General features: G+C 60.9%; 112 protein-coding genes (1 of these 112 running past the window's edge). 45 read left to right on the plus strand and 67 right to left on the minus strand.

What is annotated here, in order from left to right; translation table 11 throughout:
- On the plus strand, positions 1-394 hold the final stretch of the coding sequence (gene dapC, locus CQ002_RS04015) for a succinyldiaminopimelate transaminase (protein ID WP_034109106.1). Its footprint begins 806 nt before the window's first position; the window shows 394 of its 1200 coding nt (coding positions 807-1200); the start codon falls outside the window, past its left edge; its stop codon occupies positions 392-394.
- Between the two features lie 124 nt (positions 395-518).
- A complete protein-coding gene (locus CQ002_RS04020; protein WP_105161744.1) occupies positions 519-1235 on the plus strand; it encodes a M12 family metallopeptidase in 717 nt (238 codons plus the stop codon).
- A 26-nt stretch (positions 1236-1261) separates the two neighbouring features.
- Here the strand turns inward: CQ002_RS04020 and CQ002_RS04025 are convergent, their stop codons facing one another.
- Positions 1262-2905, minus strand: a complete 1644-nt coding sequence (locus tag CQ002_RS04025) for a Na+/H+ antiporter (protein WP_098465899.1) — start codon at positions 2903-2905, stop codon at positions 1262-1264.
- 267 nt (positions 2906-3172) lie between these two features.
- Between CQ002_RS04025 and CQ002_RS04030 the strand changes: the two genes are divergently transcribed.
- The 4 genes from CQ002_RS04030 to CQ002_RS04045 all read left to right on the plus strand — a co-directional run bounded on the left by CQ002_RS04030 (position 3173) and on the right by CQ002_RS04045 (position 6229).
- A complete protein-coding gene (locus CQ002_RS04030) occupies positions 3173-3481 on the plus strand; it encodes an arsenate reductase (protein ID WP_234010469.1) in 309 nt (102 codons plus the stop codon).
- Positions 3482-3514: 33 nt separating this feature from the next.
- Positions 3515-4549, plus strand: a complete 1035-nt coding sequence (dapD, locus tag CQ002_RS04035; protein WP_034109111.1) for a 2,3,4,5-tetrahydropyridine-2,6-dicarboxylate N-succinyltransferase — start codon at positions 3515-3517, stop codon at positions 4547-4549.
- Positions 4550-4613: 64 nt separating this feature from the next.
- Complete coding sequence (locus CQ002_RS04040; protein ID WP_034109113.1) at positions 4614-5819, plus strand: aminotransferase class V-fold PLP-dependent enzyme; 1206 nt, start codon at positions 4614-4616, stop codon at positions 5817-5819.
- Positions 5816-6229 carry a SufE family protein gene (locus CQ002_RS04045; protein ID WP_098465898.1) on the plus strand — a complete coding sequence of 138 codons (414 nt, stop codon included), beginning with the start codon at positions 5816-5818 and terminating at the stop codon, positions 6227-6229. The genes CQ002_RS04040 and CQ002_RS04045 overlap by 4 nt, the downstream gene beginning before the upstream one ends.
- 55 nt (positions 6230-6284) lie before the next feature.
- On the opposite strand, the gene tcdA is transcribed toward CQ002_RS04045, so the two are convergent.
- A complete protein-coding gene (gene tcdA / locus CQ002_RS04050; protein ID WP_371919439.1) occupies positions 6285-7094 on the minus strand; it encodes a tRNA cyclic N6-threonylcarbamoyladenosine(37) synthase TcdA in 810 nt (269 codons plus the stop codon).
- 217 nt (positions 7095-7311) lie between these two features.
- Between tcdA and CQ002_RS04055 the strand changes: the two genes are divergently transcribed.
- The 4 genes from CQ002_RS04055 (at position 7312) to CQ002_RS04070 (ending at position 12542) form a co-directional block, all read left to right on the plus strand.
- Positions 7312-9903 (plus strand): glycosyltransferase, encoded by a 2592-nt coding sequence (locus tag CQ002_RS04055; RefSeq protein WP_105161742.1) that lies wholly within the window; start codon positions 7312-7314, stop codon positions 9901-9903.
- A gap of 246 nt (positions 9904-10149) precedes the next feature.
- On the plus strand, positions 10150-11301 hold the full coding sequence (gene dapE / locus CQ002_RS04060) for a succinyl-diaminopimelate desuccinylase (RefSeq protein ID WP_034109119.1): 1152 nt from the start codon (positions 10150-10152) through the stop codon (positions 11299-11301).
- The gene (locus CQ002_RS04065) at positions 11301-12110 is read left to right on the plus strand and encodes a putative RNA methyltransferase (RefSeq protein WP_098465897.1); all 810 of its coding nucleotides are present in this window, start codon (positions 11301-11303) and stop codon (positions 12108-12110) included. The genes dapE and CQ002_RS04065 overlap by 1 nt, the downstream gene beginning before the upstream one ends.
- Before the next feature lie 54 nt (positions 12111-12164).
- Positions 12165-12542: a hypothetical protein gene (locus CQ002_RS04070; protein ID WP_034109122.1), complete on the plus strand. Its 378-nt coding sequence runs from the start codon at positions 12165-12167 to the stop codon at positions 12540-12542.
- An 81-nt stretch (positions 12543-12623) separates the two neighbouring features.
- On the opposite strand, the gene CQ002_RS04075 is transcribed toward CQ002_RS04070, so the two are convergent.
- The gene (locus CQ002_RS04075) at positions 12624-12833 is read right to left on the minus strand and encodes a cold-shock protein (RefSeq protein WP_003219353.1); all 210 of its coding nucleotides are present in this window, start codon (positions 12831-12833) and stop codon (positions 12624-12626) included.
- 181 nt (positions 12834-13014) lie between these two features.
- Between CQ002_RS04075 and plsB the strand changes: the two genes are divergently transcribed.
- The 3 genes from plsB to CQ002_RS04090 are packed head-to-tail and all read left to right on the plus strand — an operon-like array spanning position 13015 to position 16702.
- Entirely contained in the window at positions 13015-15519 is a 2505-nt protein-coding gene (plsB, locus tag CQ002_RS04080) for a glycerol-3-phosphate 1-O-acyltransferase PlsB (protein WP_105161741.1), read from the plus strand.
- Positions 15520-15570: 51 nt separating this feature from the next.
- The gene (locus tag CQ002_RS04085; RefSeq protein ID WP_034109126.1) at positions 15571-15972 is read left to right on the plus strand and encodes a YbaY family lipoprotein; all 402 of its coding nucleotides are present in this window, start codon (positions 15571-15573) and stop codon (positions 15970-15972) included.
- Between the two features lie 40 nt (positions 15973-16012).
- Positions 16013-16702, plus strand: a complete 690-nt coding sequence (locus tag CQ002_RS04090; RefSeq protein ID WP_010212601.1) for a DUF4197 domain-containing protein — start codon at positions 16013-16015, stop codon at positions 16700-16702.
- Between the two features lie 61 nt (positions 16703-16763).
- On the opposite strand, the gene CQ002_RS28100 is transcribed toward CQ002_RS04090, so the two are convergent.
- From CQ002_RS28100 to CQ002_RS04100, 3 genes are all read right to left on the minus strand, one after another.
- Entirely contained in the window at positions 16764-17027 is a 264-nt protein-coding gene (locus CQ002_RS28100) for a hypothetical protein (protein WP_146117451.1), read from the minus strand.
- 233 nt (positions 17028-17260) lie between these two features.
- Complete coding sequence (locus CQ002_RS04095) at positions 17261-20326, minus strand: efflux RND transporter permease subunit (protein WP_034109128.1); 3066 nt, start codon at positions 20324-20326, stop codon at positions 17261-17263.
- Between the two features lie 6 nt (positions 20327-20332).
- Complete coding sequence (locus CQ002_RS04100) at positions 20333-21433, minus strand: efflux RND transporter periplasmic adaptor subunit (RefSeq protein WP_034109130.1); 1101 nt, start codon at positions 21431-21433, stop codon at positions 20333-20335.
- A gap of 93 nt (positions 21434-21526) precedes the next feature.
- Between CQ002_RS04100 and CQ002_RS04105 the strand changes: the two genes are divergently transcribed.
- A complete protein-coding gene (locus CQ002_RS04105; RefSeq protein ID WP_034109131.1) occupies positions 21527-22162 on the plus strand; it encodes a TetR/AcrR family transcriptional regulator in 636 nt (211 codons plus the stop codon).
- 821 nt (positions 22163-22983) lie between these two features.
- Here CQ002_RS04105 and CQ002_RS04115 read toward each other — a convergent pair.
- The gene (locus CQ002_RS04115; RefSeq protein WP_034102480.1) at positions 22984-23766 is read right to left on the minus strand and encodes a class I SAM-dependent methyltransferase; all 783 of its coding nucleotides are present in this window, start codon (positions 23764-23766) and stop codon (positions 22984-22986) included.
- 96 nt (positions 23767-23862) lie between these two features.
- On the opposite strand from CQ002_RS04115, the gene CQ002_RS04120 reads away from it, so the two are divergent.
- Entirely contained in the window at positions 23863-24483 is a 621-nt protein-coding gene (locus CQ002_RS04120) for a hypothetical protein (protein WP_034102479.1), read from the plus strand.
- Positions 24484-24486: 3 nt separating this feature from the next.
- Here CQ002_RS04120 and CQ002_RS04125 read toward each other — a convergent pair whose 3' ends face one another.
- The 7 genes from CQ002_RS04125 to ppc form a co-directional block, all read right to left on the minus strand.
- On the minus strand, positions 24487-25167 hold the full coding sequence (locus CQ002_RS04125; protein WP_189655478.1) for an extensin family protein: 681 nt from the start codon (positions 25165-25167) through the stop codon (positions 24487-24489).
- A 21-nt stretch (positions 25168-25188) separates the two neighbouring features.
- The gene (locus CQ002_RS04130; RefSeq protein ID WP_034102477.1) at positions 25189-26016 is read right to left on the minus strand and encodes an oxaloacetate decarboxylase; all 828 of its coding nucleotides are present in this window, start codon (positions 26014-26016) and stop codon (positions 25189-25191) included.
- A gap of 27 nt (positions 26017-26043) precedes the next feature.
- A complete protein-coding gene (locus CQ002_RS04135; RefSeq protein ID WP_034102476.1) occupies positions 26044-26904 on the minus strand; it encodes a DUF72 domain-containing protein in 861 nt (286 codons plus the stop codon).
- Entirely contained in the window at positions 26904-27194 is a 291-nt protein-coding gene (locus tag CQ002_RS04140; RefSeq protein ID WP_105161739.1) for a hypothetical protein, read from the minus strand. Before CQ002_RS04140 ends, CQ002_RS04135 begins: the two co-directional genes overlap by 1 nt.
- Positions 27195-27354: 160 nt before the next feature.
- On the minus strand, positions 27355-28041 hold the full coding sequence (gene tsaB, locus CQ002_RS04145; protein WP_034102474.1) for a tRNA (adenosine(37)-N6)-threonylcarbamoyltransferase complex dimerization subunit type 1 TsaB: 687 nt from the start codon (positions 28039-28041) through the stop codon (positions 27355-27357).
- A gap of 91 nt (positions 28042-28132) precedes the next feature.
- Positions 28133-28780 (minus strand): adenylate kinase, encoded by a 648-nt coding sequence (adk, locus tag CQ002_RS04150; RefSeq protein WP_010212617.1) that lies wholly within the window; start codon positions 28778-28780, stop codon positions 28133-28135.
- Positions 28781-29059: 279 nt separating this feature from the next.
- Positions 29060-31687: a phosphoenolpyruvate carboxylase gene (ppc, locus tag CQ002_RS04155; protein WP_105161738.1), complete on the minus strand. Its 2628-nt coding sequence runs from the start codon at positions 31685-31687 to the stop codon at positions 29060-29062.
- A 185-nt stretch (positions 31688-31872) separates the two neighbouring features.
- Here ppc and CQ002_RS04160 point away from each other — a divergent pair, with 185 nt between their 5' ends.
- The 3 genes from CQ002_RS04160 (at position 31873) to CQ002_RS04170 (ending at position 33756) form a co-directional block, all read left to right on the plus strand.
- The gene (locus CQ002_RS04160; protein WP_034102472.1) at positions 31873-32217 is read left to right on the plus strand and encodes a hypothetical protein; all 345 of its coding nucleotides are present in this window, start codon (positions 31873-31875) and stop codon (positions 32215-32217) included.
- Positions 32218-32489: 272 nt separating this feature from the next.
- On the plus strand, positions 32490-32915 hold the full coding sequence (locus CQ002_RS04165) for a DUF4398 domain-containing protein (protein WP_033902822.1): 426 nt from the start codon (positions 32490-32492) through the stop codon (positions 32913-32915).
- Positions 32916-32970: 55 nt separating this feature from the next.
- A complete protein-coding gene (locus CQ002_RS04170) occupies positions 32971-33756 on the plus strand; it encodes an OmpA family protein (protein WP_034102471.1) in 786 nt (261 codons plus the stop codon).
- A gap of 52 nt (positions 33757-33808) precedes the next feature.
- On the opposite strand, the gene CQ002_RS04175 is transcribed toward CQ002_RS04170, so the two are convergent.
- The 16 genes from CQ002_RS04175 to CQ002_RS04255 form a co-directional block, all read right to left on the minus strand.
- The gene (locus tag CQ002_RS04175) at positions 33809-34072 is read right to left on the minus strand and encodes a hypothetical protein (RefSeq protein WP_052211064.1); all 264 of its coding nucleotides are present in this window, start codon (positions 34070-34072) and stop codon (positions 33809-33811) included.
- Between the two features lie 117 nt (positions 34073-34189).
- Complete coding sequence (locus CQ002_RS04180) at positions 34190-34516, minus strand: hypothetical protein (protein ID WP_069022076.1); 327 nt, start codon at positions 34514-34516, stop codon at positions 34190-34192.
- The gene (locus CQ002_RS04185; RefSeq protein WP_034102469.1) at positions 34513-35418 is read right to left on the minus strand and encodes an alpha/beta hydrolase; all 906 of its coding nucleotides are present in this window, start codon (positions 35416-35418) and stop codon (positions 34513-34515) included. The genes CQ002_RS04180 and CQ002_RS04185 overlap by 4 nt, the downstream gene beginning before the upstream one ends.
- Before the next feature lie 175 nt (positions 35419-35593).
- The gene (locus tag CQ002_RS04190; protein WP_034102468.1) at positions 35594-36871 is read right to left on the minus strand and encodes a flavohemoglobin expression-modulating QEGLA motif protein; all 1278 of its coding nucleotides are present in this window, start codon (positions 36869-36871) and stop codon (positions 35594-35596) included.
- 21 nt (positions 36872-36892) lie between these two features.
- Positions 36893-37441 carry a hypothetical protein gene (locus CQ002_RS04195; protein ID WP_034102467.1) on the minus strand — a complete coding sequence of 183 codons (549 nt, stop codon included), beginning with the start codon at positions 37439-37441 and terminating at the stop codon, positions 36893-36895.
- Between the two features lie 127 nt (positions 37442-37568).
- On the minus strand, positions 37569-38285 hold the full coding sequence (locus tag CQ002_RS04200) for a TetR/AcrR family transcriptional regulator (RefSeq protein WP_080758224.1): 717 nt from the start codon (positions 38283-38285) through the stop codon (positions 37569-37571).
- 106 nt (positions 38286-38391) lie between these two features.
- Entirely contained in the window at positions 38392-39894 is a 1503-nt protein-coding gene (gene lysS / locus CQ002_RS04205) for a lysine--tRNA ligase (RefSeq protein WP_008431110.1), read from the minus strand.
- 108 nt (positions 39895-40002) lie between these two features.
- A protein-coding gene (prfB, locus tag CQ002_RS04210) for a peptide chain release factor 2 (RefSeq protein WP_098465888.1) occupies positions 40003-41098 on the minus strand; the annotation gives its coding sequence in 2 pieces (ribosomal slippage) (positions 40003-41025 and positions 41027-41098; 1095 coding nt in all).
- Between the two features lie 340 nt (positions 41099-41438).
- The gene (locus tag CQ002_RS04220; protein ID WP_034102465.1) at positions 41439-42440 is read right to left on the minus strand and encodes a PleD family two-component system response regulator; all 1002 of its coding nucleotides are present in this window, start codon (positions 42438-42440) and stop codon (positions 41439-41441) included.
- Between the two features lie 51 nt (positions 42441-42491).
- Positions 42492-43502, minus strand: a complete 1011-nt coding sequence (locus tag CQ002_RS04225) for a chemotaxis response regulator protein-glutamate methylesterase (protein ID WP_034102464.1) — start codon at positions 43500-43502, stop codon at positions 42492-42494.
- A complete protein-coding gene (locus CQ002_RS04230; protein ID WP_105161737.1) occupies positions 43499-45775 on the minus strand; it encodes a hybrid sensor histidine kinase/response regulator in 2277 nt (758 codons plus the stop codon). Before CQ002_RS04230 ends, CQ002_RS04225 begins: the two co-directional genes overlap by 4 nt.
- Positions 45772-46473, minus strand: a complete 702-nt coding sequence (locus CQ002_RS04235) for a chemotaxis protein CheW (protein ID WP_105161736.1) — start codon at positions 46471-46473, stop codon at positions 45772-45774. Before CQ002_RS04235 ends, CQ002_RS04230 begins: the two co-directional genes overlap by 4 nt.
- Positions 46470-47729, minus strand: coding sequence for a protein-glutamate O-methyltransferase CheR (locus CQ002_RS04240; RefSeq protein WP_105161735.1), 1260 nt, complete (start codon positions 47727-47729; stop codon positions 46470-46472). Before CQ002_RS04240 ends, CQ002_RS04235 begins: the two co-directional genes overlap by 4 nt.
- Positions 47726-48238: a chemotaxis protein CheW gene (locus CQ002_RS04245; protein WP_034102460.1), complete on the minus strand. Its 513-nt coding sequence runs from the start codon at positions 48236-48238 to the stop codon at positions 47726-47728. Before CQ002_RS04245 ends, CQ002_RS04240 begins: the two co-directional genes overlap by 4 nt.
- On the minus strand, positions 48238-49860 hold the full coding sequence (locus CQ002_RS04250) for a methyl-accepting chemotaxis protein (protein ID WP_034102459.1): 1623 nt from the start codon (positions 49858-49860) through the stop codon (positions 48238-48240). The genes CQ002_RS04245 and CQ002_RS04250 overlap by 1 nt, the downstream gene beginning before the upstream one ends.
- Before the next feature lie 149 nt (positions 49861-50009).
- The gene (locus CQ002_RS04255; protein ID WP_105161734.1) at positions 50010-50720 is read right to left on the minus strand and encodes a tellurite resistance TerB family protein; all 711 of its coding nucleotides are present in this window, start codon (positions 50718-50720) and stop codon (positions 50010-50012) included.
- A 168-nt stretch (positions 50721-50888) separates the two neighbouring features.
- On the opposite strand from CQ002_RS04255, the gene CQ002_RS04260 reads away from it, so the two are divergent.
- From CQ002_RS04260 to CQ002_RS04300, 9 genes are all read left to right on the plus strand, one after another.
- Complete coding sequence (locus CQ002_RS04260; protein ID WP_012722545.1) at positions 50889-51800, plus strand: LysR family transcriptional regulator; 912 nt, start codon at positions 50889-50891, stop codon at positions 51798-51800.
- Positions 51801-51933: 133 nt separating this feature from the next.
- Entirely contained in the window at positions 51934-53391 is a 1458-nt protein-coding gene (locus CQ002_RS04265; protein ID WP_034102456.1) for a gamma-aminobutyraldehyde dehydrogenase, read from the plus strand.
- Positions 53392-53534: 143 nt separating this feature from the next.
- Positions 53535-54686: a putative ABC transporter substrate-binding protein YdcS gene (ydcS, locus tag CQ002_RS04270; protein ID WP_034102455.1), complete on the plus strand. Its 1152-nt coding sequence runs from the start codon at positions 53535-53537 to the stop codon at positions 54684-54686.
- A 230-nt stretch (positions 54687-54916) separates the two neighbouring features.
- Entirely contained in the window at positions 54917-55951 is a 1035-nt protein-coding gene (locus CQ002_RS04275; protein ID WP_034102454.1) for an ABC transporter ATP-binding protein, read from the plus strand.
- 1 nt (position 55952) lies between these two features.
- The gene (locus CQ002_RS04280; RefSeq protein ID WP_034102453.1) at positions 55953-56882 is read left to right on the plus strand and encodes an ABC transporter permease; all 930 of its coding nucleotides are present in this window, start codon (positions 55953-55955) and stop codon (positions 56880-56882) included.
- Positions 56872-57681 (plus strand): ABC transporter permease, encoded by an 810-nt coding sequence (locus tag CQ002_RS04285; protein ID WP_021492451.1) that lies wholly within the window; start codon positions 56872-56874, stop codon positions 57679-57681. The genes CQ002_RS04280 and CQ002_RS04285 overlap by 11 nt, the downstream gene beginning before the upstream one ends.
- Positions 57682-57840: 159 nt before the next feature.
- On the plus strand, positions 57841-59265 hold the full coding sequence (locus CQ002_RS04290) for a gamma-aminobutyraldehyde dehydrogenase (protein WP_034102452.1): 1425 nt from the start codon (positions 57841-57843) through the stop codon (positions 59263-59265).
- A gap of 106 nt (positions 59266-59371) precedes the next feature.
- Positions 59372-61234, plus strand: coding sequence for an FAD/NAD(P)-binding protein (locus CQ002_RS04295; protein WP_105161733.1), 1863 nt, complete (start codon positions 59372-59374; stop codon positions 61232-61234).
- Between the two features lie 276 nt (positions 61235-61510).
- Entirely contained in the window at positions 61511-63136 is a 1626-nt protein-coding gene (locus tag CQ002_RS04300; protein WP_098465884.1) for a glucan biosynthesis protein D, read from the plus strand.
- A gap of 41 nt (positions 63137-63177) precedes the next feature.
- On the opposite strand, the gene CQ002_RS04305 is transcribed toward CQ002_RS04300, so the two are convergent.
- The 3 genes from CQ002_RS04305 to CQ002_RS04315 form a co-directional block, all read right to left on the minus strand.
- On the minus strand, positions 63178-63363 hold the full coding sequence (locus CQ002_RS04305) for a hypothetical protein (RefSeq protein WP_034102449.1): 186 nt from the start codon (positions 63361-63363) through the stop codon (positions 63178-63180).
- A 271-nt stretch (positions 63364-63634) separates the two neighbouring features.
- The gene (locus CQ002_RS04310; RefSeq protein WP_034102448.1) at positions 63635-64741 is read right to left on the minus strand and encodes an NADH:flavin oxidoreductase/NADH oxidase; all 1107 of its coding nucleotides are present in this window, start codon (positions 64739-64741) and stop codon (positions 63635-63637) included.
- Between the two features lie 149 nt (positions 64742-64890).
- A complete protein-coding gene (locus CQ002_RS04315; protein WP_069022057.1) occupies positions 64891-66792 on the minus strand; it encodes a potassium transporter Kup in 1902 nt (633 codons plus the stop codon).
- A 289-nt stretch (positions 66793-67081) separates the two neighbouring features.
- Between CQ002_RS04315 and rimO the strand changes: the two genes are divergently transcribed.
- From rimO to tsaA, 5 genes are all read left to right on the plus strand, one after another.
- Positions 67082-68422 (plus strand): 30S ribosomal protein S12 methylthiotransferase RimO, encoded by a 1341-nt coding sequence (rimO, locus tag CQ002_RS04320; RefSeq protein WP_003231334.1) that lies wholly within the window; start codon positions 67082-67084, stop codon positions 68420-68422.
- Between the two features lie 97 nt (positions 68423-68519).
- Entirely contained in the window at positions 68520-68990 is a 471-nt protein-coding gene (locus CQ002_RS04325) for a GNAT family N-acetyltransferase (RefSeq protein WP_034102445.1), read from the plus strand.
- 128 nt (positions 68991-69118) lie between these two features.
- The gene (locus tag CQ002_RS04330; RefSeq protein WP_034102444.1) at positions 69119-69829 is read left to right on the plus strand and encodes an rRNA pseudouridine synthase; all 711 of its coding nucleotides are present in this window, start codon (positions 69119-69121) and stop codon (positions 69827-69829) included.
- A gap of 69 nt (positions 69830-69898) precedes the next feature.
- Entirely contained in the window at positions 69899-70360 is a 462-nt protein-coding gene (locus tag CQ002_RS04335) for a DUF1456 family protein (protein WP_034102443.1), read from the plus strand.
- A gap of 70 nt (positions 70361-70430) precedes the next feature.
- Complete coding sequence (tsaA, locus tag CQ002_RS04340; RefSeq protein ID WP_098465883.1) at positions 70431-71126, plus strand: tRNA (N6-threonylcarbamoyladenosine(37)-N6)-methyltransferase TrmO; 696 nt, start codon at positions 70431-70433, stop codon at positions 71124-71126.
- Between the two features lie 114 nt (positions 71127-71240).
- Here the strand turns inward: tsaA and fpr are convergent, their stop codons facing one another.
- Positions 71241-72020 carry a ferredoxin-NADP reductase gene (fpr, locus tag CQ002_RS04345; RefSeq protein ID WP_003189055.1) on the minus strand — a complete coding sequence of 260 codons (780 nt, stop codon included), beginning with the start codon at positions 72018-72020 and terminating at the stop codon, positions 71241-71243.
- 123 nt (positions 72021-72143) lie between these two features.
- Here fpr and CQ002_RS04350 point away from each other — a divergent pair, with 123 nt between their 5' ends.
- Positions 72144-73070: a LysR family transcriptional regulator gene (locus tag CQ002_RS04350; protein ID WP_010212678.1), complete on the plus strand. Its 927-nt coding sequence runs from the start codon at positions 72144-72146 to the stop codon at positions 73068-73070.
- A gap of 3 nt (positions 73071-73073) precedes the next feature.
- Here the strand turns inward: CQ002_RS04350 and CQ002_RS04355 are convergent, their stop codons facing one another.
- The 3 genes from CQ002_RS04355 to CQ002_RS04365 form a co-directional block, all read right to left on the minus strand.
- Positions 73074-73436: a diacylglycerol kinase gene (locus CQ002_RS04355; protein ID WP_012722527.1), complete on the minus strand. Its 363-nt coding sequence runs from the start codon at positions 73434-73436 to the stop codon at positions 73074-73076.
- 75 nt (positions 73437-73511) lie between these two features.
- A complete protein-coding gene (erdR, locus tag CQ002_RS04360; protein WP_003189050.1) occupies positions 73512-74162 on the minus strand; it encodes a response regulator transcription factor ErdR in 651 nt (216 codons plus the stop codon).
- Positions 74163-74416: 254 nt separating this feature from the next.
- Positions 74417-75136, minus strand: a complete 720-nt coding sequence (locus tag CQ002_RS04365; protein ID WP_034102441.1) for a tRNA-uridine aminocarboxypropyltransferase — start codon at positions 75134-75136, stop codon at positions 74417-74419.
- 179 nt (positions 75137-75315) lie between these two features.
- On the opposite strand from CQ002_RS04365, the gene CQ002_RS04370 reads away from it, so the two are divergent.
- Positions 75316-75756, plus strand: a complete 441-nt coding sequence (locus CQ002_RS04370) for a PA3611 family quorum-sensing-regulated virulence factor (protein WP_034102440.1) — start codon at positions 75316-75318, stop codon at positions 75754-75756.
- 381 nt (positions 75757-76137) lie between these two features.
- Positions 76138-77250: a TIGR00730 family Rossman fold protein gene (locus CQ002_RS04375; RefSeq protein ID WP_034102439.1), complete on the plus strand. Its 1113-nt coding sequence runs from the start codon at positions 76138-76140 to the stop codon at positions 77248-77250.
- A gap of 63 nt (positions 77251-77313) precedes the next feature.
- Here CQ002_RS04375 and recX read toward each other — a convergent pair whose 3' ends face one another.
- The 23 genes from recX to CQ002_RS04480 all read right to left on the minus strand — a co-directional run bounded on the left by recX (position 77314) and on the right by CQ002_RS04480 (position 92673).
- Positions 77314-77781 (minus strand): recombination regulator RecX, encoded by a 468-nt coding sequence (recX, locus tag CQ002_RS04380; RefSeq protein WP_098465881.1) that lies wholly within the window; start codon positions 77779-77781, stop codon positions 77314-77316.
- Between the two features lie 8 nt (positions 77782-77789).
- Positions 77790-78848: a recombinase RecA gene (gene recA / locus CQ002_RS04385; protein ID WP_003189042.1), complete on the minus strand. Its 1059-nt coding sequence runs from the start codon at positions 78846-78848 to the stop codon at positions 77790-77792.
- 84 nt (positions 78849-78932) lie between these two features.
- Positions 78933-79433: a CinA family protein gene (locus CQ002_RS04390; RefSeq protein ID WP_034102437.1), complete on the minus strand. Its 501-nt coding sequence runs from the start codon at positions 79431-79433 to the stop codon at positions 78933-78935.
- Between the two features lie 82 nt (positions 79434-79515).
- Positions 79516-80016, minus strand: coding sequence for a lysis system i-spanin subunit Rz (locus CQ002_RS04395; protein ID WP_105163105.1), 501 nt, complete (start codon positions 80014-80016; stop codon positions 79516-79518).
- Complete coding sequence (locus CQ002_RS04400) at positions 80004-80561, minus strand: glycoside hydrolase family 19 protein (protein ID WP_105161732.1); 558 nt, start codon at positions 80559-80561, stop codon at positions 80004-80006. The genes CQ002_RS04395 and CQ002_RS04400 overlap by 13 nt, the downstream gene beginning before the upstream one ends.
- A 21-nt stretch (positions 80562-80582) precedes the next feature.
- Positions 80583-81593, minus strand: coding sequence for a contractile injection system protein, VgrG/Pvc8 family (locus tag CQ002_RS04405; protein WP_105161731.1), 1011 nt, complete (start codon positions 81591-81593; stop codon positions 80583-80585).
- 9 nt (positions 81594-81602) lie between these two features.
- On the minus strand, positions 81603-81815 hold the full coding sequence (locus CQ002_RS04410) for a tail protein X (protein WP_069022034.1): 213 nt from the start codon (positions 81813-81815) through the stop codon (positions 81603-81605).
- Positions 81808-82191, minus strand: coding sequence for a phage tail protein (locus tag CQ002_RS04415; protein ID WP_069022032.1), 384 nt, complete (start codon positions 82189-82191; stop codon positions 81808-81810). The genes CQ002_RS04410 and CQ002_RS04415 overlap by 8 nt, the downstream gene beginning before the upstream one ends.
- Positions 82191-83327, minus strand: a complete 1137-nt coding sequence (locus tag CQ002_RS04420) for a glycine zipper domain-containing protein (RefSeq protein ID WP_105161730.1) — start codon at positions 83325-83327, stop codon at positions 82191-82193. Before CQ002_RS04420 ends, CQ002_RS04415 begins: the two co-directional genes overlap by 1 nt.
- A 6-nt stretch (positions 83328-83333) precedes the next feature.
- Positions 83334-83459 carry a hypothetical protein gene (locus CQ002_RS28435; RefSeq protein WP_010212704.1) on the minus strand — a complete coding sequence of 42 codons (126 nt, stop codon included), beginning with the start codon at positions 83457-83459 and terminating at the stop codon, positions 83334-83336.
- Entirely contained in the window at positions 83456-84028 is a 573-nt protein-coding gene (locus CQ002_RS04425; RefSeq protein ID WP_105161729.1) for a phage tail assembly protein, read from the minus strand. Before CQ002_RS04425 ends, CQ002_RS28435 begins: the two co-directional genes overlap by 4 nt.
- A gap of 51 nt (positions 84029-84079) precedes the next feature.
- The gene (locus CQ002_RS04430) at positions 84080-84586 is read right to left on the minus strand and encodes a phage major tail tube protein (RefSeq protein WP_069022024.1); all 507 of its coding nucleotides are present in this window, start codon (positions 84584-84586) and stop codon (positions 84080-84082) included.
- Positions 84586-85752, minus strand: coding sequence for a phage tail protein (locus CQ002_RS04435; RefSeq protein WP_105161728.1), 1167 nt, complete (start codon positions 85750-85752; stop codon positions 84586-84588). The genes CQ002_RS04430 and CQ002_RS04435 overlap by 1 nt, the downstream gene beginning before the upstream one ends.
- A 2-nt stretch (positions 85753-85754) precedes the next feature.
- Positions 85755-85928, minus strand: a complete 174-nt coding sequence (locus tag CQ002_RS28280) for a hypothetical protein (RefSeq protein WP_164403681.1) — start codon at positions 85926-85928, stop codon at positions 85755-85757.
- A 91-nt stretch (positions 85929-86019) separates the two neighbouring features.
- On the minus strand, positions 86020-86445 hold the full coding sequence (locus CQ002_RS04440; RefSeq protein WP_234010398.1) for a phage tail assembly chaperone: 426 nt from the start codon (positions 86443-86445) through the stop codon (positions 86020-86022).
- Positions 86446-86457: 12 nt separating this feature from the next.
- Entirely contained in the window at positions 86458-87888 is a 1431-nt protein-coding gene (locus tag CQ002_RS04445) for a phage tail protein (RefSeq protein WP_234010396.1), read from the minus strand.
- Positions 87889-88518: a phage tail protein I gene (locus tag CQ002_RS04450; RefSeq protein WP_105161726.1), complete on the minus strand. Its 630-nt coding sequence runs from the start codon at positions 88516-88518 to the stop codon at positions 87889-87891.
- A complete protein-coding gene (locus CQ002_RS04455) occupies positions 88515-89510 on the minus strand; it encodes a baseplate J/gp47 family protein (RefSeq protein WP_105161725.1) in 996 nt (331 codons plus the stop codon). Before CQ002_RS04455 ends, CQ002_RS04450 begins: the two co-directional genes overlap by 4 nt.
- Complete coding sequence (locus tag CQ002_RS04460) at positions 89507-89839, minus strand: phage baseplate protein (RefSeq protein ID WP_034102423.1); 333 nt, start codon at positions 89837-89839, stop codon at positions 89507-89509. The genes CQ002_RS04455 and CQ002_RS04460 overlap by 4 nt, the downstream gene beginning before the upstream one ends.
- Positions 89840-89848: 9 nt before the next feature.
- Positions 89849-90460, minus strand: coding sequence for a phage baseplate assembly protein V (locus CQ002_RS04465; RefSeq protein ID WP_034102422.1), 612 nt, complete (start codon positions 90458-90460; stop codon positions 89849-89851).
- A gap of 3 nt (positions 90461-90463) precedes the next feature.
- Complete coding sequence (locus CQ002_RS04470) at positions 90464-90979, minus strand: hypothetical protein (protein WP_034102421.1); 516 nt, start codon at positions 90977-90979, stop codon at positions 90464-90466.
- A 21-nt stretch (positions 90980-91000) separates the two neighbouring features.
- Positions 91001-91345: a phage holin family protein gene (locus tag CQ002_RS04475; RefSeq protein WP_034102420.1), complete on the minus strand. Its 345-nt coding sequence runs from the start codon at positions 91343-91345 to the stop codon at positions 91001-91003.
- Between the two features lie 593 nt (positions 91346-91938).
- Entirely contained in the window at positions 91939-92673 is a 735-nt protein-coding gene (locus CQ002_RS04480) for an XRE family transcriptional regulator (RefSeq protein WP_080758221.1), read from the minus strand.
- A 198-nt stretch (positions 92674-92871) separates the two neighbouring features.
- Between CQ002_RS04480 and mutS the strand changes: the two genes are divergently transcribed.
- Complete coding sequence (mutS, locus tag CQ002_RS04485) at positions 92872-95463, plus strand: DNA mismatch repair protein MutS (protein ID WP_034102418.1); 2592 nt, start codon at positions 92872-92874, stop codon at positions 95461-95463.
- 143 nt (positions 95464-95606) lie between these two features.
- On the plus strand, positions 95607-95930 hold the full coding sequence (gene fdxA, locus CQ002_RS04490) for a ferredoxin FdxA (protein WP_003208688.1): 324 nt from the start codon (positions 95607-95609) through the stop codon (positions 95928-95930).
- Positions 95931-96424: 494 nt separating this feature from the next.
- On the opposite strand, the gene apbC is transcribed toward fdxA, so the two are convergent.
- Entirely contained in the window at positions 96425-97519 is a 1095-nt protein-coding gene (apbC, locus tag CQ002_RS04495) for an iron-sulfur cluster carrier protein ApbC (protein WP_034102417.1), read from the minus strand.
- Positions 97520-97691: 172 nt separating this feature from the next.
- Here apbC and metG point away from each other — a divergent pair, with 172 nt between their 5' ends.
- From metG to CQ002_RS04515, 4 genes are all read left to right on the plus strand, one after another.
- Entirely contained in the window at positions 97692-99743 is a 2052-nt protein-coding gene (gene metG, locus CQ002_RS04500; protein WP_105161724.1) for a methionine--tRNA ligase, read from the plus strand.
- Positions 99744-99880: 137 nt separating this feature from the next.
- Positions 99881-101044 carry an electron transport complex subunit RsxB gene (gene rsxB / locus CQ002_RS04505; RefSeq protein ID WP_105161723.1) on the plus strand — a complete coding sequence of 388 codons (1164 nt, stop codon included), beginning with the start codon at positions 99881-99883 and terminating at the stop codon, positions 101042-101044.
- Positions 101045-101195: 151 nt separating this feature from the next.
- The gene (nth, locus tag CQ002_RS04510; protein WP_038847851.1) at positions 101196-101834 is read left to right on the plus strand and encodes an endonuclease III; all 639 of its coding nucleotides are present in this window, start codon (positions 101196-101198) and stop codon (positions 101832-101834) included.
- A 107-nt stretch (positions 101835-101941) separates the two neighbouring features.
- Positions 101942-102124, plus strand: a complete 183-nt coding sequence (locus CQ002_RS04515; RefSeq protein WP_034102413.1) for a PA3496 family putative envelope integrity protein — start codon at positions 101942-101944, stop codon at positions 102122-102124.
- Between the two features lie 84 nt (positions 102125-102208).
- Here CQ002_RS04515 and CQ002_RS04520 read toward each other — a convergent pair whose 3' ends face one another.
- From CQ002_RS04520 to CQ002_RS04530, 3 genes are all read right to left on the minus strand, one after another.
- Entirely contained in the window at positions 102209-102841 is a 633-nt protein-coding gene (locus CQ002_RS04520) for a response regulator transcription factor (RefSeq protein ID WP_034102412.1), read from the minus strand.
- Between the two features lie 621 nt (positions 102842-103462).
- Complete coding sequence (locus CQ002_RS04525; protein WP_034102411.1) at positions 103463-104680, minus strand: argininosuccinate synthase; 1218 nt, start codon at positions 104678-104680, stop codon at positions 103463-103465.
- A 142-nt stretch (positions 104681-104822) separates the two neighbouring features.
- The gene (locus CQ002_RS04530) at positions 104823-105731 is read right to left on the minus strand and encodes an OmpA family protein (RefSeq protein WP_034102410.1); all 909 of its coding nucleotides are present in this window, start codon (positions 105729-105731) and stop codon (positions 104823-104825) included.
- A 156-nt stretch (positions 105732-105887) separates the two neighbouring features.
- Here CQ002_RS04530 and pyrC point away from each other — a divergent pair, with 156 nt between their 5' ends.
- Entirely contained in the window at positions 105888-106934 is a 1047-nt protein-coding gene (pyrC, locus tag CQ002_RS04535; RefSeq protein ID WP_105161722.1) for a dihydroorotase, read from the plus strand.
- Complete coding sequence (gene rnt / locus CQ002_RS04540) at positions 106931-107602, plus strand: ribonuclease T (RefSeq protein WP_010564138.1); 672 nt, start codon at positions 106931-106933, stop codon at positions 107600-107602. Before pyrC ends, rnt begins: the two co-directional genes overlap by 4 nt.
- Before the next feature lie 64 nt (positions 107603-107666).
- On the opposite strand, the gene CQ002_RS04545 is transcribed toward rnt, so the two are convergent.
- Positions 107667-108269: a peroxiredoxin gene (locus CQ002_RS04545; RefSeq protein WP_003172097.1), complete on the minus strand. Its 603-nt coding sequence runs from the start codon at positions 108267-108269 to the stop codon at positions 107667-107669.
- A gap of 244 nt (positions 108270-108513) precedes the next feature.
- Here CQ002_RS04545 and CQ002_RS04550 point away from each other — a divergent pair, with 244 nt between their 5' ends.
- Both CQ002_RS04550 and bfr read left to right on the plus strand, forming a co-directional pair.
- Positions 108514-108732 carry a bacterioferritin-associated ferredoxin gene (locus CQ002_RS04550; protein WP_010564137.1) on the plus strand — a complete coding sequence of 73 codons (219 nt, stop codon included), beginning with the start codon at positions 108514-108516 and terminating at the stop codon, positions 108730-108732.
- A gap of 201 nt (positions 108733-108933) precedes the next feature.
- Positions 108934-109404, plus strand: coding sequence for a bacterioferritin (bfr, locus tag CQ002_RS04555; RefSeq protein WP_010212744.1), 471 nt, complete (start codon positions 108934-108936; stop codon positions 109402-109404).
- 102 nt (positions 109405-109506) lie between these two features.
- Here the strand turns inward: bfr and grxD are convergent, their stop codons facing one another.
- On the minus strand, positions 109507-109845 hold the full coding sequence (gene grxD / locus CQ002_RS04560) for a Grx4 family monothiol glutaredoxin (RefSeq protein WP_016970749.1): 339 nt from the start codon (positions 109843-109845) through the stop codon (positions 109507-109509).
- Positions 109846-109922: 77 nt separating this feature from the next.
- Positions 109923-112031 carry a molybdopterin oxidoreductase family protein gene (locus CQ002_RS04565; protein ID WP_105161721.1) on the minus strand — a complete coding sequence of 703 codons (2109 nt, stop codon included), beginning with the start codon at positions 112029-112031 and terminating at the stop codon, positions 109923-109925.
- Positions 112032-112336 lie beyond the last annotated feature (305 nt).

Below are 112336 nucleotides of genomic sequence, written 5' to 3' on the forward strand. Positions count from 1 at the left end.
GCTCTACCGCACCTACCACGGCTGCGCGATGCCGGTGCAAACTCAGCTAGCCAGCATTGCAGCCTGGCAGGATGAAGCCCACGTGCAGGCCAACCGTGACCTGTACCGGGAAAAATTCGACGCCGTACTGGCGATCCTCAAGCCGGTGATGGAAGTGCAAAGCCCGGACGGCGGTTTCTACCTGTGGCCAAAGGTGAACGGCGACGATGCGGCGTTCTGCCGGGACTTGTTCGTGGAAGAACACGTGACCGTGGTGCCGGGCTCCTACCTGTCCCGCGAAGTGGACGGCTTCAACCCAGGTGCCGGGCGTGTACGCATGGCGTTGGTTGCGCCGCTGGCAGAGTGTGTGGAAGCGGCTGAGCGCATTCGCGCATTCATGACCCGCAACCGCTGATTGAAACGGTTTGTGCGCGCCCTTGCCTGACACGCCAGGGCGCGTAGTCAACGATTGAACGTTCCAGCGGTTTCGTACCAATCAGGGATCAGCGACTTTTATTGATCCCTGCAGGAGAAACCTTATGAACGTTGCCGCCGTCGTTGCTCCCCAGTTCCATCACCTGCCGCACAAACACGATGGGCACACGAACGCCCCCTCGAGCGCTGCACACTCAAGGCACCGACGCAATGTCGGCGACCGCGGCAGATACTGGCCGCAAAACAGCACCCTCAAAATTGCCCTGTACGAGTTCGATGTCAACGACCCCTATGTGCTGGCAGTCAAAAAAGCCGCCTGTCAGTGGCTACCCCATATCAATCTGAAATTTGAGTTTGTCTCGGGAGAGGAAGGCGACGTCAGAATCGCAGCGAACAACCAACGCCCCCAGTCTGCCGTTGGCACGGGTGCACTGAGCATGCCCGAAAGCACTCCGACCATGTCATTGCCCCTGGACCATACCGATCCGAGGTTCGAGTACATTGTCCTGCATGAATTCGGGCACATGCTGGGTGCCCTGCATGCCCACCAGCATCCCGACGCCGACATCCCATGGAACGTGCCCAAGGTGCACGCAGTCTATCGGCGCAATGGCGTGAGCCAGGCACAAGCCAATGCCGACCTGCTCCCGTTGCCCCGCAACACGGCCTACGACTATCAACCCTACGACTCAGACTCCGTCATGCACTATGAAATCGACCCGAGATTGACCCAGGGAAACTGGGCTCAATCGGAGAGCTGGGCGATCAGTGAGGGCGATATCGCCTGGGCGAAAAACGCCTACCCACGCCCCGCCTCATGAACACCGGCCTGCAGAAGACGGCTGCCCTACTTCTGCAACCCCAGATTGGCCTCGCTCATGTCGAGGTCGGCCAAGACTTCGCGCAGCACGTCATCGCCAATCTGGTGATGACGGCTGAGGCTGTACAGTTCCAGTCGCTGGGCCCGCAGTGCCTTGAGGCGCAATTTGCGCTCCAGTTGATCCATCCGGTGTGCCAGCGCCTGGGCGTCGGCCGAGTCGTTGAACACGTCCAATTGATGGCGGTATTCGGACATCAGCCGGGCCTTGAGCTCAGTGGCCAGTGCCGCCTGGGCAGCGTCGAGGGTTTCGGCTTCAGCGGGCTCTTCGGCCTCCAGGGCATGGATCGCGGCCACGGCGGTTTTTTTCCAGGCATCGCGCACCTCGTTGTGGCGCTTTTCATCCGGGCTCTTCTCGATGCCGCGCAACAGCAGCGGCAACGCGATACAGGCGGCGATCAGCGACAGCAGGATCACGCCGGCGGCGATGAAGATCAGCAGGTCGCGCTCGGGAAAATCCTTGCCCGGCGCCAGCAACAAAGGCACCGACATCACACCCGCCAGCGTCACGGCACCGCGTACACCGCCGACAGTCAGCAACCAGCAGGAACGGGCGGTAGGCACCAGTGTGAGCTCGCTTTTGCCACGAATCCTGCGCAGCAGGCCTGACAGTCGCCAGATGCTTTGCACCCAGATAAAGCGCAACACCACCAGCACCAGGAAGATCGCGACCACGTCGAGGCAGCGATAGAACAATGTCGGCCACAGGGTTGGCTCGTGACTGACCACGGCCTTGATGATGTCCGGCAGTTGCAGGCCCAACAGCAAAAAGATCAAACCGTTGAAGGCAAACTCCAGCAGTGACCAGACGCTGCGGTTGAGCAAGCGCGTGCTGGTCTGGCGCGGCAGCAGGTCGAGCCAGCTTTGCATCATGCCCGCCGCCACCGCCGACAGAATGCCCGATGCACCCAGGCGCTCGGCCAGCACATAGGCCGCAAACGGCAGCAGCAACATGAACACCACGTGAGTGGCCGGATCGTCCCAGCCCCGCGCAATCATCCAGGCGCGGAGGCGGCCGACCAACCAGCTCAGCGCGACGCCGACCGCCAGCCCGCCGACGGCTACCAGGACAAAAGTGAGGCTCGCGTCGGCCAGGGAAAACACCCCGGTCAGCGCCGCCGCCAGGGCAAACTTAAAGGTCACCAGGCCCGAAGCATCATTCATCAACGCCTCGCCTTGGAGCATATGCATCAGCGGCGTCGGCAGGCGGTTCTGGGAAATGGCTGACACCGCCACGGCATCCGTCGGTGACAATACGGCCGCCAGCGCGAAGGCTACCGGCAACGGAATCGTGGGCAATAGCCAATGGATGAAGTAACCCGCACCGACCACGGTGAACAGCACCAACCCCACGGCGAGGGTCAGGATCGGCCCGCGCAGGCGCCACAACTCACGTTTGGGCATGCGCCAGCCATCGGAGAACAGCAACGGCGGCAGGAACAGAAACAGGAACAGCTCAGGGTCCAGCGCCACGTGCAGCCCCAGCGTGGGCCAGGCCAGCAAGGCGCCGGCGGCAATCTGCACCAAAGGTAACGGCAGGGGAATCACACGCCCGACAAGACGCGAAACGCTGACCAGCATCAGCAGGATAAGAACGGTGTAGGCGGTTTGCATAAAGCGGGTTTCCCGGACGATCGACTTGCAACGACACACATCAGGCAACAACTCGCCGTTGAAGTGCCATATTAGCCGCCTATGCTGCGCGGTGGCTTTTGCACAAAAGTCGCACTGCGTCATGGGCTGGCGTGACGAGCGGCACTCAAAGCCGCTGGTCATGGCATAATCGGTGATCTTTCGTTTCTACTTGGTCCAAAGGGGGGCAATTCCTTGACCGCTTCAAGCAAAACGTTGCACCTTTTCGGTATCAAAGCCTGCGACACCATGAAAAAGGCGCGCACTTGGCTCGATGAGCACGGCGTCAGCTATGAGTTCCACGACTACAAAACGGCCGGTATCGACCGCGAACACTTGACCCAATGGTGCAACGAGCACGGTTGGCAGGTGGTTTTGAACCGTGCGGGCACCACCTTTCGCAAACTCGAAGACGAACGCAAAGCCGATCTCGATCAGTCGAAAGCCATTGATTTGATGCTCGCACAACCCTCGATGATCAAGCGCCCGGTGCTTGATCTCGGTGACAGAACCCTGATTGGCTTCAAGCCAGATAGTTATTCGGCGGCCCTCAAGTAGGCCAGCCCTTTCCATTTTTGTAGAGGTAACAGCATGTCCCATTCCCTGTTCAGCCTGGGCTTCGGCGTCGGCACTCAGAACCGCCAAGGTGCTTGGCTGGAAGTGTTTTACGCACAACCCTTGCTCAACCCATCGGCTGAAATCGTTGCCGCCATCGCACCGATCCTCGGGTACACCGAAGGCAACCAGGCGATCACCTTCACCGTCACCCAGGCCCTGCAACTGGCTGACGCACTCAAAGGTGTCGATACCGCCCAAGCCGCGCTGCTGAGCCGCCTGGCTGAAAGCCACAACCCCTTGGTCGCCACCGTGCTGGCCGAAGACGCCGCACTGACCTCCACGCCCGAGGCCTACCTCAAGCTGCACCTGCTGTCCCATCGCCTGGTCAAGCCACACGGCCTGAGCCTGGCCGGTGTGTTCCCGCAGCTGCCGAACGTGGCCTGGACCAGCCAAGGCGCGATCGACATCGCCGAACTGGCCGAGCGCCAGCTGGAAGCCCGCCTGCGTGGCGAGCTGCTGGAAGTGTTCTCGGTGGACAAGTTCCCGAAAATGACTGACTACGTAGTGCCGAGCGGCGTGCGTATCGCTGACGCCGCGCGTCTGCGCCTGGGTGCCTACGTGGGCGAAGGCACCACCGTGATGCACGAAGGTTTCGTCAACTTCAACGCCGGTACCGAAGGCCCGGGCATGATCGAAGGCCGCGTGTCGGCGGGCGTATTCGTCGGCAAGGGCTCGGACCTGGGCGGCGGTTGCTCCACCATGGGCACCCTGTCGGGCGGTGGCAACATCGTGATCAAGGTGGGCGAAGGCTGCCTGATCGGTGCCAACGCCGGTATCGGTATCCCGTTGGGCGACCGCAACACCGTGGAGTCGGGCCTGTACGTCACCGCCGGCACCAAGGTCGCGCTGCTGGACGAGCAGAACCAACTGGTCAAAGTGGTCAAGGCACGTGAACTGGCCGGCCAGCCGGACCTGCTGTTCCGCCGCAATTCCGAGACCGGTGCCGTGGAGTGCAAAACCCACAAATCGGCCATCGAACTGAACGAAGCGCTGCACGCTCACAACTAAGCAGCCACTCGATGCCACTAGCGGGCTCCAACCTTGGGGCTCGCTTATACGAGTCTTGAACACCATGCTAGTGCCCTCCCCCTGGCGCGCCGACTTCCCGGCCATCGCCACCCTGCAACGGCAAGACCAGACTTACCTGGACAACGCCGCCACCACGCAAAAACCCCAGGCCCTGTTGGATGCGATCAGCCATTACTACGCCAATGGCGCAGCCAATGTGCACCGTGCCCAGCACTTGCCAGGTGCCCATGCGACCCAGGCGTTCGAAGACAGTCGCAGCAAGGTCGCGCAGTGGTTGAATGCAGGCGACAGCGGGCAGATCGTATTTACCCACGGCGCGACTTCTGCGCTGAACCTCCTGGCCTACGGCCTTGAGCACCTATTCAATGCGGGCGATGAGATTGTCATCAGCGCCCTGGAACACCACGCTAACCTGCTGCCCTGGCAGCAACTGGCCAAACGTCGCGCCGCCACGCTCGTGGTGCTGCCCCTGGACGCTGACGGCGTGATCGACCTGCACGCGGCCGCCGAGCTGATCGGCCCGCGCACACGCCTGCTGGCGGTGAGCCAGCTGTCCAACGTGCTGGGCGCCTGGCAGCCGCTGGAGGCCCTGCTCGCACTGGCCCGGCCACACGGCGCCCTGAGCGTGGTCGATGGCGCCCAAGGCATCGTCCACGGTCGCCATGACGTGCAGGCCCTGGGCTGCGACTTCTATGTATTTTCCAGTCACAAACTCTACGGCCCGGACGGCGTCGGCGTGCTGTTTGGCCGCAACGAAGCCCTGCACCACTTGCGCCACTGGCAGTTTGGCGGCGAGATGGTGCAACAGGCCGACTACCACAGCGCCAGCTTTCGCCCGGCGCCACTGGGTTTCGAGGCGGGCACTCCACCGATTGCCGGCGTGATCGGCCTCGGCGCCAGCCTGGATTACCTGAGCTCGCTGGATCAGCAGGCGGTTGTCGCCCACGAAGCGGCGCTGCATGACTATCTGTTGCGAGGGCTCAACGCGCGCAATGGCGTGCGCGTGCTGGGGTCACCGCAGGTAGCGCTGGTCAGCTTCGTGGTGGAGGGCGTGCACAACGCGGATCTTGCGCACCTGCTCACCGAGCAAGGCATTGCTGTGCGCGCAGGACACCATTGCGCGATGCCGCTGCTCAAGGCAATGCACCTGCCGGGAGCGATTCGCGTGTCCCTGGCGCTGTATAACGACTCTGATGACCTGGAGCGCTTCTTTGACGCGCTGGACCAGGCGCTGGATATGCTGCGATGAGCCTGCCAGTGGATGCGGTTGCCGCGCTTGAAGCCTTCCAGGCTGTCGGCAGCTGGGAACAACGCGCGCGGATGCTGATGCAATGGGGCGAGCGGCTGCCGCCACTGGCGGATGAGCATAAAGTCGACGCCAACCTGGTGCAGGGCTGCGAAAGCCTGGTGTGGCTGGTAGGCCGTTTGGAGGACGGCCACTGGCAGTTCGCTGCGAGCAGCGATGCGCGGATGATTCGTGGGTTGGTGGCGCTGCTCCTGGCGCGGGTCAATGGGTTGTCGGCCGCCGAGTTGCAGGCTGTCGACTTGCCAGACTGGTTTGCACAGCTGGGGCTGTCCCGGCAGCTGTCACCCTCGCGCAGCAATGGCCTGAACGCTGTGCTGCAGCGTATGCAAACGCTGACCCATACACAAAACTGATGGGGCAGCTGGCTTGCCTGTTCCCCCACTTTAGATGGCTGTAGGGCAGTGAGATCTAGGTGGGCTTGACCCGCTCCGACGGCCTACGCACTCCGGCGACAATCTTATCCACCGCCTTGGTTGCCGCGACCATGCCAAACGTGGCCGTGACCATCATCACCGCGCCGAACCCGCCCGCGCAATCCAGCTTCACGCCATCGCCGACAAAACTCTTCTGCAAACAGATGCTGCCGTCCGGCTTGGGATAGCGCAGTTGCTCGGTGGAAAACACACAGGGCACGCTGTAGTGGCGGTTCACGGTGCGGGAGAAGCCGTAATCCCGACGCAAGGTGGAACGCACTTTCGAGGCCAGCGGGTCATTGAAGGTGCGGTTCAAGTCACACACCTGGATCAGCGTCGGGTCGATCTGGCCGCCGGCACCGCCGGTGGTGATGATCTGGATCTTGCGGCGCTTGCACCAGGCAATCAGTGCAGCCTTGGCGTTGACCGCATCAATGCAGTCAATCACGCAGTCGATGCTAGGCGTGATGTACTCGGCCATAGTATCGCGGGTCACGAAATCCGCCACCGCATGCACCGTGCAATCCGGGTTGATGCCGCGCAGGCGCTCTGCCATCACTTCGACCTTGGGCTTGCCCACGGTGCTGTCCAGCGCGTGCAACTGGCGGTTGCTGTTGCTGACGCAGACGTCGTCCAGGTCAAACAGAGAAATCTCGCCCACTCCGCAACGGGCCATGGCTTCCGCCGCCCACGAGCCCACGCCGCCGACGCCGACGATCGCCACATGGGCCGCTTTCAAGCGTTCCAGGCCTTCAATGCCATACAAGCGGGCAACGCCTGCAAACCGCGGATCTTCTGTACTCATGACCATTACCCCAAAAACCGGCGCGCATTATGGACTACGCAGCGACAAGTTCGAAGCGACAAGCTACAAGTAAAGAACTTAGATGGCCTTTCGCTGACTAATGTCCGGTTTTGCTCTGCTCGCTGTACGGTCAGGGAAAGGCCGGTGTAGGATGCGCGCCGTTCGGCGTAGGCCGACACCTCTTTTCGTTCCACACCCTTTGGAACCCGAAATAGCCATGGCATCGCGTAAATTTGGACTCAACCTGGTGATCGTGCTGGCAATCGCCGCGCTGTTCACCGGTTTCTGGGCGTTGATCAACCGCCCCGTCACCACTCCCAACTGGCCTGAGCAGATCTCCGGGTTTTCCTACTCGCCGTTCCAGCAAGGCCAGTACCCGCAGAAAGACCAGTACCCGACCGACGACCAGATGCGTCGCGACCTCGAGATCATGAGCAAGCTGACGGACAACATCCGTACCTACTCGGTCGACGGCACCCTGGGTGACATCCCCAAGCTGGCGGAAGAATTCGGCCTGCGCGTGACCCTTGGGATCTGGATCAGCCCGGACCTGGAACGCAACGAGCGCGAAATCCAGCGCGCCATCGAAATCGCCAACAGCTCGCGCAGTGTGGTGCGGGTGGTGGTCGGCAACGAAGCCCTGTTCCGTGAAGAAATCACCCCTGAAGCACTGATTGTGTTGCTCGACCGAGTGCGCGCTGCCGTGAAAGTGCCGGTGACCACGTCCGAGCAATGGCACATCTGGGAAAAGAACCCGAAACTGGCCAATCACGTCGACCTGATCGCCGCGCACATCCTGCCGTTCTGGGAATACATCCCGATGGACAAGGCCGGCCAGTACGTACTCGACCGCGCCCGGGACCTGAAGAAGATGTTCCCGAAAAAACCGCTGTTGCTCTCGGAGGTTGGCTGGCCGAGCAACGGACGCATGCGCGGTGGCAATGAAACGTCCCCGGCAGACCAGGCGATCTACCTGCGTACACTGGTCAACAAGCTGAACCGCCAGGGTTTCAACTACTTCGTGATCGAAGCGTTCGATCAGCCGTGGAAAGTCAGCGACGAAGGCTCTGCCGGCGCCTACTGGGGCGTGTACAACGCCGCGCGCCAGCAGAAGTTCAACTTTGACGGGCCGGTGGTGGCGATCCCGCAATGGCGCGTACTGGCCATTGGTTCGGTGGTGCTCGCGCTGCTGTCGCTGACCCTATTGATGATCGACGGCTCGGCCCTGCGCCAGCGTGGCCGGACCTTCCTGACCTTCATCGCGTTCCTGTGCGGTTCGGTGCTGGTGTGGATCGGTTACGACTACAGCCAGCAATACAGCACCTGGTTCAGTGTCACCGTGGGCATCCTCCTGGCCCTCGGCGCCCTGGGCGTGTTTATCGTGCTGCTGACCGAGGCCCACGAACTGGCCGAAGCGGTATGGACCCACAAGCGCCGGCGTGAATTCCTGCCGGTTGTGGGGGATTCGGACTACCGCCCGAAAGTATCGATCCACGTGCCGTGCTACAACGAGCCGCCGGAGATGGTCAAACAGACCCTCGACGCCCTGGCGGCCCTCGACTACCCGGACTACGAAGTCCTGATCATCGACAACAACACCAAGGACCCGGCCGTGTGGGAGCCGGTACGCGACTACTGCGAAACCCTCGGCCCGCGCTTCAAGTTCTTCCATGTCGCGCCCCTGGCTGGCTTCAAGGGCGGCGCGCTGAACTACCTGATCCCGCACACCGCCAAGGATGCGGAAGTGATCGCAGTGATCGACTCCGACTACTGCGTGTCGCCAAACTGGCTCAAACACATGGTGCCGCACTTCGCCGACCCGAAAATCGCCGTGGTGCAGTCGCCGCAGGATTACCGCGACCAGAACGAAAGCACCTTCAAGAAGCTCTGCTACGCGGAATACAAGGGTTTCTTCCATATCGGCATGGTTACCCGCAACGACCGTGACGCGATCATCCAGCACGGCACCATGACCATGACCCGTCGCTCGGTGCTCGAAGAACTGGGCTGGGCCGACTGGTGCATCTGCGAAGACGCCGAACTGGGCCTACGTGTGTTCGAGAAAGGCCTGTCAGCGGCGTATTACCACGACAGCTACGGCAAGGGCCTGATGCCGGACACCTTCATCGACTTCAAGAAACAGCGTTTCCGCTGGGCCTACGGGGCGATCCAGATCATCAAGCGCCACACCGCCAGCCTGCTGCGCGGCAAGGACACCGAGCTGACCCGTGGCCAGCGCTACCATTTCCTCGCGGGCTGGTTGCCGTGGGTGGCGGATGGCATGAACATCTTCTTCACCGTTGGCGCCCTGTTGTGGTCGGCGGCGATGATCATCGTGCCGACGCGGGTCGATCCGCCGTTGCTGATTTTCGCGATCCCGCCGTTGGCGCTGTTCGTGTTCAAGGTCGGCAAGATCATCTTCCTGTACCGCCGTGCGGTGGGTGTGAACCTCAAGGATGCGTTCTGTGCCGCCCTGGCCGGCCTGGCGTTGTCCCACACGATCGCCAAGGCGGTGTTGTATGGCTTCTTCACCACCAGTATTCCGTTCTTTCGTACACCAAAAAACGCGGATAACCATGGTTTCTGGGTAGCCATTTCCGAAGCCCGCGAAGAAATGTTCATCATGCTGCTGTTGTGGGGCGCGGCGCTGGGGATCTACCTGGTGCAGGGCCTGCCAAGCAATGACATTCGCTTCTGGGTGGTGATGCTGCTGGTGCAGTCGCTGCCGTATGTGGCCGCTCTGGTCATGGCGTTCCTATCGTCGCTGCCGAAACCGGCGCCGAAGGTTGAGCCGCCAACGGTTGAGTAAAAACTTGCGCAAAGCACTAAACGGCGGCCTCTGGCCGCCGTTTTGCTATAAGATAACGGCCGTTTTATGAGACTTGGCGCAGGCCCTGCTCTTTGTGGGAGCTGGCTTGCCTGCGATAGCATCGCCGCGGTGTACCTGCCAGGCCGCGGCGTCTGCATCGCAGGCAAGCCAGCCCCCACAAAGGTTCTGCGCCGTTTCACGTCCACATTCGTCCCGCGCCCACGACATGCCTCCCGGAGTTTTCCCATGACGGCCCACGCCGACCTTTCGCCGACCCTTCAACTCGCTATCGACCTGATCCGTCGCCCCTCAGTGACGCCGGTCGACGCCGATTGCCAGAAGCTGATGATGCAGCGCCTGGGCGACGCCGGTTTTGCGCTCGAGCCGATGCGCATCGAAGAGGTGGACAACTTCTGGGCCACCCATGGCAAGCACGATGGCCCGGTGCTGTGCTTTGCTGGCCACACCGACGTGGTGCCGACTGGCCCGGTGCAAGCCTGGCAGAACGACCCGTTCGACGCGCTGATCGACGACAACGGCATGCTCTGCGGGCGTGGCGCGGCAGATATGAAAGGCAGCCTGGCCGCCATGCTGGTGGCGTCGGAGCGTTTCGTCGCCGACTACCCGGACCATAAGGGCTCGGTCGCCTTCTTGATCACCAGCGATGAGGAAGGCCCGGCGCACCATGGCACCAAGGCCGTGATCGAGCGCCTGGCCGCACGCAAGGAGCGCCTGGACTGGTGCATCGTCGGCGAACCGTCGAGCACCACGCTGGTGGGCGACGTGGTCAAGAACGGCCGCCGTGGCTCCCTCGGTGCCACCCTGACTGTACGCGGCGTGCAAGGCCACGTGGCCTACCCGCACCTGGCGAAGAACCCGATCCACCTGGCCGCACCCGCCCTCGCGGAACTGGCCGCCGAGCATTGGGATGACGGCAACACGTTCTTCCCACCGACCAGCTTCCAGATCTCCAACCTCAATGCTGGCACTGGCGCGACCAACGTGATCCCGGGTGACCTGACGGCGGTGTTCAACTTCCGTTTCTCTACCGAATCTACCGTCGAAGGCCTGCAACAGCGGGTTGCCGAGATTCTCGACAAGCATGGCCTGGACTGGCACGTGGAATGGGCGCTGTCAGGCTTGCCGTTCCTGACCGAGCCCGGCGCACTGCTGGATGCGGTATCGGCGAGCATCAAGGCGATCACCGGGCGTGAAACCCAGGCATCCACCAGCGGTGGCACCTCCGATGGCCGCTTCATCGCGACCCTCGGCACCCAAGTGGTCGAGTTGGGCCCGGTCAACGCGACGATTCACCAGGTCAACGAGCGCATCCTGGCCAGCGACCTCGATGTATTGACCGAAATCTACTACCAGACCCTGATCAAGTTGCTCGCCTGATGCTGGCCTGCCCCATTTGCAGCGCACCGCTGAACGCGGTGGACAATGGCGTGGCGTGCCCGGCCGGGCATCGTTTCGACCGTGCACGCCAGGGTTACCTGAACCTGTTGCCGGTGCAGCACAAGAACAGCCGCGACCCAGGCGACAACCTGGCCATGGTCGAGGCGCGTCGTGACTTTCTCAACGCCGGGCACTACGCTCCGGTGGCCAGGCGCCTGGCGGAACTTGCCGCCGAACGCGCGCCGCAGCGCTGGGTGGACATCGGTTGTGGCGAGGGTTACTACACCGCGCAGATCGCCGAGGCCCTGCCCAATGCCGATGGCTATGCCCTGGATATTTCCAAGGAAGCCGTCAAGCGCGCATGCAAGCGTAACCCGGCGCTGACCTGGTTGATCGCGAGCATGGCCCGTGTGCCGTTGGCGTCAGGCAGCTGTCAGTTTCTCGCCAGCGTTTTCAGCCCATTGGACTGGGAAGAGGCCAAGCGCCTGCTCAGCCCTGGCGGCGGCCTGATGAAAGTCGGCCCCACCGCCGGCCACTTGATGGAACTGCGCGAACGCCTGTACGACGAAGTGCGCGAGTACACCGACGACAAGCATCTGGCCCTGGTACCGGACGGCATGAGTTTGGCGCACAGCGAAACCCTGGCGTTCACCCTGAGCCTGGCCGAGCCCCACGACCGCGCCAACCTGTTGGCAATGACGCCTCACGGCTGGCGCGCCAGTGCCGAGCGCCGCGCCGAGGTGATCGGGGCCGCCGAGCCGCTGCAGGTCACGGTGTCAATGCGCTACGATTATTTCGTGCTTCAATAACCGACTTTTAAGTATCCGCGAATGGATTTTCGAATCCCGCAACGAGGAACATCCATGCGCCAACCTGATATCGAGATTTACCTGAAGGACGCCGACGTCGACTACAAGGCCATCGCCGCCTGGCTGGGCGCCGCCCTGGGCCCGTGCACCGACTGGGTCCAGAAAGGCCAGACCTACAAGTGCAAGGCCGGCAACGTGCCCGTCACGTGGCTACCCAAAGCCGTAGGCAAATGGAACAGCCTGTACCTGGAAAGCGACCAGACCCCATGGGACGACGACATCGCCTGCGCCCGCGCCGCGTTTGCCGCGCTGAACGTCGAAGTGCGTTGCGCACCGGGGACGTGGGTTGAGGAAGAAGGTGAGGAAAGCGCTGACACCTGGGTCCGCATCAGCGCGGACGGTGAAGAGCAGATCACCTGGAAAACGGCCTGAATTCAAACGGTGGCCCTAATCAAATGTGGGAGCGGGCTCGCCCGCTCCCACATGGGTTCAGCGGCGTTACGTAACTCTAGCTCAAAGACCGACCACATCCTCCGCCTGCAGCCCCTTTTCGCCGGTCACCACGGCGTATTCCACCTGCTGGCCCTCGGCCAGGGAGCGGTGGCCTTCACCACGAATGGCGCGGTAGTGCACAAACACATCCTTGCCGTCTTCGCGTTGAATAAACCCATAGCCCTTTGCATCGTTGAACCACTTCACATTGCCGGTTTCGCGCGTTGCCATCTGTTTTACTCCCACATGCTTTTTATTGTTGAGTCGCTCGCATTGAACTGCCGAGTATAAGACAGGCTCAAAAACGTTCAACTCAAGTTTACTTCGCTGCTTTTTTGCCGATTTTCGGCGAATACGGCACACTACCCGCCCGAGCATCTGCTCGGTTTTTTCCACTTGAAGCAGCACGCCTATGACCCGCTCTCCGTTTCGCCGTCTAGTGTTTGGCACCTTGCGCCGACTGTTGTACCTCTGGGTTCGCTCGGAGACGATCAACCAGTCGTCCTTAACCCTTAACCTGGACCGCAGCCGGCCGGTGTTCTACGTCCTGCAATCGCCCTCCCTCACCGAATTGGCCGTGGTCGATGCCGAGTGCACCAAGGCCGGCCTGCCGCGCCCGGTGCTGCCGGTGGCGGTTGGCCCGTTGATGGAGCCCGCGGCGTTCTTCTACCTCACACCAGAACCGGACTGGCTCGGCCGCCAGGACAAGCGCGGCGCGCCGCCGACCCTGACTCGCCTGGTCGACACCCTCAGCGAGCACGTGCAAGAGGATGCACAAATCATTCCGGTCAGCGTGTTCTGGGGGCAGTCGCCCGAGAGCGAGTCCAGCCCGTGGAAGCTGCTGTTTGCCGACAGCTGGGCCGTCACCGGCCGTCTGCGTCGGTTGTTGAGCATCCTGATCCTGGGGCGCAAGACCCGCGTGCAATTCTCTGCGCCAATCAACCTGCGTGAATTGATCGAGCACAATAAAGGGCACGAACGTACGGTGCGCATGGCCCAGCGCATCTTGCGTGTGCACTTTCGTAACCTGAAGACCGCCGTGATCGGCCCCGACCTGTCCCACCGCCGCAACCTGGTGAAGGGGTTGGTCAACATGCCATTGGTGCGCCAAGCCATCGCCGAGGAAGCCGAACGGGAAAAGATCAGCCCGGAGAAAGCCAAGGCCCAGGCCCTGCGCTACGGAAACGAGATCGCCTCGGACTACACCTACACGGCGATTCGCTTCCTCGAAGTGGTGCTGAGCTGGTTCTGGAACAAGATCTACGACGGTATCAAGGTCAATAACATCGAAGGTGTGCAACAGGTTGCCCAGGGCTACGAGGTGATCTACGTGCCGTGCCACCGCAGCCATATCGATTACCTGCTGCTGTCCTACCTGCTGTTCAAGAATGGCCTGACCCCGCCGCACATCGCTGCAGGGATCAACCTGAACATGCCGGTGATCGGCAGCCTGCTGCGCCGTGGCGGTGCGTTTTTCATGCGACGCACCTTCAAGGGCAACCCGTTGTACACCTCGGTGTTCAACGAATACCTGCACACCCTGTTCACCAAAGGCTTCCCGGTGGAGTACTTCGTCGAAGGCGGGCGCTCACGCACCGGGCGCATGCTGCAGCCGAAAACCGGGATGCTGGCGATTACCCTGCGCAGTTTCCTGCGCTCCTCACGCATGCCGATCGTGTTCGTGCCGGTGTACATCGGCTACGAGCGCGTGCTCGAAGGCCGCACCTACCTCGGTGAGTTGCGCGGCGCGAGCAAGAAGAAAGAGTCGATCTTCGATATCTTCAAAGTGGTTGGCGCGCTCAAGCAACGCTTTGGCCAGGTCGCGGTCAACTTTGGCGAGCCGATCAAACTGGCCGAATTCCTCGACGCCGAGCAACCGGACTGGCGTGCCCAGGAATTGGCCCCGAACTACAAACCGGCCTGGCTCAACGAAACCACCAACCGCCTCGGCGAACAGGTGGCGCGCCACTTGAACGAAGCCGCCGCAGTAAACCCGGTCAACCTGGTGGCCCTGGCCCTGCTGTCCACCACACGCCTGGCCCTCGACGAACAGGCCATGGCGCGCCAACTGGACCTGTACCTGGCGCTGCTGCGCCGCGTGCCCTACTCGCCCCACACCACCTTGCCCGAAGGCGATGGCCTGGCGCTGATCCAACACGTCAAGGACATGGACCTGCTGTCGGAACAGAGCGATGCCCTGGGTAAGATTCTGTACCTGGATGAGCAGAACGCCGTCCTGATGACCTACTACCGCAACAACGTGCTGCACATCTTCGCACTGCCGGCGCTGCTGGCCAGTTTCTTCCAGAGCAGTTCGCGGATGAGCCGCGATCAGATCCTGCGCTACACCCACGCGCTGTACCCGTACCTGCAATCGGAGTTGTTTATCCGCTGGTCCCTGGAAGAGCTGGACGCCGTGATCGACCAATGGCTGGAAGCCTTTGTCGAACAAGGCCTGCTGCGTTTCGAGAATAACGTTTACCTGCGCCCGGCACCGAGTTCACGGCACTTTGTGTTGCTGACGCTGCTGTCCAAGAGCATCGCCCAGACCCTGCAACGCTTCTACATGGCGATCTCGCTGCTGCTCAACAGCGGCCAGAACAGCATCAGTGCCGAAGAACTGGAAGACCTCTGCACGATCATGGCCCAGCGCCTGTCGATCCTGCATGGCCTCAACGCCCCGGAGTTCTTCGATAAGAGCCTTTTCCGACATTTCATCCAGACCTTGCTGGAGCAAGATGTGCTGCGCCGCGACGAAGCTGGCAAGTTGAGTTATCACGACTTGCTCGGCGAGTTGGCCGAAGGCGCCGCCAAGCGCGTATTGCCAGCCGATATTCGCCTGTCGATACGCCAGGTGGCCCTGCATCGTGTCGATGGCGCGGGTGAAGCGCCTGTCGAACCTGAAGAAAACCGCTAGATTTAAGCAGGCGCCGGTTGGATGCCGGCGCCGTTGAAAAGGAGCTGTACCATGAAAAAGATCATCCTCCTGGGCCTCACCGCCCTGCTCGGAGCCTGCCAAAGCATGAGTCCCACGCCCAAGGCCAGTCTCGACGGCGAAGTGTTCTACCTGCAACGCATCGCCCTGCCGCCAAGCGCGACCTTGAGTGTCAGCCTGCAAGACGTGTCCCTGGCGGATGCACCCGCCGTGACACTCGCCGAGCAGAAAGGCCCGGTCAAAGGCCAGGTGCCGCTGCCCTTCCACCTGAGCTATGACCCGTCGCAGGTCAAACCCGGCCACAGCTATTCGGTGAGTGCTCGCATCGAACTGGATGGCAAGCTACTGTTTATCACTACCGAACGGCACGCTGTGCAGCTCAATGGCGAGGACCCACAACCTCTGCGCCTGCGCGTTGATGCTGTGGCTCATTGAACAGCCTCTAGAACCTAAGCCCTATCAAAAGGAAGCGCCCATGCTCCGTAACTCCCTTCGCTTTACTGCCCTGTGCGCCGGCCTGTTGCTCGGTGCCAACGCCATGGCCCTGGACTTGAGCAGCCTGTCCCAGGGTGACGCCAGCGGCGGCCTCAAGGATGCCCTGACCCAAGGCGCGCAGATCGCCGTGAAGCAACTGGGCGTACCCGGTGGTTTCAGTAACAACCCGGAAGTGAAGATCGGCCTGCCAGGCAAGCTGGGCAAAGTCGCTGACAAGCTGAAAATGTTCGGCATGGGTGACCAGGTCACGCAGCTGGAAACCAGCATGAACAAGGCTGCCGAAACCGCCGTCACCCAGGCCCAGCCGATCCTGGTCAACGCCGTGAAAAACATGAGCGTGACTGACGCCAAGGGCATCCTCAGCGGAGGCCAGGATTCCGCCACCCAGTACCTGAACAAAAGCAGCCGTGAACAAATCCGCGCCAAGTTCCTGCCGATCGTCAAGGCCGCCACCGACAAGGTGGGTGTGGCCCAGCAATACAACGCCTTGGCCGGCAAGGCCGCGGCGTTTGGCGCAGTGGACGCCAAGAGCGCCAACGTCGAAAACTACGTGACCGAGCAGGCGCTGGACGGGTTGTTCAAGATGATTGCCAAGCAGGAAGAAACCATTCGCGAAAACCCGGCAGCGGCGGCCACCAGCCTGGCGAAGAAGGTGTTTGGCGCGCTGTAACCCCTCCCCTCGATTGCGCCCAGTCGCTTGTCACTGGCCTGGGCGCAGCGCTCTCACGCGCTTAACGACTCAATGAAAACACTGGCCTGCCGGACGCGTGATGCCCGGTGATCCTGTGTGGGTGTGGTGTGCTGTCGATCGGCTTGGCCGGTTGAGCATAGGGGTACCCCGGGCGGCTTGTATGAGGACGGTGCGGGTGCTGGCAGTTGCCATAACCCGGCCGCTGCGGCTTGGCTTGCTCATAGCCTGGTTTAGATGAATGGTTGCCTATCAGGGCCTCCAGGAACGCAATCTTGAAATTAGCAATGGCGGTAAAAATCGACATAGAACACTCCCTTAACCCACAGAAAAATAGGCTCGTTTGCCCACTGGCAAAGTCCGAGCCTGCGCGCCTTTCCAGCACGCTTTTGTGAGTGGAGTAAACGTAGGGAACGTTCCACCTGCATCGATGGAGGTTGCATCGGCATGTGAATCGGACGCTGGCCGACCCCGTGCACGGCCGAAAAAGCCGGCCAGATCAACGCCTTGACGTGTTGGTCTGGCCGGGAGCCTGCGTGATTATGCGACGTCCTTTTTCACCCGGAACCACGCAGCATAAAGTGCCGGCAGGAACAACAGCGTCAACGCCGTCGCCACGATCAACCCGCCCATGATCGCCACGGCCATCGGCCCGAAGAACACGCTGCGTGACAGCGGGATCATCGCCAGTACGGCCGCCAGGGCTGTCAGCACAATTGGGCGGAAACGTCGGACGGTGGCTTCAATAATCGCCTGCCAGGGCGCCAGGCCCGCCTTGATGTCCTGTTCGATCTGGTCCACGAGGATCACTGAGTTACGCATGATCATCCCGGACAGCGCGATGGTTCCCAGCATGGCCACGAAGCCGAAAGGCTGGCGGAACACCAGCAAGAACAGCGTCACGCCGATCAACCCCAACGGGGCCGTCAGAAACACCATGGCAGTGCGCGAGAAGCTGCGCAGTTGCAGCATCAGCAGGGTCAGCACCACCACGATAAACAAGGGTACGCCGGCCTTCACCGAGTTTTGGCCACGGGCAGAGTCCTCGACCGTGCCGCCGACATCCAGCAGGTAGCCATCCGGGAGCTCGGCACGCACGCCCTCGAGGGTCGGCAGAATCTGCTGGACCAGCGTCGCCGGTTGCTCCTTGCCGTAGATATCCGCGCGGATGGTCACTGTTGGCAGACGGTTGCGGTGCCAGATGACGCCTTCCTCGAAGCCGTATTCAAGGGTGGCGATCTGCGACAGCGCCACGCTTTTGCCGTTGTCCGTCGGCACCGCCAGGCTTGGCAGCAATGACAGTTCGGTGCGCTCACGCACGGTGCCGCGCAGGAGGATTTCGATCAACTCGTTGTCCTCCCGATACTGGCTCACGCTGGAACCGGTCAACGAACTCTGGAGGAATTTCGACAGGTTGGCCGTACTCACGCCGAGGGCACGGGCGCGGTCCTGGTCGATATTGAGGTAGACGATCTTGCTCGGCTCTTCCCAGTCCAGGTGCACGTTGACCACGTGGGTATTCTCGCGAACCTTGGCCGCCACTTTGCGCGCGAGCGCGCGGACTTCCTCGATGTGTTCGCCAGTCACGCGAAACTGCACCGGGTAGCCCACAGGCGGGCCGTTTTCCAAGCGGGTGACCCGTGAACGCAGGTCGGGGAATTGCTCGTTGAGGGTTTCGATCAGCCAGGTGCGCAGGCTTTCGCGTTCCTCGATGGTTTTAGCCAACACCACAAACTGGGCGAAGCTGGTGGCCGGCAGTTGTTGATCCAGCGGCAGGTAGAAACGCGGCGAACCGGTGCCGACGTAGGCCACGTAGTTGTCGATGCCCGCGTGATCCTTGAGCAACGCCTCCAGGCGCTTGACCTGGTCGGCGGTGTTGCTCAGGGAGGCGCCTTCAGCCAGCTTCAAGTCGACCATCAGTTCGAGACGGCCCGAGGCGGGGAAGAACTGTTGCGGCACAAAACGGAACAGCGCAACCGAGCCAACGAACAGCAGCAGGGTCAAGACGATCACGGTTTTGCGTCGCCGCACGCACCACTCCACCAAACGCCGCACACGTTGGTAGAACGGTGTGCCGTAGGGATCCGGGCCATCGCTGCCGTGCTTGGCGGCATGCATCTTCGCCAGGTCCGGCAGGAGTTTTTCCCCCAGGTAGGGCACGAACACCACGGCGGCGACCCACGAGGCCAGCAACGCGATGGTCACCACCTGGAAGATCGAACGCGTGTACTCGCCCGTGCTCGACTGCGCGGTGGCAATCGGCAAGAAGCCAGCGGCGGTGATCAATGTGCCGGTGAGCATCGGGAACGCGGTACTGGTCCAGGCAAAGCTGGCGGCCTTGAGCCGGTCGTAACCCTGCTCCATCTTGATCGCCATCATTTCCACGGCGATGATCGCGTCATCCACCAACAAACCCAACGCCAACACCAGTGCCCCCAGGGAAATCTTGTGCAAGCCGATGCCAAGGTAGTACATGGTGGCAAACGTCATCGCCAGCACCAGCGGAATCGCCAGGGCCACCACCATGCCGGTGCGCACGCCGAGGGAGAAGAAACTCACCAGCAATACGATGGCCAGCGCTTCGGCCAGCACCTGCACGAATTCGCCGACGCTGGTTTTCACCGCCGCCGGTTGGTCCGACACCTTGCGCAACTCCATGCCGGCCGGAAGGTTCTTTTGCAGGCGTGCGAATTCGCCTTCCAGGGCTTTGCCCAATACCAGGATGTCGCCACCGTCGCGCATGGCGACGGCCAGGCCGATCGCGTCTTCACCCATGTAGCGCATGCGCGGTGCCGGTGGGTCGTTGAAGCCGCGGTGAATGTCGGCTACATCGCCAATGCGGAAGGTGCGGTCGCCCACGCGAATGGGGAAGCTGCGGATCTCTTCCACGCTCTTGAAGTTGCCCGACACCCGCAGTTGCACGCGCTCGCTCGGCGTTTCAAAGAAGCCTGCGGTCGAGACTGCGTTCTGCTCCTGCAACGCCTGTTGCACCGCTGCCAGGGGTAGACCGAGGGTGGCGAGCTTGAGGTTGGACAGTTCGATCCAGATTTTTTCGTCCTGCAGGCCGAGCAACTCGACCTTGCCCACGTCCGCCACCCGCTGCAGTTGAATCTGGATACGGTCGGCGTAGTCCTTGAGCACCGCGTAGTCAAAACCATCGCCGGTCAGCGCATAGATATTGCCGAAGGTGGTGCCAAATTCGTCGTTGAAAAAAGGCCCCTGGATATCCGGCGGCAAGGTCTGGCGGATGTCGCTGATCTTTTTGCGCACCTGGTACCACAGCTCGGGGATCTGCGCCGAATGCATGGAATCGCGGGCTATGAAGGTGACCTGGGATTCACCGGGGCGCGAGAAGGAGACGATGCGTTCGTACTCACCCGTCTCCATGAGCTTCTTCTCGATGCGCTCGGTGACTTGCCGCGAGACTTCCTGGGCGGTTGCACCGGGCCAGTTGGTCTTGATCACCATGGCCTTGAAGGTGAACGGCGGGTCCTCGCTTTGGCCCAGCTTGGAGTAGGACAATGTACCGACGACCGCCAGTAGGATCATCAGGAACAGTACGATCTGGCGATTACGCAACGCCCATTCGGAAAGATTGAAACCCATCGGGGACTACTCCTTGGCCGCCAGATTCACCACACGGTTGGAGCGATCCACCGGGCGCACTTGCTGGCCCTCGTGGAGCACATGCACACCGGCGGCGATGACCCAATCGGTCGGGGCCAGGCCTTCCAGTACCGGGACGGATTTTTCACCAAAGGCGCCAATGCGCACCGGCACGCGGGTGATGGAATTGTCCGGCTGCACGCGCCAGACATAGGACGCGCCGTTCTCCGCACTGAGCGCCGACAGCGGCACCGACAGAGGCACAACGCCGTCGGCCTGGATGAATACGCGCGCGCTCTGACCCAGTTCAGCCGGGACCTTGCCGCCCGTGAACGCTACGCGGGCGGCGAAGGTGCGCGACTTCGGATCGGCTGCCGGCGACAGCTCGCGAATACGTCCGCTGAAGCGTTGGTCGGGCTGGCTCCACAGTTCGACCGACACCGGCTGGCCGATCTTGAAGCGGCCAAAACCTTGCTCCGGCAGGCTTATGAGTACTTCGCGCTCGCCATCGGTGGCCAGGGTGAACACCGTCTGGCCGGCAGACACCACTTGGCCGACTTCCACCGCACGCTTGGCCACCACACCGTCCTGGGGCGCACGCAATACGGCATAACCGGCCTGGTTGTTGGCCACGTCAAACTCGGCCTTGATCTGCTTGAGGCGCGCTTCACCGGATCGGTAGAGGTTTTCGGAATTGTCGTATTGGGAACGGCTGACCATCTGACGGTCCATCAGGGTCTTGTAGCGGTCGCGCTCGGCACGCACCAGGCTCAAGTTGGCCTGGGCGGCGGCAACTTGGGCGCGGGTCGCTTCCAGTTGCAGGCGCACGTCCTGAGGGTCGAGTTCCGCCAGCGCCTGGTTGGCCTTGACCCGTTCGCCCTCCTCCACCAGCCGCTTGCTGACTTTGCCACCGATGCGAAAAGCCAGGTCTGGTTCGTAGCGGGCGCGTACTTCACCTGGGTAGCTATCCATCGCCTGCACAGAAGGCTGTGGTTGCACCACCATGGCCGGGCGGATGGTGGTTTGGGTCGCTTCTTCATGGCCGCAGGCGGCCAGCAAGCAGACCAGACTGACAGGCAACGCAAAGGGCAGGAAAGTACTGCGCATGCTGGAGGACCTTTCGCAAATGAAGCTAGGAATAATTATACTGGCGGGTATGTTATTAATACCAAACTCACCAGTCCAGTATTAAAGGTGAAAATGTCCGACAATCCTGTGAACACCAATAGCCCCGGGCGTCCCAAGGACATGGCAAAACGCCAGGCAATTCTCGAAGCAGCGAAAATCCTGTTTTTGAGCAATGGCTACGCCAGTACCAGCATGGACGCGGTGGCACTGGAAGCCGGCGTGTCGAAGCTGACCGTCTACAGCCATTTCAACGACAAAGAGACCTTGTTCACCGCCGCCGTGGTGGCCAAATGCGAAGAGCAACTGCCGGTGATGTACTTCGAGCTGCCCGCAGGCATGCCTGTGGAGACTGTGCTGTTGACGATCGCGCGGGGGTTCCATCGCCTGATCAATAGCGAAGAGTCGGTCAACCTGCATCGCCTGATGATGACCACCGGCAATCAGGACGTGAAACTCTCGCAGATCTTCTTCGAGGCAGGCCCCATGCGCATGCTGCAGGGCATGGAACGCCTGCTCGGCAAGATCGACCAGAGCGGCGCGCTGAGCATCGACAAACCCTTTACGGCGGCCGAGCACTTCTTCTGCCTGCTCAAGGGCACGGCGAACTTTTGCTTGCTGTATGGCTGCGGCGGGCACCTGAGCGAAGAAGCCGCCGAAGCCCATGTTCAGGAAGTGGTAGGGTTGTTCATGCGCGCGTACAGGCCATGAACGGGCCTCAGCGCTGGCAAGCCAGCGCCTGCAATGCCATACATGCTTCTAAAAGCCGGGCATATCCACGATAAGTACCGCGCCCCCCCTACCACGATGCGAAGCGAGCCGCTCTTGATCTGGCTTTTGATCTTGCCTTTGATCCTAGCGCCCCATCAAACACGCTGGCCGGAATTCGACAGGGATTTGGGGGGTAAACCGGCAGGGATGCCGGTTTAGCCGCCCCGCGCCATGGAGGGCGCGTGGCGGCGGCCCCCCAAATCCCTGTCGGATTACGGGCACACCGAGCCTAGGCGAGGTGCCGAGTGTTGGGGCAAGAGCCTTTTGGTTACTTTGGGGCTTTTCCAAAGTGACCCGCTGTAAGAGCGGAACCCCTAGCAGCCGTTACCTGAATAACGGATATGTACCCGGTCTGATCCAAAATCCAGGTCGGCTGTCAGGGCGCCTTCGCGGGCAAGCCCGCTCCCACAGTTGGATCGCGGGGTGACAGTTAGATAGCGGGCGGCTGTCGGGGCGCCTTCGCGAGCAAGCCCGCTCCCACAGTTGGATCGCGGGGTGACAGGTAGATAGCGGGCGGCTGTCGGGGCGCCTTCGCGGGCAAGCCCGCTCCCACAGTTTTGGATCGCGGAGTGACAGTTAGATGGTGGTTGGCTGTCAGGCTGTCTTCGCGGGCAAGCCCGCTCCCACAGTTGGGTCGCGGGGTAAGCGTTAGATAGCGGTTGGCTGTCGAGCCGCCGGAGTGAGCAAGCTCCCAAGCCCCAGGTACAGCGCCGTAGCCAGCGTCATGCGGATATCTATACCGCGATGAAGCCCGAAAAGCCTCAAGGCTTGAGCGCTTTCTTGGGGTAGATGTCATACCGGCTGGACTTGCCATCCAGCGCATGGCTCGGCTTGGGCCCGTCAATGCACGGCGCCTTGCGCGGGCGCTTGACCACCACGCGATGGCTGGCCAGGGCCAGCGCGGCAGCCAACAGCGCGGGAGCGTCCGGATCATCCCCCACCAGCGGTCGGAACAGACGCATTTCCTTCTTCACCAGCGCGGTCTTCTCACGGTGCGGGAACATCGGGTCGAGGTAGATCACCTGGGGCGGCTCGCCTTCCCAATGGCGCATCACGTCGATGGAGTTGCCCTTGAGCAGCTGCATGCGCGCCACGATCGGTGCCACCTCAAAATCATCCGCGCCACGTGTCAACCCATCCTCAAGCAACGCACCGATCAAAGGCTGACGCTCGATCAGGCTCATCTCGCAACCCAGGCTGGCCAGCACGAATGCGTCTTTGCCCAAGCCTGCCGTGGCGTCCAGCACCCGTGGGCGCACGCCTTGGGCGACGCCTACGGCCTTGGCGATCATCTGCCCGCTGCCGCCGCCGTACAGGCGTCGATGCGCCGCGCCGCCTTCGACAAAGTCCACCCGCACCGGCCCAGGCGCGTCAGGCCCAAGCTGTTGCAACTGAAGGCCATGCTCTCCCACTTGCAGGGAAAATTCCGCATCTGCCAGGTACAACGGCAAGCCCAACAGGGTAGCCCACTGCTCGGCACGGGCCTTGAAACCTTCGCCCAAGGCCTCGACCTGGATGCGGCTGGCCGCTGGTTGTTCGCTCATCAATCGCTACGCTCAAAAATATTAAGGATCGGCAAACAGCGGCCGATAAAAACAACAGTCAGGTATTTTGCCAGAGCTGAGCGTCGACCGAGAAAAATGTCAGACATTCTTCCCCTAACCATCGGTGTACTGCCGACCCATAACCACTACGGCCTGCGCAATACTCAAGCGCTGGCCGGGGTGAGTCATGTGTGGCAGGACTTCTTCGCCCGGGCACTGGCCGAGCAGCTCGGTGACACGCCGGACGCGCTCGCGGTGCAGGCGACCGCACCGGCGGACCCAGCGGTAGAACCGAGTGCCGGCGCCGACCTGTTGTCGCAGATCCTCACGCAGCGTGAGTGCGACGTGAAAGACACCGAAATCGCCCCACCCGAGCCGCTGTTCCTGCCGATCGCCGAGCTCGAGACCGACTTGCTGCCACCGGCCGCCCCGCCGTTCCCGGAAGAAGAAATCGTCGCCCAGCAGCGCCAGCAGAACTTCGAAAGTGGCTGGGTGCGCCCGATCGTGCTGAACGCTGGTCAACCGCTGCCCGAACCAGGCCCGGCGCCCGAACCACGCCCACTGCACCTGCCAATCGCCGAATTCGAACTGGACCTGCTGCCACCCGCCGCCACGCCGTACCCAACCGAAGAACTGGTCGCGCAACAAAAAGCCCTGGACTTCGATTATTACTGGGCACGTCCGTTGGTCACGCAGAACCTGCGCCTGGCCGCCTGATACTCAGCGACATACCCACCAACGCCCCATATCCAGATGGAAATGGTTGCGGTGCGCGGCGTTGTAGTCCGGGCTCAGCACCACATTGAAATCATCACAGGCGCTATCGCGCACCTGACGCAGGAACCGCGCCTTGTCGCCCTCTCCTGGCCAATCCTTGAGCACGCTGATACTGCGCCCATCGGCCAGGCGAAAGCCGGCAATGTCCAGCGCATTCGCCGACGCGTGCTGGCTGAGTCGGCCCTCGGCACGGTTGTAGATATTGCGGCAGGCAAAGCTGCCCAGGTGATCGACCCGCGTCACCGCCTGGCCAAATACCGCCTGGGCCGCCGGTTGCAGGCTGTGCCGCTCGAACAGGGCGAACGCCACCGCCAGTGGGCAACTGGCGAGAAAGCTGCTGCTCAGCCCGACGGCTGCACCCTGTACGCGCAAGGTATTACGCAAGGGGCACGTGGCATCCGCTGGCGTATCCGCCTGATGGCTGACGCGCAGGCCCGAGGTTTCCAGCACTTGGTCGCACAGCGCCGGGTCAGCCTGCAAGCGACCCAGCTTGTAGCGCGTCAACAGGTTGGGACTGGCGCGCACATCCAACGGTGCCCATGGGTTCCAATCGGCCGGTAGGGGTACCCAGCCACGCCACACGCCTACGGCAAAGACTGCAGCCAGCATCAGCAGCGTGCCCATCACTGTGGAAAAACGCACCGCTTAGTCCTTGAAGAACTGGTTGGCCTGACTGAACGGCATCTTGCGCTCGGTAAAGGTGAACGTCCCCAGTTCATGCACCTCTTGGGCCGCACGATAGAACTCACCATAAGCCGCCAACGCCAGGGCCGAACCGACGCTGATGCGTCGCACGCCCATCTCGCTCAGCTGCGCGACGCTCAGGTTCAAGCCCCCAGACATCAACACATTGACAGGCTTGGGCGCCACCGCCTTGACCACCGCCAGCACTTCCTCGGCACTTCGCAGGGCCGGCGCGTACAGCACGTCGGCACCGGCTTCGGCGTACGCCTGCAGGCGCCGGATAGTGTCGGCCAGATCCAGGCGCCCATGCAGGAGGTTCTCCGCGCGGGCCGTCAGGGTGAAGGGGAATGGCAGGCTGCGGGCAGCGGCAACCGCGGCTTCGACGCGCTCGACGGACAGGTCAAAGGGATAGATCGGGTCAACGGCAATGCCCGTGGCATCTTCGATGGATCCGCCGACGATCCCCGTGGCAGCGGCACGCAGGATTGCCTGGGCGCAGCCTTCTGGGGTGTCGCTGAAGCCATTTTCCAGGTCGGCCGCCACCGGCAACGCCGTGGCCTTGGCAATCATGCTGGCATTGATCAACGTGTCTTCCAGGGACAACGCCCCCTCTGCATCCGGGCGTCCCAGGCTGAACGCGTAGCCCGCGCTGGTGGTGGCCAGCGCTTCAAAGCCCAGGCTGGCCAGCATCACGGCGGAGCCCGCATCCCACGGGTTGGGCATCACGAATGCGCGATCACGCTCATGCAAGGCTTTGAAGGTTTCGGCGCGAAGGGTTTGGGCATCCATGTCGGGCTCCTGGCGGGTAAGGGAGTCCTAGAGTAACCCCAGTTGCTCCGCTACGGGGGCGCGATCCAAGGTCGGAAGGGGCGGCAGCCCAGGTAGACGCGCCATCAACTGGTCGTGGAAACGCAGGGCCAACTGCGCGGCGAGGCGGTTATCCGAAGTGTGCAGGAACACATAAGGGGTGCGGCCTTCTTCGATCCAGCCAGCGACTTTTTCCACCCACGGCACCAGGAACGGATCATTGGCTTCCAGTTCGGGATGACCGATAAACCGCACCTGGGGAAACGGCGTCAGCGCCGCTGGCCGCGGTGGCACCTTGGGCTTTTTCGATTGAGCGTGCAGCACGGCGGCCGAGGTGGACGTGCAACTGAACAAGGCGCGAGGGTCCAGGCAGATTCGCTCAACGCCCCGGTCCCGCAACAAGCGATTGAGCATGCGCTCGGCATCGCCTTTGGCGAAGAACTCCGAATGGCGTACTTCCACCGCCATCGGCCGCTCCAGGCTATCAATGAAACCTGCCAATTCCCCCAGGCGCTGCGGCGTAAACGTCGCGGGCAACTGCAACCACAGAGGCGATACCCGCTCACCCAAAGGGCTCATCAAGCCAACAAAGCTTTCTGCTGCCGGCAGTTGCTCAATCAAGTTGCCGCTGTGGCTGATATCACCGGGGAATTTGGCCGTGAAGCGGAAATCGTCGGGCATGATCTCGGCCCAGCGTTGCACGGTGGCCGCCGAGGGGCGCGCGTAGAACGTGGTATTGCCTTCCACGGCGTTGAAGACTTGGGAATAAAGCGCGAGGTAATCACTGGAACGGGCATCGGCGGGGTACAGGTACTCGCGCCAGGCGTTTTCACTCCAGGACGGACAACCGAGGTGGTAAGGCAGACGCATCAGATGTGAATGTCGAGACCCAGCACTTCCATGTCCCATTCGACAAAACCGGCGGTGGTCAGGTAGCTGGCCAGAGCGTTAGCAACGCTTTTGCTCATGGAGCGCGGGAAGACCATGTCTTGCTGACGGGCGGGAAGACCGCTGATACGCGCTTGGGAGTTGGCCTGTGCATCGGGATGCACTTCGATGAAGTCCGGTGAATCCTCGACGGACTCGTCTACCGTGACGTTTGCCTTACGCGGCTTACGCTTGATGGGGTAGGACTGTGAGGAAAAGCCGTCTATACGCATCGATGCGAACTCGGTATCGGTGATGGCATTTTAGTGGCGCAATCCGTAGCGCGCAAATGCTCTGGTGATAACTAGAACACATAATTTGAAAAAGGTTTAAAACCGGGGTCAAATTCTGACGATTGGTGAACTTAGCCCCAAATTGCCATCATTTTTGGCGTCAAATAATCCCGCGCTCTGCCTTGGTCTGCGCCACTTTATCGCGCAGGTACACAGGCGCAGCCTGGTCTGCGGGAATCGCCTCGCCCCGTTCGAAGGCGAAGCGCGCGAGCGCCAACAAGTCTTCAGCGTGGGGCAACATCGCTGCGTCCTGCCCTACCAACGGCACAGCGATGCGCTCGCCATAACCCCAGCCGGTGCCTGCACCGAACCAGTCGCCGCTGGCATCGCCAGGTAATTGCGAAGACTCCGGAGGCTGCACGGCTTCCACGCCGACCAGGCGCATCTCGCCCGCCGTTTCGCGGTAGCAGCCCCAATAGACTTCATCCATGCGCGCATCGATGGCCGCCGCAACCTGGTGGGCACCGTGTTCACGCAAGGCGCGCTGGGCCAGCACGGCAAGGTTGGACACCGGCAATACCGGGCGTTCCAGCGCAAATGCCAAGCCCTGCACCACGCCAATGGCGATGCGTACACCCGTGAATGCACCCGGCCCACGGCCGAAGGCGATGGCGTCTACTGCAGCCAAGGTGGTACCGGCGTCTTCCAGCAGTTGCTTGATCATCGGCAACAGCTTCTGCGCGTGCAGGCGCGGGATCACCTCGTAGTGGCTCGTTACCTTGCCATCGTGCAGCAAGGCAACGGAGCAAGCTTCAGTCGCGGTGTCCAGGGCCAGCAGGGTGCTCATCGGTGTGGGTGTCCAAGTCGAAAAAAGAGTGCGCCATTATAAACAACAACGGCCCGCAAGCGGGCCGTTATCCGTGAAGCAGAGGGTGTGATCAGCTCAGTGCTTGCAGCACTTTGGCGGTGATCGCTTCCACCGAGCCGACGCCAGGAATGTGGCTGTACTTCGGCTTGCCCTGGGCTGCGGACAACTTCTGGTAGAAATCCACCAGCGGTTTGGTCTGGGAGTGGTAGACCGACAGGCGATGACGCACGGTTTCTTCAGTGTCGTCCTTGCGCTGTACCAGGTCTTCGCCGGTCACATCGTCCTTGCCTTCAACCTTTGGCGGGTTGTAGACGGTGTGGTACACGCGGCCGGAGGCTTCGTGAACGCGACGACCGGCAATGCGCTGGACGATCTCTTCATCTTCAACCGCGATTTCGACCACTGCATCCAGCTCGACGCCAGCCTTCACCAGGGCTTCAGCCTGGGGAATGGTGCGCGGGAAGCCGTCGAACAGGAAACCGTTCTTGCAGTCTTCCTGGCTGATGCGTTCCTTGACCAGGTTGATGATCAAGTCATCGGAAACCAGGCCACCGCTGTCCATCACGCTCTTGGCGATCAGGCCCAGCTCGGTGCCAGCCTTGACGGCCGCACGCAGCATGTCGCCGGTGGAGATTTGTGGAATGCCGAATTTTTCAGTGATGAACTTTGCCTGAGTACCTTTACCGGCCCCGGGAGCTCCCAGCAGAATGACGCGCATCGATGTGCTCCTCAATTTTTTATAGAGATGACGCTCGGATTCGCCGCGAGGGGCCAATCGCGTAAAAATAGAATTCGGGCCGCCCAAACGGCCAAAGGCTGATCAAGATACACAGCAGGCCTTAACCACACAAGCCGCCAAAAGTCGCAGGAACCCGCGTCGTGCATGCGTCATACGTGGGGTGTGCCTGAGTGCAACCCGGCCCTGTAAACGCCGACCGCCCTTTTCCGGGCGGCCGTCGTGGTTTACCTGCAAGCCCTTGAGAACACGCAAAAAACCTTAGCCAGTGTTACGCAAACCAGCGGCAATACCCGCTACGGAGACCAGCAGCGCCTGTTCCAGAGGGCTGTCCTGCGCCGCTTCCTGCTGGCGCGAGCGCGCCAGCAACTCGGCCTGCAACAAGTGCAAGGGGTCAAGATAGGTGTTGCGCAGCCGGATGAACTCCAAGGTGTCGGGGCTGTGAGCCAGCAATTGCGACTGGCCAGTCAGGCCAAGCACCACGCCGCACGCCTGCGACAATAGGTCGCGCAAATGCGCACCCAATGGCAGCAGGTCTGGCTGCACCAGGCGCTCGTCGTACAGGCGGGCAATGTCGGCGTCGGCCTTGGCCAGCACCATTTCCAACATGTCGATGCGGGTACGGAAGAACGGCCACTGCTCGCGCATATGCCCCAGCAGCTCGCCTTCGCCGCGCTCCAGGGCCTTGCTCAGCGCCGCCTCCCAGCCCAGCCAGGCTGGCAGCATCAGGCGGGTCTGGGTCCAGCCAAAGATCCACGGGATCGCCCGCAAGCTTTCAATCCCGCCGGCACGGCGCTTGGCCGGACGACTGCCCAAGGGCAAGCGCCCCAGTTCCTGTTCCGGCGTGGATTGGCGGAAATACTCGACGAACTGCGGATTTTCCCGCACCACCGCACGGTAGGCGCTGACACCGTCGGCTGCCAATTCGTCCATCAAATGGCGCCAAGCCGGCTCGGGCGGCGGCGGTGGCAACAGGGTCGCCTCCAATACGGCCGCCAGGTAAAGGTTGAGGTTCTGCTCGGCGATATCCGGCAGGCCGAACTTGAAGCGAATCATCTCGCCCTGTTCGGTGGTACGGAACCGCCCCGCCACCGAACCCGGCGGCTGTGACAGGATCGCCGCGTGGGCTGGGCCGCCGCCACGGCCCACGGTGCCACCGCGACCGTGGAACAACAGCAGTTCCACTTGTTGCTCGCGGCAGATATCCACCAGCCGCTCCTGCGCGCGGTACTGCGCCCAGGCCGCGGCGGTGGTGCCGGCGTCCTTGGCCGAGTCCGAGTAGCCGATCATCACTTCCTGGGGCCCCTGCAAACGCGTGCGATAGCCCGGCAGCAGCAACAGTTGCTCGATCACCGGGCCGGCGTTATCCAGATCGGCCAGGGTCTCGAACAGCGGCACTACGCGCATCGGCCGTTGCACGCCCGACTCTTTAAGCAGCAGTTGCACCGCCAGCACGTCCGACGCAGCGCCGGCCATGGAGATGACATACGAACCCAACGACGCAGCCGGCGCGGCGGCGACTTCCTTACAGGTGTTCAGGACTTCGGCGGTGTCGGCCGAGGGTTTGAAATAGCCCGGCAGCAGCGGCCGACGATTGGACAGCTCTTTCATCAAGAAGCTGATACGCGCCTCTTCGTCCCAGTCTTCGTAGCGTCCCAGGCCGAGGTAATCGGTGATTTCTGTCATGGCCGCCGAATGACGGCTGGAATCCTGGCGCACATCCAGGCGCACCAGGAACAAACCGAACGTCACTGCGCGCCGCAGACAGTCGAGCAACGGACCATCGGCGATCACGCCCATGCCGCACTCATGCAGCGACTGATAGCACAGCTCCAGCGGCTCCAGCAGGTCACGATTGTTCTGCAACACCTCGGCAGGCGCCGGTGTGCTGCTGCTCAACGCCGTATGCGCCCATTGGCGCGTGGCCCGCAGACGTTCGCGCAATTGCTTGAGCAGGGCGCGATACGGTTCGACGCTGTCGCCGACCTTGGCCTGCAACGCCGGGCTGGCTTGCTGCATCGACAGCTCGGAAGCCAAATGGTCGACGTCGCGCAGGTACAGGTCGGCCGCCATCCAGCGTGCCAGTAGTAATACTTCACGGGTCACCGGCGCGGTGACATTCGGGTTGCCGTCACGGTCGCCCCCCATCCATGAGGCAAAGCGGATCGGCGCCGCCTCCAGGGGCAAGCGCAGGCCAGTGGCGGCGTGCAGGGCCTGGTCAGCCTTGCGCAGGTAATTGGGAATGGCGTGCCACAGCGAATGTTCGATGACCGCAAAGCCCCACTTGGCCTCGTCCACCGGCGTAGGCCGGGTGCGGCGGATCTCTTCGGTGTGCCAGGCTTCTGCGATCAAGCGCTGCAGGCGCTGGCGGATCTGCTCGCGCTCCGCCGTGGTGAGGTCACGGTGATCCTGCAGCGCCAGTTGGGCGGCAATCGCATCGTATTTCTGGATCAGGGTGCGGCGCGCCACTTCGGTGGGGTGGGCGGTAAGGACCAGCTCGATCTCCAGGCGCCCCAACTGGCGCGCCAGGGATTCGTTGCTGTGGCCTTCAGCTTGCAGGCGCGCCAGCAACTCGGGCAATACGCGAGACTCGAAGGGCGCCGGTTGCGACTCATCGCGCCGGTGAATCAGTTGGTATTGCTCGGCGATGTTGGCCAGGTTGAGGAACTGGTTGAACGCCCGGGCAACCGGCAGCAGTTCGTGTTCCTGCAACTGATTGAGGCTGCTGCTCAGTTCATCGCCCGCCCCGCGGCGGTCGGCCTTGGCGCCTTTGCGGATCTGCTCGATCTTGTCGAGAAAGTCATCGCCGTACTGCTCTCGAATGGTGTTGCCCAACAGCTCACCCAGCAGGTGAACATCCTCACGCAAGCGTGCATCGATATCACTCATCAGCCAATCTCCAGCCAGAAATCCGGGACGCGCAGGTCTGCCAGAGTGCCGCCAGCATCGTTTTATGACAAGACTTTAAACCTTGTGGGTTGCAGCGAGTCTCAACACTGAGTCGCCCGTGTTTATCCATATGCGCGACTGGTCACTCATCACCGCCTGCCATCGCGGGCTTCATTGAGGTTGCCATGAAAATCCGAGAATTGGCCCAGCATTGGGAAGAGAACGCCAAGGGTCGCTTGACCAAGACCGAATACGCCATCCATTTGGATGTGGAATCCGCCGCAAGGCTGGCGGCCATCGCCGAAATGTACCCCAAGCGCAGCACCGAAGAACTGCTCGGCGAGCTGATCGGCGCCGCCCTCGAAGAGTTGGAAACCAGCTTTCCCTATATCAAGGGCCAGCAGGTGATTGCCACCGATGAAGAGGGTGACCCACTGTACGAAGATGTCGGCCCTACCCCGCGCTTCCTGACGCTGTCGCGGCGTTATCTGCATGATTTGTCGGCCAGCAGCGACGAACAGAAACACTGAAACTCTCACGCCAGACCCTTGTACGCCGGGCCCCTCGCGGGTCGGGCGTACCGCTGCGCGACGCATAAGTTCCAAGTTTTTTACCCTGACCAACCGGTCAAATATTTTTTTAGGCAAATCGCCATCTTCTCTGAACTTTTGAAAAAAGCCTCCGGTCACAGCCAGTAAGCCATCACTTGGAACGGTCGTTTTAAAGGCTTATTTGCGCTTAAGCGCCAAGCCCCGGCCGCAGACCAGTGACATGGATTTTGATGTTTTTCAGGAGTTATCCAATGGAGTTGAAGACGATGAAGACCAGCACTGCCAAATCCTCGTTTAACCATCTGCGCGGGCTCAAATTGGCCGCGCTGGCAATCGGCACCAGCTTCGTTCTGGCAGGTTGCGCCGGTAACCCGCCGACCGAGCAGTACGCGGTGACCCAGTCCGCTGTAAACAGCGCGGTCAGCGCCGGCGGCACCGAGTACGCGGCTGTAGAGATGAAGTCGGCCCAGGACAAGCTCAAGCAAGCCGAGATTGCCATGCACGACAAGAACTACGACGAAGCCCGTCGCCTGGCTGAACAAGCCGAGTGGGATGCTCGCGTTGCAGAGCGCAAGGCTCAGGCTGCCAAGGCTGAACAGGCTGTGAAGGATTCCCAGAAGGCTGTTGATGAGTTGCGTAAGGAAGGTATGCGTCCAGCTGCTATCCAGCAGAAGTAAGACGCCCCCCTTGACCGCATCGCACCTGATATCGAATTGAAAGGACGACACGACTATGCGTAAACAATTGATGATCCCTGCCCTGCTGGCGATGAGCGTTGCACTGGCGGCCTGCTCCACCCCGCCGAACGCGAACCTGGAAAACGCACGGACCAATTTCTCGGCCCTGCAAACCAACCCGCAAGCCACCAAGCTCGCGGCACTGGAAACCAAGGACGCCAGCGAATGGCTGGACAAGGCTGACAAGGCCTACCGCGACAAGGAAGACGAGAAGAAAGTCGACCAGTTGGCTTACCTGACCAACCAGCGCGTTGAAGTGGCCAAAGACACCATCGTGCTGCGCGAATCCGAAGCCAAGCTGAAAAACGCTGGCGACGAACGTGCCCGCGCACTGCTGGATGCTCGTGACGCACAGATCAAGCAACTGCAAGACAGCCTGAATGCCAAGCAGACCGATCGCGGTACGCTGGTGACCTTCGGTGACGTGCTGTTCGCCACCAACAAGTCCGACCTGAAATCCAGCGGTCTGGTGAACATCACCAAGCTGGCTCAGTTCCTGCGCGACAACCCGGACCGTAAAGTAATTGTCGAAGGCTACACCGACAGCACGGGTTCCGATTCGTACAACCAGAGCCTGTCCGAGCGTCGTGCTGCTTCCGTACAGCGTGCACTGGCTCAACAAGGCGTGGATATTTCGCGCATCGTGACCCAGGGTTACGGCAAGGAATACCCGGTTGCCGACAACGGCAGCGTCTCGGGTCGTGCCATGAACCGCCGCGTTGAAGTGACCATCTCCAACGACAACCAGCCAGTCAAGCCACGTTCTTCCGTTGCTTACTGATTGATTGAGGCTGCATGAAAAAACCCACCTCACGGTGGGTTTTTTTTGCCTGTCAGACGCTGACTTTGCGGCCGTTGTCACTGTCCGGCATCATCGCCTGCATGCCTTCGCGTCCCGCCATCATTTTCTTGATCTGTTCAGGATCCAGCTGAGCTGCGGAGCCACCAGAGCCAGCGGAACCGCTGCTCGACAGCATTTCCAAGAGTTTCCTGAGCAGTTCGGTGTCAGTCTTGCCCCCCTGCTGCGGCCCCTCCTGCCTCAGGCTTTGCTGCCCCCTGGCCATGCCCAACATTTTGCCGATAGCGCCAATATCCATCATCAATCTCCAGAGCTGAATGTGTAAGTTGCCTGTCGGTACCGCTGACAAAGTAGTCAGTGGTGTCTGAAGACATTCGGTTCCAGTCATTTCCGGCTATTGACGATGAGCTAACGGCTATTGCTGCAATTGCGGGGTTTCCTGGCCCATGCAACGCACGGCCTGCTTCTTGTTGTTCACCAGCACACCGCTCAGGCCTTTCTGCTCGGTGTCGAACATCACCAGTACGCCATCGACGCACTGCGCCACTTGCGCGGCCGGGGTCAGGGAGATCTTGTAATCCTCGCCTGGCACGGTCTTGAGCAGGGTGAAATCGCTGAGCAGCAACGCATCTTCCGGCTTGGCGAAGTGCAAGTAGCCGTAGTACCACAGGCAACCGACGGTACCGATGATGGTGCCGATGCCGGTGAGGATCAGCGGGATCATGTTGCGTTCTTCGCTCATTGCGGGCTCTCTGATGAATCAACGTTGGGAGTGGGGTAGTTCGGAATTTCGCCCAGGCGGCGCAAACCGTTGAAGTGTTGCGGGTCATCGAGATAGCGCAGCATCACGGTTTGCCAGGTCTTGTCGGCAAAGGTCTGCACATGCCCGCCCCGAGTCAGTTGCAACACCCTCGGCGGCGGCGCAGCCTGGTACAGGCGGATGCCGTTGGCCACGGGCACGATCGGGTCATCCAGGCTGTGGAACAACAGCTTCGGTACGCCCGTCAGCCGGGGCATGGCATGGATCGCACTGTCGGCGTCCGGTACCAGCCACGACAAAGGCACCTGGAACGGCCATGTTAACCAGGAGGTGCTCAGGGCGAATTGTCCTACGTCACGATAACTGGCGGGCACGCCGTCCAGCACCAGTGCCTTGAGCCGGGATTGGCGCTCCGGGTGGGCGGCCAGGTAGTGCACCGCCAATGCCCCCCCCAGGCTTTGGCCGAGCACGATCAACGGCTGGCCTTGGGTTTCGGGGGCCTTGTCGATCCAGTTGAACGCCGCGTCTACATCCTGATAGATCGCAGGTAACGAGGGCTTGCCTTGCGACAAGCCGTAACCGCGATAGTCCAGCAACAACACCTGGTAGCCCTGCTCAGGCAACCACCAACTGCCGCCCAGGTGCCAGGCCAGGTTGCCGCCGTTGCCATGCAAGTGCAGCACCGTGCCCTTGAGCGGCACACCGGGTTTGGCCGGCAGCCACCAGGCGTGGAGCTTCACGCCATCGGCGGTGGTCAAGGTGACGTCGCGGTATTGCAATCGGGCTTTTTCCGGCGTGAAGGGCAGGCCGGGTTCGGGATAGAACAGCAGGGAGCTGCAGCCGTTCAATGTGAGTAGCAGGCACAGAATGCCGAGGATTCTCATCCGTTGAAGCCTCGCTGGTAGGTTGTACTCATTTCTCGACAGCAAATGAGATCACAGGGGCGCACTGGCTTGCCGGCGATGGCGGTGTATCAGTCGCCGTTGGTGTCACTCAAAGACCGCCATCGCAGGCACGCCAGCTCCCACATTTTTTATCCGGTTTCGCCAGCCATATTGCCTAAAGGATATTCGAGTAATCCGCCTCGATCCGATCCAGGCTCAAGTGGTTGAGGAAGTTGGAGAAGCACATCCACGCTGCCAGCGCATTCATGTCGCGGAACTGCTCGGGCAGGTATTTGGGAGGCACCACCAGGCCTTCGTCGACCAGTTGGCGCAGGGTGCGCATGTCTTCCAGGGTGGTCTTACCGCAGAACAGCAGCGGCACTTGTTCCAGCTTGCCTTTGCGCACGGCAAGCTGGATGTAGTTGTAGACCATGATAAAGCCCTTGAGGTAGGACAGATCCTTGGTAAACGGCAGGCCAGTCGGCACCGAGCCACGGAATACGCGACTGGCGTTGCCGTAGCTTTCAGCCATCTCAAAGCCTTGCTCGCGGAAAAATTCGAACACCTGCAGGAAATCAGCACCCTCTTCCACCATGTGGATAGCGCGGGTACGGTTGGTCAGCTTGCGCAGGCGACTCGGGTAGGAGGCGAAGGTGATGATCTCCATCAGGATCGCCAGCCCCTCCTGGGTCACGGTGGACGACGGCGGGCCCTTGGACAGGAAGGTGCAGATCGGCTGGTTCTGGCCATTGAGCGTGGTGCCCACATGCACCAGGCCTTCATGCACTTCGAGGGCACGCACGTCGCGGTCGTTGAACATCGCATCGGCGCGGATCTTGATGTAGTCGGCGCCCGCCGCTGCGTCGGCGACGATACCGTCGGACTCGAACACACGGATGGTCTCTTCGGCCTCACCGAATACCTTGTTCAGGCGGGTTTGCAGCAAGGCGACGGCGTCCTTGGCGGTGAGCGTCTTGGCTTCGTCCTTGAGGTCGCCACGGCCGTCGATATTGTTCAGGTAGTCGGACAGCATCAGGCCCAGGTCGGCCAGGGTCGGGTCGCCGGCATGGAACGCATCGGAGGCGGCGCCGTAGAGTTCCTGGGAGATCAGGCCGAAATCCTCGGTACCACGCGCTTCGAGCATGCGCACCACCATGCGGTACTCCTTGCACATGCGGCGCATGATCTGCCCCACCGGGCTGAACTGGCCAAGGCGACGGGTGATGTCGCGCTCGATGTTCTGGAACTCCAGCTTCACCGCGCTGGAGTCGAACGACAGCGGCCGGTTGAGGTAGTAATCGCGGTCAACTGCGGGCATTTCCCTGCCCTTGGCCTTGAGGAATCCCTGGCGAATATTCTCGTCCCACTTCACGGCGTCGAGGACGCGAATCGGTGTTTGCGCCAGCACAATGCGATCAGACAAGGTGCGTATCGTCTGCTGGTAATCGTCCACCCGTTGCTTCCTCTTTAAACGTTATTTGCCCGTGCGCTGGTAGCGTACGGCTTCCACGAATACATCGGCATTGGCCGGGTCATCCAGGTAGGCAAACACCTGGTCCAAAGGACTGTCCACCAGAACCCCGGCGCCTTCGACGGTATCTACGGTGCTGCCGTGCAACACCTTCTGGCCGATCGCTTGATGGATCTGCTCAAGGTCGAGGTTGTAGACCACCAATTCGTGCTTTTCGCTGATTTCAAAACCCGCCAGGATGAAATGCCCGCCCAGCTTGGCCGGCAACGGCGCCGACAGGTACCAGCGATTGCCATGGCGCGACACACTGAACAGGTACTCGTCACGCTGGCCCGGCTTGGCTGTAGGGTAGCTCACGGCTTTGTAACGGTGTTCACCGACGCGCGTGATTCGCAGGTTGAGCGGCTCGCCCCAGGCGTTCTTGCTCGACCATTGGCCCAGCAGCGCGGGCGGCGCGGCTTCATGGGCAGGCAGTGGGTCCTTGAAGGTCACCAGGCACCCGCTGAGCAGCAGGAACGACAGGGCAATTACCGCAACGCGCCAGGTTTTCATCACATTCCCCATCAGGTGAGGGAACTGGCTTGCCTGCATACAGCCACCTCGGCGCTTCAGGTGAATCGAGGTGATGCAATCGCAGGCAAGCCAGCTCCCACATAAAGCGGATCGCGCATCGGCTTGGCTAGACCGAGGCCAACACCAAATGCATATAACGCTTGAGGATCTCAAGCATCTCGTCACCGGTCAGAGGCTCTGCACCGCCCAGCAGGCCCTGATATTCCATCCGACTGATTATCGCCGTCAACACTTTGGCATCCTGTTGCGGCTCGCGGGAGCCCAACACCTGGAAAAACTGCCCCGTGCCCTGCAACAGAATTTGCTGATGGGAACGCACCAACTCCGCCAGGCGCGGGTTGAGCAAGGCTTCCTGGCGAAATGCCTGCTCGGCCATGAGGTGTTCACGACGGTTGGTCAGTTGGCGCAGCACATAGTCGGCCGTCAGCCGTGCGATGTCGTCGGCCAATTGCGAACGTGACTGCGGGCTGCCGTCACCATAGGCGACCATTTCGCGCAGCAGGCCTTCGTTACGCACCCACAGCTTGCCCATGAATGCAGCGCTGCGCTCGACGTATTGGGCGAAGGTATCGGTGAGCAGGTCATCGATATCCTTGAAATAGTAGGTAGTGGCCGACAACGGCACCCCCGCCTCTGCCGCCACCGCCCGATGGCGCACGGCTCGCACGCCGTCACGCACCACAATGCGCATGGCCGCATCGAGAATGTCCTGCCTGCGCTGCTCGCTGCCCCGACGGCTGGCCTTGCGGCCCTGGTACTGGACGCTTTCAGCCACGGCAGCAGCAATGCCAGCAGCGCCTTCTTGAGCCATTACGCGGTTCACGACACACATCCTTGAATAGATCAAAACCTGGCGCTGTTTGCTTGACGCTGATAGACGCCACATAAAAAAGCCGCCTTATAAAAGGCGGCTTCGGATTGCTCTACGCTTACGCTTGTGGCCGCATGTGCGGGAACAAGATCACGTCGCGGATCGACGGCGAGTTGGTCAACAGCATCACCAGGCGGTCGATGCCGATACCTTCACCGGCCGTTGGCGGCATGCCGTATTCCAGGGCACGCACGAAGTCAGCGTCGTAATGCATGGCTTCGTCGTCGCCGGCGTCCTTGTCGGCCACCTGGGCCATGAAACGCTCGGCCTGGTCTTCCGCATCATTGAGCTCGGAGTAGGCGTTGGCGATTTCGCGACCGCCGATGAACAGCTCGAAACGGTCGGTGACGTTCGGGTTGTCGTCGTTGCGACGGGCCAGCGGCGACACTTCGAACGGGTACTGGGTGATGAAGTGCGGCTGTTCGAGCTTGTGCTCCACCAGCTCTTCGAAAATCATCACCTGCAGTTTGCCCAGGCCTTCGAAGCCCAGCACCTTGGCGCCGGCTTTCTTGGCGATCGCACGGGCCTTGTCGATGTCGTTCAGGTCGTCGGCGGTCAACTCAGGGTTGTACTTGAGGATCGAGTCGAATACCGACAGACGCACGAACGGCTCGCCGAAATGGAACACCTTGTCGCCGTACGGCACGTCGGTGCTGCCCAGGACCAGCTGCGCCAGCTCGCGGAACAGTTCTTCGGTCAGGTCCATGTTGTCTTCGTAGTCGGCGTAGGCCTGGTAGAACTCCAACATGGTGAATTCTGGGTTGTGACGGGTCGAAACGCCTTCGTTACGGAAGTTGCGGTTGATCTCGAACACTTTTTCAAAACCACCAACCACCAGGCGCTTGAGGTACAGCTCCGGTGCGATACGCAGGAACATTTCCATGTCCAGCGCATTGTGGTGGGTTTCGAACGGCTTGGCTGCGGCACCACCTGGGATGGTCTGCAGCATCGGGGTTTCCACTTCCAGGAAATCACGCTTCATCAGGAAGCTGCGGATGTGGGCGATGACTTGCGAACGCACGCGAAAGGTCTGGCGCACCTCTTCGTTGACGATCAGGTCAACGTAACGCTGGCGATAGCGCTGCTCGGTGTCGGTCAGGCCGTGGTGCTTGTCTGGCAGTGGGCGCAGGGACTTGGTGAGCAGGCGTACGCTGGTCATTTCCACGTACAGGTCGCCCTTGCCGGAACGGGCCAGGGTGCCTTCGGCAGCAATGATGTCGCCCATGTCCCAGGTTTTCACCGAGGCCAGGGTCTCTTCCGACAGGGTCTTGCGGTTGACGTAGACCTGGATACGGCCGGTCATGTCCTGGATCACCATGAACGAGCCACGGTTGAGCATGATGCGACCTGCCACCTTGACCGGGATCGCAGCCTCTGCCAGCTCTTCCTTGGTCTTGTCCGCGTACTGTTTTTGCAAGGCATCGCAATAGTTTTCGCGGCGGAAGTCGTTGGGGAAGGCATTGCCCTTGGCGCGCTCGGCAGCAAGCTTTTCCTTGCGCAGGGCGATCAGGGAGTTTTCTTCCTGTTGCAGGGCTTGCGGGTCGAGTTGTTGGTCGCTCATGTCTTTAAATTTTCCATCGGGTTCGTTGTCCCCGGCCTACGGCCGGGGATCGCCGGCAAGCCGGCTCCTACGGGATCGCGCTGTGTCAGCCGGTCCCGTATTGCAATATTACAGGCCTGATTTCAGGCTGGCTTCCAGGTATTCGTCGATGTCGCCGTCGAGCACCTTGTCGCAGTCGCTGCGTTCGATGTTAGTGCGCAGATCCTTGATCCGCGACGCATCGAGCACATAAGAGCGGATCTGGTGACCCCAGCCGATATCCGACTTGGTGTCTTCCAGCGCCTGGGATGCGGCGTTGCGTTTCTGCATTTCCTGCTCGTACAACTTGGCCCGCAGCATTTTCATGGCGGTGTCCTTGTTGGCGTGCTGGGAACGTTCGTTCTGGCAGCTCACCACGGTGTTGGTCGGTACGTGGGTGATACGTACGGCCGAGTCGGTGGTGTTTACGTGCTGACCACCGGCACCGGAGGAGCGGTAGGTATCGATCCGCAGGTCGGCCGGGTTGATCTCGATTTCGACCTTGTCGTCGATCTCTGGCGAGACGAACACCGCAGAGAACGAGGTGTGGCGACGATTGCCGGAGTCGAACGGGCTCTTGCGCACCAGACGGTGCACGCCGATCTCGGTCCGCAGCCAGCCAAAGGCGTATTCACCCTTGATGTGTACGGTCGCGCCCTTGATACCGGCGACTTCACCGGCGGACAGTTCCATGATGGTCGCATCGAAACCGCGCTTGTCAGCCCAGCGCAGGTACATGCGCAGCAGGATGTTGGCCCAGTCCTGTGCCTCGGTGCCGCCGGAACCGGCCTGGATATCCAGGTAGGCGTTGTTCGGGTCCATTTCGTGGCTGAACATGCGGCGGAATTCAAGCTTGGCCAGGTTTTCCTCGAGACGGGCCAGTTCGGCGACGACATCGCCCACTGCGCCTTCGTCGTTTTCTTCGACGGCCATGTCCAGCAGGTCACGGCAATCGGCCAGACCGGTGTTCAGCTCGTCAAGGGTATCGACGATCTGCGCCAGCGCTGCGCGCTCGCGGCCCAGTTCCTGGGCGTATTCAGGTTTGTTCCAGACACTCGGATCTTCAAGCTCGCGATTGACTTCGGTCAGACGCTCATGCTTTTGATCGTAGTCAAAGATACCCCCGAATAGTTTCGGAGCGCTCGGACAGGTCCTTGATGGTGTTCAGGATCGGGTTGATTTCCATGGCGGGCAGCACTCGTTGGCGAACTTTTGAAAGCCGGCGAGTATAACGGCAAACGGGGGGGAACGGCAGCCCGCTTGGCGAAAAGGCGTGGGTCTTGTGTGGGAGCCGGCTTGCCTGCGATGCGGGCACCTCGGAGCATCAGGCGCACACGGTCGATGCTATCGCAGGCAAGCCAGCTCCCACATTTAAACCGAGATCGGCACAAAGAACCGGTCGACCCTAAGGCCGCCGCGCTTGTGCTTTTGATCCGGGGTGCCCCGCTGTAAGCGCGGAACCCCAAGCAACCATTACCGCAGCGACGGATATGCACCCCGCCCCCCCAACAAAACGGCGCCCTGCCCTACTCGATCCCCACCTGATTCCGCCCATTATGCTTAGCCGTATACAACCCCTTATCCGCCGCCATAATCAGCTGCCGACAATCCGTCCCCTGCACCGGCGTCATGGTCGACAGCCCGATACTGATGGTCAGGCTCGATCCCTCGGTCGGCGCGTTATGTGGGATCTTCAGCGCGGCAACCGCCATGCGCAGCTTTTCAGCGACCAACCGCGCACCACCCGGCGAGGTATTCGGCAGCACCAAGGCAAACTCTTCACCGCCGTAGCGCGCCGGCAGGTCCGAGGGGCGGCTGCTGGCGTCGCGGATGGCGGCGGCCACCTTGCGCAAGGCCTCGTCACCTTCGACATGCCCAAAGCTGTCGTTGTAGGTCTTGAAGAAATCCACGTCGATCATCAGCAGCGACAGTTGAGTCTGGTCACGCATGGCACGGCGCCACTCCAGCTCCAGGTATTCGTCGAAATGACGACGGTTGGACAGCCCGGTGAGGCCGTCGGAGTTCATCAGCCGTTGCAGTACCAGGTTGGTGTCCAGCAGTTGCTGCTGGCTGACCCGCAGCGCGCGATAGGCTGCATCCCGTTGCAACAGGGTCATGTAGGAGCGCGAGTGATAGCGGATACGCGCCACCAGTTCGATATTGTCCGGCAGCTTGACCAAGTAATCGTTGGCCCCAGCCGAAAACGCCGCACTCTTGATCAGCGGGTCTTCCTTGGTGGAAAGGACGATGATCGGGATGTTCTGCGTGGCCGGGTGGTTGCGGTATTCGCGCACCAGGGTCAGGCCGTCGAGGCCGGGCATCACCAGATCCTGCAAGATAACGGTGGGCTTGATGCGGATAGCCTGGGCGATGGCCTGGTGCGGGTCGGCGCAGAAGTGAAAGTCGATGTTTTCTTCATGCGCCAGGCCACGCCGCACGGCTTCGCCGATCATGGCCTGGTCGTCGACCAACAGCACCATGGCGGCGTTTTCGTCGGTCTTGATGTCGTCGATCTGTAAATCATTCATGTGCAGTCACCTGAATTACTGCCGGCAAGCCGGTGCTGCGAGAGGTCGTGTTCATTTGGCGAATACCTCCAGCAGTCGGGGCGCAATTCTATCCAGTGGGCGAATTTCAACAGCAGCATCAATCGCCGCCGCCGCTTTGGGCATGCCATACACCGCCGAGCTTTGCTGATCCTGGGCGATGGTCAAATAACCTTGTTCACGCAGCAGCTTGAGGCCCTGGGCCCCGTCGCGCCCCATGCCAGTCAACAGTACGCCGACGGCATCGCCATTCCAGTGGCTGGCCACGCTTTCGAAAAACACGTCGATTGAAGGCCGGTAAATCTCGTTCACCGGCTCTGCGGTATAGGCTAGCGTGCCGTTCTTCAATAAACGAATGTGGTGGTTGGTGCCGGCCAGCAGCACCACGCCGCTTTGCGGTGGCTCGCCTTCGCGGGCCAGGCGCACCGGCAAGCCGGAGGCGCTGCTCAGCCACTCGGCCATGCCGGCTGCGAACACCTGGTCGACATGCTGAACCAGCACGATGGCGGCGGGAAAGTCACGGGGCAAGCCCTTGAGCAGGATTTCCAGGGCGGCCGGGCCGCCCGCAGACGACCCGATAGCCACCAGGCTCTGGCGTTTGCCGGTGATACGCGGAGCGACGGCTTCGGCACGTACTCGGCTGCCGCGCTGGCCGATCAGCCAACCGATGTTGAGGATCTTGCGCAACAGCGGCGCCGCCGCATCCTTGGGGTTGCCCACGCCCAGGGTCGGGGTGTCCACCACGTCGAGGGCGCCATGGCCCATGGCTTCGAACACCCGGCTCACATTGGCCTGGCGGTCGACGGTGACGATAACGATGGCACACGGGGTCTCGGCCATGATCTGGCGGGTCGCTTCCACGCCGTCCATCACCGGCATGATGAGGTCCATCAGGATCAGGTCCGGCGTCAGCTCGGCACAGCGCTGCACCGCCTCCAGGCCATTGGTGGCCACCCACATCACCTGGTGCGCGGGCTCGAAACTCAAGGCGCGGCGCAAGGCCTCCACCGCCAGGGGCATGTCATTGACGATCGCAATCCTCATGCCCGCGCGCCTCCGATCAGTTCCACCACGGCATCCAGCAGGGCGTCATCGTGGAAACTGGCTTTAGCTAGATAATAGTCGGCGCCAGCATCCAGTCCACGGCGTCGGTCCTCTTCACGATCTTTGTAGGACACCACCATCACCGGCAACGATTGCAGGCGACTGTCACGGCGCAAGAGTGTGACCAATTCAATACCGTCCATGCGGGGCATATCAATATCAGTGATCAACAGGTCAAAGTCTTCGGAACGCAGGGCGTTCCAGCCGTCCATGCCATCGACCGCCACGGCCACTTCATAACCACGATTAAGTAACAATTTGCGTTGCAGTTCACGCACGGTCAGCGAGTCATCGACCACCAGCACCCGTTTACGCGGCGCCTCAGTGGTTTGCTGGCTGCGTCGGGCGATACGTTCCAGTCGTCCGGTATTGAGCAGTTTGTCCACCGAACGCAGCATGTCTTCCACGTCGACGATCAATACCACCGAACCGTCGTCCAGCAAGGCGCCGGCGGAAATGTCCTGGACCTTGCCCAGGCGATCATCCAGCGGCAACACCACCAGCGTACGCTCGCCGATAAAGCGCTCCACGGCAATCCCGTACACCGCATCGCGCTCGCGGATCACCACCACTTTCAACGTTTCTGACTGGTTCTGACCCGCTGGGCGCTGCAACAACTGGCTGGCGGCGACCAGGCCGACATGCCGGCCCTCGTGCCAGAAATGCTGGCGACCTTCCAGTTGCACAATGTCATCGGGCACCAGGTCGCACATGCGTTCGATATGAGCCAGCGGGAACGCATAGGCTTCCTCACCGACTTCCACCACCAGGCTGCGCACCACCGACAAGGTCAACGGCACTTCCAAGTGGAAACGACTGCCGCGCCCCGCCGTCTGCTCCAGCACCACCGCACCACGCAGTTGGCGGACCATGTGCTGCACCGCATCCAGGCCGACACCGCGCCCGGAGACTTCGGTGACCTTGTCGCGCAGGCTGAACCCCGGCAGGAACAGGAACGTCAGCAACTCCTCTTCGCTCAGGCGCAGGGCGGTTTCCGCCGGCGACAGATGCCGGTCGACGATGGTGCCGCGCAGGCGCTCCAGGTCGACGCCATTGCCGTCATCGCTCAGTTCCAGCACCAGCAGACCGGCCTGATGGGAGGCGCGCAGACGGATCAAGCCTTCAGCCGGCTTGCCCGCCAGCAGGCGCTGCTCAGGCATTTCGATGCCGTGGTCGACAGCATTGCGCAGCAAATGGGTGAGCGGGGCTTCGAGTTTTTCCAGCACGTCACGGTCGACCTGGGTCTTTTCGCCCTCGATCTCCAGGCGCACCTGCTTGCCGAGACTACGCCCGAGGTCACGCACCATGCGCACTTGCCCGGCCAATACATCGGCAAACGGGCGCATGCGACAGGCCAGCGCGGTGTCATACAGTACCTGGGCGCGCTGCCCGGCCTGCCAACCGAACTCGTCCAGCTCGGCGGTTTTTTCCGCCAGCAGGGCCTGGGCTTCGCTGAGCAGTCGGCGGGTATCGGCCAGGGCTTCCTGGGCTTCGAGGTTCAGGTGCTGGGTCTTGAGATGCCCGTCCAGCGTATCCAGCGCCCGTACGCTCTGGCTTTGAATGCGCTTGAGGCGCTGCAGACTGACCAGGTACGGCTTGAGCCGCTGGGTTTCCACCAAGGACTTGCTCGACAGGTCGAGCAGGCTGTTCAAGCGTTCGGCGGTCACCCGCAGGACGCGCTCACCGCCTTCGGTCATGCGCTTGCCTTGTCGCGGCAGCTCGCTGGTCACCGGCGGCGCGGGCTCGGGCTCCGGCGGCAGTTCTTCTACGACGGCCGCTGGCGCTGGCGCTGACGGCGGCGGCGTCGCTTTAACCGGCGCCTGGGACGGATCCAGCAGGCGCTCCATCAAGGCGACATAGGCTTCGATATCTGCCGGCCCTACGTCATTACCCGGCGTGGCGATGCGCATCAGCAGGTCGGTGCCTTGCAGCAGTGCGTCAATATGTTCGGGTTGCAGGTACAAGCGGCTTTCCTGGGCACTGACCAGGCAATCCTCCATGACATGGGACACGCTGACGCCGGCGTCCACCCCAACGATGCGCGCCGCGCCTTTGAGCGAGTGCGCCGCGCGCATGCAGGCTTCGAGCTGGTCGGCCTGGGTCGGGTTGCGCTCCAGGGCCAGCAGGCCCGCGCTCAGTACCTGGGTCTGCGCATCGGCTTCCAGGCTGAAGAGTTCCAGCAGCGAGGCATCGCGCATCTGGTCGGGGGTCATGTGAGGCTCCGGGTCACGGCGGACAACAATTGCGCCTCGTCGAGCCAACGCAGGCTGCGGCCTTTCCACTGCAGTACACCTTGGGTGTAGCGCGCGCTGGCCTGGGTGCCCGAGGCCGATGCCGCCTTCAAGGTACGCTCATCGATGGCATGGATGCCGTCGACTTCATCCACCGGCACCACCACCGGGCCATCCTGGGCAGCGATGATCAACATGCGCGGCATGATGCGCCCGCCGCTGGCGCCGGGCCCGGTGGCGTCCAGGCCGAGCAGCTCCACCAGCGACAGGCACGCCACCAGCGCGCCGCGCACGTTGGCCACGCCGAGCAGGGCGCGGGAACGCTGGTGTGGCAGGGAATGAATCGGTTGCAGCGGCGCGACCTCCACCAGGCAGCGGGTGGCAATGCCCAGCCACTCTTCGCCCAGGCGGAACATCAGCAGGGAACGGGTGACCACATCCTCACCCAGCTCGACCGCGGCGTGCGGACGATGCGCGTCCTGCTGCAGGGCGTACCGGTCCAGCAAGCGCGTGGCCGCCGCCGAGTACACCGAACAGTTACGGCAATGGATATGCTCCGCCAGCAGCGGGCAGGACTTGTCACCGTGGATACCGATGCGGTTCCAGCAGTCGTCGATGGCCTGGGTGTCGGCCAGGGTCAGGTCCAGGCCTGCGGTGTCGAGCGCATCGGGGCTACTCATCGTTTGGACTCACTGTCAGCTCGCTCGCTACGGGCGGCCCGCGCTTGCAAGCGGCGTGCCCCCGCACTGTCGCCCTGGGACTCGAGCAGCGCGGCCAGGTGCATCAAGGCTTGCGGGTGCTGGGGTTCCAGGTACAAGGCTTTTCGATAATACCCCTGGGCTTCCAGGGCACTGCCGGCCACGTCGCTGAGCAGCCCCAACCAGTAGAACACCTGGGCGGCCGGCGGGTGACTGCTCAGATAACGCTCGCAAGCTGCACGGGCCTCGGCACTTTTGCCTTCGTTGGCCAACGTGGCGATCTGGCTAAGCAGCTCGCCTGCGTCGGACAGCGGTGCCTTGATCGGCACCACCTGGGCGCTGGGCGAGCTGAACGGTCGCGGCCTGGTCGGAATCGGCGCGGCGCTGCGTTGAGGCAATGGCGCGGGCATCGGCTTGAACACGGGCTCAGGCTGGACCGGCTCGGCATGCCGGCTGAACGCAAAGGACTGCGGCACACCAATCGAACGCATGCCATGGCGCCCGAGCAAGCTGCCCTCGGCGGGACCGATAAACAGCACGCCGTCCACGTGGGTCAGGCCCTTGAGCACGTCGAACACTTGCTTCTGGGTCGGCTGGTCGAAGTAGATCAGCAGGTTGCGGCAGAACACAAAGTCGTAGCTCGCCTCATTGGCCAGCAGCGCGGGATCGAGCAAGTTACCGACCTGCAGGCGCACCTGTTCACGCACGCGGTCGGCGATGTGGTAGCCGTCACCATACTCGGTGAAGTGGCGGTCGCGAAAACCGAGATCGCCCCCCCGAAACGAGTTCCTGCCATATACCCCACGTCGCGCGCGCTCCACCGACAGCGGGCTGACGTCCATGCCCTGCACTTTGAACTGGTGTGGCGCGAGGCCAGCATCCAGCAGCGCCATGGCAATCGAGTAGGGTTCTTCGCCGGTGGAACACGGCAGGCTGAGGATACGCAGGGCACGCATCTGCTTGATATCGGCCAGGCGCGCCTTCGCCAGGCGGGCCAGGGTCGCAAAGGACTCGGGGTAACGGAAAAACCAGGTTTCCGGGACGATGACCGCTTCGATCAGCGCCTGCTGTTCATCCTCGGAGCTTTGCAGGTGCTGCCAGTAGTCGCCGGGCGTCTGTGCATTGACGGCCTGGCTGCGTTGGCGCACCGCGCGCTCGATGATAGCTTCGCCGACCGACGCGACATCCAGGCCGATGCGCGCTTTCAGGAACGCAAAGAAACGCGGGTCGTGGCTCATATGCGCTGCTCGGTCGAAAACAGCAAGGCACGTACGTCATCGGTGAGCAATTCGTTGACACCTATCCACTGCATCAGGCCCACGGCATCTTCACGCACCAACCCCAGGTAACGCGCCTCGCGGTTGTCCAGGCCATAGGGCTTGAACTCCCCAAGCTCGCAACGCAGGGTGTCGGTGGCTTGCTCCAGGATCAGTCCCAGCCAGCGGGCTTCAACCCAAGGCTGTGGTTGGTAATTGACCAGCACCAGGCGCGTACTGGTACGGGCCTTGGCCGGCTTGCCGAAGGTCAGGGCGCTGAGGTCGATGACCGGCACCAGCGCACCACGGTGGGCAAAGATACCCGCCACCCACGCCGGCGCATGGGCAATGGGTTTGAGCGGCAAGCGTGGCAGGACCTCGGCGATTTCCGTGGCCCTGAGGGCAAAGCGCTCATCACCGATGTGGAACACCAGGAACAACGCCTTTTTCGCTGCCGGAACGGCACCGCGTCTCGCCGCGAGGTCGCTCATCAGACTTTGAAACGCGACACGCCACTGCGCAGGCCGACCGCGACCTGGCTCAGCTCATCAATGGCAAAGCTGGCCTGGCGCAGGGACTCCACCGTCTGGCTGCTGGCATCGCCCAGTTGCACCAGGGCGTGATTGATCTGCTCGGCGCCTGTGGCCTGGGCCTGCATGCCTTCATTGACCATCAACACCCGCGGCGCCAAGGCCTGAACCTGGTGGATGATCTGCGACAACTGCTCGCCCACTTGCTGCACTTCGAACATGCCGCGGCGCACTTCTTCGGAGAACTTGTCCATGCCCATCACGCCTGCCGACACCGCCGACTGGATCTCGCGCACCATCTGTTCGATGTCGTAGGTGGCCACCGCGGTCTGGTCGGCGAGGCGGCGCACTTCGGTAGCAACCACGGCAAAACCGCGACCGTACTCACCGGCCTTTTCGGCTTCGATGGCGGCATTCAGCGACAGCAGGTTGGTCTGGTCGGCGACCTTGACGATAGTCACCACCACTTGGTTGATGTTACCGGCCTTCTCATTGAGGATCGCCAGCTTGGCGTTGACCAGGTCGGCGGCGCCCATCACCGAATGCATGGTTTCCTCCATGCGCGCCAGGCCTTGCTGGCCGGAACCGGCGGCGACCGATGCCTGGTCGGCGGCGGTGGACACCTCGGTCATCGTGCGCACCAGGTCCTTGGACGTGGCGGCGATCTCACGGGACGTGGCGCCGATCTCGGTAGTGGTGGCGGCGGTCTCAGTGGCGGTGGCCTGCTGCTGCTTGGAAGTGGCGGCAATCTCGGTCACCGAGGTGGTCACCTGCACCGACGAACGCTGAGCCTGGGACACCAGCGCCGTCAGCTCGGTCATCATGTCGTTGAAGCCGGTTTCGACGGCGCCGAACTCGTCCTTGCGCTCCAGGTTCAGGCGTTTGCTCAGGTCGCCGTCACGCATGGTGCCGAGGATATCGACGATGCGTTGCATCGGCGCCATGATTGCGCGCATCAGCAGCAGGCCACACAGGCCGGCAGCGAGGATGGCGATGATCAGCGACACGGCCATGCTGACCTTGGCCGACAGCACCGACTCGTCGATCGCCGCCGTGGCCCGGTCAGACACGCTCTTGTTCTCAGTAATGATGTCGTTGAGCTTCATGCGCCCTTCAGTCCAGATCGGCGTCAATTGCTCTTCCAACAATGTGCGCGCACCCGGCAGGTCATCGGCCTCGACGCGCTCCAGCACCTGGCTCAGGACCTTGTTGTAGGTGAGGTGGGCGGCCTTGAAGTTATCGAACTCCATGCGATCGGCCTGGCCATGTATGGTTTTTTCGTAGTTGGCCATCTGCTGTTCAATACGCGCTTCGAACGCCTTGTAGTCCGTCTTATCCGTATTGTTCAAGGTTTTGTCGTCGCGTAGGCCGACGATGTCGATGGTATGCAAGTAGCTGTCGACCCAGGCGCTGCGGATCATCGAGCTGAGGTAGACCCCCGGCACCGCATCGTCCCGGACGGCTTCCTGGCTGGCTTCGATCTTCAGCAACCGTGAGTAGGACACCACGACCATCAGCAGCATGATCGCGATAATGACCGCAAAGCTCGCCAAAATCCGTTGGCGCAAGGTCCAGTTCTTCACAGTATTTCCTCGAAGGGCCATTCAAATGGGGGGGAGTATAGCTGAGCACAAGCCCTCATTTATCAACGGGTTTTGATGGAGCGCTCACAGAATGCAAAAACACCCCGGGCCAGTGCGGCAGCCGGGGTGCTTTCATTTCTCGGACAGGTTCAAAGGGTGGCTTGGCGCACCTGCTTTTCCAGTTCCAGCTTCAAGCCAGGCTCCAGTTTCAGTTGGCGCGCCAACTCGTCGAGGTAGGCCTTCTCCATGAAGTTTTCCTCGTCCACCAGCATCACGCTGGCGATGTACATCTCGGCCGCCATTTCCGGCGTGCCCGCAGCGCGCGCCACATCGGCCGGGTCCAGCGGTTTGTTCAGTTCGGCGTGCAGCCAGCTTTGCAGCTCGCGGTCGTTATCCAGCTTGATGAACTCGCCTTCGATCAATGCTCGCTCGCGCTCATCCACATGGCCGTCGGCCTTGGCGGCGGCGACCAGCGCCTTGAGAATGCCCTGGCTGTGTTGCTCGACCTGCGCGGGTGGCAGGCGGTCGATGGTTTGCGGCTCACCCTGGGGCGTGCTGGCCTGCTGCGCCTGCCAGTTGCCGTAGGCTTTGTAGGCAATCACCCCCAGTGCCGCGAGGCCTCCGTAGGTCAGCGCCTTGCCACCGAACTTGCGAGCCTTCTTGTTGCCCATCAGCAAGCCCATGGCGCCGGCCGCCAGGGCCCCGCCGCCCGCGCCACCGAGCAGGCCGCCCAGACCGCCACCGCCGAGCAAGCCGCCCAAGGCGCCTTTGTCGTCAGGTTTACGCTGGCCGCCAGCCTTGTTCTGCAGCATGTCCTGGCCAGACTTGAGCAACTGATCGAGCAATCCACGGGTATTCATTCGCAGTCTCCAGATACTAGGGTTCATAGGACCAATAGGCCTCCAGCGTAAAACTAAGTGCCAAAAAGCCGCGATCTAGAGTGCTTCCAGATGTAACGCGGTCGACCTTCTCTAAAATCGATATACACTCGAGCAAATCTATAAAAACACCCCACTGGTAATTCCAGCATGATGACCTTGCGTCAAATCCGGCACTTTATTGCCGTGGCCGAGACCGGTTCGATCTCCGCCGCCGCGCAAACGGCGTTTATCTCCCAGTCGACCCTGACCCTGGCGATCCAGCAGCTGGAGCAGGAAATCGGCGTCAACCTGTTCAACCGCCACGCCAAGGGCATGACCCTGACCCACCAGGGCCATCAATTCCTGCGTCAGGCACACCTTATTCTCGCCACCGTCGACAACGCCAAACGCAGCTTGCAACAGAGTACCGACCAGGTCGCCGGGCAGTTGATCATCGGCGTGACCAGCCTGGTGGCCGGCTATTACCTGGCCGACCTGCTGACACGCTTCCAGCGCGCCTACCCCAACGTGGAAATCCGCGTGATGGAGGATGAGCGCCCGTATATCGAGCATTTGCTCGTCAGCGGCGAAATCGACGTGGGCGTACTGATCCTCTCCAACCTCGAAGACCGCCACGCCCTGCAGACCGAAGTACTCACCCACTCGCCACACCGCCTGTGGCTGCCGGCGCAACACCCGCTGCTGGAGCACGACAGCATCAACCTGGCCGATGTGGCGCGTGAACCGCTGATCCAACTGAATGTGGACGAAATGGGCCACAACGCCCAGCGCCTGTGGGCCGGTGCCGGGCTGCAACCACGGGTGACATTGCGCACGGCGTCCACCGAAGCAGTCCGAAGCCTGGTGGCCGCAGGCCTGGGCGTGTCGATCCAGCCTGACATGACATACCGCCCCTGGTCGCTTGAGGGCGACATTATTGAAGCACGGCCGATTGCCGACCTCAGCCAGACCCTCGACGTGGGCCTGGCCTGGCGCCGTGGCACCGCCCGCCCGGCGCTGGTGGATCCGTTCCTGACCGTCGCACGGGAACAGCCGCACCCACGCAAGCCATCTATTTAATCGAATGCTGCATTCAGTATTTAGCATTTGTTGACCTCGCGCCTGACCTCTACTCTCGCTTCATCCATAAGAGAAAGGTCGGGCGCCTTGTAAGAGAACGCCAATGGCCACACAAGAAAAGAGATCGCGAAAAATGTCCGGCGCGCCCACCCCGCTGCTCACTGCGTTGCTGATCGACGGCGAACTGGTCCAAGGCCAGGGTGTTGCCGAGCCGATCCTCAACCCGGCCACGGGTGAAGTCCTCACCCAGATCGCCGAAGCCAGCACCGAGCAGGTGGAAACCGCGATCCTTGCCGCCCACCGCGCCTTTGCCGGCTGGTCGCGCACCACGCCGCAGCAACGCTCGAACATTCTGCTCGGCATTGCCGACGCGATCGAAAAACAAGCCGACTACCTCGCCCGCCTGGAATCCCTGAACTGCGGCAAGCCGTTGCACCTGGCGCGCCAGGATGACTTGAGTGCCACCGTCGACGTGTTCCGCTTCTTCGCCGGGGCTGTGCGTTGCCAGACCGGGCAACTGAGCGGCGAATACCTGCCGGGCTACACCAGCATGGTGCGCCGCGATCCCATCGGCGTGGTGGCCTCGATTGCGCCATGGAACTACCCACTGATGATGGCGGCGTGGAAAATCGCACCGGCCCTGGCCGCCGGTAATACCTTGGTGTTCAAGCCGTCGGAACACACGCCACTGTCGATCCTCGCCCTCGCCCCTGTCCTTAAAGAACTGCTGCCGCGTGGGGTGATCAACATTCTGTGTGGCGGCGGCGAAGGCGTCGGCAGCCATCTGGTCAGCCACCCCAAGGTGCGCATGGTCTCGCTGACCGGCGATATCGTCACCGGGCAGAAGATTCTGCAAGCAGCCTCCAAAACCCTTAAACGCACGCACCTGGAACTGGGCGGCAAGGCGCCGGTGATCGTGTGCAACGATGCCGACCTGCAAGCCGTGGTCGAGGGCGTGCGCGCCTACGGTTACTACAACGCCGGCCAGGACTGCACCGCGGCATGTCGCATCTACGCCCAGGCCGGTATTCACGACAAGCTGGTTGCCGAACTTGGCGCGGCCGTGAGCAGCCTGCGCTTTGCCGGCAAACGCGATGCCGATAATGAACTGGGCCCGCTGATCAGCACGCGCCAGCGCGACCGCGTCGCCAGTTTTGTCGAACGCGCCCTCGGCCAACCACATATCGAGCGGGTTACCGGGGCCGCCGTGCACTCGGGTGCGGGCTTCTACTACCAGCCTACGCTGCTCGCCGGCTGCAAACAGAACGATGAGATCGTGCAGCGCGAAGTGTTCGGCCCGGTGGTCACCGTGACGCGCTTCGACGAACTGGAACAGGCGGTGGACTGGGCCAACGACTCCGAATACGGCCTGGCCTCGTCGGTGTGGACCCAGAACCTGGACAAGGCCATGCAAGTGGCGGCGCGCCTGCAATACGGCTGCACCTGGATCAACAGCCATTTCATGCTGGTCAGCGAAATGCCCCACGGCGGCTTGAAGCGCTCAGGCTATGGGAAGGATCTGTCCAGCGATTCGCTGCAGGACTACAGCGTGGTGCGCCACATCATGGCTAGACACGGAAATCAGCTGTAGGCAGCAAGCGACCGGCTGCCAGTAAACGCGGAACCGCGTTTTCTTGCGGCTTGCAGCTTGGCGCAAGCGCTACGCTAAAACAAAAAACGACACGTACCACTGCTTTTACTGCCCCGACCATAATTAAAGAAGAGGGAACCCCCATGTCTGCGCACAAGACCGCACTGCTCAGTGCCCTGACCACCGCGCTGCTGGCGAGCGCCAGCCTCCAGGCCGCCGAACCGCTCAAGGCGGTGGGTGCCGGCGAAGGCCAGCTGGATATCGTCGCCTGGCCCGGCTATATCGAACGTGGTGAAAGCGACAAGGCCTACGACTGGGTCAGCGGTTTCGAGAAGGAAACCGGCTGCAAGGTCAATGTGAAAACCGCCGCCACCTCTGACGAGATGGTCAGCCTGATGGCCAAGGGCGGGTATGACCTGGTGACTGCGTCGGGCGATGCATCGCTGCGCCTGATCGTCGGCAAGCGGGTGCAGCCGATCAATACCGCACTCATCCCCAATTGGAAAAACATCGACCCACGCCTGAAAGACGCGCCGTGGTACGTGGTCGGCCAGCAAACCTACGGCACCCCATACCAGTGGGGCCCGAACGTGCTGATGTACAACACCAACGTGTTCAAGACCGCGCCCACCAGCTGGGACGTGCTGTTCAACGCGCAAAACCTGCCGGATGGCAAGCCGAACAAAGGCCGCGTGCAGGCGTATGACGGCCCTATCTACATCGCCGACGCGGCGCTGTACCTCAAGGCGACCAAGCCGGAACTGGGTATTCAAAGCCCGTACGAACTGACCGAAACCCAATACAAGGCCGTGCTCGAGTTGCTGCGCGCGCAACAACCGCTGATCCACCGCTACTGGCACGACACCACTGTGCAAATGAGTGACTTCAAAAATGAAGGCGTGGTGGCCTCCAGCGCCTGGCCGTACCAGGTCAACGGCCTGCAGAACGAGAAGCAGCCGATTGCTTCGACGATTCCGAAGGAAGGCGCCACCGGCTGGGCCGACACCACCATGTTGCACACCGAGGCCAAGCACCCGAACTGCGCCTACAAGTGGATGGACTGGTCGCTGCAACCCAAGGTCCAGGGCGATGTCGCCGCCTGGTTCGGTTCGCTGCCGGCAGTGCCTGCGGCCTGTAAGGAAAGCGAACTGCTCGGCGCCGAGGGTTGCAAGACCAACGGCTTCGACCAGTTCGAAAAGATCGCCTTCTGGAAAACCCCGCAGGCTGAAGGCGGCAAGTTCGTGCCCTACAGCCGCTGGACCCAGGATTACATCGCGATCATGGGCGGCCGCTGAGGCCTCCCAGGCTGCAGAGGTCCACTGTGGGCAGGGTTCAGGAGTGAGCTGGCTTGCCTGAGAAGGCATCACCTTGGTGTAGCTGCTACACCAAGGTGCCTGCATCGCGGGCAAGCCTAGCGCCCAACCGAAAAGCGCCCACATTTTGACCGCGCACACCGTTATCTCGTTTTTTCAGAAGTCCAGGCCGGGCCGCTGCGACGACCCGCGCCTTTTCGGAGCACCGCACCATGACGCTTGCAGTCCAATTCACCCACGTTTCCCGTCAGTTCGGCGAAGTGAAAGCCGTTGACCGGGTTTCCATCGATATCCAGGACGGCGAGTTCTTTTCCATGCTCGGCCCTTCCGGCTCGGGCAAGACCACCTGCCTGCGCCTGATCGCCGGGTTCGAGCAGCCGAGCGCAGGCTCGATCCGGATCCATGGCGAGGAAGCCGCGGGCTTGCCGCCCTATCAGCGCGATGTGAACACCGTGTTCCAGGATTACGCGCTGTTCCCCCACATGAATGTGCGTGACAACGTCGCCTACGGCCTCAAGGTCAAGGGCGTGGGCAAGACCGAACGGCTGAACCGTGCCGAAGAAGCCCTGGGCATGGTCGCCCTCGGTGGCTACGGCGACCGCAAGCCCGTACAGCTCTCCGGCGGCCAACGCCAACGGGTGGCCCTGGCCCGCGCCCTGGTCAATCGCCCGCGCGTTTTGCTGCTGGACGAACCACTGGGCGCCCTCGACCTCAAGTTGCGCGAGCAGATGCAGAGCGAGCTCAAGAAGCTGCAGCGCCAACTGGGCATCACCTTTATCTTCGTGACCCACGACCAGACCGAAGCGCTGTCGATGTCCGACCGTGTGGCGGTGTTCAACAAGGGCCGCATCGAGCAGGTCGACACCCCGCGCAATCTCTACATGAAACCGGCCACCGCGTTCGTCGCCGAGTTCGTCGGCACCTCCAACGTCATTCGTGGCGAGCTGGCGCAGCGCCTCAGCGGCAGCGCGCAGCCCTTCTCGATCCGCCCGGAACATGTACGGTTTGCCGACGGCCCGCTGGGCGCCGGCGAAGTGGAAATCAGCGGCTTGCTCCACGACATCCAATATCAGGGCAGCGCCACCCGCTATGAACTGAAACTGGAAAATGGCCAGGCACTGAATATCAGCCAGGCCAACAACCAGTGGCTGGATACCAGCAGCGGCCACCAGGTCGGCCAGTCCATCACCGCCCGCTGGGCGCGGGAAGCCATGACGCCACTGACCGACATCGCAGGCGAGGTGTGACATGAGCCTGGCCCTTTCCCAACCGCCGATGCGCAGGTTTTCCAACCTGCTTTATCGCAAGCCCAACCTCTACCTGGCGATGTTGCTGGTGCCGCCGCTGATCTGGTTCGGCGCGATCTACCTCGGCTCGCTACTGACCCTGCTGTGGCAAGGTTTCTATACGTTTGACGACTTCACCATGGCGGTCACGCCGGACCTGACCCTGGCCAACTTCGCCGCGCTGTTCCAGCCGTCGAACTTCGACATCATCGTGCGCACCCTGAGCATGGCGATTGTGGTGTCGATCGCCAGTGCCATCGTCGCCTTCCCCATCGCCTACTACATGGCGCGCTACACCACGGGCAAGACCAAGGCGTTCTTCTATATCGCGGTAATGATGCCGATGTGGGCCAGCTACATCGTCAAGGCCTATGCCTGGACCTTGCTGCTGGCCAAGGGCGGCGTGGCGCAGTGGTTCGTGCAGCACCTGGGGCTGGAGCCACTGCTGCAGTTCGTGCTGGGCATTCCCGGCGTGGGCGGCAGCACCTTGAGCACCTCGCACCTGGGGCGCTTCATGGTGTTCGTCTATATCTGGCTGCCGTTCATGATCCTGCCGATCCAGGCGTCGCTGGAACGCTTGCCGCCATCGCTGCTGCAGGCCTCGGCCGACCTGGGAGCCAAGCCGCGCCAGACCTTCATGCAGGTGATTTTGCCGCTGTCGGTGCCGGGGATTGCCGCCGGTTCGATCTTCACGTTCTCGCTGACCCTGGGCGACTTCATCGTGCCGCAACTGGTGGGCCCGCCCGGCTACTTCGTTGGCGGCATGGTGTACGCGCAGCAAGGCGCCATCGGCAACATGCCCATGGCGGCGGCGTTCACCCTGGTGCCGATCGTGCTGATCGCGGTCTACCTGTCCATCGTCAAACGCCTGGGGGCCTTCGATGCACTCTGAAAAATCAAGCATGAGTCTGAAGATCGCAGCCTGGGGCGGGTTGGTGTTCCTGCACTTCCCGATCCTGATCATCTTCCTCTACGCCTTCAACACCGAAGAAGCCGCGTTCAGCTTTCCGCCCCAGGGCTTCACCCTGAAGTGGTTCAGCGTGGCATTCGCCCGGCCGGATGTACTGGAAGCGATCAAGCTGTCGTTGCAGATCGCCGCCATTGCCACGCTGATTGCGATGGTGCTCGGCACCCTGGCCTCGGCCGCCCTGTATCGCCGCGAGTTCTTCGGCAAGCAGGGCGTGTCGTTGATGCTGATCCTGCCGATTGCGCTGCCGGGGATCATCACCGGTATCGCGCTGCTGGCGACTTTCAAGACACTGGGCATCGAGCCGGGGATGTTCACCATCATCGTCGGCCACGCGACGTTCTGCGTGGTGATCGTCTACAACAACGTCATCGCGCGGTTGCGGCGGACGTCCCACAGCTTGATCGAAGCCTCGATGGACCTGGGCGCCGACGGCTGGCAGACCTTCCGCTACATCATCATGCCCAACCTGGGCTCGGCGCTGCTCGCCGGCGGCATGCTCGCCTTTGCGCTGTCGTTTGACGAAATCATCGTCACCACCTTCACCGCCGGCCACGAGCGCACCTTGCCGCTGTGGCTGCTCAATCAACTGAGTCGCCCACGGGATGTGCCGGTGACCAACGTGGTGGCGATGCTGGTGATGCTGGTGACGATGTTCCCGATTCTCGGTGCCTATTACCTGACCCGCGGTGGTGAAAGCGTGGCGGGGAGTGGCGGTAAATAACTGACAACACATTGCCACTGTTGAAACACGGTCAATGTGGGAGCGAGCTTGCCTGCGATAACAGTATCGGCTGAACCACCGCTGTCGCAGGCAAGCCCGCTACCACCGTTGACGCGGTTTCTACAGAAGAAGAACTGTCGCTCAGAGGAGAGCTGAACCATGCAAACCAAACTCTTGATCAACGGCCACTTGGTCGAAGGCGAAGGCCCGGCACAGGCGGTGTTCAACCCGGCTTTGGGCCGCGTACTGGTGGAAATCAAGGAAGCCAGCGAAGCCCAGGTCGACGCCGCCGTGCGCGCCGCCGATGCGGCTTTCGAGGGCTGGTCGCAAACCGCGCCCAAGGATCGGTCGCTGCTGCTGCTGAAACTGGCGGACGTGATCGAAGCCCACGGCGAAGAGCTGGCCAAGCTGGAATCGGACAACTGTGGCAAGCCTTACAGCGCCGCGCTGAACGATGAGATCCCGGCGATTGCCGACGTGTTCCGCTTCTTTGCCGGCGCCAGCCGTTGCATGAGCGGTTCGGCCGGCGGTGAGTATCTGCCCGGCCATACGTCGATGATCCGCCGCGACCCGGTGGGCGTGATCGCCTCCATCGCGCCGTGGAACTACCCACTGATGATGGTCGCCTGGAAAATCGCCCCGGCCCTCGCCGCTGGTAATACCGTGGTGCTCAAGCCGTCGGAACAAACCCCGCTGACTGCCCTGCGCCTGGTCGAACTGGCTGCGGACATTTTTCCTGCCGGTGTGCTCAACCTGGTATTCGGTCGTGGTCCGACGGTGGGCAGCCCGCTGGTGAGCCACCCGAAAGTGCGCATGGTGTCGTTGACCGGCTCTATCGCCACCGGCGCGAACATCATCTCCAGCACCGCCGACAGCGTGAAGCGCCTGCACATGGAGCTGGGCGGCAAAGCGCCGGTGATCATTTTCAATGACGCCGATATCGATGCAGCGGTGGAAGGTATTCGCACCTTCGGTTTCTACAACGCCGGCCAGGATTGCACCGCGGCGTGCCGGATTTATGCGCAAGCGGACATCTACGATGCGTTTGTCGAGAAGCTCGGCGCGGCAGTCGCCAGCATCAAATACGGTTTGCAGGATGACCCATCCACCGAGCTGGGCCCACTGATCACCGCGCAACACCGCGACCGCGTGGCCGGGTTTGTCGAGCGTGCCGTGGCGCAGCCGCATATTCGCCTGGTCACCGGTGGCAAGGCGGTGGAAGGCAATGGCTTCTTCTTCGAGCCGACCGTGCTGGCTGACGCACAGCAGGACGACGAGATCGTGCGCCGTGAGGTTTTCGGCCCGGTGGTGTCGGTGACCAAGTTCTCCGATGAAGCACAGGTGCTGGGCTGGGCCAATGATTCGGACTACGGCCTGGCGTCATCGGTGTGGACTGCCGACGTAGGACGCGCCCATCGCTTGGCCGCACGCCTGCAATACGGCTGCACCTGGGTGAACACCCACTTCATGCTCGTCAGCGAAATGCCTCATGGCGGTCAGAAACTGTCGGGTTATGGCAAAGACATGTCCATGTACGGCTTGGAGGACTACACCACCGTTCGCCATGTGATGTTCAAGCACTGACGCTTTACCCCTGTGGGAACGGTCTTGTGTGGGAGCACGCTCGCTCCCACAGTCAGCCCGGCGCCCACGGGGCCTCATAACAATAAATACTTCGTAGGTTCTCCCCATGGATATCACCCGCCGCGACTTCCTCAACGGCGTCGCTGTCACCATTGCCGCTGGCATGACCCCGCTGCAACTGCTTCAAGCCGCTCCCGATGGTCGCTACTACCCACCCGCCCTCACCGGCCTGCGCGGCAGCCACGTTGGCTCGTTCGAAGTGGCGCACCAGATGGGCTGGGAAAAGAAGGTGTTCGACACCGACAAACTGCCGATCACCGAGCACTATGACCTGATAGTAGTGGGTGGCGGCTTGAGTGGGCTGTCGGCGGCGTGGTTCTACCGTGAGAAGCACCCCAAGGCGAAGATCCTGATCCTGGAAAACCACGACGACTTCGGCGGCCATGCCAAGCGCAATGAATTCCAGGCCGGTGGCCGCATGATCACCGGCTACGGTGGCAGCGAGGCGTTCCAGTCGCCCAACCACCTGTACAGCAAGGAGGTGAACGGGCTGCTGAAGAAACTCGGGGTGAACATCAAGCGCTTCGAAACCGCCTTCGACCGCCAGTTCTACCCAGGCCTTGGGCTGTCGCGCGGGGTGTTTTTCGACAAGGAAAACTTCGGCGAAGACAAACTGGTGACCGGCGATCCCACCCCGATGGTGGCCGACGACATCGCGCCAGACCGACTGAATGCGCGTGCCATCAGCGATTTCATCAATGACTTCCCGTTGCCACCGGCAGACCGCCAGGCCCTGATTGAGCTGCACACGACGCCCAAGGACTACCTGCCGGGCAAGACCGCCGAAGAAAAGGCCACTTATCTGGCGGCGACCAGCTACCGCGATTTCCTGCTGAAGAACGTCGGCCTGTCAGAAGGCGCGGTGAAGTACTTCCAGAGCCGGACCAATGACTTCATGGCCCTGAGCATTGATGCGGTGGCCTCGTCCGATGCCTACAGTGTGGGTTTCCCCGGCTTTGCCGGGATGAACCTGGCGCCGATCAGCGAAGAAGCCGCTGCAGAAATGGAAGAGCCCTATATCTATCATTTCCCGGATGGCAATGCGTCGGTGGCGCGGTTGCTGGTGCGCAGTCTGATCCCAGGCGTGGCGCCGGGGCACACCATGGACGATATCGTGTTGGCCGCGTTTGACTACGCCAAGCTCGACCAGCCCAAGGCCGCCGTGCGCTTGCGCCTGAACAGCACGGCGGTCAGCGTGCGCAACGTCGGTGATAGCGTGCATGTCGGCTACAGCCGTGGCGGACAACTCGCACAGGTGCGCGGCAAACGCTGCATCCTGGCCTGCTACAACATGATGATTCCGTACCTGCTCAAGGACTTACCGGCGCCCCAAGCGCATGCCCTGAGCCAGAACGTGAAATACCCGCTGGTGTACACCAAGGTGGTGATCCGCAATTGGCAGTCGTTCCAGAAACTGGGCGTGCATGAGATTTACGCGGCGACCCAGCCTTACAGCCGGATCAAACTGGACTACCCGGTGAGCATGGGCGGCTACGACCACCCGCGTGACCCGACGCAGCCGATTGGCTTGCACATGGTCTACGTGCCTACCAGCCCCAACAGCGGCATGAACGCCCGCGACCAGGCCCGCGCCGGGCGGGGCAAGTTGTACGGGCAGACGTTCGAGCAGTTGGAAGCGCAGTTGCGTGACCAGTTGCAACGCATGCTCGGCCCGGGTGGTTTCGACCATGAGCGCGATATCCTGGCGATCACTGTCAACCGCTGGTCACATGGTTATGCGAGCTTCTCCAACAGTCTGTTTGATGATGCCGAGGAGAACACAGCGTGGATGAACCTGGCGCGCAAGCCCGTGGGGCATGTGGCCATCGCCAACTCGGATGCGGCATGGAGTGCGTATGCCCATGCGGCGATTGATGAGGCGTATCGGGCGGTGGGTGAAGTCGCCTGACATGCAGTCTGAATGTGGGAGCGGGCTTGCTCGCTCCCATATTTGATCCTCATACTTTTCAAGTACCGTGCGCGTCCGCAGAGTCTGAAATGTCTTGTCGCATTTGCAACGCCATCAGCACGCTATCAATCAATTTTCCTACGTCATCGAACCGCTTAAGCTATCCGGCGTCTGTTTAATGTCCGTTGCGTTTGGTCGAAGGCATGTCCGAACCGTAATTTCTGATCCGCTACGTGCCAGGAAAGGCGCGGGATTTGCTCACGACAGGTTGTCTCTATGCACCGCAGGAATTTGCTCAAAGCGTCCATGGCCATTGCGGCCTACACCGGTTTGTCGGCCAGCGGCCTGCTTGCCGCCCAGGCCTGGGCCGGGAACCGTGCCGCCGACGGCAAGGCCGTGGCGTTCGACTTCGAAACGCTCAAGGCCCAGGCCAAACAACTCGCCGGGACCGCGTACAAAGACACCAAACAGGTATTGCCGCCGACCCTGGCGACCATGACCCCGCAGAATTTCAACGCCATCGGCTACGACGGCAACCATTCGCTGTGGAAGGAATTGAACGGCCAACTGGACGTGCAGTTCTTCCACGTCGGCATGGGTTTCAAGACGCCAGTACGCATGCACAGCGTCGACCCCAAGACCCGCGAAGCACGTGAAGTGCATTTCCGCCCTTCGCTGTTCAATTACGAAAAAACCACGGTCGACACCAAGCAACTGACCGGCGACCTCGGTTTCTCCGGCTTCAAGCTGTTCAAGGCGCCAGAACTGGATCGCCATGACGTGCTGTCGTTTCTCGGCGCCAGCTACTTCCGCGCGGTGGACTCCACCGGCCAGTACGGCCTTTCTGCGCGCGGCCTGGCCATCGACACCTACGCGAAAAAACGCGAGGAATTCCCCGACTTCACACAGTTCTGGTTTGAAACCCCGGACAAGAACGCCACCCGCTTCGTGGTCTACGCCCTGCTCGACTCGCCGAGCGCCACCGGTGCGTACCGCTTCGACATCGACTGCCAGGCCAACCAGGTGGTGATGGCCATCGATGCCCATATCAATGCGCGCACCACCATCGAACAACTGGGCATTGCGCCGATGACCAGCATGTTCAGCTGCGGCACCCACGAGCGCCGCATGTGCGACACCATCCACCCGCAGATCCACGACTCGGACCGCCTGGCAATGTGGCGTGGCAACGGCGAGTGGATCTGCCGCCCGCTGAACAACCCGGCCAAGTTGCAATTCAACGCTTTTGCCGATAAAGACCCGAAAGGCTTCGGCCTGGTGCAGACCGACCACGAGTTCGCCAGCTACCAGGACACTGTGGACTGGTACAGCAAGCGCCCAAGCCTGTGGGTCGAACCAACCACTGCCTGGGGCGAAGGCTCGATCGACCTGCTGGAAATTCCGACGACCGGCGAGACCCTCGATAACATCGTGGCCTTCTGGACCCCGAAAAAACCCGTGGCTGCCGGTGATTCACTCAACTACGGCTACAAGCTGTACTGGAGCGCGCTGCCACCGGTCAGCACACCGCTGGCTCAGGTCGATGCCACCCGTTCCGGCATGGGCGGCTTTACCGAAGGCTGGGCACCGGGTGAACACTACCCGCAAGTCTGGGCCCGCCGTTTTGCCGTGGACTTCAAGGGCGGTGGCCTGGACCGCCTGCCACCGGGTACCGGAATCGAACCGGTGGTCACCTGCTCCCATGGCGAAGTGAAAGACTTCAGCGTGCTGGTGCTGGATAACATCAAGGGCTACCGCATCCTGTTTGACTGGTACCCGACCAGCGACAGCGTGGACCCGGTGGAGCTGCGCCTGTTTATCCGCACTCAAGACCGCACCCTGAGTGAGACCTGGTTGTATCAGTACTTCCCGCCGGCACCGGACCAGCGCAAGTACACCTGATCGGCCCTTGTAGGAGCTGGCACGCCAGCTCCTACAGGTGCTCAGAACCGCGACACACTCTTCATCGCCCCTATCAAATACCGCATCGCCACCTGATCGTTCTCGGTCAGGGCGCGATATTGCGCCAGCAGCTCCAGCTCATCCGAGCTCAACTTTCGCCCCCGCAAAGACACCCGGCGAGTCAGAAAAGACGCCACCACACCCGCTACACCATAGGACTTGGCCATGGACTGTTTCTCCTGATATCCATCAAATACTCCTGTTGCCCATTACCCGCCTCCCATGAAGCGCAATGCCTCAGCGGGCAAACCGACTGACTTCCTGGGCCAGAAATCAGACTTACCCTAAGCGTAGAAACGATCTCGTCACTTGTGGGATTTTTTTAGAGTATTCACTTAAAAAAATATCTAGGTAACAAAGACCTACAGCCTAATCCCACTCCACGGCCACAAAAAAACCCACCGGGTCAGGGTGGGTTTCAGTGGCACATTATGCGGCTCAATCCCTCAAGTCAGACTCATGGATCGGCTGGTCGCGATGGGTCGCGCGCTGATATTGCGCCGGCCAGATGGCCTTGCGCCCGCCCAAGTCATCGTCGGCGTGCAGTGGCCAGTACGGGTCACGTAACAGCTCACGGGCGAGGAAGATGATATCGGCCTGGCAGGTGCGCAAGATGTGCTCAGCCTGGGCGGGCTCGGTAATCATGCCGACAGTGCCGGTGGCAATACCCGACTCTTTGCGCACCCGCTCGGCGAAGCGGGTCTGGTAGCCGGGGCCGGTGGGAATCTCGGCATTGGCGGCGGTGCCACCGGAAGAGACGTCGATCAGGTCGACGCCCAGGTCTTTCAGGCGGCGCGCCAGCTCCACGGTTTCATCCGGGTTCCAGCCGTCCTCCACCCAGTCGGTGGCCGATACCCGCACAAACAGCGGCAGTTCCTGAGGCCAGACCTCGCGCACCGCACGGGTCACTTCGAGCACCAGGCGAATGCGGTTTTCAAACGAGCCGCCGTAGTGGTCCTGCCGTTGGTTGCTGATGGGCGAAAGGAATTGATGCAGCAGGTAACCGTGGGCCGCGTGGATTTCCGCCACTTCGAAACCTGCGGTCAACGCACGCTTGGCCGCGGCAACAAAATCGGCGATCACTTGCTGGATCTGCCCTTCGTCCAATGGCTTGGGCTGGGTGTGCTGGGGGTCGAAGGCAATCGGCGATGGCCCCACCGGCACCCAGCCGCCGTCTTCCGGCTTGACGCTGCCGTGCTTGCCGATCCAGGGCCGATGGGTGCTGGCCTTGCGCCCGGCATGAGCCAGCTGGATGCCGGCCACGGCGCCCTGGGCTGCGATGAATCGCGTGATGCGTTGCAGCGGTTCGATCTGCTCATCGTTCCACAGGCCGAGGTCTTCGGCGGTGATGCGGCCATCGGCAGTCACGGCGGTGGCTTCGGTGAAAATCAACCCGGCGCCGCCGACTGCACGACTGCCAAGGTGGACGAGGTGCCAGTCATTGGCCAGGCCATCGACGCTCGAGTATTGGCACATGGGCGACACGGCGATGCGGTTGAGCAGGGTCAATTGACGGAGGGTGTAGGGTTCGAGCAGTTGACTCATGGCGCACCTCTTCTTAGCATTTTGGGCACTTTTGCAGGCGCAACCTTGCTCCTGCGCGACAGTGCTTAGAGCCTAGTCGACAACGCTGGATTGCACAGGGTTCAGAAAGGAAAGCGGGAGCCGATTGCCGGCCCCCGTGCTGCGACGGTTTACATCTCGACCTGGGTGCCCAGCTCGATCACGCGGTTTACCGGGAGTTTGAAGAAGCGCAGGTTGCCGTTGGCGTTCTTCAACATGAACGCGAACAGGCTTTCGCGCCAACGGGCCATGCCCTTGATGCGCGAGGCGATCACCGTTTCACGACTGAGGAAATAGGTGGTGCGCATCGGACTGAAATCCAGGTCGTCCAGATGGCACAGCTTCAGTGCCTCGGGTACGTCCGGCTCGTCGGTAAAACCGAAATGCAGGATCACGCGGAAAAAACCTTCCCCGTAGGCATCCACCTCAAAGCGCCGCGAGGCCGGCACACGCGGAATATCCTCGTAGACCACCGTCAACATCACCACCTGCTCATGCAACACCTGGTTATGCAGCAGGTTGTGCAACAACGCATGGGGTACGGCGTCCGGGCGAGCGGTGAGGAACACCGCAGTGCCCTGCACCCGATGGGGCGGCTGCACGCGAATACTGCTGATAAAGATCGGCAATGGCAGGCCGCCTTCGTCGAGGCGATCCACCAGCAATTGCTTGCCGCGTTTCCAGGTGGTCATCAGCACGAACAGCACGATCCCCGCCAAGACCGGGAAGGCGCCACCCTGGATGATTTTCGGCACGTTGGCGGCAAAATACAGCCCATCGACCAACAGGCAGCACACCAATACGGGCACGGCCAGGATCGGCGGCCATTTCCACAGCAGCAGCATCACGGCCGACACCAGGATGGTGGTCATCAGCATAGTCCCGGTCACCGCCACGCCGTAGGCCGATGCCAATGCGTTGGAGGATTCGAAACCCAGCACCAGCAGGATCACACCGACCATAAGCGACCAGTTCACCGCGCCTATGTAGATCTGGCCCTGCTCGGCACTCGAGGTGTGCTGGATATGCATGCGCGGGATGTAACCCAGCTGGATCGCCTGGCGGGTCAATGAGAACGCACCGGAAATGACTGCCTGGGATGCAATCACCGTAGCCAGGGTGGACAACACGACCAGCGGGATCAGCGCCCAGCTCGGGGCGAGGAGGTAGAACGGGTTGCGCGCTGCTTCCGGATCGCCCAGCAGCATGGCGCCCTGGCCGAAATAGTTGAGCACCAGCGCCGGCAACACCAGCATGAACCACGCACGGGCGATGGGTTTGCGGCCGAAGTGCCCCATGTCGGCGTACAGCGCCTCGGCGCCGGTCAATGCCAGTACCACCGCGCCGAGGATGGCCACGCCTATGCCTGGGTGAGCCTCGAAGAAACGCACGCCCCACATCGGATTCAGCGCGTTGAGCACCTCAGGGTGCAGGGTGATGCCATACACACCGAGACCGCCGAGGACCAGGAACCATGTCACCATCACCGGACCGAACAGCTTGCCGATACGGTCCGTGCCGTGTTTCTGGATGAGAAACAGCGCTACCAGCACCACCAGCGCGATCGGCACCACCCACTTTTCCAGGCCGTCGAACGCCAATTCCAGGCCTTCAATGGCCGACAATACTGAAATCGCCGGGGTGATCATGCTGTCGCCGTAGAACAGCGCCGCGCCGCACAGGCCACATACCACCAGGAAACTGCGCAGTTTCTTGCGCTCCCCCGCCGCTCGTCGTGCCAGTGCAGTGAGCGCCATAATACCGCCCTCGCCCTGGTTGTCGGCGCGCAGCACGAAGAGCATGTATTTGATCGAGACCACCCAGATCAGTGACCAGAAGATCAGCGCCAGGATCCCCAGCACGCCGTCATGGTTGACCTGAACCCCATACCCTCCGTTGAACACCTCTTTAAGGGTGTAGAGCGGACTGGTCCCGATATCGCCATAAACCACCCCGACCGCTGCCACCAGCATGCCGATCGGCTTGGCGTTTGATTCCTCGGCACCTGCTGCCTGACTACTCGCGTGACCCATCAACCACTCCTGCCCTTTGACCTGAGGTCTTTTATAAACAACGCGTCTAAGCTGACCGTAGCATGCGCTGTTTTACTTCTCGTAACAGACGTTTTATTGACCCCGGGCTTTTACCCGTATGCAACGGCGCGAAGCATAGCGCAGCACTCGTCGCATTTCCCCGCATAAAGCTGGTCAAGTGCGTTGCCCGTCGCTAGAATTGCGCACTTTTTGATCAGAGGCGCACCAAGCGCCCGTCCGCAGCCCTGTCGTGCCCGACTGGCGGCGTCATTCAATACCGAGGTTAGACATGTCCACCACCATCGCAAAGGCCAACCCCAAGGTTGGCTTTGTTTCCCTGGGTTGCCCGAAGGCTCTGGTCGACTCCGAGCGCATCCTCACGCAACTGCGTATGGAAGGCTATGACGTTGTGTCCACCTACCAGGACGCCGACGTGGTGGTGGTCAACACCTGCGGCTTCATCGACTCGGCCAAGGCAGAGTCGCTGGAAGTGATCGGCGAAGCCATCAAGGAAAACGGCAAGGTCATCGTGACCGGCTGCATGGGCGTGGAAGAAGGCAATATCCGCAACGTGCACCCGAGCGTGCTGGCCGTGACCGGCCCGCAGCAGTACGAGCAGGTGGTCAACGCGGTGCACGAAGTCGTGCCACCGCGCCAGGACCACAACCCGCTGATCGACCTGGTGCCGCCGCAAGGCATCAAGTTGACACCACGCCATTACGCCTACCTGAAGATTTCCGAAGGCTGCAACCACAGCTGCAGCTTCTGCATCATTCCGTCGATGCGCGGCAAGCTGGTGAGCCGCCCAGTCGGCGACGTACTGGACGAGGCCCAGCGCCTGGTCAAATCCGGCGTCAAAGAGCTGTTGGTGATCTCCCAGGACACCAGCGCCTACGGCGTCGACGTGAAATACCGCACCGGTTTCTGGAACGGCGCGCCGGTGAAAACCCGCATGACCGAACTGTGCGAAGCCCTCAGCAGCCTGGGTGTGTGGGTGCGCCTGCACTATGTCTACCCGTACCCGCATGTGGACGAGCTGATCCCGCTGATGGCTGCCGGCAAGATCCTGCCGTACCTGGACATCCCGTTCCAGCACGCCAGCCCGAAAGTGCTCAAGGCCATGAAACGCCCCGCTTTCGAAGACAAGACCCTGGCGCGCATCAAGAACTGGCGCGAGATCTGCCCGGAACTGATCATCCGCTCGACCTTCATCGTCGGCTTCCCCGGCGAAACCGAGGAAGACTTCCAGTACCTGCTGGACTGGCTGACCGAAGCCCAGCTGGACCGCGTCGGCTGCTTCCAGTACTCGCCGGTTGAAGGTGCCCCGGCCAACCTGCTGGACCTGGCCGTGGTACCGGACGACGTCAAGCAGGACCGTTGGGAGCGCTTCATGGCGCACCAGCAGGCCATCAGCTCGGCGCGCCTGCAACTGCGCATCGGCAAGGAAATCGAAGTACTGATCGACGAAGTCGATGAGCAAGGCGCCGTTGGCCGATGCTTCTTCGATGCGCCGGAAATCGACGGTAACGTCTTTATCGACGACGCCAGCGGCCTGAAGCCGGGCGACAAGGTCTGGTGCACCGTGACCGATGCCGACGAATACGACCTGTGGGCTGAAAAGCGCGACTGATCGGTAACACCGTAAAAAGCCCTGCATCTGATCAAGATGTGGGGCTTTTTTAGGTCTATCGTTTGCCCATCGCCAATCATCGGCAGGGGCAGCGAGCATGCGTCGGCATTCGGTTATCCACACACCTAAATCCAGTGATTATCAAAAACTGACTGAAATCTGGGAGTCCTCGGTGCGGGCTACCCATGATTTCCTGCCGGACAGCTACATCGAGCTACTGAGGAACCTGGTGCTGACTCACTACCTGGACACGGTGATGCTGATTTGCACCAAAGACTCGTACCAACGCATCACCGGGTTTGCCGGTGTCGCCGCGGGCAAGGTCGAGATGTTGTTTATCGACCCGCAGCACCGGGGCCAAGGCCTTGGCCGGCAATTGCTGCGCTATGCGATCGAGCACATGAACGCCGACGAGCTGGAAGTGAACGAGCAGAATCCCCAGGCCTTGGGCTTCTACCTCAAACAGGGGTTCGAGGTGATCGGGCGCACGGAGCATGACGGCCTGGGCCAGCCCTATCCGTTGCTGCATATGCGTTTGCGCCAGCAGCAACACCTGCGCAGCGGCTGACGAACCGCAGAACACCTGTGGGTGCTGGCGTGCCTGGGCCCACAAAAAGCGACAGCACTGAAATGGGGCCGGGATTAACCGGCGCCAGGCAGGTACAATAGCTGCCCCCTTTTGCTACGGCCCCTGTCATGACTGACCCCATACGCCTCTCCAAACGCCTTATCGAACTGGTCGGTTGCTCCCGTCGGGAGGCTGAGCTGTTCATCGAAGGCGGCTGGGTCTCGGTGGACGGTGAAGTGATCGACGAACCTCAGTTCAAGGTCACCACCCAGAAGGTCGAGCTCGACCCCGACGCGAAGGCCACCGCGCCAGAACCGGTGACCATCCTGCTGAACGCCCCGGCCGGCGTGGATGCCGAAACCGCCATGGCGTCGATCAGCGCCGAGACGCTCTCGCAAGAACACCGCTTCGGCAAGCGCCCACTCAAGGGCCATTTCCTGCGCCTCACCGCCAGCGCCGACCTGCAAGCCAAGGCCAGCGGCCTGCTGGTGTTTACCCAGGACTGGAAGATCCTGCGCAAGTTGACCGCCGACGCCGCCAAGATCGAGCAGGAATACGTGGTGGAAGTCGAAGGCGACATGGTTGCCCACGGTCTCAACCGCCTGAACCACGGCCTGACCTACAAAGGCAAGGAGCTGCCGGCCGTCAAAGCCAGCTGGCAGAACGAAAACCGCCTGCGCTTTGCGATGAAAAACCCGCAGCCTGGCGTGATCGCGCTGTTCTGCGAAGCGGTTGGCCTGAAAGTCATCGCCATTCGCCGCATCCGCATCGGCGGCGTGTCCATCGGCAAGGTGCCGGTCGGCCAATGGCGCTACCTGTCCGGCAAAGAGAAGTTCTAAGCCGCGGCCCTTTTCTCGACACCGCCCCACTGCGGCGGTGTCCTCAGTTGAATACCAGGATTGCCTACCATGATTCACAACGACGTACTGCGCAGCGTGCGCTACATGCTCGACATCAGCGACAACAAGATGGTCGAGATCATCAAGCTCGGCGGCATGGAAGTGACCAAGGACGACCTGCTGACCTACCTCAAGAAGGACGAGGAAGAAGGCTTCGTGTTCTGCCCGGATGAAGTCATGGCCCACTTCCTCGATGGCCTGGTGATCTTCAAGCGCGGCAAGGACGAAAGCCGCCCGCCGCAGCCGATCGAGACACCGGTGACCAACAACATCATCCTCAAGAAGCTGCGTGTGGCCTTCGAGCTGAAAGAAGACGACATGCACGCCATCCTCAAGGCCGCTGAATTTCCGGTGTCCAAACCTGAGCTGAGCGCCTTGTTCCGCAAGTTCGGCCACACCAACTACCGCCCGTGTGGCGACCAGTTGCTGCGTAACTTCCTCAAGGGGCTGACGCTGCGCGTCAGGGCTTGAGAACAGCGACGAGCCTCAAGCCGCACGTTAAACGCTTGTGGCTTGCAGCTTGTAACTTGAGGCTTCAGAAATGACCTACCCCGTCTCGCCCGTCGGCTTCGTGCGCTCCTGCTTCAAGGAGAAGTTCGCCATCCCCCGCCAACCGCAGCTGGCGCCAGCCGCCCGTGGCGTGCTGGAGCTGGTGGCGCCGTTCGACGGCGGTGAAGCGGTGCAGGGCCTGGAGCAGGTCAGCCATGTGTGGCTGCTATTCCTGTTCCACCAGGCGCTGGAAGACAAGCCTCGCCTGAAAGTGCGCCCTCCGCGCCTGGGCGGCAACACGTCAATGGGCGTGTTCGCCACCCGGGCGACTCATCGCCCCAATGGCATTGGCCAGTCGGTGGTGAAGCTGGACAAGGTGGAACCGGGCCGCCTGTGGATTTCCGGAATCGACTTGCTGGATGGCACGCCGGTGCTGGATATCAAGCCGTATGTGCCGTATGCCGACATCGTCGACACGGCCACCAATGAGATTGCCAGCGGCGCGCCGCAGCTGATCCCCGTGCAGTGGCTGAAGACCGCCCTGCAACAGGCACAAAGCCACGCCCAACGCCTTGGCGAGCCCCTGGTGGAACTGATTGATCAGTGCCTGGCACAGGATCCACGGCCGGCGTACCAGACGCCGGGGCCAGAGCGCGAATACGGTGCACAGTTCTGGGATGTGGATGTGCGCTGGCACTATCCCGAGACCGGGGTGATTTGCGTGCTGGAAGTGCTTGCGGCTGGATAAACCCCAAAAACCAGTGTGGGAGCGGGCTTGCCTGCGATGCAGACGCCTCGGTCTTTAGTTGAACCGAGGTCTGCAATCGCAGGCAAACCAGCTCCCACATTATTGGGTCAGTGCTTATTTCTCGACGAACGCCCGTTCGATCAGGTAATCGCCCGGCTCACGCATCCGTGGCGAAACTTTCAGACCGAAGCTGTTCAACACTTCGCTGGTTTCGTCCAGCATGCTTGGGCTGCCGCACAGCATCGCGCGGTCGTCTTCGGGGTTGATCGGCGGCAGGCCGATGTCGCTGAACAGCTTGCCGCTGCGCATCAGGTCGGTCAGGCGGCCCTCGTTTTCGAACGGCTCGCGGGTGACAGTCGGGTAGTAGATCAACTTGTCACGCAGGGCCTCGCCGAAGAATTCGTTCTGCGGCAGGTGCTCGGTGATGAATTCGCGGTAGGCGACTTCGTTGACGTAACGCACGCCGTGGCACAGGATCACTTTTTCGAAACGCTCGTAGGTTTCCGGGTCCTGGATCACGCTCATGAAAGGAGCAAGGCCAGTGCCGGTGCTGAGCAGGTACAGGTGTTTGCCCGGCTTCAAATCGTCAAGCACCAGGGTGCCTGTCGGTTTCTTGCTGATGATGATCTCGTCGCCTTCCTTCAAATGCTGCAATTGGGAAGTCAGCGGGCCATCTGGCACTTTAATGCTGAAGAACTCCAGATGCTCTTCCCAGTTCGGGCTGGCAATGGAGTAAGCGCGCATGAGCGGGCGGCCATTGGGTTGTTGCAGGCCGATCATCACGAACTGACCGTTCTCGAAGCGCAGGCCCGGATCGCGGGTGCACTTGAAGCTGAACAGAGTGTCGTTCCAGTGATGAACACTGAGGACACGCTCGTGGTTCATGTTGCTCATGTACGGGGGACTCCTGGAAATGGGTCTGCGCCAAATGTAGTTGCGCAATTGCACAGCATTCTAATGGCGGCGACAATATCTGTTAACTGGATTATTAAGATAAGGGTTATCGGTTATATCGATATGCGATTTACTCTCCGTCAACTGCAAGTCTTCGTCGCCGTCGCCCAGCAGGAAAGCGTCTCGCGCGCTGCTGGCCTTCTGGCCTTATCTCAATCCGCCGCCAGCACCTCGATCACCGAGCTGGAGCGTCAATCCAGCTGCCAATTATTCGACCGCGCGGGCAAGCGCCTGAGCCTCAACGCCCTCGGTCATCAGCTGTTGCCCCAGGCCGTGGCGCTGCTGGACCAGGCCAAGGAGATCGAGGACCTGCTCAACGGCAAGTCCGGCTTTGGCTCCCTGGCAGTCGGCGCGACCCTTACCATCGGTAACTACCTGGCCACGCTGCTGATCGGCAGTTTCATGCAGCAGCATCCGGAAAGCCAGGTGAAGCTGCATGTGCAGAACACTGCTCATATCGTGCACCAAGTGGCGCATTACGAAATTGACCTGGGTCTAATCGAAGGCGACTGCAGCCACCCGGATATCGAGGTGCAAACCTGGGTCGAGGATGAGCTGGTGGTGTTTTGCGCGCCGCAGCATCACTTGGCCAAGCGTGGCGTGGCGAGCATGGATGAGTTGACCCATGAGGCGTGGATCCTGCGGGAACAGGGTTCGGGCACGCGCCTGACGTTTGACCAAGCCATGCGCCATCACCGCAGCGCGCTGAATATCCGCCTGGAACTGGAACACACCGAGGCCATCAAGCGTGCCGTGGAATCGGGGCTGGGTATCGGCTGCATTTCGCGGCTGGCACTGCGCGATGCGTTCCGCCGTGGCAGCCTGGTGCCGGTGGAAACCCCGGACCTGGACCTGGCCCGGCAGTTCTACTTCATCTGGCACAAACAGAAGTACCAGACCTCGGCAATGCGCGAATTCCTGGAGCTCTGCCGCGCCTTCACCGCCGGGGTCCAGCGAAGCGACGAAATCGTGCTGCCGAGTATTGCCTGAGGGTCAGACCAGGATCACGGCCCACACCAGGGTAATCATGGTCAGCGCAACGAACTGCGCGGCGCTGCCCATGTCCTTGGCGTTTTTCGACAGCGGGTGGCGGTCCAGGGAAATACGGTCGATCGCCGCTTCCACTGCCGAATTGAGCAACTCGACGATCAATGCCAGCAGGCACACGGCGATCAGCAAGGCCCGCTCGACGCGGCTGACATTCAGGAAAAAGCTCACCGGGATCAGGATCACGTTGAGCAGTACCAACTGGCGGAAGGCTGCCTCGCCGGTGAACGCTGCGCGCAGGCCATCCAGGGAATACCCCCCAGCGTTGAAGATACGTTTGATACCGGTTTGACCCTTGAAAGGCGACATAGATGTAGGCAACTGAACCAAAGGAGTGGGGAAACTAGATCACGCAAAGTCAAAAAAGCGTGAACCGGTGACAGCTTAGTGCTGCGAAATTGACTCAAGTTGTTGCAAGAGCAGCGCCGCCTGGGTGCGCGTGCGCACGCCCAGCTTGCGGAAGATCGCCGTCACGTGGGCCTTGATCGTCGCTTCCGACACGCTCAGCTCGTAGGCAATCTGCTTGTTCAGCAAGCCTTCGCAGACCATGGTCAGCACCCGGAACTGCTGGGGCGTCAGGCTGGCGAGGCCATCACGGGCGGCCTTGGCTTCGTCGGACACGTTGATTTCTTCAAACGCCTGCGGCGGCCAAGACACATCGCCGTCCAGCACGGTACGTACCGCTTTCTGGATATCTTCCATCGCGCTGGACTTGGGAATGAAACCGCTGGCACCAAACTCCTTGGAGCGCACCACCACATCGGCTTCTTCCTGGGCCGAGACCATCACCACGGGGATTTGCGGGTATTGCCCACGCAGCAGCACCAGCCCGGAGAAACCGTAGGCACCAGGCATATTCAGGTCGAGCAGCACCAGGTCCCAGTCGGATTTTTCGGTGAGGCGGGCTTCCAGCTCGGCAATGCTGGCCACTTCGACCAGGCGCACGTCCGGGCCAAGACCCAGGGTCACTGCTTGGTGCAGCGCGCTGCGAAACAGCGGGTGGTCATCGGCTATCAGGATTTCGTATGTGGCCATTGATTAAATGATCCTGTTTTTTATGGCAGCCCTGATGGGTTCAGGGTTCACCGGTACACAAGGCGACAGCCAGGCAGCCATCGCCACAGGGCACGCTCGACGTCAAAAGCACCTGGAACGACATCGAAAAAATTCACGGTTGCACCCCAATCGGCGCTCAGCATGCCCAGCGTAGCCTGGGGGGTCAAGCACTACGCCCACGGGCATTTTAGCGGCGTGCGAGTTTAGGGTGCCATCATGCAAACGTCGTCTGGCTATACCGCCGGTATATAGGGCGCAAGACGAGTATGGACGATGTCCGTCGGGTCCAGGGGTAACTGGAACTTGGCCGCCAGGTAATGGGTGCTGAACACGTCCAGGTAGGCATCCAGTACTTCGCAAGCGGCGAGATCATCTGCCAACTCAAGGCACAGCGCGGCGACTTCGGCGGTACAGAAATGATCGTCGCGCTTTGAGCGGCGCAGCTTGTAGCGTGACAGCTGTTCCGGCGCCAGGCTGAGTACCGGCAGTTGCTCCAGGTAGGGGCTTTTGCGGAACATCTTGCGCGCCTCGCTCCAAGTGCCATCCAACAGGATGAACAGCGGGCGCTTGCCCTCCTCCACTGTCACTTCGCTGACTACGCGCTCAGGGGCGACGAATTCGCCGGGGAACACGATATAGGGCTGCCACTGCGGGTCGGCCAGCAAGGTGAGCAATCCGGGGTCGACCTCAGTGCGCGACCAGGCGAACGCCGTGGTGTCGGCGATGACATCGGCGATCAGCCAGCCGGTGTTGCTGGGCTTCATGGGCTCGACGTCGTGCATCAGCAGGCACATGGCGGATTTCGCCGCGACGCTCGGTCGCCACGCACACAGGCAGTACTCGGGGATCACCCGGCAGCCTGGGCAACGTTCGGCGCGCGAGCCACGGTTGAGGAACGGCCGGACGGCGCGGGCCAGGCGCTGGGTGCGCAGGCGGGAAACGGCATGGCTCATCGCAGGCGCCGTTGGGACGGGTCAATCGACACGGTGAAAACTCTTGGAAGGCTAAAGAGGCCGCAGTTTACCAGCGATACGCCTGGCTGTAGTGGCAGAGGCTCACCTATAATTGCGCGCCACTGAACGCACGGCGCAGTGGCTGGTCTATGCACCAGTAACCGAATCAGGAGAGTTTCATGCTGCGTTCCATGCTGCGTTTTGTCGCCCCATCCGTCGCCCTCGCGCTGGTATTGCCCGTGTGCGCCCAGGCGGCCTCGCTGCTGGAGGCCCAAATGAACAGGAAGCTGCAAAGCGTCGCGGCCGAGAGCAACAAGGACCTGCCCCGGGAAATCGACGAAAAAACCCTGGAAGTGGCCTACACCGTAGAAGGCATGCAACTGATCGATCACCTGAGCGTCTTGCCCGACCGCGCCGAGCAGATGCGCGCCAACCCAAAGGCCGTGTATTTCCAGCTCGGCCAGAGCGTTTGCCTGAACAAAGGCTACCGCGAACTGATGGCCAAGGGCGCGGTAATGCGCTACGAAATCACCGAGAACAAGACCAACCGCCCTGTGGCCTCGGTGAAGTTCGTGGAAGCGGATTGCCCGGCACCGGCTGCGGCGAAGAAGAAAAAGTAATCGTTGCCTGACCCTCGCGCGCTGCTGTCCAGTGGCGCGCACGCCCCCCCCAGCGTCATCTCTGCGTAAGCGGCTAAACTCCTTGATGAGTGACCAATAAGCGGTTGCCAGCCAAGGGTTTTTCGGCCCATGATCAAGCTATCCCAATCGCCCGTTCACCACGGTTTTCACGCCGTTCCGTAACATTTTCAGGGCAAAAGAGGGTTGCCCTCCTGCAACTTGCAGTGCAAAAGTTTTTTAAATCACAAGGAACATACAGAGGCCGTTTGCCGCCCGGCGAACATGTGCAATGCCTTGGGCATGCAGCGACACATGCAGTGTCGCGGCCCCCGGACGAATTTCTCGCCGCAGGCCCTGCCTCTGTGAAGAAGGAGACGTTGAATGCCTTACGAACCGAACGACAGCCTGCTCCGGCATTTTGAAGATAACGGCGCCGACCTCACGCAGCAGGTCGAAGCTCAACTCCAGCTGATCGCCCCCAACAGTCCGAATATCCCGCTGTATCGCGACATGATCCTCACCGTGCTGCGCATGGCCCAGGACGACCGCAACCGCTGGAACGCCAAGATAACCCTGCAAGCCATCCGCGAACTGGACCACGCTTTCCGCGTACTGGAACAGTTCAAGGGCCGCCGCAAGGTCACGGTGTTTGGCTCTGCCCGCACGCCAGCAGAGAGCCCGCTGTACGCCCTGGCCCGTGAAGTCGGCGCAGCCCTGGCGCGCTCGGACCTAATGGTGATCACCGGCGGCGGCGGTGGCATCATGGCCGCCGCCCACGAAGGCGCAGGCCTGGAACACAGCCTGGGGTTTAACATCACCCTGCCGTTTGAACAGCATGCCAACCCAACCATCGATGGCACTGAGAATCTGCTGTCATTCCACTTTTTCTTTACCCGAAAGCTGTTCTTCGTCAAGGAAGCCGATGCACTGGTGCTGTGCCCAGGCGGCTTCGGCACACTGGATGAAGCGCTGGAAGTCCTTACCCTGATCCAGACCGGTAAGAGCCCCCTGGTACCCGTGGTGTTGCTGGACGCACCAGGCGGCGGGTTCTGGCAAGGCGCCCTGGACTTTATCCGCAGCCAGCTGGAGGCCAATCGCTACATCCTGCCCACCGACCTCAAGCTGGTACGCCTGGTGTACAGCGCAGAAGAGGCGGTGGAAGAGATCAACCAGTTTTATGCCAACTTCCACTCCACTCGTTGGTTGAAGCGTGAATTTGTAGTGCGCATGCATCATCCGCTCAGTGATCGGGCATTGGCCCATCTACAAAGTGAGTTCGCCAGCTTGCGGCTGAGTGGAGAGTTCCAACAACTGGCGTATACCGGCGAGGAACATGATGAGCCGAAGTACAGCCATTTGACGCGCTTGGTGTTCAATTTCAATGGTCGCGACCAGGGCCGGCTGCGGGAGTTGGTCGACTACATCAACCTGCCGGAGAACTGGGCGCAGGCACAGGGGAAGGCGCAGCAACGGGTGGCACCGGAGCCGGCGTAATTTTTTGCGGGCAAAAAAAAAGACCCACTATTTTCATAGTGGGTCTTTTGTTTTTTAGCTAATTCAGTCGTCCATACCCCGACCGCTCAACAAGCGACTGATCATCTCCATCGAAAAACCACGATAACTCAGGAATCGACCCTGCTTCGCACGTTCCCTGGCATCAATCGGAAGATGGCCAGAAAACTTGCGACGCCAGGTCTCCTCCAGCTGCGCCTGCCAACTGATACCGCACTCACGCAGGGCAAGGTCGATATCCGCACGTTGCAGACCGCGCTGGCTTAATTCTTCACGAATACGCGCCGGGCCGTAGCCAGAGCGGGCTCGGTAGGAGACAAAACTCTCGAGGTAACGGGATTCGGAAAGCAGCCCTTCTTCCGTCAAACGGTCGAGGGCCGTTTCGATCATCTCGGGCTCCGCGCCGCGCTGACGCAGTTTACGCGTCAGCTCGACTCGACCGTGCTCGCGGCGAGCGAGCAGGTCCATCGCAGTGCGCCGAACGGCGACGAGTGTATCCAGTACAACAGTCATCGTTTGGTTCAGATATCAGTGTCAGCTTCTTCCACTTCTTCAACCGGCTCACGGTTGGCGGCAGCTTTCACGTCTGGCGCTGCGGTGAGCAGCTTGTCACGGATCTGCTTCTCAAGCGTGGCAGCGATGTCCGGGTTGTCCGCCAGGAACTTGGCCGAGTTGGCTTTGCCCTGACCGATCTTGCTGCCGTTGTAGGCATACCAAGCGCCGGACTTCTCGACGAAACCATGCAGAACGCCCAGGTCGATCATCTCGCCATTCAGGTAGATACCCTTGCCGTAGAGAATCTGGAACTCGGCCTGACGGAAAGGCGGGGCCACTTTGTTCTTCACGACTTTAACGCGGGTTTCGCTACCGACAACCTCGTCACCTTCCTTCACCGCGCCAGTACGGCGGATATCCAGACGGACCGAAGCGTAGAACTTCAGCGCGTTACCACCGGTGGTGGTTTCCGGGCTGCCGAACATCACGCCGATCTTCATACGGATCTGGTTGATGAAGATCACCAGGCAGTTGGCGTTCTTGATGTTACCGGTGATTTTACGCAACGCCTGGGACATCAGGCGGGCTTGCAGGCCCACGTGCATGTCGCCCATTTCGCCTTCGATTTCAGCTTTGGGTACCAGGGCAGCCACGGAGTCGACCACGATCACGTCGATGGCGTTGGAGCGCACCAGCATGTCGGTGATTTCCAGGGCTTGCTCACCGGTGTCCGGCTGGGAAACCAGCAGGTCATCGACGTTAACGCCCAGCTTACCGGCGTATTCAGGGTCCAGTGCGTGCTCGGCGTCGACGAACGCACAGGTGGCGCCCATTTTCTGCGCCTGGGCAATCACCGACAGGGTCAGGGTGGTTTTACCGGAAGATTCAGGACCGTAGATTTCAACGATACGGCCTTTTGGCAGGCCGCCAATGCCGAGCGCGATGTCCAGACCCAGAGAGCCAGTGGAAATAGCCGGGATCGCCTGACGGTCGTGATCGCCCATACGCATTACGGCACCCTTGCCGAATTGACGTTCGATCTGACCCAGGGCCGCAGCCAAGGCTTTCTTCTTGTTGTCGTCCATTAAAGTCCTCACGTAATCAATAAGGCCTGGTCGGCCAACACCTGTATAAGTAGACAGTATTGTTCCACAAAGATCGGAGATCGCCTACCCCTGATTGTCTATTTCTGCTGCAGCTCGTCGCAACAACCCCTCTAACGCGGCCTTTACCGTTTGTCGGCGGACCTCATCGCGGCTGCCAGGGAAGTGTTGCAGCTCGGCGGTCAGCTCCTCGCCAACGCCAAAGGCGAGCCACACGGTGCCCACCGGTTTGTCTGGCGAGCCCCCATCCGGCCCCGCCACGCCACTGACCGCCACGGCAAATCGCGCCAGGCTTTTTTCCTGTGCGCCACGGACCATCGCCTCCACCACTTCCTGGCTGACCGCACCCACTCTTGGAAACAACGCTTCCGGCACATTCAACTGCCGGGTCTTCTGGCGGTTGGAATAGGTAACGTAACCCGCCTCGAACCAGGCCGAGCTTCCCGGGATCCGCGTGATGGCTTCCGCGATACCGCCACCGGTGCAGGACTCGGCCGTGGTGACATGGGCGTTGAGCACCTGCAGGCGGCGACCCAGTTCAGCAGCCAGTTGAGTGATTTCCTTCACGGTCGTCTCCAGAAGTGGGGGGGGTGTTTGCCTACCCTACAGGAGCAAATCGCGCATGCAAGCGACAGACTGGAACAAGAGATTAGCGGGCGACCGCGCGCACGTAGGCCTGGCAAGCGCGCAAGGCAATCAGGGCGTTATCACCGTCGTCGGTGATGCCGATAATTCGCTGAGCATGCGCCGGGTCAAGTCGGGCTCGCGGGGCTGCATGAACCACGCTGCCGGCGGGGGCGGGGGTTGGCAGTGAACAGCCACTGGCGGCGTCGGAAGCGTCGAGAAGGACTGACAGCCGCACATCAGCAGTGGCCAGGCGGTCACGCAAAGCCGCTTGATTACGTTGCGCATCGCTCAACTCCCGAGCATGTTGTTGATCACTGGCATTGAGCTGTTGCTCCAGGGCCTGCCGTTTGGCCTGTTCGGCCTGTTGTTGATGCACGCTCGCCTGGCTTTGCTGAAAAATCGCCTGAGACTGCTCAGCCGATTGTCGCTCAAGTTGCGCGCCATAACGCCAAGCCTGCACCTGCCAGACCAGTGCCAGCAGCAGGCAGACGCCGACCAGGCGGCACGCCCCTAGGACGTGCATAACACCGCCTTCGCCCGCGCCCATAGCCGCAGCCGATCCTCCAGCCCATTGAGCCCTCCATTAATGCGCCGAGTGATGGTGGTGAACTGGTCCTTGTCAGCGAGTTCATTCAACCCGTTGCTCTGCCAGAACCAGGCCGCGGACTCACACGCCCATTGCGGCTGCTCCAGCAGTTCAGGTTGGCACAGCAGGCGTTCGTCGCCAAACAGTGCTCGGCTGCAAACCAGGTAGTTGCGACGCCCGGTGATCTGGATAAGCCCCCTGCCCCGGTACTTCTGGCCATCACCATCGGCTTCGGGGGTGTTGCCCAGGCGTGCGGCCAAGGTGCCGGTGTCGTACTTGCCGAGGTACTGATCGCTGCCGAGTTCGCGCAGGTAACGCAGCTCGCCGGATTCGTGGGCGATCTGGGCGATGAATGCCGCAGCGCGTTTCGCAGTATTGATGTCACTGCGAATGAGCGCCGCATTTAAGGCGGTTAAAAAAATGCCCGCTCTATGGCGGGCTCCAGGCATCACTTCAAGCAGTTGGGGCAGCGATATGACCATTGGCTTTACTCTTGAAAGTGTCTACACCGACAACCCACCCGCCGTAATCGTGCTGCGATACCCCGTTACCGGGTCGCCAACATGCACCACCTGCGTCATCGACCATCGCCCCTGCATGTAGGACGGCCAGCTCTCATCCAGCCGCACCAGCCCTTCGGCGGCCAGCAACGGGTTACCCGGGCAATCGATCACCAGTTTCAGACCTTCACGCCCCACACGGCGCAGTTCACCTTCTGCAACCGCGCGGGCTTCGGCTTCGTTCTGGCAGCGTTGGCGCAGGGTTTTGAACGGGGCAATCCCGACCTCAACCACCCGCTGCTTACAGGCGGCGGCATCCCACCAGGTAACGCGGCTCCCCATGTATTTCGAGCGGGTTGTTTCGTCGAGCGTGGCGGTGATAAACGCCTGGTCACCTGGGCGGTTGTCTTGGGTGACAGTCAGTGTGACTTCCGGCAGCAGCTTGCCGGAAAGCGAGGTGGTCTTCCCGGCCTCCGCCAGCACGTACAACTCGTTGAACGGCTTGGCGACCGCACTGTAGCGCTTGGCAAGGCGGGTAATGAACGCCATGTCGCTTTCATTGGACTGGTCGATATGCGCAATCGCAATAGCGTCCAGCGCCGGCGCCATACGCGGTGAGTAACCGTGGCGACTGACCAGTTGGCGGAACACAGCCCCCAACGTCGTAGGCCCGTAACTGGCGGATCGGCGCTGGCGATAGCCGCTCGCGTCCACCCTGCTGAAGGGTGCTGCCGTGGCCACGATCGTCAAGCGCATGGGAAACAGCACGGGGGTTCGTTGATTGATGACGAACTCGCCTTTTTCCACCAACCCCGATTCCAGATAACCGACGCGCAAACCGATCTTGCCGCTCAGGCTGGGCAGGCCTTCCAGCCCTTCGATATTGAGGGTCAGCTCCAGCCGGTCGGCCTGAATACCGGCAGCGTCGGTGTGGCGCCAGTGCATCAGGCGTTGATTGAGCAGCGCCGCGTTGGCGCCGTAAAACTCTACTATTGGCGTGAATCCCTGTGCCATGCAGCCTCCTTAGTCCCAGGCCAAAACAGGTCGTACCGCACCCGGCCGCAATTGCATTTCCGGAACGACGACCCACACGCCGGCCGGCAGTACCGGCCCGTATTCGGCGAGCTCGGGATTCAAGTGCCAGAGGGTTTCTTCCGCCGCGTCATCGCAACGGCCCAATTCGCGGTAGAGCAGCAGGTTGACCGAATCACCAGCAATACTTCGCACTCTACGCATTGACGAACTCCTCCAGTTCAAGGGTCCAGGCCATGACCATCGCGGTGCCGTCATCGATGACCTTACTCTGGGTTTCCACCACCGAATTGATCCTCCACAACCCCCAGTTACGGCCAATGCCATCGACCAGGGGCAGCGGCACTCGCACATTTTGCAGCGCGCGCAATTCGTCCAATCGCTGCATGCCGACGCCGTACATGGCCGTGCCGGCAAAGGTGAGTTTTTCCAGCTTCTGACCGCTCTGCCGCGACTGAGGCTTGCTGGCAATTATCGCCAGGTCGCTCCAGCCGCCGTCATTGGTTCGCACCAACGAGGAATACGCAAACCCTCGGGACAAGCCAAAAATAAAGTCACCCAGTACCATTTGCTGTCGCATCAATCACCTCCAGAAGGATCGGCCAGTGCTGCGTTACGACGCAGTCCAAGGGAATCCGTAACCATCGGCATGCATTGGAATTGCAACGCCTGGATCACTTGATTGACCACCAACTGGGCGTCGGCCGGGTTTACGCCAGTGATCTGGATGCTCGGGGCGATGCTGACCTGCACGCTGTCTGCGCGCGCACTGTTGAGCTCCTTGCTGACCGCATTGGGTGCAGGCAGGCGGTCAGGCAAGCCGAACAGTTTGTCACCCATCCAGGCGCCGGCCTCACTGCCCAGCAGGCCACCGATTACGCCGCCGACCGCGGTGCCGACGCCGGGGAGAACCAGGGTGCCGATGGCTGCTCCGGCGGAGGCACCTGCCCAGGCACCGCCTGCAGTGCTCAGGCCCCCGGCGACGGCATGTGAATCGCCGTTGCTTACGCCCTGGATGACGTCCACCGCAGCTTCTGCCGTTCTCAATGGCGCGAGCCGCCGAATACCAACGGATTCGAGTTTTGCGAGGGCATCTTTAAGCGCGCTGCTGGCAACGCTTGGCGGGGCGGGCGCGGGGCTTCTGGCACCGGCAAAGAATTGAAAGCCCTGCGACGGCGCCCCTGCATGGACACCCTGTTGCGAGCCGCCCGGAATAAGGCTTTGTGTTTGAGGAGGACCAGAAAGTGGTGCCTTGGGCCTGCTGTTTTTTTTGCGGCCTTTGAACTGCTTTACAGCCCCGTCGAAAACCAGATCAATCAGTTTTTCAACAATCTTGTCCCTGGCCGTATCCAACAATTCATCCCCGGCGGATTTGTCAGCAGCAGGCACTGGGCCAGTCGACTCCTCTTTCAACGCGCTTGTTTGCGTATTGGCACTTTTAGGCGATAAAGAATCGCTGCTGATAAACAACGTACTGTTGAGCGTCTCCAACGTTTCGCGCAGCCGCACTTGCTCCTGGGTCAACGCGTTGATATCCACGCTGAGCGTGTACAGCGCAGAGCGCAACGCCAGCTGCGGCTGCGAAGAAGCCTCCAGGCTTACAGGTGCCACCGCGCTCTTGGAAAACGGCGCCAATACGTTGCCGAGATCCGCTTCGCCGAGCATCCAGCGGAAGTCCTCCTGGGCGAGCCGTATCCCATATCTAGTCTCTTGCATCCCGCTCTACTCCTGTTTAACGCCAAGGCGAGTGATCGCGATGTCGTAGCGGCGCAATGCTTTAGCGGCGTCCCAGTCGAGGATCTCCGCTTCGTTTACTGAATAAACCAGCGGCACCACATCGAGGATCACTTCGATGTCGCGTTGCGAAAGAAGGCCGCCGGTTGATTTAAAAAATCGTCGATGCGCTCCTGCAATTCGGTCCAATCGGGCACGGTCAGGCCGGCGAGATCGGGAATCATCAGACCGGTGCAGTGAGCCGTGATGAACTCGGCGCGCTGTTTGTTGGTGGCGAGTTTTTTCATCACCTTGGTGGCGCGCAGGGCAGGCATTTCCAGGGGCAGTTCGGTAAGGGTGCGGCCGGCAGCGTCGAGGGGCAACAGCAACTGCACCGGCTGGTCGTGGGCGGTTTCCTGCTGTTCGCCCAGGAAGAACGATGCAGGACGTGTCGACATCTCATGTACGTATTGGGCGATGGTCACGTAGTCCGGGCGTTTGAGTTGATCGAGTTCTTTTTCCGACAGGCCGGTGGCGAGTTTCGCCAGCTCGAAGAACTGGTCGTCCTCGTCATCACCGGCCCGGGCCAGCGCGTCTTTTTGCGCGGCGTAGTACAGCGGCTTGAGTTGCACCTGCTCGATCGTCACGCCGGTATCGGCGCTGATCGGGGACAGCAGGCGGTGCAGCGGTGGCATCCAGGCCATGGGGCAATTCCTTGATGAAGTAATGGGGCGAGCAGGCCCGCCCCGGTGGGCTTAAGGCATCAGCACGGCACGGCGGGCGTCGCCCAGAATGTCGACGCCGTTGAGCACGAACTTCTGGGTGCGCACGTCGATGTCGATCACCGAAATACCGTTTTCCAGGCGGTTGTAGGTGCGGCAGGACAATTCCAGGGTGGTGGTGGCCTTGTCGCCCATCTTCAGCTTCGCCTCGGCCAGGGATTTGAGCTTGCCGCCGACGGTGTGGTAGGTGAAGTAGGTCTTGCCGTCCTGGTCCTGGCCGGCTTCGCGCACGTTCAACAGAATGTCGTCACCCAGACGCACGCCCAGCGCCAGCATGATTTCCGGGCCGGCGCCTTGCAGCACTAGCGTGGCGCCGAGCACCTTGCCGCTCTTGGCCATTTCTTCGGCGATAAAGCGCCCACCGGACATGGGCTCCATGTCGAATTCAATCTTCGGCGGGGTAAATTCCTCTACGGTCGCGGACAACGGCAGGCCTTGGAGGGTGGCCGCAATGGCCTGTCTTACACGGTTGGTAAACATTAGAGAACGTCCTCCAGGAACTGCTCGATGATTTCATCGCGGGCATTGAGTTGATAAATCATGTGTTCGTTCGGCGCGTATCGGCCGTAGTCGATGACGATGTACCAGGTGCCGTTCTTGTACTTCTCGACACTGTTCAGTTCCGGGTGCAAGTACACGCTGCCACCGGGAATGGTTTCGTCGGCGACCAGGGTTTGCAGCCAGTCGTTGATGCGCTTGACCTCCTGGTCCATGAAGGACTTGGTGAGGTTCTTGGCCATGGCTTTCTGGCCGGCCTTGACCAGCTTGCGGCTGATCGCATCTTCAAGGCCGACATAGCTGATGAACTTGCCGGTGATAGAGCGGTTACCCAGCAGCGAGAAGCCGCCGAGAATGGTGCGGGCGTAGTAGCTCACGCCGTAGCGGTTGAGCAGGTCGCCTTCGGTGGAGGTGTCGAGGATGTTGTACTCGACCACGCGGGAAACGTCCTCGGCGAACGTCACCTGATTACCCGGGCTCTCCCATTGCTTGACCTTGGCCAAGGCGGCGATGGCCAGGGACGATGGCGCCAGGAACACGTTTTTCTTCGCCGCCTTGGAGTACACCGACGGCATGTTGTGCACCAGCAGGCAACGGTCGAAGCCGAGATCGGCACCGCCCAGTTCGCCGCTGTAGGTCACTTGATCGGCGACGGTTGCGTCTTTGCCATCCAGTACCACACGGGCCTTGATGCGCTTGCCGAAGGAGGCGAACTCACCGGCCACGGCCTTGGTGCCGGTAAAGCCAGGAGCGCCAATGATGGTCAGGTCTTCCGGCACGCTGGCCAGCGCGGCCAGGCCCAACTTGCGGCCAGTGACCGGCTCATCGCCGCCGATCACGTTGTTGATCGTGTCAGCCGGAGTGGCGCCCTCCTCCACGATCACCACGTAGACCGGCACCTTGACCACTTTCAGGATCTGGTACACGGCATGAAACAGGGTGCCAGTCTCCGCACCAGTAGGGTCCAGCAGCGCCTGGGTGGTGAAGCTGTTAATGCGCAACGGCGCGTTTTTCGGGATCGACGCATGGGCATTCGGCGCAGTGCCGACCAGGCCGATAACGTTGTCGCCAAGGCCACCCATGGCCTCGGGGGATTCAGTGGCATTCACGGTGATGCCGTTGTGCTCGAAGTTCAGAACCTCAGCCATGGTTAGTCAGCCTTCTTGGGGGTGGGGTTAAGGACGCTGGTCAACTCCAGGCGGCCAGCGGTGCGCAGGGCGGATGCTTCGACGTCCAGGAGGTCCAGCTCCTGGCCGGCGACAGACCAATGGCCAGCGCCGGTGGGGAATGGGATGAGGACGGTGTAGGTTTGGCGGGTGGGCATGAGAGAGAATCTCCAGGCGAAAAAAAACCGCGGGAGCGGTTAGAGGGTGAAGTGCTTAGCGGAACACAAAACGTCCATGAGCTCGGGGCGTTTATTGGGTGTGGTCTCCGATCCATGTTGGTGTGACCGGACGATATTCGATGTTCGGGAAATTGGGGGATTGCGGCCAATCGCGCAGGGCCTGGGTGTAAACCAGCAGTTCTTTGAACTGCTCGCTTTCCAAGGTTGCATCAGCGCCAATTTCCTGTTGATCACGATGACGCTCGCGCAACCACATAACCGAAGCCAGCTCTGCATCGCGCCACTCACGTTCAATTGCAGATGGGTCAGGCTCTACGGGTGGTATATCGGCCAAGTAAGGAAGACCGTTTTCATCATGACTTCTGATTTTTCCAAGTGAGGCATTTCCAATGACGGAGCGATACAATTCCTCGCTGATTTCAATCGCATCATCAGGAATATCCGCGTGCATTCCTTTCAGATAAGTGCTGCCGGTTGCTTTGCTATAAAGACGCACAGTAAATCCCCCTTAGTGTCCGATTGCATGCCAATAAAACCCTTTCGGAACCCCGACTCCACCTACATAGTTCTGGATGTAAGCGTTAAAGCTGGGCGATGAAACACTGACAATTTGTGGGCCGGAATCAATGTTCCCGTCGACGTCAGGGTTGATCGGAACAGCAACTAAAGAGCGACAGGCTGTAGGAAACGCAAGTGGAAAAGGCACGGTCACTCGACCGTCGAGCACCGTGGCAGCTGCTAGCCCCCATTGAATGATCAAGCCCCCCAACCAGGTTGGAAAAGCGATATAGCCGTTAGCGGCCAAACTGATCGAAAAACCGAAACGTAGCTTTTTGGGCGTGACAATAACCGCGTCATTCAGGCTATCGAGCATGTGCGCATCGGTGGCAATCTTAGCTGTACCCGGATTAGTCTCCGTTGCCTGAGCGGCAAGAGAGGCCAACGCGGCGATGTCGATATTTCCTCGGTTGATCGGGGCGTTCCAGGCTTTTATGCACCACATCACTGCCAGGTTTCGCGGGCGTGTTTCTGCCCCACCTGCCACCCCCGTAATACGGCCTGTTTGCGAAGTTACGTCACTTTGAGCGGCGATTGTGTCAGACACGCTGTTGGGCGTCCCGCCGCCTTGCATAGTGTCGTAGTCGTGCGAATGGCTTTTGAACTGATCGCTCTGGTAGCTACCCACTAAGCGCCCCGCATCAATTCCACGCCCATGGTCCCAACCACGCAAAAACTCACCACGCGATTCCGGCAGTCGAAAGTTCCCTACCCCTTCATCACCCTTATTGAAAACTGAACCAAGAAAACTCGCCAAATCGGGATACGCAGCAATACTCTTGACGCTACCGTCAACTTCCAAAAAACCCACCGGGACTTTGTCGATTGGAAACGCAAATATCGACCCCACCGGCAACGCCGAAGCCTTGGCAACTATCGCCTCAATCTCAGCCTTGGAATACGTCCCCTTCGACAGATAATCCATCACCCAAGCCCGAGTCGCCTTCACCACCGTGTCATCAATCAACAACGTCACAATCGAGGCATTGCTCGTCTCGAAAATCGAGCGAATATAGAACTCTTTCCCGGACCCCGACGTCGCTAACACCGGCTTATACGACTCCGGATACTTGACGATGGCATACAGTATCCCGGTGTCCGTCCACAGCCCGGCCTCTCGTACGTACCAGCCGCCCACATCCGAAGGGATGGTGACTTCGGCCATCAACCAGTTGGCGTTTTTCTCATCTTGAAACAAGGCGTTCAACGGCCCGCGCCAGACTTCGCGTTTCAGCGCTTTTGCGCTGGCATCAGGGTTATAGACGGCGCCGTTACCGTCGCCGACGGAGATTTGCGCCAGTTTGATCGGTATGCCGGCCGCCTTGCAGGCGGTTTCGTAGGCGATCCCCGCGTCGGTGAGCAGGGTGTAATAGTCAGCCATTTAGTGCTCCTGTGGATAAAGGGTGGTGGTTTCGACGGTGTAGAGGCCGGCTGCCAAAAAGGCGCACCCGGAGGCCTCGACGCCTGCCAGCACGTTGGGGTAGATCGTGGTGAGTTCGCCGCACAGGGTGGCCGCGCCAATGCTGTGGCGGCCCGAAGCGCTCAGGCCTACGGAGATCGACAGAATGTCGCGCTCGCTTTTGGCGTCGGCCAGGCGGCGGTCGAGTCGGGCATCGATCGATTCGCTGTAGGGCAACTCGGTCCAGGCCCGTACGGCAAAGCTGTAGGGCACGCCGGGTGGTTGTTGCTCGTACCAGGCGCGCACTTCGGGGCTGAGTTGCAGGCCCTTGGCGGCGTTTTCCAGGGCTTGGCGGGTGCCAGCCTGGCGGGCGGTGGGCCAGGCGAGTTTGACCGTCAGGCGTTTCTCGGCCTCGGGCGCCGTGGCGCTCCATTCGTTCACCGCGCGGTCCGCCGCCAGGTAGGGCAAGGACGCCACCGGCGTGTGATCCGGGTCCATCAACTGTGGGAATGGTGGCTTAACCCGTTCCAGCAAGTGGCCGAAGCCCAGGTCCAGCGCCTTCTCCAACGGTGAGCTGTTGGCAGGCAACAGGCTCGCTTTGGGTTCACTCATAGCGTGCGAACCTCCACTTCCACACCGGTGCAATACGGGGCCTGGAACGCCGTGCTGACAATCGGCGCCAGCGGTTCGAGGATTTGCAGTTGCGCGGCGCCGGCGCTGTGGATGGCGTAGTCGATCCAGCTGGGGTCGACCCGGCCCTCAAGGCGGTGGCAGGAGTCGGCGTAGGTTTGCAGCAGTTTTTGCGCCGCGACTTGGGTCAACCCTGAATCCGGGCCGGCGTTGATCTTGGCCACCACGCGCATTTTGTAATGCTGAATCTGCGCCCCTTGGACAGTGACCAAATCAGTCTCCGGCTTTACATCTGGCCGTGCGAAATGTCGCCTTACACCGTCAAGTAAATCGGCAGACGCCGTGCCATCACCGTCCCTTGAGAGCACAGTGACCATCACCTCGCCGGGGGCCGTGCGTCGACCATTACCGTCCTTGACCCGGGCCGCGTAGCCGTCCGGGTCAAAGGTGTAGCTCACCGTCACCACACCCGGCGTGGCGCTTTGCACCTTGACCGACGGCCGCTCGCCGAGGGTGAACACTTCGCGACGATAGTGCATGCGCGAGCCTGCAGCCGGTGCGTGTGGGGCCAGGTAGTAACGCAGGCGGGCGTCGTCGTCGCTTTCCAGAATCGGCGGCACCGGCGGGAAAGCGGCCGGGTCGCCGGGGTCGAGCACCTGGCGTTCCAGGCCCATGTCGGCCAGGCGTGCATCCAGGTTACTGCCGGTGGCCCACCACGCCAGCATCTGTTTGATGCGGGCGTTGTACTTGCGCTCGTGGGTTTGCAGGCGCACGCAAAACGCTTCCAGGGCCAGGGTCAGCAGTTCGCTTTCGTTGTCGAGGCTGACCTTGAGTTTGGCCGCGCTTTGCGGTGCCCGGGTGGCGACATAGTCAACGACGAAGGCCTTGAACTCGGCCAACAGCGGTTCGAACTCGTCCACTGCAATGATGACCGGTTCCGCCAGTTGGTTCTGGCCAGGGATCAACATGCTCATGTCACGACCTCGAAAGATTGTTGGCGGTTTTTCCAGGTGCCGGCAAAACGCAGCAACAAACCCGCGCCCTGACGGGTGGCAACGATGACCTGGGGTTGAAAGTCGGCGATGCCGTTCTGGGCGTTGTAGAACGCTTGGGCGGCGTGGCTCTGGGCGAGGATCAGCAGATCGTCGCCAAGGTTCTGGCCGAGCAGTTGCGGGATCAACGAGCCGTACAGCGGGCGCTTCTGGCGGGTACCTACAGGGGTGGTCAGCGCTCGGGTAGCACGCTGTACGAATTGCAGCCAGTCATCGACGGCTGCCCCAGTATTCCTCTCGATTCCGATCATGGCAAATCCTTATGCGCGACTGATCACGCGGCCCTGGTGATCCACCAGCGGGCCGCTCAAATGCACGCCGGCAGCATCCAGCAACAAGCCGGTGGGGCCGAGTTGCAGGGTGATGCGCTGGGCATTCATAGTGAGGCTGGCGGCACCGACGTTGACCTCGACTTGCTCGCGGGAGCCGCTGAACGTGGTTGGGCCGTTAACCCAGTTGAACGTATGGGTGGTGTCGTCGTAGTCGCTCTGGGTGCCGTCCTGATGACGACGCCTCGTCAGCGACGCAACACCGGAAACAGGCGGAAAGAGACTACTGTTGAGGCCGAACAACGCCACAGACTGCGTGCCCCCTTCCCCGCCGCCGTAGTTGAGCAGCAGGCACTGCTCGCCCACTGAAGGAATGCGAGTTTCGGTTTGCGCCCCAGCGCTGGGGTTGAAAAACTTGATCGCCGGGCTGAGCAACTCACCGTGGCTGACCTTGCAGGTATTGCTGGCGGCATCGACCTCCTGGCACACGCCAATCCGACAGAAGCTTTCTGCGCGTCGGTACAAGTCTTCGAGCTGGGCTTCCATTTCCGCCAGGCGCTCGACGATCGGTCCCAATTGCATGCGTAGCAGTGCATCGAACATGGACTACTCCTGCAATGGGCGATATTGGTCGGGGTCGTCGATGTTCGACACTTCCCAGGTGCGGGCAAACAGCGGTTTGCCGGTGGGATCTTCGAGCAGCGATGGGCCGAGGTAGAGGTTTTGGCTGAAGGACACGGTCCAGGTGTCGTAGTCCGTTTGCGCCCCGGTCAGCACCGAAGGCGCCGCGACAATCGCGGTGGGCAGGTCGCACTGGTCCGGTGGCAGCCCCCAGCGATTGTCCAGGGCCAGGTCCATCAGTTGGCTGGCCAGGTCGCACGCATCAAAGGGTGCTGCGCCGCTCGCGACCATGGCCTTGAGTGAAACCGACAAGGCATGCGCCTTGCGCCCTGCGAGGGAGCGAACACCTGGACCGTTGCGCTCCACGCTGATCAAGATCCCGGTTTTATCGCCCGTGTCGGGAAAGTCCAGGTGATTGCCTACGCGCAGGTGGGGGAACGCGCGCTTGAGTGCGTCCCCGATCGCCATGGGCAACTGGGAAGGTTTTTCGAGAAATGTCATCTGCTTGCATCCTTGCAGCGGTTACTGCTGATCCGGGCGAGAGGTCGGGGCCTCGTTGACCCCGATGCGCTTGGCCGCCCAGCGTTCATATAGGCCGATGGCCACGTCCGCGCCGGCCATGGCGGTCAGGCAACCGATGGCGCCGGCGGTCCAGATCGACATGCCGGCGGCGTAGCACAGCATCAATGCCGACACGCCGCAGACCATGCATGCCCCGGACCGCAGCGCCAGGCGCCGTACCAGGGACCAACCACGAGCGCCCTCCTTGTCGGCGCGCCACATTTCGCCGGACACCCCGCCGATCAGGGCCAGTACGATCACCAGCCAGACAGGCATTTCCGCTAACGCTTGCTGCTCGTTTGTCATGTCACGCCTCCTGGCTGAGCACTACCGGCAAAAGGCCGGCTCTTGGGTAAATCCATTTATAGGTCGGCATTCCAAAAAGCCCGGTTGCCCGGGCTTTTCAGTAATGATGTCCTCGGTCTTTCGGCGCTACTGGCGCGGTACGGACCTTTCCTCAATGTTTTTCCGACCACGATCCCTGTCTGCCGGATAACTGCTTCTGGTGCTTTACGCTGCGCACCCGGGTCAGTTGCCAACCCTCTGAACCGTTAAGGCCGGTTCATCGCTGCCTGTTCTTGAAGCGATATAACTAAAGAGCGTCGGCATCCTTGCCGGTGTTGCCTGGCCTCCCTGCCATCGCTCTGATGGCGTCCTTGCCGATGTTGCGTGCCTTCCTTGTCTTCCTTGGCAGCATCCTTGCCGCCTCCACCAGGCCTTGTTGGCTGGCTTGAGATGAAGAATATGCATGTATGCATATACAGTCAATGCACAAATGCATTTATTTTGCCGATTGAAATGCATGCATGCATTTTCGGCCTTGTGGGCTGTGGGTTTGATGATTTTCGATAGGCGAAAAAAAGCCCGCACGTTGGCGGGCTTTGTCTTACTGAAGAAGGTTAACGAGCGTACATGCCCCACCAGAACACATGACCGAGGATGCTGATCTGTTCATCCTGGATATCCTGGAAGCTGTAGTCCTCATCCGGGTGCTCATCGCGGTTGAAGCTGCGAAGACGAATCCCGGAAGGCAGGCGGTAGAGCTGTTTGACGCGCAACTGGCCATTGTGATTGATGGCGTACAAGTCGCCATCGACGATATCACCAATGGCGCTTTTACCCGCATTCACACCGACCGTCGCGCCATCGCGCAGCACCGGCAACATACTGTTGCCGCGCACCGTCACGCATTTGGCCTGGTCAAACTGCACCCCGTTATGCCGCAGGCTGCGCTTGCCGAACCGCAGGCTGGCCTTCTCGCTTTCCTCGATGACGAATCTTCCTGATCCAGCAGCCAATTCAACCTCGCGCAGAAAAGGGATCGACACCTCGTCGTCATTCACGGGGGTGTCGTCGTCCCACAGGCTTATGTCCTTGAGTTCCGAATGCATCGGGTCGCGCCCGTCATCGCGCAAAGCCCCTACTGCCGCGCGCCCGCGCAAATGGTCGGTGCTGACGCGGAAGTACTCGGCGATGCGCGAGATGTGCTTGTCCGACGGATCGACGATCTTGCCGCTGAGGATCCGGGACAGTGTGGATTGAGGCACGCCGGTACGCCGGTGAAGCTCCGTGGGGGAGATCCGGTCGCGGTCCAGCAATTCTCTTAAGACGATAGAAACGTTGCGTTTTTGCATAACGCGGATAGTGACGGGAGTTTTTGGGGTTGGCAAATGCTAATTTGCATATTTAATGCATTTGCCATGCCTGCCTACCTCCCCGTTCGCAACCTGCGAACCCCCGACCTCGCGTGTTAACCTTGCCGCCATCGCAAAAAATGCTGGGCCAAGCGCCCCCTTTGCCCCATCACTTTCAACGAATTTGCCTACTACCCAATGAGTAAAAATACGTCCGATCTGTCCTCCCATACGCCGATGATGCAGCAGTACTGGCGCCTGAAAAACCAGCACCCTGATCAGTTGATGTTCTATCGCATGGGCGACTTCTACGAGATCTTCTACGAAGACGCGAAGAAGGCCGCCAAGTTGCTGGACATCACCCTGACCGCACGCGGGCAGTCGGCAGGACAGTCGATTCCTATGTGTGGGATTCCTTACCACTCGCTGGAAGGTTACCTGGTCAAGCTGGTGAAGCTGGGCGAGTCGGTGGTGATCTGCGAGCAGATCGGCGATCCGGCCACGAGCAAAGGGCCGGTGGAACGTCAGGTAGTGCGCATTATTACCCCGGGGACGGTGAGTGACGAGGCGCTGCTGGATGAGCGTCGCGACAACCTGATCGCCGCCGTGCTGGGCGATGAGCGTCTGTTCGGGCTTTCGGTACTCGATATCACCAGTGGCAACTTCACTGTGCTGGAGATCAAGGGCTGGGAGAATCTGCTGGCGGAGCTGGAGCGCATCAATCCGGTGGAGTTGCTGATTCCGGATGATTGGCCGAAAGATCTGCCAGCGGAAAAACGCCGTGGGGCTAAGCGCCGTGCGCCGTGGGATTTCGAGCGTGACTCGGCGCTGAAAAGTCTTTGCCAACAGTTCTCCGTGCAGGACCTTAAAGGCTTCGGTTGCGAAACCCTGACCCTGGCCATCGGCGCCGCCGGCTGCCTGCTGGGCTACGCCAAGGAAACCCAGCGCACTGCCCTGCCGCACTTGCGCAGCCTGCGTCATGAGCGTCTGGACGATACCGTGGTGCTCGATGGCGCCAGCCGTCGCAACCTCGAGCTGGATACCAACCTGGCCGGTGGTCGCGACAACACCCTGCAATCGGTGGTGGACCGTTGCCAGACCGCCATGGGCAGTCGCTTGCTGACCCGATGGCTGAACCGTCCGCTGCGTGACCTGGCGGTGCTGCAAGCGCGCCAGTCTTCTATTACCTGTCTGCTGGACGGCTACCGCTTTGAAAAGCTTCAGCCACAGCTGAAGGAAATCGGCGATATCGAGCGCATCCTGGCGCGGATCGGCCTGCGTAACGCACGGCCTCGTGACCTGGCGCGCCTGCGCGATGCCCTTGGCGCCCTGCCGCAGTTGCAAGCGGCGATGACCGAGTTGGATACCCCGCACCTGCAGCAACTTGCGGTCACGGCTGGCACCTACCCGGAACTGGCGGCACTGCTGGAAAAAGCCATCATCGACAACCCACCCGCAATCATTCGTGATGGGGGCGTACTCAAGACCGGTTACGACAGTGAGCTGGATGAACTGCAATCCCTGAGCGAAAACGCCGGGCAGTTCCTGATCGATCTGGAAGCCCGCGAAAAAGCCCGAACCGGACTGGCCAACTTGAAGGTCGGTTACAACCGCGTGCATGGCTACTTCATTGAGTTGCCGAGCAAACAGGCGGAGTCGGCGCCGATCGATTATCAGCGTCGTCAAACCCTCAAAGGTGCCGAGCGCTTTATCACCCCGGAACTCAAAGCGTTCGAAGACAAGGCACTGTCGGCCAAGAGCCGCGCCCTGGCTCGGGAAAAGATGCTCTATGAAAACCTGCTTGAAGACCTGATCAGCCAGTTGGCGCCGCTGCAGGACACCGCCGCCGCCCTGGCCGAACTGGATGTGCTGAGCAACCTGGCCGAACGCGCACTGAACCTTGACCTGAACTGCCCGCGCTTTGTCAGCGAGCCGTGCATGCGCATCGTGCAAGGTCGCCACCCGGTGGTAGAGCAGGTGTTGACCACGCCGTTCGTCGCCAACGACCTGTCGCTGGACGACGATACCCGCATGCTGGTCATCACCGGTCCGAACATGGGCGGTAAATCCACCTACATGCGCCAGACCGCGTTGATCGTTTTGCTGGCGCATATCGGCAGCTTTGTGCCGGCAGCCAGTTGCGAGCTGTCACTGGTGGACCGCATTTTCACCCGGATCGGTTCCAGCGATGACCTGGCCGGTGGCCGTTCGACCTTTATGGTGGAAATGAGCGAGACCGCCAACATTCTGCACAACGCCACTGAACGCAGCCTGGTGCTGATGGACGAAGTGGGCCGCGGCACCAGCACCTTCGACGGCCTGTCGCTGGCGTGGGCGGCGGCGGAGCGACTGGCGCATTTGCGCGCCTATACGCTGTTTGCCACGCACTACTTCGAGCTCACCGTGCTGCCGGAAAGCGAGCCGCTGGTCGCCAACGTGCACCTGAACGCCACCGAGCACAACGAGCGCATCGTGTTCCTGCACCACGTGCTGCCAGGGCCGGCCAGCCAGAGTTACGGCTTGGCCGTAGCCCAGTTGGCCGGTGTGCCGAACGATGTGATCACGCGCGCCCGCGAACACCTCAGCCGCCTGGAAACCACGGCCTTGCCTCACGAAACCGTGGTGGCCAGCCCGAAGAAAACCAGCAGCAAAGCCAGTGCCCCACATCAGAGTGACCTGTTCGCCAGCCTGCCCCACCCAGTGCTGGACGAGTTGGCTAAACTTGACCTGGACGACCTGACGCCTCGAAAAGCGCTCGAAATGTTATATGCACTTAAGACTCGGATATAACGCAGACGCTTGCAAGCTGGTAGACTCTCGCGCGGTTTGGGATGCTGCGGGCTTTTTAGCCTGGCCTGCAGACTATCGCTCCCAAACCTCGCGAGCCCTGCCACAAAGGGTTTCGCTGCCGCCGCCTGAGGAGAAAATTAGAAATGACCTTCGTCGTCACCGACAACTGCATCAAGTGCAAGTACACCGACTGCGTAGAAGTCTGTCCGGTGGACTGCTTCTACGAAGGCCCGAACTTCCTGGTTATCCACCCGGATGAGTGCATCGATTGCGCCCTGTGTGAACCTGAATGCCCGGCCGTTGCTATTTTCTCCGAGGACGAAGTCCCGGCAGAGATGCAGGAATTTATTCAGTTGAACGTCGAGCTGGCGGAAATCTGGCCGAATATCACTGAGCGCAAAGACCCGATGCCGGATGCAGCGGAGTGGGATGGCAAGAAAGGTAAGATTGCAGACCTCGAACGCTGATAGCGTCGCCCCCCTAAAAGGCCCCTCGCGGGCCTTTTTGCGTTTCTGAATGAAGGGTTTCACTTTTCTACAGGCAAAAAAAAGGGGCGGTATGACCCGCCCACATTTTTTCCCTAGTCCCTGTATTCCTTTTCATCATCCTGATGAATCGCATCCTGCGACGTTCCTTCTAACCATCGTTCCTTGATGGCTGTGTCAATCCGTGGACACAGGGCTGATCTTAGAGAGTTCCAAAGTAAGTTCAACAGGATCTAACCCGGCAACTGCCAGCTTTCAGCGCCAAAGAATCTATAAATAAGTGTTATTTTTCAATAAGATAGAAAATCACCCAGGAAATTTTAGGCGCTATGGGACGGAGAAAAAACCAAACACTTACGAGAAAGTAAGTGAATGCTTACACGAGCAATTGCGTAAAAGCGTAACAGGCACCCTTTCTCAATCAGCAGGCAAGAAAAAGCCCCGACACTGTCGAGGCTCCTTTACCCGCAACCGTCTCAGTCGTCGCTGACGGAAATGGTCGGCATCGCCGGGCTTGCCGCTTCCTGCAACACGATTCGCGCGCCTACGTGGCGTGCCAGTTCCTGATAGATCATGGCGATCTGGCCATCGGGCTCTGCCGCCACCGTGGGCTTGCCGCCATCGGCTTGCTCACGAATCCCCCTCGACAGCGGCAACGAGGCCAGCAGTTCGACGCCGTATTGGGTCGCCAGCTTCTCGCCCCCCCCTTCGCCAAACAAATGCTCGGCATGGCCGCAGTTGGAACAGATGTGCACCGCCATGTTCTCCACGACGCCAAGCACCGGGATGTTGACCTTGCGGAACATCTCCACGCCTTTCTTCGCATCGAGCAGCGCCAGGTCCTGAGGCGTGGTGACAATGACCGAGCCGGCCACCGGGACCTTTTGCGCCAGAGTCAGCTGGATATCACCGGTGCCTGGCGGCATGTCGATCACCAGGTAGTCCAGGTCGCCCCAGGCGGTCTGAGTGACCAGTTGCAGCAAGGCACCGGACACCATCGGCCCGCGCCAGACCATCGGCGTGTTGTCATCGGTGAGAAAGGCCATGGACATCACTTCCACGCCCAGGGATTCGATCGGCACAAACCACTTCTGGTCCTTGACCTTCGGCCGTGTACCTTCGGCGATGCCGAACATCACGCCTTGGCTCGGCCCGTAGATATCCGCGTCGAGAATACCCACGCGCGCGCCCTCGCGGGCCAGGGCCAGCGCCAGGTTGGCCGCCGTGGTGGATTTACCCACGCCGCCCTTGCCAGACGCCACGGCGACCACGTTCTTGACGTTGGCCAGGCCTGGGATCTGCGCCTGGGCCTTGTGCGGCGCGATCACGCACTGAATGTCGACCTTGGCGGAACCCACGCCGTCCAAGCCTTCGATGGCCATTTGCAGCATCTGGGCCCAGCCGCTCTTGAACAAACCGGCGGCATAGCCCAACTGCATCTGGACCGAGACCTGGTCGCCCTGGACCTCGATGGCGCGCACACAGCCGGCACTGACCGGGTCCTGGTTCAAATAAGGGTCGGTGTACTGGCGAAGAACGGCTTCCACCGCTGCGCGATTGACGGCGCTCATGGGCTACTCCCGAAAAAAGACTGACTGAAACAGGCGGCTATCCTAACCGTTCCAGCGGCGTTGCGGCATGCTTTCGCAGGTTCGCAGGATTCTGAAACAGCGCCACGGGGTGAAATATATTTCCCGGCGCTTTATAGTGGCCGACCTCCGTTTCATCAAGTAGCCGAGCCCCATGTCCGAGCCACGCAAGATCCTCGTCACCAGCGCCCTGCCCTATGCCAATGGTTCCATCCATCTTGGCCATATGCTTGAGTACATCCAGACCGATATGTGGGTGCGCTTCCAGAAGCATCGCGGCAATCAATGCATTTATGTCTGCGCGGACGACGCCCACGGTTCGGCCATCATGTTGCGCGCCGAAAAGGAAGGCATCACCCCGGAACAACTGATCGCCAACGTGCAGGCTGAACACAGCGCCGACTTTGCCGAGTTCCTGGTGGATTTCGACAATTTCCACTCGACGCACTCCGACGAAAACCGCGAGCTGTCGAGCCAGATCTACCTGCGGTTGAAGGATGCCGGGCACATCGACCAGCGTTCGGTCACCCAGTATTTCGACCCGGAAAAGAAAATGTTCCTGGCCGACCGCTTCATCAAAGGCACCTGCCCGAAATGCGGCACCGAAGACCAGTACGGCGACAACTGCGAGAAATGCGGTGCGACCTATGCGCCAACTGACCTGAAGGATCCGAAGTCGGCGATCTCTGGCGCTACCCCGGTGCTCAAGGATTCCCAACACTTCTTCTTCAAGCTCCCGGACTTCCAGCAGATGCTGCAAACCTGGACGCGCAGCGGCACCCTGCAGGACGCCGTGGCCAACAAACTGTCCGAATGGCTCGACAGCGGCCTGCAGCAGTGGGACATCTCCCGCGATGCGCCGTACTTCGGCTTCGAGATCCCGGGCGAGCCAGGCAAGTACTTCTATGTATGGCTGGATGCGCCGATCGGTTACATGGCCAGCTTCAAGAACCTGTGCGACCGCACGCCGGCGCTGGACTTCGATACGTTCTGGGGCAAGGATTCCACCGCCGAGCTGTACCACTTCATCGGCAAGGACATCGTCAATTTCCACGCCCTGTTCTGGCCGGCGATGCTCGAAGGTTCGGGCTACCGCAAGCCAACCGGCATCGCCGTGCACGGCTACCTGACGGTCAACGGCCAGAAGATGTCCAAGTCCCGTGGCACCTTCATCAAGGCGCGCACCTACCTAGACCACCTGTCGCCGGAATACCTGCGCTACTACTACGCCTCCAAGCTGGGCCGTGGCGTCGATGACCTGGACCTGAACCTGGAAGACTTCGTGCAGAAGGTCAACTCGGACCTGGTCGGTAAAGTCGTCAACATCGCCAGCCGTTGCGCCGGGTTTATCCACAAAGGTAACGCCGGCCTGCTGGTGGCCGAGAACGCCGCGCCAGAACTGACCGACGCCTTCCTGGCCGCCGCGCCAAGCATCGCCGACGCCTACGAAGCCCGTGACTTCGCCCGCGCCATGCGCGAGATCATGGGCCTGGCCGATCGCGCCAACGCCTGGATCGCCGACAAGGCACCGTGGTCGCTGAACAAGCAGGAAGGCAAACAGGCGGAAGTCCAGGCGATCTGCGCCACGGGCATCAATCTGTTCCGCCAACTGGTGATCTTCCTCAAGCCGGTGCTGCCGCTGCTGGCCGCCGATGCCGAGGCGTTCCTTAACGTGGCACCACTGACCTGGAACGACCACGCCACCCTGCTCAGCAACCATCAGTTGAACGAGTTCAAGCCGCTGATGACCCGAATCGATCCAGTGAAAGTCCAGGCCATGACCGACGCTTCGAAAGAAGACCTGGTCGCCAGCCAGACCGACACCGGCGAATCGGCACCGGCCGGTAACGGCGAGCTGGCCAAGGACCCGATTTCCCCGGAAATCGAGTTTGACGCCTTTGCTGCCGTGGACCTGCGTGTCGCGCTGATCATCAAGGCCGAAGCCGTTGAGGGCGCAGACAAGTTGCTGCGACTGACCCTGGACCTCGGGGGCGAGCAACGCAACGTGTTCTCCGGGATCAAGAGCGCGTATCCGGACCCATCCAAGCTCGATGGCCGCCTGACCATGATGATCGCCAACCTCAAGCCACGGAAAATGAAATTCGGTATATCCGAAGGCATGGTGATGGCGGCCGGCCCTGGTGGCGAAGAGATCTACCTGCTGAGCCCTGACAGCGGCGCCAAGCCGGGTCAACGCATCAAGTAAGCCCCTGCGAGGTCTATGCTTGCGGTAAGCCCGCCCGCTGCGGTGAGCGGGCTTGTCGTGGCGAGCCCACTCGCCACCGCGGGCGGGCTCACCACAACGAACCCTGTTTGTTCAACCGGCATGCCAATGATCACCCCATGAATTTGATTCAACGCATCGACGCGCTGCTGCCGCAGACCCAATGCGGCAAGTGCGGGCACCCGGGCTGCAAGCCTTACGCCGAGGGCATCGCACGTGGCGAGGCGATCAACAAGTGCCCGCCCGGAGGGCAGGAAACCATCGCTGGCCTTGCGCAGTTGCTGAGCGTGCCCGTGCTGGACCTGGACACCCGCCGCGGGGAGGCGCCAGCCCAGGTTGCGTATATTCGCGAGGCCGAGTGCATTGGCTGCACCAAGTGCATCCAGGCCTGCCCGGTCGACGCCATTGTCGGCGCCGCCAAGCTGATGCACACCGTCATTATTGATGAGTGCACCGGTTGCGACCTGTGCGTCGCGCCCTGCCCTGTCGATTGCATCGAGATGCGCCCAACGACCAACGTGCTGCCGATCGTGGGCGGCCTGGCGACCAATGATCAACAGCGCCATGAACGCAGCTTGAAACGCGACCGGGCGCGGCGGCGTTTTGAGCAACGCAATGCGCGCCTGCAACGGGAAGAAGCAGACAAACTCGCCGAACGCCTGGCACGGGCCAAGCGCTCGACGCCCGCGTTGCCCATGCAGAACAACGCCGCTCAGGCGGCCCGAGATGCAGCGATCAAGAAGGCCAAAATCACGGTTGCCATGAGTCGTGCCCAATTGCACAAGTCTCTGAAGGCGTTCGGCCACCCGCCGACCTTCGAGCAGCAGTCGCAGTTGATCGTCCTGCAGCAGCAGTTCGAAGCAGCGGAGCAGGCACTCACGGCCCTGGAAGCCACCGCTCCAACCGACGTGCCCACGCAAAAAGACCCCGCACTCAAGCGCGCGAAAATCCAGTTGGCCATGCGGCGCGCCGACTTGAAAAAAGCTCAGGACCTGCAGGCTGACGAGCAGCAACTGGCCGCCTTGAGCGCTGCGCTGTCCAGCGCGGAGCAAGCCTTGCATGATGCCGAAGCTGACAGCGAGCAGCCCAGGCCAGATCTGCAGCGCGTAGAAAAACGCCCCATCGACGCCGGACTGCGTCAGCTGAAAACTGCACTGGCCTACGCCCGGGCCGACGTCAGCAAATTACAACGCCAAACGGACGCCAGTACGGACCAATTGAAAGCCGCACAACATAAGCTGGAGGAGGCGCAGCGCCAGGTGGACGTCTACACCGGCGCTTGACCCACCGCAGCCGCCGCCACTTGGACTGCAGGTGCACGCTGCCGACCACCGAGGCGATGGTTTATCCTGCCCGGATTATTGCTCGCCGAATCCCAAGCCTGGATTCACTGCTCACCCTTACGTCGACCGCTTGCAAGGAACCCTCCGCCCCATGAACGCCGCAAAACGCCTGGAAATTTTCCGCAGGCTTCACGAAGACAATCCGGAACCCAAGACCGAACTGGCCTACACCACGCCGTTCGAGTTGCTGATTGCGGTGATCCTGTCGGCCCAATCCACGGATGTCGGCGTCAACAAGGCTACCGCCAAGCTGTATCCGGTGGCGAACACACCGGAGGCGATCTATGCGCTGGGTGTCGAGGGTTTGTCGGAGTACATCAAGACCATCGGCCTGTACAACAGCAAGGCCAAGAACGTTATCGAGACTTGCCGCCTACTGGTGGAACTGCACGGTAGTGAAGTGCCACAAACCCGCGAAGCCCTGGAAGCCCTACCAGGCGTTGGCCGCAAGACCGCCAACGTGGTGCTCAACACCGCATTCCGTCAACTGACCATGGCCGTCGACACCCACATATTCCGAGTGAGTAACCGCACCGGCATTGCCCGTGGCAAGAACGTGGTGGAGGTAGAAAAGCAGCTGATGAAGTTCGTGCCCAAGCCGTATTTGCTGGATTCCCACCACTGGCTGATTCTGCACGGACGCTACGTTTGCCAGGCCCGCAAGCCACGCTGCGGCAGCTGTCGCATCGAAGACCTGTGCGAATACAAGGACAAAACGTCGGACGATTGAGGAATCATTGGTTTTTTTGATCAGCCGATTGAAAAAATCTTTTTTACCCGATCATGGATTATCGTTATAAGGAGCGCCAACGGCAGTCTTAGCCCGGAGTGAACCTTATGAGCACTGGCAAAGAACAACTGGAAGTGGAAGACGACCTCGTTGAGTCGGATGACGATGGGATTGAGGCACCCGTGGCAGAGGTTGCGAAGACCAATTTGAGCAAACGCCGCACTATCGACAATCTTCTGGAAGAACGACGCTTGCAAAAACAACTGGCCGATTACGACTTCGATCTCTGATCGAAGACTCGACGGCCGGAAGCCTCCCTCACGGAGGCTTTTTTCTGCCGGTTACCGGGGCAATGCGCGGTGCGGGGCCCTCCTCTACACCAGGCCGTTGCGCTGGGCCAGTTCAATCAGGTCTACGAGCGAGCGGGCATTGAGCTTGAGCAGCAAACGCGTCTTGTAAGTACTGACGGTCTTGTTGCTGAGGAACATGCCGTCGGCAATCTCCTTGTTGGTCCTGCCCCGGGCCAACTGCTGCAACACCATCATTTCCCGGCCTGACAGACGCTCGACCATGTCGGCCTCACTGGCATTGCCCATGGTGGAGCGCACCGAGTTGAGCGCCTGGTTCGGGAAATAGCTGTAGCCCGACAAGACCGCCTTGATCGCGCTCAGCAACTCGGTCAGGTCCTGTTGCTTGCACACGTAGCCGGCAGCGCCCGCCTGCATGCAGCGCATGGAAAAATGACCCGGCGCCTGGGACGTCAGCACCAGCACCTTGAACGGCGCGAGCTGTTTGGTAGAAGACAGCCGGCAAATAACTTCCAGCCCATCAAGTTTGGGAATCCCAATATCCAGTATGACAATGTCCGGCATATGCTCCCGTGCAAGTTGCAACGCATCGACACCGTTATCGGTCTCGGCAACGACCTCATAACCATGACGTTCCATTAGCATACGCACAGCAAGACGAATGACGGGATGATCATCCACGATCAGCACTTTATTCATGAGAAAGTCCAATTTCGCTGTTCGAATTATTTAGAGCAAGCACAATAGCCTAGTCGTTTCATAGTTGGCATAGCGTTCCCCCCCAAGCAACAGCAAGCAGAGACCCACCCCACAGCGATAAAGGAATTTCCCTACAAAAAAACGCTATCTCGGTCGCATCCGATTTTATGGAGCCTTTCAGACCTTTCCGGGGACTTACATATTTTGAGTGAAATATCCGTGCGCCAAGAGGGGCTGGGTAAACGTGCCTGACGCAACTGTCAGGAAACGCCCCTTGCCTCTTGCCGGCGAACAAGAAACACGACGAGAAGAGTCCGGCTGTTTTAGTTCCATTCAACATATTCATTTACATCCTTAATTCCTACAGACCGTTCAGCGTTTTATATCCCCGCTGTACTTCCATGAGTGAATTATCTGTAAGACTAGTTCCTACACAGGTGTAAAAAATTCATTCCTCTCCAAACTTCCAACCAGTCAATCAAGGCCGTCGCTTGAGAAACTGTTGCGGTGAAAAGCATCAATTCATGTTTAACCGCTATAAACATCGCAGCGCTTTGTAAAACCACAGGCAAAAAAAATGGCCCCTTGTACAAGGGGCCACTCTTCGTAACAGGTTGAGACTTAGAACAACGAACGACCTTTGTTGGCCGCAATGCGCATGCGCAATGCGTTCAACTTGATGAAGCCCGCTGCGTCTGCCTGGTTGTAGGCGCCGCCGTCTTCTTCGAAGGTGGCGATGTTTGCGTCGAACAGCGAATCATCGGACTTGCGACCGGTAACGATCACATTGCCCTTGTACAGCTTCAGGCGCACAACACCGTTCACGTGGGCTTGGGAAGCGTCGATCATCTGTTGCAGCATCAGACGCTCAGGGCTCCACCAGTAGCCGGTGTAGATCAGGCTGGCGTACTTGGGCATCAGCTCGTCTTTGAGGTGAGCCACTTCGCGGTCCAGGGTGATGGACTCGATCGCGCGGTGGGCGCGCAGCATGATGGTGCCACCTGGGGTTTCGTAGCAGCCACGGGACTTCATGCCCACGTAACGGTTCTCGACGATATCGAGACGGCCGATACCGTGCTCGCCACCGATACGGTTGAGGGTCGCCAGTACGGTGGCTGGGGTCATTTCGACGCCGTCCAGCGCGACGATGTCGCCGTTGCGGTAGGTCAGCTCCAGGTATTGCGGTTTGTCTGGGGCGTTCTCCGGGGAGACGGTCCAGCGCCACATGTCCTCTTCGTGCTCGGTCCAGGTGTCTTCCAGCACGCCGCCTTCATAGGAGATGTGCAGCAGGTTGGCGTCCATCGAGTACGGGGACTTTTTCTTGCCGTGACGCTCGATCGGGATGGCGTGCTTTTCAGCGTAATCCATCAGCTTCTCACGGGACAGCAGGTCCCACTCACGCCAAGGAGCGATCACTTTCACGCCTGGCTTGAGCGCGTAGGCGCCCAGTTCGAAACGCACCTGGTCGTTGCCCTTGCCGGTAGCACCATGGGAAATGGCGTCGGCGCCGGTTTCGTTGGCGATTTCGATCAGGCGCTTGGCGATCAGCGGGCGTGCGATGGAGGTACCCAGCAGGTACTCGCCTTCGTAGACGGTGTTGGCGCGAAACATCGGGAAAACGAAATCGCGGACGAACTCTTCGCGCAGGTCGTCAATGTAGATCTCTTTCACGCCCATGGCTTGCGCCTTGGCACGTGCAGGTTCGACCTCTTCGCCCTGACCCAGGTCAGCGGTGAAGGTCACCACTTCACAGTTATAAGTATCCTGCAGCCACTTGAGGATCACCGAAGTGTCCAGGCCGCCGGAATACGCGAGAACGACCTTGTTTACGTCGGCCATGCCATCACTCCACGGGGTTGTACGGAAAGGCGTCGATTCTACCGACCAAAACCGCGAATTTACAGAGGCGCGACAGCAAATGAAGATAAAGCGACAGATTATGTCGAACGGGCGACCGATAGCCGCACCTCAGGGCAGCAATTTATGAAGTATGTGCTGGGTTACTCGGGCCAGTGGCTGTGGGCGCTGGTTTCTCGGGGGCTGCCACGCGTTCAAGCTGGATATTCACGCGCCGATTGCGTGCCCGGTTGGCCGCATTGGTGTTGGGCGCCAGTGGGTAACTTTCGCCATGGAAACGCAGGGTGATCTGCGATTCCTGGATGCCATTGGCCTTCAAATAGTCCATGACTGCCAAGCCACGACGGCGCGAGACGTCGCGGTTGGTCAGGCGGTTGCCACTGTTGTCCGAATGGCCGTTCAACTCGATATGGTTGACGGTGGGGTCGGCTTTCATGAACGCGAGGATTACGTCGAGTTTCTTCTTGGCCGCCGCATCCAGCTCGATTCCGCCACCGGGGAACCCGACTTCGGTCTGCTTGACCTGGTCGTAATTCATCGGCAACAGCTTGGTGGTGCAGAGTTGGTAGTCGTTATAGGCCTTGTTGAATTTGACCGGCAACAAGCGGATTTCCGAGTAGCCGCCCTCACGCCCGTAGTGGCGGACCGTCGGGCTACGCCCTTCCAGCAGCCCGGTGAAGAGGCGCCCGGCCTGGGCCTGGGAGCTGTTGAACAAGACGTCGCCACTGCCGGCACGCACCGCGCCGAGGTTGATATCACCGCGCCCAGGCTGCCAAGGGGCCGCGGCGGCCAGCAACGTGGCCGAGCCCGCGCCCAGCGAGCCGTTATAGGCTTTGAGGCGAAACGTCGCCTGCTCACCGGCCCGGCGCACGAACTCACCCGAACCGAAGTCGGTGATCGGTTGGGTCAAGCGGCACTCGAACTGGTCGCCCTCTACCTTCCACTCAATATTCTCCAGACGTGTCTGGAACGTGAGGGCCATCGCAGGCAGGCTGGCAAACACACTGAGCAGGGCTAGATAATGCTGGCGCACGGGAGGCTCCACTGGTTTCTACAACACTTCAAGGCGTCATACATCGATAAGGCATACGAAAGGCTATCGGTTGCATCCTGCAAAACTTGATAGCGAGTGCCTGCAAGAGTCTTTTCCGGTAGCATTCCCACCAGATTGACCCGCCTGGAATCCCCAATGTCCGACCGCCTGACCCTGCTGCGTCCCGACGACTGGCATATTCATCTTCGCGATGGTGCTGCGTTACCCCACACCGTGGCCGATGTAGCGCGCACGTTTGGCCGCGCCATCATCATGCCTAACCTGGTACCTCCGGTGCGTAACGCCGAGCAAGCCGACGCCTACCGCCAGCGTATCCTCGCTGCACGGCCGGCCGGCAGCCGCTTCGAACCGCTGATGGTGCTGTACCTCACTGACCGCACCCCGCCCGAAGAAATTCGTGAGGCCAAGGCCAGCGGTTTCGTGCACGCCGCCAAGCTGTACCCGGCCGGCGCGACCACCAACTCCGATTCCGGCGTGACCAGTATCGACAAGATCCTGCCAGCCATCGAAGCCATGGCGGAAGTCGGCATGCCGCTGCTGATCCACGGTGAAGTCACCCGTGGCGATGTGGACGTGTTCGATCGCGAGAAGATCTTCATCGACGAGCATATGCGCCGTGTAGTCGAGCTGTTCCCGACCCTCAAGGTCGTGTTCGAGCACATCACTACCGCCGATGCCGTGCAATTCGTCACCGAGGCCTCGGCCAACGTCGGCGCAACCATTACGGCACATCACCTGCTGTACAACCGCAATCACATGCTGGTGGGCGGGATTCGGCCGCACTTCTATTGCTTGCCGATCCTCAAGCGCAATACCCACCAGGTGGCCTTGCTGGATGCCGCCACCAGCGGCAATCCAAAGTTCTTCCTCGGCACCGACTCCGCCCCACACGCCCAGCATGCAAAAGAAGCCGCGTGCGGTTGTGCCGGTTGCTACACCGCCTATGCCGCGATCGAGTTGTACGCCGAAGCGTTCGAACAGCGCAACGCCCTGGATAAGCTCGAAGGGTTCGCCAGCCTCAATGGTCCGCGATTCTACGGCCTGCCGGCGAATACCGACCGCATCACCCTGGTCCGTGAAGACTGGACCGCCCCTGCCAGCCTGCCGTTTGGCGAGCTGACTGTTATCCCGCTGCGCGCCGGTGAAACACTGCGCTGGCGCCTGCTGGAGGAAAGCAAGTGAGTGAAGACCATTACGATGACGAACACGAGCACAGTGGTGGCGGTTCCCGTCACCCGATGGCCGAGCGGTTCCGCGGCTATCTGCCGGTTGTCATCGACGTAGAAACCGGTGGTTTCAACTGCGCCACCGACGCGCTGCTGGAAATCGCCGCGACCACCATCGGCATGGACGAACAGGGTTTCGTGTTCCCGGAACACACCCACTTCTTCCGCGTCGAGCCGTTCGAAGGCGCCAACATCGAAGCCGCAGCCTTGGAGTTCACCGGGATCAAGCTCGATCATCCACTGCGCATGGCGGTGAGTGAAGAAGCGGCGCTGACCGATATCTTCCGTGGCGTGCGCAAGGCGCTGAAGGCCAATGGCTGCAAGCGCGCGATCCTGGTCGGCCATAACAGCAGCTTCGACCTGGGCTTCCTGAATGCTGCCGTGGCGCGCCTGGACATGAAGCGCAACCCGTTTCACCCGTTCTCCAGCTTCGACACCGCGACCCTCGCTGGCCTTGCTTACGGTCAGACCGTGCTGGCGAAAGCCTGCCAGGCAGCCGGCATCGACTTTGACGGGCGTGAGGCCCACTCGGCCCGCTATGACACCGAGAAGACTGCCGAGCTGTTCTGCGGCATCGTCAACCGCTGGAAGCAGATGGGCGGCTGGGAAGACTTCAACGACTGACGTTGAATCCCGCGCATAAAAAAACCGGCCTTCACAGGCCGGTTTTTTTTACCTCGATTCTGGCCTACAGCTTGCCAGCGTTCTCGGTCAGGTAAGCCGCAACGCCTTCTGGCGAAGCGTTCATGCCTTTGTCGCCTTTTTTCCAGTTGGCAGGGCAGACTTCGCCGTGCTCTTCGTGGAATTGCAGGGCGTCAACCAGGCGGATCAGCTCTTCCATGTTACGACCCAGTGGCAGGTCGTTGATGATCTGCGAGCGAACCACGCCTTTGTCGTCGATCAGGAATGCGCCACGGAAAGCCACGCCGCCTTCGGATTCAACGTCGTAGGCCTTGGCGATGTCGTGCTTCATGTCGGCAGCCATGGTGTATTTGACTTTGCCGATGCCGCCATCGTTGATGGCAGTGTTGCGCCAGGCGTTGTGGGTGAAATGGGAGTCGATGGAAACAGCGACCACTTCAACGTTGCGCGCCTTGAAATCGTCCATGCGGTGGTCCAGGGCAATCAGCTCGGACGGGCAGACGAAGGTGAAGTCCAGCGGGTAGAAGAATACCAGGCCGTATTTGCCTTTGATGGCTTCAGACAGTTTGAAGCTGTCAACGATTTCGCCATTGCCGAGGACGGCTGGGACGTCGAAATCCGGGGCTTGTTTGCCGACGAGTACGCTCATTGGATATCTCCTGATGTGAGGGTGACGATTGAAGTAAAAGGACCGGCCTTGAGTCTGCCGCATTCAAGCGACAGCCCTGTGACGCGGTCACGCTTCGTGAAGACCAACCATCATACACTGAAAAAACCGTTCGTCAGTGCGGGCGCGATACCAGCAGATACCCTGCGAATCTACTTTGACAATCATTCTCGTTAACATTAAGATCCATCGCACTTAAGCCTTAAACCCGCGACGGTTCTCCCTTATGTATGTGTGCCTCTGTACTGGCGTCACCGACGGACAAATCCGCGAAGCAATCTATGAAGGTTGCTGCAGCTACAAGGAAGTACGTGAAACCACCGGCGTTGCCAGCCAGTGCGGTAAATGTGCTTGCCTCGCCAAGCAAGTGGTACGGGAAACCCTGACGCAGCTGCAGACAGCCCAGGCCGCGCTCCCCTATTCAGCAGAATTTACACACGCCTGATTGGGAGTGTTTTAAAGAACCGGACTTAGTGTCCGGTTTTTTTATGCCCGTAATTCAATTAGTTAGCGTCAAGACGCGGAACACAAACATTCTTATTCCGATTAATTTTCATTTATTATTCAATAACTTAGGTTTGACACTAAGGAGTTCGCCGCTCAAACTCCGCCCTATACACAGCTATTACAGGGCAGGACCCCAGTCATGAAAGGCGACATCTCAGTCATCCAGCAACTCAACAAAATCCTTGCCAATGAACTGGTCGCGATCAATCAGTACTTCCTGCATGCACGCATGTATGACGATTGGGGCCTGGAAAAGCTGGGCAAGCGTGAATACAAAGAATCCATCAAGGCCATGAAGGACGCTGACGCGCTGATCAAGCGCATCCTGTTCCTGGAAGGCCTGCCGAATGTGCAGGACCTGGGCAAGCTGAACATCGGCGAGCACACCCAGGAAATGCTCGGCAGCGACCTGGGTTTCGAGCGCAAGAGCCACAGCGACCTCAAGGCCGCCATCGCTCACTGCGAAACCAAGGGCGACTTCGGCAGCCGTGAACTGCTGGAGGACATCCTGGAAGACCAGGAGGAACATATCGACTGGCTGGAAACCCAACTGGGCCTGATCGACAAAGTCAGCCTGGAAAACTACCTGCAATCGCAGATGGGCGAATAAGCCCTCAGCGCGCAGGTACAAAAAAGCCCCGCTCTCTCACGAGAAGCGGGGCTTTTTATTGACCGCGTATTAGAGGAGCCGGCTCGCCGGCCCCTGCAACAATCAAGCGTCGGTCTTGGCGGCAGCGTTGGCGGCTGCTTCTTTGATCAACGTTTGCAGCGAACCATCAGCCGCCATCTCAACGATGATGTCGCTACCGCCGACCAGCTCACCGGCTACCCACAGTTGTGGGAAGGTAGGCCAGTTGGCGTACTTCGGCAGGTTGGCACGGATTTCAGGGTTTTGCAGGATATCCACGTAAGCGAATTTTTCGCCACACGCCATGATGGCCTGGGAAGCCTTCGCGGAGAAACCGCACTGAGGAGCGTTTGGCGCGCCCTTCATGTAAAGCAGAATGGTGTTGTTGGCAATCTGCTCTTTGATCGTTTCGATGATATCCATGGAACACCTCGGCTGGAACTTTGCGACTCACAGGTCGGCACGGTGGCGCATTGTAACGCAAAATTCCAGCGTGGTGCTCAGGCCGCTGCTACCTGCACTGGAACGCCGTTCAATGCAGCATTGCCCGACAACTCATCCAACTGCCGCTCGTCGGTCAAGTCATTGGCACTCGCCCCTGGTTGCCCGCTGGCGATCGTCATTTGTACGCCCGGTCGCCCATGGCCCCAACCATGGGGCAGGCTGACCACGCCGGGCATCATGTCCAGGCTGGCCAGCACTTCCACTTCGATCATGCCGATGCGCGAACTGACGCGCACACGCTGGCCATCGCTCAACTGCCGACTGGCGAGGTCATCCGGATGCATCAGCAACTGATGGCGCGGCTTGCCCTTCACCAGCCGGTGGTAGTTATGCATCCAGGAATTATTGCTGCGCACATGACGTCGGCCGATCAGGAGCAGTTCGTCGGCCACCGGCATCGGCTGCGCAGCAAACCGTGCCAGGTCGGCGAGGATCACCGGCGGTGCCGCCTGCACTTTGCCGTCAGCGGTTTTCAACCGAGCAGCAAGATTGGGATGGAGCGGCCCCAGGTCCAGACCATGGGGATGATCCGCCAGCATTGCCACGGACACCTTGTGACTGGACGCATCACCGTATACCCCGGCACGCAGGCCGAAATCGATCATCTGCGCGGGCGGCATCGTTGGCTTGAGCATTGCGCCGGTGTGGGCCGCGAACGCCTGGGCCAGGCCGACAAAGATCTCCCAGTCATGCAACGCGCCCACCGGTTTGGGCAGGATCGCCCGATTGAACCGGGTGACGTTACGCACCGCGAACAGGTTGAAGGTCGTGTCGTAGTGATCGTTTTCCAGCGCTGACGTGGACGGCAGGATCAGGTCGGCATACCGGGTGGTCTCGTTGATATAGAGGTCGATGCTGACCATGAACTCCAGGCCATCGAGGGCTTGTTCCAACTGACGACCATTAGGCGTCGACAACACAGGATTACCCGCTACCGTCACCAGTGCACGGATCTGCCCTTCGCCCTCAGTCAGCATTTCTTCAGCCAAGGCGGACACCGGTAACTCTCCGCCGTACTCCGGCCGCCCGGAAACCCGGCTCTGCCAACGGTTGAAATGCCCGCCTCCGGTCGATGCCACCAGGTCCACCGCCGGTGTAGTGCACAACGCGCCACCGACACGGTCCAGGTTGCCCGTGACCAGGTTGATCAATTGCACCAGCCAATGACAGAGGGTGCCGAACGCCTGCGTCGAGACCCCCATGCGCCCGTAACACACCGCCCTGTCCGCGGCGGCAAAGTCTCGCGCCAGTTGGCGGATCTGCTCGGCAGGCACCGCGCACTGGCGGCTCATGGCTTCGGCAGTAAAGCCGGCGATGGCACGGCGGACATCTTCCAGGCCTTCAACCGGCAGATGGCTGTCGCGCGTCAGGTGCTCGGTAAACAAGGTGTTGAGCACACCAAACAACAAGGCCGCATCACCGCCTGGGCGCACGAACAGATGCTGATCGGCCATCGCCGCCGTCTCGCTGCGCCGTGGGTCGACCACCACCACTTTGCCGCCCCTGGCCTGGATGGCCTTGAGACGCTTCTCGACATCCGGCACGGTCATGATGCTGCCGTTGGACGCCAATGGGTTGCCACCCAGGATCAGCATGAAGTCGGTGTGGTCGATGTCCGGGATGGGCAACAACAGGCCATGGCCGTACATGAGGTAGCTGGTGAGGTGATGAGGCAACTGGTCTACCGACGTGGCGGAAAACCGGTTGCGCGTCTTCAACTGGCCAAGAAAGTAGTTGCTGTGGGTCATCAGCCCATAGTTATGCACGCTGGGGTTGCCCTGATACACCGCCACGGCATTCTGCCCATGCCGCGCCTGGATCCTCGCCAGCCGTTCGGCGACGAGCGCAAAGGCCTCGTCCCAGGCAATCGGCTGCCACTCGCTGCCCACCCGCAACATGGGCTGGTGCAGGCGGTCGGGGTCATTCTGGATATCCTGCAGCGCGACGGCCTTGGGACAGATATGCCCACGACTGAAACTGTCCTGGGCGTCGCCCTTGATCGACGTGATCGCCAGGCTGCCATCGTCGGCTTGAGTCGTTTCCAGCGTCAGGCCGCAAATGGCTTCACACAGATGGCAGGCACGGTGGTGGAGAGTCTTGGTCATGGCCAGTCTCTTATCAGGGCTTTGATCCCACTATGGGCCGCGAACGGCCAAGGCACCACCAACGTCAGTGCCGTGAATCGATGAGCATCAGGCCAAGCCATGGCCAAGCATGAGCAAATGTTTCAAAAACTTCGCACATGCGCCCTGAAACCGACGCAGCCTGGCCTGCAGCCGTCCCCGCGCATTGCAAAAGGTCGTGACGCCAGTGTACAAATGACCTGCTGCTGTCTGGAATTCGTCTTCAAAAGCGCTCCCGCGCCCTCCTTGAACGCCCCTAAAAACCGTAGCCCTATTGGTAAGACGCG

This window comes from Pseudomonas sp. MYb13 (assembly GCF_002980075.1).
Taxonomy (GTDB): domain Bacteria; phylum Pseudomonadota; class Gammaproteobacteria; order Pseudomonadales; family Pseudomonadaceae; genus Aquipseudomonas; species Aquipseudomonas lurida.

What these genes read in the sequence shown, in the direction of transcription:
- CQ002_RS04020 (WP_105161744.1), top strand. Translation starts at nt 519, where the DNA reads ATGAACGTTGCCGCCGTCGTTGCTCCCCAGTTCCATCACCTGCCGCAC.
- CQ002_RS04025 (WP_098465899.1), bottom strand. Translation starts at nt 2,905, where the DNA reads ATGCAAACCGCCTACACCGTTCTTATCCTGCTGATGCTGGTCAGCGTT.
- CQ002_RS04030 (WP_234010469.1), top strand. Translation starts at nt 3,173, where the DNA reads ATGAAAAAGGCGCGCACTTGGCTCGATGAGCACGGCGTCAGCTATGAG.
- dapD (WP_034109111.1), top strand. Translation starts at nt 3,515, where the DNA reads ATGTCCCATTCCCTGTTCAGCCTGGGCTTCGGCGTCGGCACTCAGAAC.
- CQ002_RS04040 (WP_034109113.1), top strand. Translation starts at nt 4,614, where the DNA reads ATGCTAGTGCCCTCCCCCTGGCGCGCCGACTTCCCGGCCATCGCCACC.
- CQ002_RS04045 (WP_098465898.1), top strand. Translation starts at nt 5,816, where the DNA reads ATGAGCCTGCCAGTGGATGCGGTTGCCGCGCTTGAAGCCTTCCAGGCT.
- tcdA (WP_371919439.1), bottom strand. Translation starts at nt 7,094, where the DNA reads ATGAGTACAGAAGATCCGCGGTTTGCAGGCGTTGCCCGCTTGTATGGC.
- CQ002_RS04055 (WP_105161742.1), top strand. Translation starts at nt 7,312, where the DNA reads ATGGCATCGCGTAAATTTGGACTCAACCTGGTGATCGTGCTGGCAATC.
- dapE (WP_034109119.1), top strand. Translation starts at nt 10,150, where the DNA reads ATGACGGCCCACGCCGACCTTTCGCCGACCCTTCAACTCGCTATCGAC.
- CQ002_RS04065 (WP_098465897.1), top strand. Translation starts at nt 11,301, where the DNA reads ATGCTGGCCTGCCCCATTTGCAGCGCACCGCTGAACGCGGTGGACAAT.
- CQ002_RS04070 (WP_034109122.1), top strand. Translation starts at nt 12,165, where the DNA reads ATGCGCCAACCTGATATCGAGATTTACCTGAAGGACGCCGACGTCGAC.
- CQ002_RS04075 (WP_003219353.1), bottom strand. Translation starts at nt 12,833, where the DNA reads ATGGCAACGCGCGAAACCGGCAATGTGAAGTGGTTCAACGATGCAAAG.
- plsB (WP_105161741.1), top strand. Translation starts at nt 13,015, where the DNA reads ATGACCCGCTCTCCGTTTCGCCGTCTAGTGTTTGGCACCTTGCGCCGA.
- CQ002_RS04085 (WP_034109126.1), top strand. Translation starts at nt 15,571, where the DNA reads ATGAAAAAGATCATCCTCCTGGGCCTCACCGCCCTGCTCGGAGCCTGC.
- CQ002_RS04090 (WP_010212601.1), top strand. Translation starts at nt 16,013, where the DNA reads ATGCTCCGTAACTCCCTTCGCTTTACTGCCCTGTGCGCCGGCCTGTTG.
- CQ002_RS28100 (WP_146117451.1), bottom strand. Translation starts at nt 17,027, where the DNA reads ATGTCGATTTTTACCGCCATTGCTAATTTCAAGATTGCGTTCCTGGAG.
- CQ002_RS04095 (WP_034109128.1), bottom strand. Translation starts at nt 20,326, where the DNA reads ATGGGTTTCAATCTTTCCGAATGGGCGTTGCGTAATCGCCAGATCGTA.
- CQ002_RS04100 (WP_034109130.1), bottom strand. Translation starts at nt 21,433, where the DNA reads ATGCGCAGTACTTTCCTGCCCTTTGCGTTGCCTGTCAGTCTGGTCTGC.
- CQ002_RS04105 (WP_034109131.1), top strand. Translation starts at nt 21,527, where the DNA reads ATGTCCGACAATCCTGTGAACACCAATAGCCCCGGGCGTCCCAAGGAC.
- CQ002_RS04115 (WP_034102480.1), bottom strand. Translation starts at nt 23,766, where the DNA reads ATGAGCGAACAACCAGCGGCCAGCCGCATCCAGGTCGAGGCCTTGGGC.
- CQ002_RS04120 (WP_034102479.1), top strand. Translation starts at nt 23,863, where the DNA reads ATGTCAGACATTCTTCCCCTAACCATCGGTGTACTGCCGACCCATAAC.
- CQ002_RS04125 (WP_189655478.1), bottom strand. Translation starts at nt 25,167, where the DNA reads ATGGGCACGCTGCTGATGCTGGCTGCAGTCTTTGCCGTAGGCGTGTGG.
- CQ002_RS04130 (WP_034102477.1), bottom strand. Translation starts at nt 26,016, where the DNA reads ATGGATGCCCAAACCCTTCGCGCCGAAACCTTCAAAGCCTTGCATGAG.
- CQ002_RS04135 (WP_034102476.1), bottom strand. Translation starts at nt 26,904, where the DNA reads ATGCGTCTGCCTTACCACCTCGGTTGTCCGTCCTGGAGTGAAAACGCC.
- CQ002_RS04140 (WP_105161739.1), bottom strand. Translation starts at nt 27,194, where the DNA reads ATGCGTATAGACGGCTTTTCCTCACAGTCCTACCCCATCAAGCGTAAG.
- tsaB (WP_034102474.1), bottom strand. Translation starts at nt 28,041, where the DNA reads ATGAGCACCCTGCTGGCCCTGGACACCGCGACTGAAGCTTGCTCCGTT.
- adk (WP_010212617.1), bottom strand. Translation starts at nt 28,780, where the DNA reads ATGCGCGTCATTCTGCTGGGAGCTCCCGGGGCCGGTAAAGGTACTCAG.
- ppc (WP_105161738.1), bottom strand. Translation starts at nt 31,687, where the DNA reads ATGAGTGATATCGATGCACGCTTGCGTGAGGATGTTCACCTGCTGGGT.
- CQ002_RS04160 (WP_034102472.1), top strand. Translation starts at nt 31,873, where the DNA reads ATGAAAATCCGAGAATTGGCCCAGCATTGGGAAGAGAACGCCAAGGGT.
- CQ002_RS04165 (WP_033902822.1), top strand. Translation starts at nt 32,490, where the DNA reads ATGGAGTTGAAGACGATGAAGACCAGCACTGCCAAATCCTCGTTTAAC.
- CQ002_RS04170 (WP_034102471.1), top strand. Translation starts at nt 32,971, where the DNA reads ATGCGTAAACAATTGATGATCCCTGCCCTGCTGGCGATGAGCGTTGCA.
- CQ002_RS04175 (WP_052211064.1), bottom strand. Translation starts at nt 34,072, where the DNA reads ATGGATATTGGCGCTATCGGCAAAATGTTGGGCATGGCCAGGGGGCAG.
- CQ002_RS04180 (WP_069022076.1), bottom strand. Translation starts at nt 34,516, where the DNA reads ATGAGCGAAGAACGCAACATGATCCCGCTGATCCTCACCGGCATCGGC.
- CQ002_RS04185 (WP_034102469.1), bottom strand. Translation starts at nt 35,418, where the DNA reads ATGAGAATCCTCGGCATTCTGTGCCTGCTACTCACATTGAACGGCTGC.
- CQ002_RS04195 (WP_034102467.1), bottom strand. Translation starts at nt 37,441, where the DNA reads ATGAAAACCTGGCGCGTTGCGGTAATTGCCCTGTCGTTCCTGCTGCTC.
- lysS (WP_008431110.1), bottom strand. Translation starts at nt 39,894, where the DNA reads ATGAGCGACCAACAACTCGACCCGCAAGCCCTGCAACAGGAAGAAAAC.
- CQ002_RS04220 (WP_034102465.1), bottom strand. Translation starts at nt 42,440, where the DNA reads ATGAATGATTTACAGATCGACGACATCAAGACCGACGAAAACGCCGCC.
- CQ002_RS04225 (WP_034102464.1), bottom strand. Translation starts at nt 43,502, where the DNA reads ATGAGGATTGCGATCGTCAATGACATGCCCCTGGCGGTGGAGGCCTTG.
- CQ002_RS04230 (WP_105161737.1), bottom strand. Translation starts at nt 45,775, where the DNA reads ATGACCCCCGACCAGATGCGCGATGCCTCGCTGCTGGAACTCTTCAGC.
- CQ002_RS04235 (WP_105161736.1), bottom strand. Translation starts at nt 46,473, where the DNA reads ATGAGTAGCCCCGATGCGCTCGACACCGCAGGCCTGGACCTGACCCTG.
- CQ002_RS04240 (WP_105161735.1), bottom strand. Translation starts at nt 47,729, where the DNA reads ATGAGCCACGACCCGCGTTTCTTTGCGTTCCTGAAAGCGCGCATCGGC.
- CQ002_RS04245 (WP_034102460.1), bottom strand. Translation starts at nt 48,238, where the DNA reads ATGAGCGACCTCGCGGCGAGACGCGGTGCCGTTCCGGCAGCGAAAAAG.
- CQ002_RS04255 (WP_105161734.1), bottom strand. Translation starts at nt 50,720, where the DNA reads ATGAATACCCGTGGATTGCTCGATCAGTTGCTCAAGTCTGGCCAGGAC.
- CQ002_RS04260 (WP_012722545.1), top strand. Translation starts at nt 50,889, where the DNA reads ATGATGACCTTGCGTCAAATCCGGCACTTTATTGCCGTGGCCGAGACC.
- CQ002_RS04265 (WP_034102456.1), top strand. Translation starts at nt 51,934, where the DNA reads ATGTCCGGCGCGCCCACCCCGCTGCTCACTGCGTTGCTGATCGACGGC.
- ydcS (WP_034102455.1), top strand. Translation starts at nt 53,535, where the DNA reads ATGTCTGCGCACAAGACCGCACTGCTCAGTGCCCTGACCACCGCGCTG.
- CQ002_RS04275 (WP_034102454.1), top strand. Translation starts at nt 54,917, where the DNA reads ATGACGCTTGCAGTCCAATTCACCCACGTTTCCCGTCAGTTCGGCGAA.
- CQ002_RS04280 (WP_034102453.1), top strand. Translation starts at nt 55,953, where the DNA reads ATGAGCCTGGCCCTTTCCCAACCGCCGATGCGCAGGTTTTCCAACCTG.
- CQ002_RS04285 (WP_021492451.1), top strand. Translation starts at nt 56,872, where the DNA reads ATGCACTCTGAAAAATCAAGCATGAGTCTGAAGATCGCAGCCTGGGGC.
- CQ002_RS04290 (WP_034102452.1), top strand. Translation starts at nt 57,841, where the DNA reads ATGCAAACCAAACTCTTGATCAACGGCCACTTGGTCGAAGGCGAAGGC.
- CQ002_RS04295 (WP_105161733.1), top strand. Translation starts at nt 59,372, where the DNA reads ATGGATATCACCCGCCGCGACTTCCTCAACGGCGTCGCTGTCACCATT.
- CQ002_RS04300 (WP_098465884.1), top strand. Translation starts at nt 61,511, where the DNA reads ATGCACCGCAGGAATTTGCTCAAAGCGTCCATGGCCATTGCGGCCTAC.
- CQ002_RS04305 (WP_034102449.1), bottom strand. Translation starts at nt 63,363, where the DNA reads ATGGCCAAGTCCTATGGTGTAGCGGGTGTGGTGGCGTCTTTTCTGACT.
- CQ002_RS04310 (WP_034102448.1), bottom strand. Translation starts at nt 64,741, where the DNA reads ATGAGTCAACTGCTCGAACCCTACACCCTCCGTCAATTGACCCTGCTC.
- CQ002_RS04315 (WP_069022057.1), bottom strand. Translation starts at nt 66,792, where the DNA reads ATGGGTCACGCGAGTAGTCAGGCAGCAGGTGCCGAGGAATCAAACGCC.
- rimO (WP_003231334.1), top strand. Translation starts at nt 67,082, where the DNA reads ATGTCCACCACCATCGCAAAGGCCAACCCCAAGGTTGGCTTTGTTTCC.
- CQ002_RS04325 (WP_034102445.1), top strand. Translation starts at nt 68,520, where the DNA reads ATGCGTCGGCATTCGGTTATCCACACACCTAAATCCAGTGATTATCAA.
- CQ002_RS04330 (WP_034102444.1), top strand. Translation starts at nt 69,119, where the DNA reads ATGACTGACCCCATACGCCTCTCCAAACGCCTTATCGAACTGGTCGGT.
- CQ002_RS04335 (WP_034102443.1), top strand. Translation starts at nt 69,899, where the DNA reads ATGATTCACAACGACGTACTGCGCAGCGTGCGCTACATGCTCGACATC.
- tsaA (WP_098465883.1), top strand. Translation starts at nt 70,431, where the DNA reads ATGACCTACCCCGTCTCGCCCGTCGGCTTCGTGCGCTCCTGCTTCAAG.
- fpr (WP_003189055.1), bottom strand. Translation starts at nt 72,020, where the DNA reads ATGAGCAACATGAACCACGAGCGTGTCCTCAGTGTTCATCACTGGAAC.
- CQ002_RS04350 (WP_010212678.1), top strand. Translation starts at nt 72,144, where the DNA reads ATGCGATTTACTCTCCGTCAACTGCAAGTCTTCGTCGCCGTCGCCCAG.
- CQ002_RS04355 (WP_012722527.1), bottom strand. Translation starts at nt 73,436, where the DNA reads ATGTCGCCTTTCAAGGGTCAAACCGGTATCAAACGTATCTTCAACGCT.
- erdR (WP_003189050.1), bottom strand. Translation starts at nt 74,162, where the DNA reads ATGGCCACATACGAAATCCTGATAGCCGATGACCACCCGCTGTTTCGC.
- CQ002_RS04365 (WP_034102441.1), bottom strand. Translation starts at nt 75,136, where the DNA reads ATGAGCCATGCCGTTTCCCGCCTGCGCACCCAGCGCCTGGCCCGCGCC.
- CQ002_RS04370 (WP_034102440.1), top strand. Translation starts at nt 75,316, where the DNA reads ATGCTGCGTTCCATGCTGCGTTTTGTCGCCCCATCCGTCGCCCTCGCG.
- CQ002_RS04375 (WP_034102439.1), top strand. Translation starts at nt 76,138, where the DNA reads ATGCCTTACGAACCGAACGACAGCCTGCTCCGGCATTTTGAAGATAAC.
- recX (WP_098465881.1), bottom strand. Translation starts at nt 77,781, where the DNA reads ATGACTGTTGTACTGGATACACTCGTCGCCGTTCGGCGCACTGCGATG.
- recA (WP_003189042.1), bottom strand. Translation starts at nt 78,848, where the DNA reads ATGGACGACAACAAGAAGAAAGCCTTGGCTGCGGCCCTGGGTCAGATC.
- CQ002_RS04395 (WP_105163105.1), bottom strand. Translation starts at nt 80,016, where the DNA reads ATGCACGTCCTAGGGGCGTGCCGCCTGGTCGGCGTCTGCCTGCTGCTG.
- CQ002_RS04400 (WP_105161732.1), bottom strand. Translation starts at nt 80,561, where the DNA reads ATGGTCATATCGCTGCCCCAACTGCTTGAAGTGATGCCTGGAGCCCGC.
- CQ002_RS04405 (WP_105161731.1), bottom strand. Translation starts at nt 81,593, where the DNA reads ATGGCACAGGGATTCACGCCAATAGTAGAGTTTTACGGCGCCAACGCG.
- CQ002_RS04410 (WP_069022034.1), bottom strand. Translation starts at nt 81,815, where the DNA reads ATGCGTAGAGTGCGAAGTATTGCTGGTGATTCGGTCAACCTGCTGCTC.
- CQ002_RS04415 (WP_069022032.1), bottom strand. Translation starts at nt 82,191, where the DNA reads ATGCGACAGCAAATGGTACTGGGTGACTTTATTTTTGGCTTGTCCCGA.
- CQ002_RS04420 (WP_105161730.1), bottom strand. Translation starts at nt 83,327, where the DNA reads ATGCAAGAGACTAGATATGGGATACGGCTCGCCCAGGAGGACTTCCGC.
- CQ002_RS04425 (WP_105161729.1), bottom strand. Translation starts at nt 84,028, where the DNA reads ATGGCCTGGATGCCACCGCTGCACCGCCTGCTGTCCCCGATCAGCGCC.
- CQ002_RS04430 (WP_069022024.1), bottom strand. Translation starts at nt 84,586, where the DNA reads ATGTTTACCAACCGTGTAAGACAGGCCATTGCGGCCACCCTCCAAGGC.
- CQ002_RS04435 (WP_105161728.1), bottom strand. Translation starts at nt 85,752, where the DNA reads ATGGCTGAGGTTCTGAACTTCGAGCACAACGGCATCACCGTGAATGCC.
- CQ002_RS28280 (WP_164403681.1), bottom strand. Translation starts at nt 85,928, where the DNA reads ATGCCCACCCGCCAAACCTACACCGTCCTCATCCCATTCCCCACCGGC.
- CQ002_RS04445 (WP_234010396.1), bottom strand. Translation starts at nt 87,888, where the DNA reads ATGGCTGACTATTACACCCTGCTCACCGACGCGGGGATCGCCTACGAA.
- CQ002_RS04450 (WP_105161726.1), bottom strand. Translation starts at nt 88,518, where the DNA reads ATGAGTGAACCCAAAGCGAGCCTGTTGCCTGCCAACAGCTCACCGTTG.
- CQ002_RS04455 (WP_105161725.1), bottom strand. Translation starts at nt 89,510, where the DNA reads ATGAGCATGTTGATCCCTGGCCAGAACCAACTGGCGGAACCGGTCATC.
- CQ002_RS04460 (WP_034102423.1), bottom strand. Translation starts at nt 89,839, where the DNA reads ATGATCGGAATCGAGAGGAATACTGGGGCAGCCGTCGATGACTGGCTG.
- CQ002_RS04465 (WP_034102422.1), bottom strand. Translation starts at nt 90,460, where the DNA reads ATGTTCGATGCACTGCTACGCATGCAATTGGGACCGATCGTCGAGCGC.
- CQ002_RS04470 (WP_034102421.1), bottom strand. Translation starts at nt 90,979, where the DNA reads ATGACATTTCTCGAAAAACCTTCCCAGTTGCCCATGGCGATCGGGGAC.
- CQ002_RS04475 (WP_034102420.1), bottom strand. Translation starts at nt 91,345, where the DNA reads ATGACAAACGAGCAGCAAGCGTTAGCGGAAATGCCTGTCTGGCTGGTG.
- CQ002_RS04480 (WP_080758221.1), bottom strand. Translation starts at nt 92,673, where the DNA reads ATGCAAAAACGCAACGTTTCTATCGTCTTAAGAGAATTGCTGGACCGC.
- mutS (WP_034102418.1), top strand. Translation starts at nt 92,872, where the DNA reads ATGAGTAAAAATACGTCCGATCTGTCCTCCCATACGCCGATGATGCAG.
- fdxA (WP_003208688.1), top strand. Translation starts at nt 95,607, where the DNA reads ATGACCTTCGTCGTCACCGACAACTGCATCAAGTGCAAGTACACCGAC.
- apbC (WP_034102417.1), bottom strand. Translation starts at nt 97,519, where the DNA reads ATGAGCGCCGTCAATCGCGCAGCGGTGGAAGCCGTTCTTCGCCAGTAC.
- metG (WP_105161724.1), top strand. Translation starts at nt 97,692, where the DNA reads ATGTCCGAGCCACGCAAGATCCTCGTCACCAGCGCCCTGCCCTATGCC.
- rsxB (WP_105161723.1), top strand. Translation starts at nt 99,881, where the DNA reads ATGAATTTGATTCAACGCATCGACGCGCTGCTGCCGCAGACCCAATGC.
- nth (WP_038847851.1), top strand. Translation starts at nt 101,196, where the DNA reads ATGAACGCCGCAAAACGCCTGGAAATTTTCCGCAGGCTTCACGAAGAC.
- CQ002_RS04515 (WP_034102413.1), top strand. Translation starts at nt 101,942, where the DNA reads ATGAGCACTGGCAAAGAACAACTGGAAGTGGAAGACGACCTCGTTGAG.
- CQ002_RS04520 (WP_034102412.1), bottom strand. Translation starts at nt 102,841, where the DNA reads ATGAATAAAGTGCTGATCGTGGATGATCATCCCGTCATTCGTCTTGCT.
- CQ002_RS04525 (WP_034102411.1), bottom strand. Translation starts at nt 104,680, where the DNA reads ATGGCCGACGTAAACAAGGTCGTTCTCGCGTATTCCGGCGGCCTGGAC.
- pyrC (WP_105161722.1), top strand. Translation starts at nt 105,888, where the DNA reads ATGTCCGACCGCCTGACCCTGCTGCGTCCCGACGACTGGCATATTCAT.
- CQ002_RS04545 (WP_003172097.1), bottom strand. Translation starts at nt 108,269, where the DNA reads ATGAGCGTACTCGTCGGCAAACAAGCCCCGGATTTCGACGTCCCAGCC.
- CQ002_RS04550 (WP_010564137.1), top strand. Translation starts at nt 108,514, where the DNA reads ATGTATGTGTGCCTCTGTACTGGCGTCACCGACGGACAAATCCGCGAA.
- bfr (WP_010212744.1), top strand. Translation starts at nt 108,934, where the DNA reads ATGAAAGGCGACATCTCAGTCATCCAGCAACTCAACAAAATCCTTGCC.
- grxD (WP_016970749.1), bottom strand. Translation starts at nt 109,845, where the DNA reads ATGGATATCATCGAAACGATCAAAGAGCAGATTGCCAACAACACCATT.
- CQ002_RS04565 (WP_105161721.1), bottom strand. Translation starts at nt 112,031, where the DNA reads ATGACCAAGACTCTCCACCACCGTGCCTGCCATCTGTGTGAAGCCATT.